Below are 115343 nucleotides of genomic sequence, written 5' to 3' on the forward strand. Positions count from 1 at the left end.
TGACGTACGCGTGCGAGGTGCCCAGCTCGCCCTGCACCTCGTAGAGCAGGTCCACCAGGTCGTCGTGGGTGGCCACCCGTTCCAGCACCGGCCGGTAGCGGTCGAGGACCCCGTCCCAGTCCACCCCGCTCAGGTCCGGCCGCCAGAAGTGGTCGCGCATGACGCGGCCGGCCTCTTCGTACATCTGCCGCCACTCGGCGGCCGGGTCGACGGTCTGCCGTACCCGGCCGAGGTCGACGGTGACGTTGGTGTCGCTGTCCTCGTCGCCGGAGGCCCGCCGGTCGCTGGGGACGACCTTGAGCCGGCCGTCGGTCCACAGCAGCACCCGCTTGCCGTCGCCGCTGACCTCGAAGTGGTCGGCGTCGGCGGCGAGATGCTCGACGCGCTGCTGAAGGAGGTCGTAGCGCTCCAGCTCGGCCCTGGGGTCGGGGTCCTCCGGTGCGGCCCGGGAGGCGCCGAGTTCGCCCGTGACGGGGTGCCGCAGCCACAGCAGTCCGTCCTTGGCGGCCCGCAGGGCGGTGTAGCGGGCGGCCTCGACCGAGAACGGCACAATCCGGTCGGCGAGCCCTTCGAGGTCGATACGGGTGGCCGGGGCGCCCTCGCTGTCGGGCGTCTCGTCCTTGTCGGGGGCGTCGAAGGGCCGCCCGTGCCGCTGCGGCCCGAACGGCGAGGGCGTGGTGGCGGCCAGGGTGATCAGGTACGGGCGGGAGCCGACCACGAAGGCGAGGTCGAAGACGTGCTCGTCGTAGACGGGGTCGAAGGAGCGCGCGGACAGGAAGGCCAGGTGCTTGCCGTCCTGGGTGAACGCCGGCGCGTAGTCCTGGAACCGCAGCGGGGTCGCCTCGGTGACCGACAGGTCGGTCGTGTTGGCGAGCCGCAGCTGGCTGAGCGGGCGCGGGCCGGGGTGCGCCCAGGCGAGCCAGGCGGAGTCGGGCGAGAACACCAGCCCGGACACGTCGCCGTCCGTGCTGCGGTCGACCTCGCGCACCTCGCCGGTCTCCCGCTCGACGAGCAGCACGCGTCCGTCGTGCGCGGCGACGGCGGCCCGGCTGCCGTCCGGGGCCATGGCGAGGTCGAGGACCCGGCCGAGCTGTCCGGCGGCGAGCCGGCGCGGGGTGGCGCCCGGGGCGAGTCCGGTGGCCGGGGCGAACTCCAGGGCGTCGTCGCCCTCGGCGTCGGTCACCCACACCACCCACTCCTCGCCCTCGGCGCGGAAGCTGCGCGGCTTGCGGGCCCGTACGCCGGGTTCGGCGGCGAGCGCGCGGGCGGGGCCGGAGCGGTGGGTGACCCAGTGGACGGCGCCGCGCACGCAGACGGCGCTGCCGCGCGCGGTGTGGTCGGGGGCGGCGGAGCCGAACCAGCGGGCGGCGTTGACCGGGTACGGCTGCCGGTCGGTGCGCTGTCCGCCGAGCCGGACGTCCAGGCGGCGCGGCTCGGCGCCGTCGAGGTCGTCGAGCAGCCAGAGTTCACCGGCGCAGGCGTAGACGACGCGGGTGCCGTCGGAGGCCGCGTGGCGGGCGTAGAAACCGTCGAGAGCGGTGTGCCGGCGCAGGTCGGAACCGTCGGCGAGCGAGGAGTACAGCGCCCCGACGCCCTCGTGGTCGGAGAGGAAGGCGATGCGCTCGCCGACCCACGCCGGGTACTCGATGTTCCCGTCCAGCTCCTGGTGCAGCCGGACGAACTCCCCCGCGCCTTCCCCGTCGCGGACGTCCCGGTCGATCCACAACTTCCCCGTCGTACCGCCCCGGTACCGCTTCCACCGGGCCGCCTCCAGTCCCATGCCCACGGACAGCAGCACGGTGTGCGGCCCGTAGGCCACTCCCCCGACGGGCCCGTACGGCAGGGTCGTCGCCGGTCCGCCGTCGAGCGGGACGGCGTGCGCCCAGGTGCGGCTGCGGCTCGCGCGGCCCTGGCTGCTGGTCGCGAGGACGTGTCCGTCGGGGGTCCAGCCGCGCACCCGGGTCGGGTAACTGCCCCAGTGCGTGAGGCGGGTGGAGGCCCCGCCGTCCACCGGGGCGATGTGCACCTCGGGTGCGCCGTCGCGGGTGGAGGTCCAGGCGACGGTGGTGCCGTCGGGCGAGATGCGCGGCGCGGTGACGGGGACGTTGTCGGCGCTGACCCGCCAGGCCCGTCCGCCCTCTAGAGGGGCGAGCCAGACGTCGTCCTCGGCGGTGAAGGCGATCAACTCGCCGTGCAGGTGGGGGAACCGGAGATACGCGGATGCCGTGGCCGCAGGCTGAGTCACCCGCTCACCCTACGCAGCGGCGTGACCCGCGGTAAGGGGTTTCGATCACTTGCCCTCCGGACGACCGGCCCCCGGGGGTCATTTGCCCTCGGGCCAGCACTGCGGATCCTCCTTGCACCACAGCGTCTTGGTGACGGTCACGGTGACGGTGGGGCCGGGCTGCTGCTGACCGCCGTTGCTCGGTACGACGACGGGTGACGGCGTCCCCTCGCAGTTGCCCAGCCCGTCCACGTGGAACCACTCCTTGCCGTCCACCTTGGCAACGAGGTTGCCGCGGACGCACTTGCCGTCGACCGCGCGGGTGACGGTGCCGTCGACCGTGATGTCCTTGCCGTCCTTGGTCCTGCCGTCGCAGTCGACGTCGGCCACCGTCTCCTCGCCCGCGCTGGGCGTCGAGCCGTTGCCGTCGTCGCCGTAGGAGGCGCGGCAGGTGAGCCACTGCACGTCCGCCTTCTGCCGCTCCAGCTCCCGCGTCACGGTCTGGTCGGTGGTGTACGCGATGGACGCGGTGCTCATCCCCATCGTCTCGCACGCGACGGTTCCGCCGACGGCGACCACGACCAGCCCGGCCGCACCCGCCACTCGCGCCCCTCGCGGGCGACGCCAAATCCGCCTCAATGCCCCCATGGAGGGCAGCCTGCCACTGTCCCGGCCGCCGCGGTAGAGCGCATACGGCCACAACTCCGCTCCCGCGGGCCCCGTCGACGTACTGTTCTGCCGTGCGCAACGACCGCAGGCCGAGAGACTCGTCGTGACCGAACGGACGGTCCACTGGTGGACCGTCCGGCGGGGAGTTGAACGGATGGGGCCGATGTCAGGACCAGCGGCCGGTACGGCCGAGCAGCAGGGCCGCGGCGGCGGTGCCCGCGGTCGACGTGCGCAGCACACTGGGCCCGAGCCGGTAGGGCAGCGCCCCGGCCTCTTCGAAGAGGGCCAACTCCTCCGGCGCCACGCCCCCTTCGGGCCCGACGACCAGCACGATCTCCCCCGCGGCGGGCAGTCCGACGGTCGCCAGCGGCTCCTGGCCGCTCTCGTGGAGTACGGCGGCGAAGTCGGCCTTCGCGAGCAGCGCGGCGACCTGCTTGGAGGTCGCCGCGTCCGCGACCTCGGGGAAGCGGACGCGCCGGGACTGCTTGCCGGCCTCACGGGCGGTGGCCCGCCACTTCGTGAGCGCCTTCAGCCCGCGCTCGCCCTTCCACTGCGTGATGCAACGGGAGGCCGCCCAGGGCACGATCGCGTCGACGCCGACCTCGGTCATGGTCTCGACGGCGAGTTCACCGCGGTCGCCCTTGGGCAGGGCCTGGACGACGGTGATCCGGGGAGACGCCTCGGCCTCTTCCGCGACCTCGCCCAGCTCGACGACGAGCCGGTCCTTGCCCTCGGTCTCCAGCACCACGCACTCGGCCCAGCGCCCGGCCCCGTCGGTGAGGACCACACCCTCACCGGCCCGCAGCCGCTTCACGGAGACGGCATGCCGCCCTTCGGGCCCGTCGAGGACGTACCGCCCGCCGCGACCCGCATCGAAGTGCTCGACCACGAACACCGGAGCCGTCATCGCCCCGCACCGCCTTCCTGACCCACCGACAACGCTGTCCTGGCGGCGTCGAGTTCGGCCGCCAGCACCTCCACCAACTGCCCCGCCGGCAGCTCACGGGCCATCCGGTGCCCCTGCCCGGCCCACAGCGCCATGCCCTGCGCGTCACCCGCCTTGGCGGCCGCCTTGCGCAGCGGCGCGGTGAGGTGGTGGACCTCCGGGTAGGCGGCGGGGGCGTACGGCCCGTGCTCGCGCATGAACCGGTTGACGAGCCCGCGGGCGGGCCGCCCGGAGAAGGCGCGCGTCAGCTCGGTGCGTACGTACAGGGGGTTGGTCAGCGCCTGCTTGTGCACGGCGCCGGCCCCGGACTCGGGCGTGGCGAGGAATGCCGTACCGAGCTGGGCGGCGCTCGCGCCCGCGGCGAGCACGGCGGCGATCTGGCTGCCCCGCATGATGCCGCCGGCGGCAACGACAGGAATGGCGACGGTCTCGCGGATCTGCCCGATCAGCGACAGCAGCCCGATCCCGGTCCCGTCGGTCTCGGGGTTGTCGCGATGCGTCCCCTGGTGGCCGCCTGCCTCGATCCCCTGCGCGATCACCGCGTCGGCCCCGGCCCGCTGCACGGCGAGCGCCTCGTCGGCGGTGGTCGCGTTGACCAGGGTGAAGGTCCCGGCCCGGCGGAGGGAGTCGAGCACTTCGGGGCTCGGCACTCCGAAGTGGAAGGAGACCACCGGCACCGGGTTGTCGAGCAGCACGGCGAGCTTGGCGTCGTACCCGTCGTCCCGTCCGCAGTCCGGATCGCCCAGCTCCGTCTCGTACCAGCCCGCCTCCCCGGCCAGCTGATGGGCGTAGACATCGACGGCGGCCGCGTCCGCGTACTCCGGCTGCGGCAGGAACAGATTGATCCCGAAGGGCCGGCCGGTCAGCCCCCGCAACTGCTTGATCTCCTGGTACATGCCATCGGCGGTCTTGTACCCACCCGCGAGAAACCCGAGCCCTCCGGCCTCGGACACGGCAGCGGCAAGCGCCGGCACGGACACACCGCCCGCCATCGGGGCCTGCACGATCGGATGGGGGAAAAGATCGGTCAGCGCGGAGGACATGACGGCATGTTGTCACGTCCCCAGAACAAGACCGAACCCACCCTTCCGCCCACCCATCACAACCCCGCCCAGCGCTTGAAGCCGACGCAACAACCAGACGCCCCTTGCCGGCGCCGGTCGGTACATCCAGCCCGTCCGGCGCTTGAGGACGAGGCCCGTTCAGGGCCGATGGGGGTGCAGGGGCGAAGCCCCGCGGGGGTCCAGGGGGCGGAGCCCCCAGGCGGGGTCGAAGGGGCGGCAGCCCCTGGGGATGGGACGGGTAGGGGCGGCGGGGGCGAAAACAACCCGGCGCCCACCCACCGTCACCGCCCGTTGAACGCATCCTTCAGCCGCGAGAACAACCCCTGCTGCCCCGGCTGGAACTGCCCCTGCGGCCGCTCCTCACCCCGCAGCTTCGCCAGCTCCCGCAACAACCGCTCCTGCTCCGGATCCAGCTTGCTCGGCGTCTGCACCTCGACATGCACGATGAGATCACCGCGCCCACCACCCCGCAGATGCGTCACACCACGCCCGTGCAGCGGAATCGACTGCCCGGACTGGGTCCCGGGCCGAATGTCGACCTCCTCAAGACCGTCCAGCGTCTCCAACGGCACCTTCGTCCCCAGCGCCGCCGCCGTCATCGGAATGGTCACCGTGCAGTGCAGATCGTCCCCGCGCCGCTGGAACATCGCATGCGGCAGCTCATGGATCTCGACGTACAGGTCACCGGCAGGACCGCCACCCGGCCCCACCTCACCCTCACCCGCGAGCTGGATCCGCGTGCCGTTGTCGACACCGGCCGGGATCTTCACGGTCAGGGTCCGACGGGACCGCACCCGCCCGTCCCCCGCGCACTCCGGACACGGCGTCGGAACCACGGTCCCGAACCCCTGGCACTGCGGACACGGCCGCGAGGTCATGACCTGCCCCAGGAACGACCGCGTCACCTGCGACACCTCACCGCGCCCGCGGCACATGTCACACGTCTGCGCGGAGGTCCCCGGCGCCGCGCCCTCACCGCTGCAGGTGTTGCAGACGACGGCGGTGTCGACCTGGATGTCCTTCGTCGTACCGAAGGCCGCCTCGTCGAGCTCGACCTCCAGCCGGATCATCGCGTCCTGACCGCGCCGCGTCCGCGACCTCGGCCCGCGCTGGGACGCGGTCCCGAAGAACGCGTCCATGATGTCCGAGAAGTTCCCGAAGCCGCCCGCGCCGAAGCCGCCCGCGCCCCCGCCGCCCGCCTGGGACAGCGGGTCGCCGCCGAGGTCGTAGACCTGCTTCTTCTGCGGGTCCGACAGCACCTCGTAAGCGGCGTTGATCTCCTTGAACCGCTCCTGGGTCTTCGGATCCGGGTTGACGTCCGGGTGCAGCTCGCGCGCGAGCCGGCGGAACGCCTTCTTGATCTCATCCTGCGACGCGTCGCGGCGCACGCCGAGAACGGCGTAGTAGTCCGTGGCCACTTACGACTCCGCCAGGATCTGTCCGACGTACCGTGCCACTGCGCGTACCGCTCCCATCGTTCCCGGGTAATCCATGCGGGTCGGTCCGACCACGCCGAGCTTGGCGACTGCCTCGCCGCCCGAACCGTAGCCGACCGACACCACGGACGTTGAGTTGAGTCCCTCGTAGGCGTTCTCGTGCCCGATGCGCACGGTCATGCCCGAATCCCCGGCCTCGCCAAGGAGTTTGAGGAGCACGACCTGCTCCTCAAGGGCCTCCAGGACGGGCCGGATGGTGAGGGGGAAGTCATGTCCGAAGCGGGTCAGATTGGCGGTGCCGCCGATCATCAACCGCTCCTCGTTCTCCTCGACGAGCGTCTCCAGCAGGGTGGAGAGCACCGTCGAGACCGTGCCGCGGTCCTCCAGGTCGAAGCCCTCGGGGAGGTCCTCGACGAGCGTCGGCACGTCGGTGAAGCGCCGACCCGCGATCCGGCTGTTCAGCCGGGCCCGCAGATCGGCCAGGGACGTCTCGCCGAACGGCGCCGGGCAGTCGACCATCCGCTGCTCGACCCGGCCGGTGTCCGTGATCAGCACGAGCATCACGCGCGCGGGTGCGAGCGAGAGCAGCTCCACGTGCCGCACGGTCGACCGGGTCAGCGACGGGTACTGCACGACGGCGACCTGCCGGGTGAGCTGGGCCAGCAGCCGTACCGTCCGCGCGACGACGTCGTCGAGGTCGACGGCGCCGTCGAGGAAGTTCTGGATGGCCCGCCGCTCGGGCGCGGTCATCGGCTTGACGCCGGCCAGCTTGTCGACGAAGAGCCGGTAGCCCTTGTCGGTCGGGATCCGCCCGGCACTGGTGTGCGGCTGGGCGATGAACCCCTCGTCCTCCAGGGCCGCCATGTCGTTGCGCACGGTGGCCGGGGAGACGCCGAGGTTGTGCCGCTCGGTGAGGGCCTTGGACCCCACCGGCTCCTCGGTGCCGACGTAGTCCTGGACGATGGCGCGCAGCACCTGAAGCCTGCGTTCACTCAGCATCGCGCACACCTCCAGAAGTCGTCCCCTTGGCGCTTCGCCTGGCACTCTGTCCGTGCGAGTGCCAGCCGTCCCCGGCCCAGTGTACGGCCGTGGGGTGCACCCCGGGCAAGGCCGGTCCCGCGACGCCGTGCCGGAAGGGGCGGTCACCGCTAGCGTCGCCGTATGACGGTGACTTGGGAAGAGCTGGGATGGGAGCAGGTCGCGACCGGGGTCTTCCGGCGTCGGCTGCCCGGCTGGGACTGCACGGTGGGGCTGGTCGTCGGCGAGGGTACGGCGCTGGTGGTCGACGCCGGGTCGAGCCTCGCCGAGGGCGGGCGGCTGCGGATGCGGGCGGAGGCGCTGACCGGTCACCGTGTGACTCATCTCGCGCTGACGCATCCCCATTTCGATCATGTCTTCGGGGCGGCGGCGTTCGCCGGGGCGGAGGTCTACGGCGCGGTGGGCATCGAGTCGGCGTTCGCGCCCCACGCGCGCGAGGAGCTGCGCGCGGACGCGGTCCGCAACGGTCTGGACGCCCGCCTGGCCGACGAGGCCGTGGACACGCTCACCCCGCCCCGCCACCACGTCTCCGGCGAGTGGACCCTCGACCTGGGCGGCGACCGGCAGGTGCTGCTGGCGAACGCGGGCCCCGGCCACACCGCCCACGACCTGGTCGTCCTGGTCCCGGGCACCCCGGAGGTCGTCTTCTGCGGCGACCTGGTCGAGGAGTCGGGCGAACCGCAGGCGGGCCCGGACGCCGTCCCGTCCCAGTGGCCCGCGGCCCTGGACCGCCTCCTGGCGCTGGGCGGCGAGGACGCGCTGTACGTGCCCGGTCACGGAGCGGTGGTGGACGCGGCGTTCGTACGACGCCAGCGGGACGCCCTGGCAACCCGTTTCGGCGTGTCGCAGTGATCGCGCGGGGGCTTCTCCTATCGTCATCCGAATGCGCCAGTACTCCGCCGACCTGACCCCTCCGTGGAAGAAGCCGAAGCCGGTACCGGAGGTCCCCGCCGAGCCCGGCCTGGTGGTCGAGGAGCCGGGGACGGGCTTCTGCGGCGCGGTGATCCGCTGCGAGGCGGGCACGGTCACCCTGGAGGACCGCTTCGGCAAGCACCGGGTGTTCCCGCTGGAACCGCGCGGCTTCCTCCTGGAGGGCCGGGTGGTCACCCTCGTACGCCCCACCGCTTCGCCGCTACGGGCGACCCGTACCGCCTCCGGTTCGGTCGCCGTCCCCGGCGCACGCGCGCGCGTGGCCCGCGCCGGGCGCATCTACGTCGAGGGCCGGCACGACGCCGAACTGGTCGAGAAGGTGTGGGGCGACGACCTCCGCATCGAGGGCGTCGTCGTGGAGTACCTGGAGGGCGTGGACGACCTGCCGTCGATCGTCGCGGACTTCGCCCCGGGGCCGGACGCCCGCCTGGGCATCCTGGTCGACCACCTGGTGCCGGGCACGAAGGAGTGGCACATCGCCCAGTCGGTGACGAACGAGCACGCCCTCGTCGTGGGCCACCCGTACATCGACATCTGGGAGGCGGTGAAGCCGTCGTCCCTGGGCATCGCGGAGTGGCCGAGGGTCCCGCACGGCCAGGACTGGAAGACGGGCGTGTGCCGCGCGCTGGGGTGGCCGTCGGAGAACACCGGGGCGGTGTGGCAGGCGATCCTGAAGCGGGTGGGGTCCTACAAGGATCTGGAGCCGGAGCTGCTGGGGCGGGTGGAGGAGTTGATCGACTTCGTTACGGGTAGCGGTGAGGCCTGACGCCCGAGAACGTTCCAAACTCGCTGGTGTCCAGTTCGAGCCCCAGCTCCTCCAGCGGCAACGGCGCCCCGAACTTGGTGATCTGCTGCCGCTGGTAGTCGGCGTCCTCGCCCTTCCCGACGGGTCTTGTCAGCAAGACACATTGCGCCATGATCGGGTCAATGATGAGGTAGGCGGGCACCATGCCGGCGGCGTAGATCGAGCGCTTGACTCCGTAGTCCCGTGCGGCGCTGGTCTTGGAGACGACCTCGACCACCATCGTGATCAGCTGTGACGGCAGCAGGCGCCCCGATTCCGGACCAGCTCCGCGTTCCATCACCACCAGGTCCGGCACAGGCTCACTGGCCTCACTCACAATGTCGACGTCCTGAGTCTGGAGCCGTTCCCAGCGTTTGCCCGGAATCTGATCCTGCACCATCGTGACGATCCGGTTATGCACGAGATCGGGGCTGGCCGTCATCACGATCTCTCCCCGCAGAAGCTCCACCTTGAGTCCGTCGGGCGGCTCAAAACCCTCGAAGAACTCTGCGACTCCACGTTCGTCCACAGTGGTCATCTCCGTGGCCTCCACATTCGCCGCGTGCTTTTCAGCGGCAGCCTTCGAACCAGGTTAGGGACCGAACCCGCGTTCCGCACTGATTCACCCGCCCGAGTCATCAGTCCACCAGGTCCCTGACCACCGCGTCCGCCAGCAACCGCCCCCGCAGCGTCAGTACCGCGTGCCCCTCGGCGTACGGCCCTTCCTGGAGCAGTCCGTCCGACAGTGCCCGGCGCGATGCCGCCAGTCCGTCGGGGCGCAGGAGGTCCAGCGGCACCCCGTCCCGCAGCCGCAGCTCCAGCAGGATCCGTTCGACCCGCCGGTCCTCGGCCGTGAGGATCTCCCGCCCGGCCCCCGGCGACCGCCCCGCGGCCAGCGCCGCCGCATACGCGCCCGGATGCTTCACGTTCCACCAGCGGACCCCGCCCACGTGGGAGTGGGCGCCCGGCCCTGCGCCCCACCAGTCGGCGCCGCGCCAGTACAGCTCGTTGTGCAGGCAGCGGCCCGCCTCCGAGGTGGCCCAGTTGGAGACCTCGTACCAGTCGAAGCCCGCCTCCGACAGCGCCGACTCCGCGATCAGGTAGCGGTCGGCGTGGACGTCGTCGTCGGTCATCGGGACCTCGCCCCGGCGGATCCGGCGGGCGAGCTGGGTGCCCTCCTCGACGATCAGGGCGTACGCCGAGACGTGGTCGGGTCCGGCCCCGATCGCCGCCTCCAACGAGGCCCGCCAGTCGTCGTCGGACTCGCCGGGCGTGCCGTAGATCAGGTCGAGGTTCACGTGCTCGAAGCCCGCCGCGCGGGCCTCCGCCACGCATGCCTCGGGGCGGCCGGGCGTGTGCGTGCGGTCCAGTACGCGCAGCACGTGCCGCTTCGCGCTCTGCATGCCGAAGGAGATCCGGTTGAAGCCGCCCTGCCGGAGCGTGGCCAGGTACGCGGGGTCCACCGACTCCGGGTTCGCCTCCGTGGTGATCTCCGCGTCCGCCGCGAGCCCGAACTCGTCGCGGATCGCCCCCAGCATCCGTACGAGATCGTCGGCGGCCAGCAGGGTGGGCGTGCCGCCGCCGACGAAGACCGTGCGGACCGGACGGGGGTCGTCGCCGAGGACCTTCCGCGCCAGCCGGATCTCGTCGACGAGGGTGTCCGCGTAGTTGTCGCGGGAGGCCAGCACGCCGCCGGTGCCGCGCAGCTCGGTGGCGGTGTAGGTGTTGAAGTCGCAGTAGCCGCAGCGGGTCGCGCAGTACGGGACGTGCAGATAGAACCCGAGGGGGCGGTCGGCGGCCCCGGCGAGCGCGGACGCGGGCAGTGCGCCGTCCTCGGGGACGGGCTCGCCGTCGGGAAGTGCAGAAGGCATACCTTCCATTGTCCAGCACCCCGGCCGGTCGCCCGTCACTCGGCCTGCAGCACCAGCAGCGCCAGATCGTCCGCCGGTGGCCGTCCGTCGAACTCGTGCACGAGCCGCCGGATGCGTTCCGCGATGAGCGGGGCGGTCAGTCCGGCGCATCCGGCGAGGGCGGTCGCGAGTCCGTCGCCGTCGTCGAACTGGCGGGAGCCGGAGCGCCGCTCGGTCACCCCGTCCGTCACGCACAGCAGGCTGTCGCCGCACAGCAGCTCGAAGGTCTCGCTGGTGTACGTGGCGTCCTCGACGACGCCGAGGAGGGTCTGCGGCCGCGCGGCGGTACGCACGCTGCCGTCGTGGCCGAGGAGCAGCGGCAGCGGGTGCCCGGCGGAGGCGAGGGTGCAGCGGACGCCTCCGGGGAACGGGACGAGTTCGCCGTAGAGGAGGGACAGGAAGCGGGTCTGCGGTCCGTCGCCGGGGGCGGTCGGCCCGGCCAGGGCGCGCGCGGCGGCGTCGGCGGCCTCCGTGGTCTCGTCGAGGAGGAGCTGGTTGAGGCGGTCGAGGACGTCGGCGACGCGGTAGCCCTCGCGGGCGAGCAGCCGCAGCCAGGGCCGGGCCAGGCCGATGACCACGGCCGCCTCCGGCCCCTTGCCCTGGACGTCGCCGACGGCGAAGCACCAGCGGCCGTCGCCGGCCGGGAACAGGTCGTAGAAGTCGCCGCTGGGGCCGCCCTTGTCGCACGGCTCGTACACCAGCGCGCTGGACAGGCCGGGTATCTCGGCGACGGCTCCGGGCAGCAGGCCGCGCTGGAGGACGGCGCTGATGGTGGCCTGGCGGGCGTACTGGCGGGCCGCGCCGATGGCGAGGGCCACCCGGCGACCGAGGTCCTCCACGAGCCCGGTGACCTCGTCGGGGAAGCCCAGCAGCCCGGCCCGGCCGATGACGAGGGTGCCCAGCGGGCGGCCACCCGCGACCAGCCGGTACGCGAGCGCCGTGCCCTGTGCCTCGTACGGGCCCAGCGCCCGGCCGGGCCAGGGGTGCGCGACGGGGCCGGAGCGCAGGTCGTCCGTCGGGCGCGGCGGGTCCTTCTCCAGGGCCCGGCGCAGTTCCTCGATGCGGGTCTCGCTGCCGTGCCAGACGCGGGCGAGGTGCGGTCCGGCCCCGCCGGGGTCGCCCAGGGCTCCGGCTCCGGTCGGCCGGGCTGAGCCCCAGCGGCTGGTCTCGTCCTCCAGCCACACCGCGCACCAGTCGGCCAGCCGGGGCACCAGGAGCTGCCCGGCGAGCGCGGCGACCAGGTTCTCGTCAAGCTGTCCGGCCAGCAGGTCGGAGGCCTCGGCGAGGAAGGAGAGGGCGCCGCGGTTGAGCCATTCGCGGTCGCGTTCGGGCCGTAGGGGGGCGGGGTGGGGTATGGCGAGGGGGCGGGGGGCGGCGGGCTGAGCGGCGTGCGCCTCGCGGCGCTCCGTGGCGCAGGCCTCACGGCGCTCCGTGGCGCGGGCCTTGCGGCCCTCCGTGGCGCAGGCCTCGCGGCCCTCCGTGGCGCGGGCCTTGCCGCATCCCGCGGCGAACGCCTGGCCGCCGTCTGCGCCGCATTCCTCGCCACCTTCCGCGGCGCACGCCCGGTCACACCCCGCAACGCATCCCTCGCCGCCTGCCGCAGCGCACGCCTTAGTGCCCTCCGCGCCCTCCGCGCCCTCCACAGCCCCCGCCTGGCCGCACCCCTCACCACCTGCCGCAACGCAGGCCTCGCCGCCTGCGCCTGCCCACGCCCGGCCGCACCCCGCAGCGCACCCCTCACCACCTGCCGCAGCGCACGCCCGGCCGCCCTCCCCGCCGCACCACTCACCACCCTCCGCACCGCACCCCCCGCCACCCCCCGCGTCGCCCCCACCCCCCGCCGGGAGCCTCGCCCACACCGTCTTGGCGCCGGTGCGGTAGGTGACGCCCCAGGAGTCGGCGAGGCGGGCGACGAGGTGCAGGCCGCGGCCGTACTCCGTGGGCCCGTGCGGGAGTTCGGCCGCGCCGCCGTGCGGTGCGCGTGAGGGGTGGCGGTCGGAGACCTCGACGACGAAGGCTCCCGACTCCTCCGTCCGGCATGCCAGTTCGACGTCGGTGCCGGCGTGGACGACGGCGTTGGTGACGAGTTCGCTGGTGACGACGAGGGCGTCGGCGATGAGGCGGCCGGTGAGGTGTTCGCTGCCGGGCAGGCCGAGGCCGATCCACTCCGCGACCCGGGCGCGCACGAACGCGCGGGCGGCGCCCGGCGCGAGGGGGTTGCCGGGCAGTGTCACGCGCGCCTGCGCACGCGGTCGTGCGCCGCCGTGCGCAGGCGCGTCAGAGGGATCAGAGGGACGGGAGCCGGTCTCCCGTCGCACCGGAATGGCCCCCATGGACAGCTCCCCGAGCGGTTCGGACGATTACGCCGCAGTCGACGCCGCCAGAGTGACAGACTGGCCACGCCCATAAGCACCGAGTCACCGAAGTGGGCCGCCATGAGTGAGAACAGTGGTACAGGCATGCTCGAAGACGGTCTGATCAGAGCATCGGATCTCCTTCCTCTGCTCGCCGCGATGACATCGGCGCGGGACGGCGACTTCCGGAAGGTCTCCGACCCCGGCCCGGGCACCGGGCCGGTGGCCGAACTCGTCGCGGTCTACAACCAGATCCTCGACCGGAGCCTGCACTTCAACTCCGAGGTACAGCGGGTCAAACGGGAAGTGGTCCGGCACGGCCGGCTCGACGAGCGGCTCACCGCGAGTCCGGGCCAGGGCCACTGGACCGCCCGGGTCAACGACGTGAACCAGCTGCTCGACGCCCTCGTGGCGCCGGCGGCGGACGCGACCCGGGTGCTGGACGCGGTGGCCGGCGGCGACCTGACCCAGCGGGTCGATCTGCACCACGGCACGCGGCAGTTGCGCGGCGATCTGCGCCGGATGGGCCGCGCCGTGAACAAGATGGTCGACCAACTGTCGCTGTTCACCGGCGAGGTGACCCGGGTGGCCCGCGAGGTCGGCACCGAGGGCCGGCTCGGCGGACGGGCCAAGGTGCAGGGCCTGTCGGGCAGTTGGCGGGATGTGACCGAGGCGGTCAACACCATGGCGTCCCGGCTGACCGCGCAGGTCCGGGACATCGCCCTGGTGACGACGGCGGTGGCCCGCGGCGACCTGACCCGCACGGTGACGGTCGAGGCGACCGGCGAACTCCTCGAACTGAAGCTCACGGTCAACACGATGGTGGACCAGCTCTCCGCGTTCGCCGACGAGGTCACCCGGGTGGCCCGCGAGGTCGGCACCGAGGGGCAGCTCGGCGGACGCGCCCAGGTGCGGGGCGTGTCCGGGGTCTGGAAGGACCTCACCGACAACGTCAACTTCATGGCGTCGAACCTGACCTCGCAGGTCCGCAACATCGCCCAGGTGACCACGGCCGTCGCCAACGGCGACCTGTCGCAGAAGATCACGGTCGACGCGAAGGGCGAGATCCTGGAGTTGAAGTCGACCATCAACACCATGGTCGACCAGCTCTCCGCCTTCGCCGACGAAGTCACCCGCGTCGCCCGCGAGGTCGGCACCGAGGGCAACCTCGGCGGACGCGCCCAGGTGCGAGGCGTCTCCGGGGTCTGGAAGGACCTCACCGACAACGTCAACTTCATGGCCGACAACCTGACTTCGCAGGTGCGGAACATCGCCCTGGTGTCCACCGCCGTGGCCCAGGGCGACCTCGGCAAGAAGATCACGGTGGAGGCGAAGGGCGAGATCCTGGAGCTGAAGTCGACCATCAACACCATGGTCGACCAGCTCTCCGCCTTCGCCGACGAAGTCACCCGGGTGGCCCGCGAGGTCGGCACCGAGGGCAACCTCGGCGGACAGGCCCAGGTGCGAGGCGTCTCCGGGGTCTGGAAGGACCTCACCGACAACGTCAACTTCATGGCGCTGAACCTGACCTCGCAGGTCCGCAACATCGCCCAGGTGACCACGGCCGTCGCCAACGGCGACCTCTCCAAGACGATCACGGTCGACGCCCGCGGCGAGATCCTCGAACTGAAGGACACCGTCAACACGATGGTGGAGCAGTTGCGGGCCTTCGCCGACGAGGTGACCCGCGTGGCCCGCGAGGTCGGCACCGACGGCCGACTGGGCGGCCGGGCCCAGGTGCTGGGCGTCTCGGGCGTCTGGCGGGATCTGACCGACAACGTCAACTCCATGGCCGACAACCTCACTTCGCAGGTGCGGAACATCGCGCAGGTGACCACGGCCGTGGCCAACGGCGACCTCTCCAAGAAGATCGACGTCGACGCGCGCGGCGAGATCCTGGAGTTGAAGACCGCCATCAACACCATGGTCGACACGCTGTCCTCCTTCTCCTCCGAGGTCACCCGCGTGGCCCGCGAGGTGGGCAGCGAGGGCCAACTCGGCGGCCAGGCAAGGGTGGAGGGCGTCTACGGCACCTGGAAACGCCTGACGACGAACGTGAACGAGCTCGCGCTGAACCTCACCACGCAGGTGCGCGCCATCGCCGAGGTCGCCTCCGCGGTGGCCCAGGGCGACATGTCCCGTTCCATCACGGTGGAGGCGCGGGGCGAGGTGGCCGAGCTGAAGGACAACATCAACCTGATGGTGGCCAACCTGCGCGAGACGACCCGGGCCAAGGACTGGCTGGAGTCCAACCTGGCCCGTCTTGCCGCGTTGATGCAGGGCCACCGCAACCTGATGGAGGTCGCCGACCTGATCCTGCGCGAGCTGACCCCGCTGGTGAACGCCCAGTACGGTGCGTTCTTCCTGGCCGACCCCGACGAGGACGGCGCCTCGCTGCGCACAACCGTTCCTGCGAAGGGGCTCGCGTTCATCGCCGGGTACGGCGCCGCCGAGGGCGCGACCGTCGAGACCGGCGGCCTGCCCGTGCACGGGTTGGTCCGCCAGGCCGCCCGGGAGAAGAAGCGCATCCTGGTCGAGGAGGCCCCGCCGGACTACATCACCATCAGCAGCGGGCTCGGCGAGGCGGCACCCACGACGATCGTCATCATCCCGATCCTGTTCGAGGACAAGCTCCTCGGCGTGATCGAGCTGGCGTCCTTCTCCCGCTTCTCCGACGTCCACCTGGCCTTCTTCGACCAGTTCGTGAACACCATCGGCGTCGCGATCAACACCATCATCGCCAACTCCCGCACCGAGTCACTCCTCGGCGAGTCCCAGCGCCTGGCCGGGCAGCTCCAGGAGCGCTCGGACGAACTCCAGAAGCAGCAGGCCGAGTTGCGGCGCTCCAACGCCGAACTGGAGGAGAAGGCGGCCCTGCTGGCCACCTCCTCGCAGTACAAGTCGGAGTTCCTGGCGAACATGTCGCACGAACTGCGCACCCCGCTGAACTCCCTGCTCATCCTGGCCCGCCTGCTGTCGGACAACCCGGACGGCCATCTGTCCGACCAGGAGGTCCAGTTCGCGGCCACGATCCACCGCTCGGGCTCCGACCTGCTCCAGCTGATCAACGACATCCTCGACCTGTCGAAGATCGAGGCGGGCCGGATGGACGTACGCCCCAAGCGCCTCCCCCTGATCAAGCTGCTGGACTACGTCCACGCCACCTTCCGCCCGCTCACCCTCGACCGGGGTCTCGCCTTCGAGGTGACGGTCGGCGAGGACGTGCCGCGCGTGATGTACTCCGACGAGCAGCGCCTCCAGCAGATCCTGCGCAACCTGCTGTCCAACGCGATCAAGTTCACCGCGTCGGGCCGGGTCGAGTTGCGGGTCACCCGGGTCAAGGACCCCGAGCGCGTCCGTGTCCGCGAGAGCCACGAGGTGGTCGCCTTCACGGTGTCCGACACCGGCATCGGCATCGCGCGGGAGAAACTCCCGGTGATCTTCGAGGCGTTCCAGCAGGCCGACGGCACCACCAACCGCAAGTACGGCGGCACCGGCCTCGGCCTGTCCATCAGCCGGGAGATCGCGGGCCTGCTCGGCGGCCGTATCGTCGCCGAGAGCGAACCCGGCAAGGGCTCCACCTTCACCCTGTACGTCCCCGTCGTCAGCCCCGGCCACCCGGCGACCGGACCCGCCCCGGAGGACCAACTGCTGCCGGTCCCGGAGCAGTTGTCGGCCGACCCCTTCCCGGGCGGGCCTGACGCGGACGACTCCTGGCCCACGCCCGCCAAGCTGGAGGCCTGGCAGTCCGGGCGCCCCGGCCAGGTGCTGCCGGGACGGCGGGTGCTGATCGTCGACGACGACATCCGCAACGTCTTCGCGCTCACCCATGTCCTGGGCCGCGTCGGCATGCCGGTCCTCTACGCGGAGAACGGCCGCGAGGGCATAGAGACCCTGGAGCGCCACCCGGACGTCGAACTCGTCCTGATGGACATCATGATGCCGGAGATGGACGGCTACGAGACGATCGCCGCCATCCGCCGCACCCCCCGCTGGGCGGGGCTGCCCATCGTCGCGCTGACCGCCAAGGCCATGCCCGGCGACCGCGAGAAGTCCATCGCGCGCGGCGCCAGCGCGTACGTGCCCAAGCCGGTGGACGTCGACCGGTTGCTGACCGTGGTCTGCGCGCTCCTCGACCCCGAGGCCGAGGACAGGTCCGACATCCCGGAGGAGGGGGCCCCGTCGTGAGAAGCGCCGAGACCACGACCGCCGAACGCGCGGGCATCCTCATGGTCGACGACATGGAGGACAACCTGATCGCGCTGGAGTCGGTCCTCGGGTCGCTCGACGCGCCGCTGGTACGGGCCCGTTCGGGCGAGGAGGCGATGAAGGCGCTGCTGCGCCGCCGCTTCGCGCTCGTCCTGCTCGACATCTCCATGCCGGGCATGGACGGCTTCGAAACGGCGGCCAACATCAAACGCCTGGACCAGACGAAGGACGTGCCGATCATCTTCCTCACCGGCGCGGAGAAGGCCCCCGGCTTCACCTTCCGCGGCTACGCGACCGGCGCCGCCGACTACGTGACCAAGCCGTTCGACCCGTGGGTCCTACGGGCAAAGGTGCGGGTGTTCCTGGACCTGCACCGCAAACAGCTCCAGTTGGAAGCACTGAGGGCCGAAGTACAGGAACTCCGAGCACAGCTGAGCAAGGGACCGGAGTAACTCCGAAAGGGGCGCGGGGCTGTGTCACTGTGCGGCTCCGCCGCGTGGGCGCGCCAAGCAACAACGCACCGTGACCCGCCCGCGGCCCCCGCCATCCCCTACGCCTCGCGCGCCCCCTCATACATCTCATCGATCAGATGCTTGTACTCCCGCTCCACGACCGGCCGCTTCAGCTTCAGACTCGGCGTGATCTCCCCGTGCTCGACGTCGAGATCGCGCGGCAGCAGCCGGAACTTCTTGATGGTCTGCCACTTCTGCAGCTTTTCGTTGAGCTGCTTGACATAGCCCTCGACCATCTCGACGGTGGCCGGCGCCGCGACGACCTCCGCGTAGGACTTGCCGCCCAGCCCGTTCTCCTCGGCCCACGCCAGGATGGAGACCTCGTCCAGCGCGATGAGCGCGGTGCAGAAGTTCCGGTCGGCGCCGTGCACCAGGATGTTGGAGACGTACGGGCACACCGCCTTGAACTGGCCCTCGATCTCGGCGGGCGCGATGTACTTGCCGCCGGAGGTTTTGATCAGGTCCTTCTTGCGGTCGGTGATCCGCAGGTACCCGTCCGGGGAGAGCTCGCCGATGTCCCCGGTGTGCAGCCAGCCGTCGGACTCCAGCACCTCGGCGGTCTTCTCGGGCAGCCCGTGGTAGCCCTCCATGATGCCGGGACCGCGCAGCAGGATCTCGCCGTCGTCCGCGATGCGCACCTCGGTGCCGGGCAGCGGCTTGCCGACCGTGCCGGTCCGGTAGGCCTCGCCGGGGTTCACGAAGGAGGCGGCGGAGGACTCGGTGAGGCCGTAGCCCTCCAGGATGTGGATGCCGGCGCCGGCGAAGAAGTAGCCGATCTCGGGCGCGAGGGCCGCGCTGCCCGAGACGCACGCCCGCAGGTTGCCGCCGAATGCCTCGCGGATCTTGGCGTAGACGAGCGCGTCGGCGATCTTGTGCTTGGCGCCGAGCCCGAAGGGGACGGAGGCCGTGCCGGTGCGCCGGAAGTTGTCCTGGCTGACCTTGGCGTACTCGCGGGCGAGCCCGGCGGCCCACTGGAAGATCTTGTACTTGGCGCCGCCGCCCGCTCGGGCCTTGGCGGCGACCCCGTTGTAGACCTTCTCGAAGATGCGCGGCACGGCCGCCATGTACGTGGGCCGGACGACCGGCAGATTCTCGATGATCTTGTCGACGCGGCCGTCGACGGCGGTGACGTGACCGACCTCGATCTGGCCGGAGGTGAGCACCTTGCCGAAGACGTGCGCGAGCGGCAGCCACAGGTACTGCACGTCGTCCGCGCCGACCAGACCGGTCGAGGCGATCGCCTTCGCCATGTACGCCCAGTTGTCGTGCGGCAGGCGCACGCCCTTGGGCCGGCCGGTGGTGCCGGAGGTGTAGATGAGCGTGGCCAGCTGGTCCTTGGTGATGGCCCCGACCCGCTCCTTGACCAGGTCGGCGTCCTTCTCCAGCCGGGCGGCGCCGCGCTGCTCCAGCTCCTCCAGGGTGAGGATCCAGTCGGCGGTCTCGACGCCGGCCGGGTCGATCACCACGACATGCGTGAGATCGGGCAGCTCGGCGCGCTTCTCGACCACCTTGGCCAGCTGGGCGGCGTCCTCGGCGATCAGCACACGGCTGGCGGAGTCGGCGAGGATGAACGCCGACTCGTCCGCGTTGGTCTGCGGGTACACGGTCGTCGTGGCCGCGCCGGCGCACATGATGCCGAGGTCGGCGAGGATCCACTCGATGCGGGTCGAGGAGGCGAGGGCCACCCGCTGCTCGGGCTGGACACCCAACTCGACCAGGCCGGCCGCGATGGCGAAGACACGCTCCGCGGCCTGGCCCCAGCTCAGCGACTTCCAGTCGTCGGGTCCCTCCCCCGAAGCGGGTGCCACGGGGTGGCGATAGGCCTCGGCGTCCGGCGTGGCGGCCACGCGCTCCAGGAAGAGGGCCGCCACGCTCGGCGGACGGTTCTCGATCAAAGTCTGTGCGTCGCTCACGACATCCTCCGGGGCCCGCGACAGCGCGGCTGGCTCAGTGTGCGGCTGGTTCCACTCGCGCGCCGTTGTTTAACTCGCGAGTAACTATCGAGCAGGGATCAGGTTAAAGCGCGACCGGCCGGGGCGTAAGACTCCGCGCCCCGTCAGTTCCTACCGAGACCTACCCGTCACCTACCGAAAAGGCCCGCCGCACTTTCGTACGACGGGCCCCTCGATGACCGTTTTGCCGGAACGACCTGAAGCAACCAGCGGTTACTTCTTGCCCTTGCCCGAACCCGCGCTGTCATCACTGCTCAGTACGGCGATGAAGGCCTCCTGCGGAACTTCCACGGAACCCACCATCTTCATCCGCTTCTTGCCCTCCTTCTGCTTCTCCAGCAGCTTCCGCTTACGGGAGATGTCACCGCCGTAGCACTTGGCGAGGACGTCCTTGCGGATGGCGCGGATGGTCTCGCGGGCGATGACCCGGGAGCCGATGGCGGCCTGGACCGGCACCTCGAAGGCCTGCCGCGGGATCAGCTCCTTCAGCTTGGCGACGAGCCGCACGCCGTAGGCGTACGCCTGGTCCTTGTGCGTGATCGCCGAGAAGGCGTCCACCTTGTCGCCGTGCAGCAGGATGTCGACCTTGACCAGGCTGGAGGTCTGCTCGCCGGTGGGCTCGTAGTCCAGGGACGCGTAACCGCGCGTCTTCGACTTCAGCTGGTCGAAGAAGTCGAAGACGATCTCCGCGAGGGGGAGGGTGTAGCGGATCTCGACCCGGTCCTCGGAGAGGTAGTCCATGCCGAGGAGGGTGCCGCGCCGGGTCTGGCACAGCTCCATGATCGCGCCGATGAACTCGGTCGGCGCGAGGATCGTGGCGCGCACGACCGGCTCGTACACCTCGTTGATCTTGCCCTCGGGGAACTCGCTCGGGTTGGTGACGGTGTGCTCGCTGCCGTCCTCCATCACGACCCGGTAGACCACGTTCGGCGCGGTCGCGATCAGGTCGAGGCCGAACTCGCGCTCCAGCCGCTCGCGGATCACGTCGAGGTGCAGCAGCCCCAGGAAGCCGACGCGGAAGCCGAAGCCGAGGGCCGCGGAGGTCTCCGGCTCGTAGACCAGGGCGGCGTCGTTGAGCTGGAGCTTGTCCAGGGCCTCGCGCAGCTCGGGGTAGTCGGAGCCGTCCAGCGGATACAGGCCGGAGAACACCATCGGCTTCGGGTCCTTGTAGCCGCCGAGGGCCTCCGTGGCGCCCTTGTGCTGGCTGGTGACGGTGTCACCGACCTTGGACTGGCGGACGTCCTTCACACCGGTGATGAGGTAGCCCACCTCACCGACGCCGAGGCCGTCGGCGCCCAGCATCTCGGGCGAGTTCGTCCCGATCTCCAGCAGCTCGTGGGTGGCGCCCGTCGACATCATCCGGATGCGCTCGCGCTTGTTGAGCTGGCCGTCGATGACACGGACGTACGTCACGACACCGCGGTAGGAGTCGTAGACGGAGTCGAAGATCATGGCACGCGCGGGGGCGTCCTTGACGCCGACCGGCGGGGGGACCTCGGCGACCACCTTGTCGAGCAGCGCGTCGACGCCCACACCGGTCTTCGCGGAGACCCTGAGCACGTCGCTCGGGTCGCAGCCGACCAGATTGGCCAGCTCCTCGGCGAACTTCTCGGGCTGCGCGGCCGGCAGGTCGATCTTGTTCAGTACGGGGATGATCGTGAGGTCGTTCTCCATCGCCAGGTACAGGTTGGCGAGGGTCTGGGCCTCGATGCCCTGGGCGGCGTCGACGAGGAGGATCGTCCCCTCGCAGGCGGCGAGCGACCGGGAGACCTCGTAGGTGAAGTCGACGTGCCCCGGGGTGTCGATCATGTTGAGGATGTGCGTGTTGCCCGGGTCCGTGGTGGGGGCCCAGGGCAGACGCACGGCCTGGGACTTGATCGTGATGCCGCGCTCGCGCTCGATGTCCATGCGGTCGAGGTACTGAGCGCGCATCTGCCGCTGCTCGACCACGCCGGTCAGCTGGAGCATCCGGTCGGCGAGCGTGGACTTGCCGTGGTCGATGTGCGCGATGATGCAGAAGTTGCGGATCAGAGCCGGGTCGGTACGGCTCGGCTCGGGCACATTGTTAGGGGTCGCGGGCACGCAGGGTCCTGTCTCTTGAGGCGCCTTATGCCTCGGGTCGGATCGATACGTAGCCTCCATGGTCCCACGGCCGGGGACCGGCGGCCGGTTTGGGCCACCTGGAGGGCCGCTGGTAGTGTGGGGGGCTGTGTCTCATGCCCTCTCAGCGCGAGGCACATCCCAAGAAATCACCTTGGTACGGGACCCGGGTCTTCCGCGCGCTGTCGTGCTCGGAATCCTCCTGGCCCCGTGCCTGAACCTGAAAAGGCTCATTCGTGGCGAACATCAAGTCCCAGATCAAGCGGATCAAGACCAACGAGAAGGCGCGGCTGCGCAACAAGGCCGTCAAGTCCTCCCTGAAGACCGCGATCCGCAAGGCCCGTGAGGCTGTTGCCGCGGGTGACGTCGAGAAGGCCACCGAGTACCAGCGCGCTGCCGCGCGCCAGCTCGACAAGGCCGTCTCGAAGGGCGTCATCCACAAGAACCAGGCCGCCAACAAGAAGTCGGCGCTGGCTTCCAAGGTCGCCGCCCTCAAGGGCTGAACCTCTTCCTTGATCTGACCGGTCCCGCGGGACCGACCGCCGGAGGGACCCAGAGCGGGCCCTCTCTCATCCGCTCCCGTCCGGCACCCACGGATCCGCGCGCGGCCTGCGTTCGCCACGCGGGCGCGGATCCAGCAGCTCGAACCGACGGCCCCGGCCACCGCCCTTCCCCAGGGCGGGACCGGGGCCGTCGGCCTTTCTCGTTGCCGGTGGTCGATCACGACCAGAAGTCGTTGGACCTGTCCATGTCCTCGACGCACTCGTCGAGATCGGTGACCTTGTCTCCGACGATCCGGAAGACGATGCACCCGTTCTCTTCGAAGTGCTTGCCGTTGCGGTCGGCCGTGAAGCGGTGCACGGCGACGGCGTGCCCCCGGCCGTCGACGAGGATGCTCCGCAGGTCGACCTGCATGGTGCCGCCCGTCTGCTCGGCCATCTGCCCATACATGCCGATGATCGTGTCCTGCCCCTTGAAGTCACCCGACAGCTGGTGACTACCGGGCACATGGTGCGTGCAGTCCGCCGACATCAGCCCACGCAGGGTGTCCATGTCCCCCCGCGCGAAGGCCTCGTACCCCTTGCGGACGAGCTGCGCGTGCGGGTGTTCAGCCATGACCATCGCCGCCTCTCCGTTCTTGGCGATATGTGGCTGCCAGTTCCGATTGTCCTCGGCAGGGGTGAAGGGGCCAGTGGATCACCGACACCTCGTGGGACCCGGCCTACGGGGCTACGGTGCTCATGCCCGCCCTCGCGACCGCGCGGCCCGGGCGATCGCCACGACGGCCTTCTCCAGGGCGTACTCGGGGTCGTCCCCGCCGCCCTTGACCCCGGCGTCCGCCTCGGCGACCGCCCGCAGCGCGACGGCCACGCCGTCCGGTGTCCATCCCCGCATCTGCTGCCGCACCCGGTCGATCTTCCACGGCGGCATACCGAGCTCACGGGCCAGATCCGCCGGCCGTCCGCCCCGCGCCGACGACAGCTTCCCGATCGCCCGCACGCCCTGCGCCAGCGCGCTGGTGATCATCACCGGTGCGACGCCCGTGGCGAGCGACCACCGCAGCGCCTCCAGCGCCTCCGCCGCCCGCCCCTCGACGGCCCGGTCGGCGACGGTGAAGCTCGACGCCTCGGCCCGCCCGGTGTAGTACCGCCCGACCACGGCCTCGTCGATGGTGCCCTCGACGTCGGCGACGAGCTGCGACACGGCGGAGGCCAGCTCCCGCAGATCGCTCCCGATGGCATCGACGAGCGCCTGGCAGGCCTCGGGGGTGGCGGATCGCCCGGTGGCCCGGAACTCCTGTCGCACAAACGCCAGCCGGTCGGCCGGCTTGGTCATCTTCGGGCAGGCGACCTCTCGCGCGCCCGCCTTCCGCGCGGCATCGAGGAGCTTCTTGCCCTTGGCCCCGCCGGCGTGCAGCAGCACCAGGGTGATCTCCTCGGCGGGCGATCCCAGATACGCCTGCACGTCCTTGACGGAGTCGGCCGACAGATCCTGCGCATTGCGTACGACGACGACCTTGCGCTCCGCGAACAGCGACGGGCTCGTCAGCTCGGCCAGCGTCCCCGGCTGCAACTGGTCCGAGGTCAGATCCCGCACATCCGTATCGGCATCTGCGGCCTTCGCCGCGGCCACCACCTCCTGCACGGCCCGATCAAGCAGCAATTCCTCCTGCCCCACGGCCACCGTCACCGGAGCAAGCAAACCCTCATCCGCACTCTTCCTGACCATCCCCCCAAGCATGACACGCCCCACCGACACCCCACCCAGCCATGGCCGACGCCGGTAGCTGCGGGCAGTCGTGCCGCTGGGGCGGCACGGGTGGGCGCAGGCGGCACCCCGCAAGCGCGGGCGAGCACACCCACCCCCGCAGCACCCCTCACCCAGCCCTACCTCACCCAGCCCTACGGCTCCTCCCGCCACCCCTCCCACTCCCCCGCAAACGCATCCAGCTCCGCAGGATCAAGCCGCCCCGCCTCATCCCGCACCACCACCAGCCACTGCGCATCCTCCGCGTCGTCCTCCCCGGCCAACGCATCCCGCACCAACTGCGGCTCCTCATCCACCGCAAACCGCTCCCGGAGCGCCTCGGCCACCTCCTCCGCGGCATCACGATCAGGCAGCACCAGCACATGTCTCACATCACTCACGAAGTCATTTTCCGGCACCCCCACCTCCTCAGCCCCCACCCCCCACCACCGGCACCCGGTCGACCTCAACGCCGAACCGCTCCCGATACACCGCCAGCACCTCCTCGTCCGTCCCCAGCTCCCGCTCCTCCCGCCCCCCACCGGCCGCCGTCTCCTTGAACGTGCGCCCGCTGAGCGTGATCCGCCCCCCGTCCTCCGTCACTCGCGAACAGACCAGCGACCGCGTGAAGTGCGAGGCCGGCGACGTGCTGTGCCACCATGCCCCCGCGACGAAGTCACCCAGCACGCGCGGCCGCACCTCCAGCCGGTACTGCGGCCTGCCGTCCCTGACGACGTCCAGGTCCGAGAAGCCCGCCTCCGCCGCCCGGTGCCCGCCGCGCACCCCGGCCGCGTCCGGCCCCGCCTCCACAATCCGGAACGTCCCCCCGGGGTCCACCTGCTCACCCCGCATCTCCAGCGCCAGCGGATAGTGGCTGTGGGCCCCGAACCCGACGTCGGCCAGCCACTCACCCCCGTCCACCGTCCGCACCCGCAGCGCCAGATGGTCGTACGGGATCCCCGGCCGCCCCTCCGCGTCGTACACCCGCGCCGCCAGCAGCGCGACCTCGTACCCGAGCGCCGCGAGCAACGCGCCGAACGCACCGTTCAGTTCGTAACAGAACCCTCCCCTGCGCGCCCCCACCACCTTCTCCAGCAGCCGCTCCTCCTCCAGCACGATCTCCTCGCCGAGGTGGATCGACAGGTTCTCGAAGGGCACGGTCTGCAGATGGCGCACATGCAGCTCACGCAGCACGTCGACCGTCGGCCACGCCGGGTGCGCCACGCCCAGCCGGTCCAGATAGGCATCAATCTGTGCGGAATTCATGACCTCAGTCTCCCGCCACGCGCAACTCCCCACCCTCACCGACCACGGCCAACGCCCCGTCCTCGTCCGTTCTCATCACCACCGCCCCCAGATCCCGCAGCGCCGCGACCGTGCCCGGAGCCGGATGCCCGTACGAGTTGCCCTCCCCGGCGGAGATCAGCGCCACCCGCGGTGCCGCCGCGCGCATGAGGTCCGGATCCTGGTAGGCCGACCCGTGGTGAGCCACCTTCAGCACGTCCACGCCGGCGAGCAGCGCACCGGCCGGTGACCTCAACAGAGCCCGCTGCGCGGGAGGTTCCAGGTCCCCGAGCAACAGGAACCGCACCCCGGCCACCCGCGCGAGCATCGTGACGCTGGAGTCGTTCGGCCCCTCCGCACCCGGCGCCGGATACGGCGGCGGCCACAGGACCTGCCAGGACAGCGCCCCGACGCGCCGCTGTTCCCCGGCCGCAGCCCGCGTCACGGGAACACCCCGGGCGGCGGCCTGTCTGCGGACGGCCTCGACCTGTTCCACGGGCGCCTCGTGACCGGTCGTCTCGATCGCCCCCACGGCACGCCCCCGCAGCACTCCGGGCAGGCCCGCCACATGGTCGGCGTGGAAGTGGGTCAGTACGACGAGGGGGATCCGTGTGATGCCGAGCGTGCGCAGGCAGTGGTCGACGAGCGCCGGATCGGGCCCGGCGTCCACGACCACGCCGGTGCCCTCGCCGGCCGCCAGCACTACCGCTTCTCCCTGTCCCACGTCGCACATCGCCAGCCGCCACCCCGGCGGCGGCCAGCCGGTGACGACCCTGACCAGCGGCGGCGGCTGCACCACCGCCAGCACCAGCAGCACCGCGCAGCCCGCGCACCACCAGGGATGTCTCAGCAGACGTCGGCCCACCACCAGCACAGCCACCGTGACGAGGGCGAGCAGCGCGGCTCCGGCCCAGCTGCCCGGCCAGTCGATCCCCGCACCGGGCAGGGCCGCCCCGGTCCGGGCGATGTCCGCGATCCACCCCGTCGGCCAACTCGCGCACCAGGCCAGCGCCTTGGCCACCGGCATCGCCACCGGCGCCGTCGCCAACGCCGCGAACCCCAGCACCGTGGCCGGCGCGACCGCGAACTCCGCCAGCAGATTGCAGGGCACCGCCACCAGGCTCACCCGCGCCGACAGCACCGCCACGACCGGTGCGCACAGCGCCTGCGCGGCAGCCGCGGCCGCCACCGCCTCGGCCCACCGGGGCCCGAGCCCACGGCGCTGCAGCGCGGCGCTCCAGCGGGGCGCGAGTGTGAGGAGGGCTCCGGTGGCCAGGACGGAGAGCAGAAATCCGTAACTGCGGGCCAGCCACGGGTCGACCAGCACCAGCAGCAGGACGGCCGTCGCCAGCGCCGGGACGAGGGAGCGGCGTCGCCCGGTCGCGAGCGCGAGCAGGGCGACGGCCCCGCAGGCCGCGGCTCGCAGCACGCTCGGGTCGGGTCTGCACACGACGACGAACGCGAGCGTCAGCGCTCCGCCGGCCAACGCGGTGGTACGCAGGGAGAGCCCGATCCGCGGTGCCAGACCGCGGCGTTCGGCGAGCCGGGCGGTTCCCGGCGGTCCGATGAGCAGCACGAGGATGATCGTGAGGTTGCTGCCCGAGACGGCGAGCGTGTGGGCGAGGTCGGTCTCCTTGAAGGCCTCGTCCAACTCCGGTGTGATCCGCGAGGTGTCCCCCACGACCAGCCCCGGAAGCAGCGCCCGCGGGTCGGCCGGCAGCCCGTCCGTCGCCTCCCGCAGCCCGGCGCGCAGCCGCCCCGCGAACCGCTGCGCCGCCGTGGCGGGGGCGACCACCTCCGGCGCCGCTGTGTCCCGCACGCGCAGGACGGCGGCGGTGCGGTCACCGCCCGTCGTCGTGGGCGCCGCCCGCGCGGTCACCCGCAGCCGCGTCGAGGGCAGCAGCCCCAGCCAGGGCGACGCCCCGGACGCCTCCTCGACGCCGGGTCCCGCAGACCGCGCCCCCACGTCCACGACCAGCAGCACCGGCGTCCGCGTCACCGCCGCGCTGCCGTCGACGGCCGCCACCCGGCGCACATCGGCCTTGATCAGTACGGCGGCCGGGGCCGCGCGGTCCCCTGTGACACGGGGGCGGGTGAGCCGTGGGTCGGAGGTGACCTCGACCTCGGCGGTCACGGTGGCGTACGCCGCGGCCAGCCCGGGGACCGGCCCGCGTCGCAGATCGGCGCCGTGCAGCCCGGCGGAGGCGGCGGCCGCCGCGACGCACAGCAGGACAGCGGCGGCCGACACCCGCGGCCACCCCGGTCGGGCGCCGCGCCGCCGAGCCCACAGCAGGACCACCGTGGCGACCAGACACGCGGCCGCGACACCGAGGCCCCGGCCGAGCGGTTCGTCCAGCATCAGCGCCGCCGTCGCCCACGCGGCGAGCGCCGGAGGTACGAGCCGTAGATCCGTGGGCCCTTCCTGACGCGGCCGGGACGCCCCGAGCCGCTTCCCGGAGGCCGCGTGCACCTCCACCCGCCCGCCACTGGAGGAAGCCCGCCTACCGACGAACGAGAGCCGATCCCCGCCGGCCGCAGGCCGACCACCGGTGGACAAGGACCGGTCCCCAAGAGACGCAGGCCGGCCCCCGCTGGAGAGAGCCCGCGCGCCGACAGACGAGAGCCGGTCCCCGGCGGGCGCTGCACCGTCCTCGGCGGGCGCAGGCCGGTCCCCGGCGGACACAGGCAGCTCCCCGACGGGCACAGACCCGTCCCCGACAGACGCAGGCAGCTCCCCGACGGGCACAGACCCGTCCCCGACAGACGCAGGCAGCTCCCCGACGGACACAGACCCGTCCCCGACAGACGCAGGCAGCTCCCCGACGGGCACAGACCCGTCCCCGACGGACGCAGGCCCGTCCCCGGCGGACGCAGGCCGGATGCCGCCCGTCATGGCTGTACGAGGTTCCGCAGGTCGGCGAAGCGTCGGTCGCCGATGCCGTTGACCTCGCGCAGTTCGTCCACGGAGCGAAAGCCGCCGTGCCGGGTGCGGTAGTCGATGATGTGCTGGGCCAGGACCGGTCCGATGCCCGGCAGGGTGTCTAGCTGTTCCGCCGTGGCGGTGTTGAGGGAGACGGGCGCCGCCGGTGCCGCTCCCGCCACGCCCGTACCGCTCTGCACCGGTGCCTGGGCGGGGGCGGGGACGCCGACGGCGACCTGCTCACCGTCGACGAGGAACCGCGCCCGGTTGAGCCCCTCCGTGCTCGCGCCGGGACGCACCCCGCCGGCCGCCTCCAGGGCGTCGGCGACCCGGGAGCCCGCGGGCAGCCGCTGGATGCCCGGTTTGCGCACCTTGCCGCTGACGTCCACCACGATCTCGGCAGCGGCCGTCCCCGCGGCGGGCGCCGTGACCCCCGGCTCGGCCTCCTGGCCCTGCTTCCGTTCCTCGAACGGAGCCGCCCGCACCAGCTCCGGCGGCCGCACGTCCTGCGTCCGGCCGGTCCAGAAGTGCTGGACGGCAAGCCCCGCGGCGAGAACGAGCAGCAGCGTGAGCGCGACCACGCTCCGCCGCTCCAGACCGCACCTCGCCTGCATCCAGACCGGCATCCGCTCCCGCAGCGCGAGCCCGGCCCGCCCGCGCCAGTCCCGCTCCGGGTCGGCCGGTGGGGAGGAAGGAGGCTCGTCGACACGGTGCACGTCCGTGTCCGGCGTCGGGTCGGTGCGCGGCGCCGGGGCGGGCCGGACGGCGACCGCCGGTGGTCCTTTGCCCGACTCCCGCTCCTCCTCGGCCCGTTCGCCGAAGAGCGCCTCCGCGCGTCGGCGGAGTTCCTCGGCCGAGGTATGCCGGGCCCGGCCGCGCGGACGGGCACGGTGGTGCCGGGTGCGGACGTCGGAGTGGGGGCCGCGGCCCGGGCCGCTGGTCGTGGTCGCTGTGCGTGAGCGTGATCGAAGTGCCATGCGACGAGGATGGGACATCTCGACGACTAGTGATGATCTTGCTCAATTTCCGGGGAAGACCGCCCGGTTGTGGATAACTCGGTCACCCCTACAAGTGAACGACAGGGCCGGCGCAGCTCACCGGGGCGACACCACAACCCCCAGCAACCCGGGCCCGGTGTGTGCCCCGATCACCGCCCCCACCTCGCTCACATGCAGGTCGGCGAGGCCGCCCACCCGCGCCCGCAGCCGATCGGCCAGAGCCGACGCCCGGTCGGGGGCGGAGAGATGGTGCACGGCGATGTCGACGGTTGCGCTGCCGGCCCGGTCCGCGGCGATCTCCTCCAGGCGGGCGATCGCCTTCGACGCCGTGCGCACCTTCTCCAGCGGTTCGATACGGCCGCCGTTCAACTGGAGCAGCGGCTTCACCGCGAGCGCGGAGCCGAGCAGGGCCTGGGCGGCTCCGATCCGGCCGCCGCGGCGCAGATAGTCGAGGGTGTCGACGTAGAAGTAGGCGGACGTGCTCGCGGCCCGCTTCTCCGCGGCCGCCACGGCCTCGTCCACCGTGCCGCCCGTCTCCGCCGCCTCGGCCGCGGCGAGCGCACAGAACCCCAGCGCCATCGCGATCATCCCGGTGTCCACCACCCGCACCGGCACCGGCGCCTCCCGCGCCGCGAGGACGGCCGCGTCGTAGGTGCCGGACAGTTCGGCGGACAGGTGCAGGGAGACGATGCCGGTGGCGCCGGACTCCGCGACCTTGCGATAGGTCTGCGCGAACTGCTCGGGGCTGGGGCGCGAGGTCGTGACCGGGCGCCGCTTCTGCAGTGCCTGGGCCAGGGAGCGGGTCGAGATCTCGGTGCCCTCTTCCAGGGCCTGGTCGCCGAGGACCACGGTCAGGGGCACCGCGGTGATGCCGTGGCGCTCCATCGTCCGCGGCGGCAGGTAGGCCGTTGAATCGGTGACGATCGCGACATGGCGGGACATGAGCTGGAGGTTACCTGCCGTAGCGCCCGGACGGCAGCCCGGCCCCGTTCACCTCGACGGCCGTGGCCGGATCACGTCGTGCTCTCGGGGCGGCGCTTCTTCTCCCAGGGGTAGGCGGCACGCGGGGCCGGCGGGGTGATGGCGGGGCGCGTCGGCTCCTCGGCCGTGGGTGAGGGGGTGTCCGGCCAGGTCTGCTGTGCGGCCGGTGTCTCGGCGGCCGGGGCCTCCGGCCACGGCGGCGGGGCGGTGGCCGGCGGCTCCTCCGTCGTCCAGTGCCGCAGGGCACCGGCCTCCATGTCGATCTGCGCTCTCAGGGAGTCCAGGTCGTCGTCCGCGAAACGGCGGGCGCGGTCGCGGGCCGCCCAGCGCAGCGCGTCCGCCGACCGGACGACCTGCTCGGTGCGCTCGCGCAGTCCGGGCAGCCGCTCGGCGAGGGCCGCCCGGTCGGGCTCGGCCTCCAAACGCTTGAGTTCGCCGTCGAGTTCATGGCCGTGCACGCTGAGCCGCTCGAACAGGCCGATGGACTCCTTCAGCGACTCGTCCTCGGCCACGCCCGCGTGCAGCGCGTCCTGGGTGGCGCGCATGGACGTGCGCAGCTTCAGCCGCAACTGGGCCAGCTCGCCCTGCGCACCGGGCTGGGCGAAGGACTTGGCGCGCAGGGTGTGGTCCTCGACGGTGCGGCGGGCCTGGGTGAGGGTGCGGTCCACTCCGCGCTTGGCGGCGCCGACGACCTTCACCGTGACATAGGCACCGAGCACCAGGAAGAGGACGAAGAGCAGGGCAACGACGGCAAACACTGCTTCCACGACGCTCCTCCTGGGTTCCGCGGCGGCACGCGCCGCGCCGCTCTTCCACGGTAAACGCAGCGGGCAGGCCCGGAGTTCCAGGAGAACCCCGAACCTGCCCGTACCGAACCCCTAGGGGGCGTTACGCCGGAACGATGTTCACCAGCTTCGGCGCCCGCACGATCACCTTGCGGATGCCCGCCCCGTCCAGCGCCGCGACGACCTTCTCGTCGGCCAGCGCGACCTTCTCCAGCTCCTCCTCGGAGATGGACGGCGCGACCTCCAGGCGGGCCTTGACCTTGCCCTTGACCTGGACCACGCAGGTCACCGTCTCGTCCACGACGTACGCCGGGTCGGCGACCGGGAAGTCCCGGTGGACGACGGAGTCGGTGTGGCCCAGCTTGCGCCACAGTTCCTCGGCGATGTGCGGGGCCAGCGGCGCGACCATCAGCACCAGCGCCTCGGCGACCGGGCGCGGCACCGGCCCGCCCGCCTTGGTCAGGTGGTTGTTCAGCTCGGTGACCTTGGCGATGGCGGTGTTGAACCGCATGCCCTCCAGGTCGCCGCGCACCCCGTCGATCGCCTTGTGCAGCGCGCGCAGCGTGGCCTCGTCCGGCTCGGCGTCGACGACGGTGACCTCGCCGGTCGCCTCGTCGACGATGTTGCGCCACAGCCGCTGCAGCAGCCGGAACTGGCCGACCACCGCGCGCGTGTCCCACGGCCGGGACACGTCCAGGGGGCCCATCGCCATCTCGTACAGGCGCAGCGTGTCCGCGCCGTACTCGGCGGCGATCTCGTCCGGGGTGACGGCGTTCTTCAGGGACTTGCCCATCTTGCCCAGCAGACGGCTGACCTGCTCGCCCTGGTAGTAGTAGGCGCCGTCGCGCTCCTCCACCTCGGCGGCCGGCACCGCGATGCCCCGGCTGTCGCGGTAGACGTAGGCCTGGATCATGCCCTGGTTGAACAGCTTGTGGAACGGCTCGGCCGAGGAGACGTGTCCCAGGTCGAACAGGACCTTGGACCAGAAGCGCGCGTACAGCAGGTGCAGCACGGCGTGCTCGGCGCCGCCGACGTACAGGTCGACGCCGCCGTGCGGCTGTCCCGCGCGCGGGCCCATCCAGTACTGCTCGATCTCGGGGTCGACCAGCTTGTCGCTGTTGTGCGGGTCCAGGTAGCGCAGCTCGTACCAGCAGGAACCGGCCCAGTTGGGCATGGTGTTGGTCTCGCGGCGGTACTTCTTGGGGCCGTCGCCCAGGTCCAGGGTGACGTTGACCCAGTCCTCGTTGCGCGACAGCGGCGTCTCGGGCTGGGTGTCGGCGTCGTCCGGGTCGAAGGTGCGCGGCGAGTAGTCCTCGACCTCGGGCAGCTCCAGCGGCAGCATCGACTCGGGCAGCGGGTGGGCGATGCCGTCCTCGTCGTAGACGATCGGGAAGGGCTCGCCCCAGTAGCGCTGGCGGCTGAACAGCCAGTCGCGCAGCCGGAAGTTGACGGTGCCCTCGCCGGCGCCGGTGCGCTCCAGCCACTCGGTGATGCGGGCCTTGGCCTCGGCGACGCCCAGGCCGTCCAGGGAGACGCCCTCACCGGTGGAGTTGATGATCTTCGCGTCGTACGACGCGAAGGCGTCCTCCCAGGTGGAGGTGTCCGTGCCCCGGCCGTCGGTCGGTTCGACGATGCAGGGGATCGGCAGCTCGAAGGCGCGCGCGAACTCGAAGTCGCGCTGGTCGCCGCAGGGTACGGCCATGATCGCGCCGGTGCCGTAGCCCATCAGGACGTAGTCGGCGATGAAGACGGGGACCTGCGCGCCGTTGACCGGGTTGGTGGCGTACGCGCCGATGAAGACGCCGGTCTTGTCCTTGGCCTCGGCCTGGCGCTCGACGTCCGACTTGGCGGCGGCCTGCGCGCGGTAGGCGGCGACGGCCTCGGCGGGGGTGGCGTGGCCGCCGGTCCAGACGTCGTGCGTGCCCTCGGGCCATTCCCGGGCGGTGAACTTCTCGACTAGCGGGTGCTCGGGCGCCAGCACCATGTAGCTCGCGCCGAACAGCGTGTCGGGGCGCGTGGTGAAGACCGTGATGCGCTCGCCGTCGATCGGGAAGTCGACGCGGGCGCCCTCGGAGCGGCCGATCCAGTTGCGCTGCTGCAGCTTGATGGCCTCGGGCCAGTCCAGCGCGTCCAGGTCGTTCAGCAGCCGGTCGGCGTAGGCGGTGATGCGCATGTTCCACTGGCGCAGCTTGGCCTTGAAGACGGGGAAGTTGCCGCGCTCGGAGCGGCCCTCGGCGGTGACCTCCTCGTTGGCCAGGACGGTGCCCAGGCCGGGGCACCAGTTGACCGGCGCGTCGGAGGCGTAGGCCAGGCGGTACTCACCCAGGACGTCGGCGCGCTCGGCGGCGGTCAGCTCGCTCCACGCGCGCGTGTGCCCCGGTACGGCACGCTCACCGGACTCGAAGGCGGCGACCAGCTCGGCGATCGGGCGGGCCTTCCCGGCCTCGTCGTCGTACCAGGAGTTGAAGATCTGCAGGAAGATCCACTGGGTCCACTTGTAGTACTCCGGGTCGATCGTGGCGAACGACCGGCGCTTGTCGTGGCCCAGGCCCAGCCGGCGCAGCTGGACCTTCATGTTCTCGATGTTGGCCTCGGTGGAGACACGCGGGTGCGTGCCGGTCTGCACGGCGTACTGCTCGGCGGGCAGCCCGAAGGCGTCGAAGCCCAGGGTGTGCAGGACGTTGTGGCCGGTCATCCGCTGGAACCGGGCGAAGACGTCGGTGGCGATGTAGCCCAGGGGGTGGCCGACGTGCAGGCCCGCGCCGGAGGGGTACGGGAACATGTCCATGATGAACTTCTTGGGCTTGGCGACCAGCTCGGGGTCGCCCGCCAGGTCACCGCTCGGGTTCGGCGCCGCGTAGGTGCCGTCGGCGTCCCAGAAGTCCTGCCAGCGTGCCTCGATGTCGGCCGCCATGGCGGCCGTGTAGCGGTGCGGCGCGGCCACCTCGGCGGCGGCAGCGGGGTTCGTCTCGCTCATGATCCTCAAAGCTCCATCGATCGTCTCTGCCAGCGGCTGCGACTTTCAGAAAACGAAAAATCCCCTCGCACAGGAGGGGACGCCGCGCCGATTCCGACCACTCGTTCCGACGGTGGTCGGTGCTGATCAGCGCGGCTCGCTAAGCAGAAGGCGTACGGCACGCATGGCGTCAGGGTACCGCAGGGCTTGAGCACGTCGCGACGCGCTTCCGTATGACTCCTTGGCCCGGAAACACCCCCGGCCCCCATGAAGCTCTCCGGCCGCCCCGACAGAACCTGACCCAGAGTCAACGTTTACTCCGCGTAACAGTAGCTATAGGACATCACGCCAGTCGCATCGTCCCTTGATAACAGCGCAATAACTGAAACCCCCGCATCCATCGGTATGACGCCGCTTAGAGTGCGGCTCCGGGACCGCCTTCCCGAACCATTCGGAGTTGCCCCCATGAACGATCTCCCTCACAGCAGCTCGCCCCCCGGGCCGGCCCGGTCGGCCCACGGAACGGCGACGGCTGCCGCCGCGCAGTCCATACCCTCCGGCACGACACGTGGAGGCACGCCGTGACGACGACGGACAGCACCGCAGACGACACGCTCATGTACTTCCTCGACTTCGGTGTCGGCGTCCTGTCCCTCGTCTGCCTCACGTGCTCGGTGATCTGGGGGCTCGTCGCCCAGGACCGCATGCTCCTCAACACGCGTCAGCGGCTCATCGCCCAGGCCGTTCACCGAGTGACGGCGGTCGCCTCCATCGCCTTCCTCCTCGTCCACATCGGGACCAAGCTGGCGCTGGAGCACACCGGGTGGATCGCCGCGGTGATCCCGTTCGGGCTGTTCCTGACCGACGGCGACCAGTTCGCAGGCACCGACTTCCTCGTCGGCCTGGGCACCCTCGCCGCGATGCTCATGATCTTCGTGGGCGTGACCGGCGTACTGCGCAACCGCTTCGCGTCCCCGGCACCCGTGGCAGCCCGCTGGCGCGCCATGCACATGCTGGCCTACCCCGCCTGGTGCGCGGCCCTGGTCCACGGCCTGTACGCCGGCCGGCCCGCGAAGACGTTCTTCATGGTGGCCTACATGCTGTGCGTGGTCGCGGTCGGCGCGGCCCTGGCGCTGCGCGCGGCACCGCGCCAGGTCAAGCGCATGGTCGCCGACCGCGTCACCGGACTGCTCGACGGCGGGGAGAAGCCGGCCGCCGCGAGACTGGAGGAGAGCCGGGCCAGGGCGGCACAGTCCACGCTGCCGGGCTACGAGAATCCGTCACCGCGCGGCACGCCCTCCTACGACACCCCCGCGCCGACGAAGGGCTTCGCGGCCGCCTACCGCGCCGTCTCCGCACCACAGCCCGCCCAGGAGCCCTTCGCCGCCGACCAGACGGCCCGTATGGAGCTGCCCATGGACACGCAGCCCACGGAGGCCATCCCGCGCATCGACGGCAGCACCTCGGGCAGCTGGCCCATCCCCTCGCCCCCGCCCGTCGGCGAGGCGCCCCCGTCGGCCTACGACCCCCTCAACGACACCGGATACAACATTCCCACCTATGACAATTCGGGCACCAACGGGTACGGCGGGAGTGATGTGTACGACACCGGTGAGTCGAACACCCTCTACGGCACGTACAACCCCAACGACACGTACAACAGCGGTCCCGCCACGGAAACACTGTCCGGCTCCTCCTACGACTTCGAGGCGCCGGGTTCGGGCGAACCTTGGAACACGCCTTCCGGAGGCTTTAAGTGAACGAGGCCCTGCCCGACGTACCCGAAGTCCGCGTGGTCGGCCTTCCCCAGCTCACGTCGGGCTTCGACCTTGTCGAACGACTCGATCTGCCCATGCACCTGAAGGTGCACGGGCCGCTCGAACCGTTGGGCGGCGAGCAGCTCGCCCAACTCGCCGAACGCATCAACCTGAAGGGCCGCGGCGGCGCGGGCTTCCCCTTCCACAAGAAGCTGCGCTCGGTCGCCGAATCGGCGATCAAGCGCGGCGTACGGCCGGTCGTCGTCGTCAACGGCAGCGAGGACGAACCGGCCTGCCGCAAGGACACGGTGCTCATCAACCGTGCCCCGCACCTCATCCTGGACGGCGCGCTGCTGTGCGCCGAGGCCCTGGGCGCCCGCACGCTCGTGGTGGGGGTCACCCGCGAGTCCACCCAACGCTCCATGGAGGCCGCGCTCGCCGAACGCGGCCTCAGCAACGGCCGCCGCTCGGCTCTACGCGCGCGCGTGCAGCGCAATCCGGTCCGGATGGTCACCGGAGCGGCGGCCTCCCTGATCCGCTCCATCGACGGCGGCCCGGCCATCCCGCCCGGCCGCAAGATCAGCGCCTCCAAGAGCGGCGTCGGCGGCGCACCGACCCTGCTGTCCAACGCCGAGACGTTCGCCCAACTCGCGATAGCCGCCCGCATCGGCCCGGAGCGCTACGGCAACACCGGCCTGTACGACGAGCCGGGCACCGTCATGCTCACCGTCTCCGGCGCGGTCGCCCGCCCCATGGTGATCGAGGTCCCCACGGGCGTACCGCTGCGCTACGTCCTTCAGCTCGCCGGCGCTCCGCCGGTTCCGCAGGGCGTGCTGACCGGCGGCTACCACGGCAAGTGGATCGACGCGGCGACGGTCAACGAGGCGATCGTCTCGCGCAACTCCCTGGACGCCGTGGGTGGTTCGCTGGGCGCCGGCGCCATCCTGCCGATCAGTCAGAACACCTGCCCGCTGGGCGAGTCGCTGCGGGTGGCGCAGTGGCTGGCCGAGGAGAGCGCGGGCCAGTGCGGCCCCTGCTACCTCGGCCTGCCGGCCGCCGCGCGCGGCATGGAGGACATCCTCAACGGCGGCGGCCCGGCCGCCCTCGAGGCGCTCAAGCAGGTCGCCAAGAACGTGAAGCGGCGCGGCGCGTGCTCGCACCCCGACGGCTCCGCGATGTTCCTGGAATCGACCATCAAGGCGTTCACCGACGACCTGGCCGCGCATGTCCTCGGCAACGGCTGCGGACGGCCCGTGGAGGGCGTTCTGCCGCTCTTCGAGGGAGGCAGGGCCCCGACGGGCATCCCGGGCGGCGCAGAGTCCGAGGAGAACGGCCCCAGCCGCCAGAAGATCTACGTGGACTGGACGCTGTGCCGGGGCCACGGCCTGTGCGCGGACATCCTCCCCGAGGTCTTCGAACTGGGCGCCGACGGCTTCCCGACCGTCGCCCAGGCACAGGTCCCGCGCTACGCGGAGGCGAAGGCGCTGCGCGCGGTACGGCGCTGCCCCGCGCTCGCCCTGCGCATCGAGGACCAGACGGAGCGGCCCCCCTCCCGCAGCAACCTGCCGGTGCTGTCCCAGGGCCGGGGCCGCCGCGCCCTCGGCCGCTGAACCGGCCCGGGCCCGCGCGGCCCGGGCCCCCCGGCACGAACCGGACACGGCCGCAACGAAAAGATCCCGCCGGATCATCATCCGGCGGGATCTTGCTGTGGAGCTAAGGAGAATTGAACTCCTGACCTCCTGCATGCCATGCAGGCGCTCTACCAACTGAGCTATAGCCCCTTGCTCTTTCCTCCGGGTTTCCCCGGCGGCGACGCCAACATTACACGGTCCCCCCGGTGCATCGCCAAATCGTTTCCGTCTCGCGCCGGTACGGGGGCAATGTCCGGTTCCCGGTCCGTGTCACGCCGTGACGAACGAATAGAAACGCTTGAGCGTGCAGTGCTCCTCGAGGAGCCGCCCGTAGATCGGCTCGCCCTCCAGCTCGCGGTACGTCTCGATCGGGTCGCCTTTTATGATCAGCGCCCGTGCGCATTCCTCGCACCAGTACTGGTAGTCCGGGTTGAGCGGCTCCATGTCGCGGACGATCGGCGTGCCGCTGCCGCACCAGTCGCACTTCCGCCTGTGTGCACCCATCGATCAGCTCCAGCTGTGGCCGCAGGCCGTGCACACGTAGGAAATCCCGCCGTTGTCGCCGAGGACCTGGGCCACATGGGCGGAACCGCAGGAAGGGCAGCTGAGGCGGACGACCGTATCCCGAGCCCCGCTTGCGCCGAAGAGGTGACCGGCCTCTCCGAGGATGCTCGCAGGCATCACTGCTCCCTCCCGTCGGGTCGCGCCCCCTTCCGGCCGTTTGATTCTGCCACGGCCGGACCAATACGGTCAGCGACGCCTCAGTACCAGTCCGGCCACGGCAGCCGCCGCGGCCGTCCCGGCCGGCGTGGACAGACACGCCGAGAGCGCCTCCGCAGAGGTATACGCCCCGGAGGCCCCAAGTGACTCAAGCCGGTTCAGGAACAGTGTGCCGAACAACGCGACGCCGGTCAGCTGCCCGAGCACCTGCCCGCGACCGACGCGCGCTACGAAGTCCTCGCCGCCGACGGCTCCTCTACCCGCCGGACGGCGAGGAGACGGAACGGAAGGCGGCCTGGTGGCACGAAAAATCCCGCCCCCTGACGGGTACGGGATTCTGATCCACTGATCTTCGACAACTCGAGAGTGTCATCTGTGGAGCTAAGGAGAATTGAACTCCTGACCTCCTGCATGCCATGCAGGCGCTCTACCAACTGAGCTATAGCCCCTTGTGTTCTTCGTGTCCTTCCCGCTTGGCGGGGCGAACAAGAAGAACTTTAGCCTGCGACCTGCCGGAAAGTGAAATCCGGGTCCCGGGCCCGCCTCCGGGAGCGGTCGGGGCGGTCAGTCGTCGTCGCCGAGCACCGGTTCCGGCAGAGTGCCGGCGTTGTGCTCCAGCAGGCGCCAGCCGCGGGCGCCCTCGCCGAGGACGGACCAGCAGCAGTTGGAGAGGCCGCCGAGGCTCTCCCAGTGGTGGGGCTCGAGGCCGAGGAGCCGGCCGATGGTGGTGCGGATCGTGCCGCCGTGGCTGACCACCACGAGGGTGCCGCCGTCGGGCAGCTTCTCGGCGTGCCGGAGCACGACGGGGGCGGCGCGGTCGGCGACCTCTGTCTCCAGTTCGCCGCCACCCCGGCGGACCGCCTCGCCGCGCTTCCACGCGGCGTACTCCTCGCCGTACCGGGCGATGATCTCCTCGTGCGTCAGCCCCTGCCAGACACCCGCGTAGGTCTCGCGCAGGCCCTCGTCGTGGGCGACCTCCAGGCCGGTGAGCAAGGCCAGCTCGGCGGCCGTGTGCGCGGCCCGCTGGAGGTCGGAGGCGACGATCGCGTCGGGGCGCAGGGAGGCCAGCAGCCGGGCGGCGCGGCGGGCCTGGCCGGTACCCGCCTCGGTGAGGGCGACGTCGGTGGTGCCCTGGAAGCGCCGCTCGACGTTCCAGGCGGTCTGGCCGTGCCGCCACAGGATGAGACGGCGGCCCCGGCCCGGGCTGCCGCCGCTGACCTCGCCGGTGGCGCTCATCGCCACTCACCACCCGGCTCGGCCGCCTCCTCGGCGGACTGCAGCTTGGCGTGCTCCTCGGCCTTGCCGCGGGTGGCCTTGGCGTCGGCGGGCAGTTCCAGCTCGGGGCAGTCCTTCCACAGCCGCTCCAGGGCGTAGAAGACCCGCTCCTCGCTGTGCTGGACGTGGACGACGATGTCGACGTAGTCGAGGAGGACCCAACGGGCCTCGCGGTCGCCCTCGCGGCGCACCGGCTTGGCGCCGAGCTCCTTCTGCAGCCGCTCCTCGATCTCGTCGACGATCGACTTGACCTGGCGGTCGTTGGGCGCGGAGGCGAGCAGGAAGGCGTCGGTGATCGACAGCACGTCGCTGACGTCGTAGGCGATGATGTCGTGCGCGAGCTTGTCGGCGGCCGCCTGAGCGGCGGTGTTGACGAGCTCAAGGGATCGGTCAGTGGCGGTCACTACAAGGCTTTCCGTCGGCGGTCACTTGACCACAAGGGTCTCACGACCGGTGACGGCACCCCACGTGATTGTCGGCTCACCAGGGGGTGCCGTCCGCCCGGCTCACTGGGACGACGACGGGGCGTAGTCCTGCCCGAGGACCACGGTGACGTTCGCGTTGGAGGAGATCTTGCCCTTGGTGACGGAGCTGGTGGGCAGGCCCAGGGTCTTGGCGACCTCGGTGGCGTTCTCCTTGTCGGCGGCGTCGGCGTAGACCACCTGCGACGCGGTCCGGGCGGCGGAGGCGGTGCCGCCCTCCAGGAAGGTGAAGCCTCCGTTGAGGAGCACCACGCGGGCCTTCTCGGTGTTGTCCTTCACACCACTGGCGTTCTGGACGGACACGCGGACGGCGGCGTCCTTGTCGGGGCTCTTGGCGGTGCCGCCGAGGACGTCCTTGACCACGCTGTCACTGGCCTCGGCGGTCAGTGTGCCGTCGGCCTGCACGGGCAGCAGGGCCGTCTTGTAGTCGCCGCCCTTGGCGAGGTCGGCGAGCTTGGCGAGGAAGGCGCCGAGATCCTTGTCGGTCATCGACGGGTCGAGGATCTGCTGGAGCGTCTGGACGGTGATCGTCGCGGCCTGGGCGTCGGAGGACAGCTTGCGCAGGACGCCCTGCATGACCTGCCCGAACCGCTCCAACTGGGCGTTCTGGGCCTCGCCGGAGGCGCGGTAGGTGGCGTAGGCGACGGCCATCTTGCCGCTGAGGGTCTGCTGCTCGCCCTTGTTCACGAGGGGTGCGGCGCCCTTGGACTTGGCGCCCGGGTCGGGCACGTCGGTGTCGGTGTCGATGTCGATGTTGCCGACGAGGTCGACGAGGTTCTGCAGGTAGGGGGTGTCCAGCCGCCAGGTGCCCTGGATCTGGGTGCCGAGGACCGTGTCGATCGCCTCGCGCGTCCCCGTGGAGCCGTCGTCCTCGACCGACTTGGCGAGCGTGGTCGTGCTGCCGCTGTCGTCGGTGAGGGCGAGGGAGTTGGGCAGCAGCACGGTGGTGCCCTGCTCGGTGGTGGTGTTGTCGACGAGCAGTGCCGTGGAGGTGTCGCCGCTCTTGGTGTCGTGCAGGTGGACGACGACCACGTCGCGCTTCTGGGCGCCGCCGGCCGTGGTGCCGCCGGTGCTGTCGTCGGAGGAGGACAGGCCGGGCAGCTTCCCGGCGTACCAGAGGTAGCCGACGCCGCCGACCGCGCACAGCGCCAGGACGACGACCAGGGCGACGATCCGGCTGCGGGCGCGGCGCCGGGCCTCCTCGCGGCGCTCGGTGCGGTTCTCGGTGAACTTCAGCCAGTCGATGACGTCCTCGGAGTCACCGTCGGGCTCCTCGACGAAGGCGAACTGCTCGGTGCGGTACTCCCGTTGGCCGGGGGCGTCGGGCTCCTCCGCGTCCTGCGCCGGGCCCGCCTGCTGCGGGATGTAGGCGGTCTGCTCGGCCACGCGCTGCTGCCCACCGGCCGCGGCCCGGCCGTAGGGGTCGTACGAGGTCGTGGCGCCGCCACCCGGCTGCCCGTCGGCGGCGTAGGAATCGTAGGAGGGGGCGGGCGACTGTCGGCCGGTGTCGTAGGAGGGGGCGGCGTCCTGGCGACCGGTGTCGTAGAAGGGGGCGGTGTCCTGGCGACCGGTGTCGTAGGAGGGAGCCGGGTCCCGGTGGCCGGTGTCGTAGGGGTCGTACGACGGGACCGGCTGCTGCTGGCCCGTGGCGTACGGGTCGTAGCCGTAGCCCTGCTGAGCGTAAGGGTCGTAGGGCTGCTGAGGGGGCTGCTGCTGGGGGATCTGCCGGTACACCGGCTGTCCGTACTCGTCGTAGCCGACGAGCTCGTACTGGTCGGCCCCGTACTCTGCGCCCCCCGCGTCGTATCGGTCGTTCACCGGTGCCCCTCTCGGCTCAGTCGCCGCGGTACAGCTCGCGCTTGTCGATGTAGCGCACGACTCCGTCCGGCACCAGATACCAGACGGGGTCGCCCTTGGCGACTCTCGCACGGCAGTCTGTGGAGGAGATGGCGAGGGCGGGGACCTCGACGAGCGAGACGCCGTCCTCCGGGAGCCCCGGGTTGGCCAGGTGGTGGCCGGGCCGGGTGACTCCGACGAAGTGCGCGAGGGAGAACAGCTCCTCCGTGTCCCGCCAGGTCAGGATCTGGTCGAGGGCGTCGGCGCCGGTGATGAAGAAGAGGTCCGTGTCGGGGTTGAGCGCGCGCAGGTCGCGCAGGGTGTCCACCGTGTAGGTCGGGCCGCCGCGGTCGATGTCGATGCGGCTCACCGAGAACTGCGGGTTCTCGGCGGTCGCGATGACCGTCATCAGGTAGCGGTCCTCGGCCGGGGAGACGTTGCGGTGGGTCTTCTGCCACGGCTGCCCGGTCGGGACGAACACCACCTCGTCCAGGTGGAACTGCGCGGCGACCTCACTGGCCGCCACGAGGTGCCCGTGGTGGATCGGGTCGAACGTTCCGCCCATGACGCCGAGGCGGCGCTTGCCGCGGTTCGTCGGGGCGTTGCCCGGGCCGGTAGGCATGTCCTGCTCTCCCATGCGTGCAGACCCTACCGGCCCGACCCGTGGGCCACGGTCGCCAGACCCCCGGGAGCACCCCCGGGGCGGTCTCGGCCGGGGTTCAGCGGTCGCGGTTGAAGCGGGTGGTGACCCACAGCAGCAGCATGAGGATGACGAACGCGCCGCCACCGGTCACCAGCGGGTTGAGGCTCTCGTGGTTGCCGCCGTGCTCTCCGCCCTCAGAGGCGAGGGTGACCAACTGGGCAGCGGTGCTGTGGAAGCTCATCTTCGGCAGGACCTATCGGGTGTGGGCGGGATAAAGATGTCGGCCCATCGTAAGCGGGCGGCTCCGCGCCGATCACGCCGACTCCGCCGTTGCGGGGAGAGCCCTCGCTTCCGTGCGCCGGCGCCGAGGCAACTTTCCCCGCGCCTCACTCGTCCTTCCGCGTATACCCCGCGGCAGCTTCTTCGCCGTACTGCCCGTCCACGGGAACTCCGCCTAGGCTGGAGCCTGCTTCGGGGGCTCGAAGGGCCGCACAGGCCACACAGACGCACATGGGGGACCACATGTCCGACGACGGCCACCAGCACAACGGGCACGAGAACGTGCCGAGCAGGCAGCGCAGGCGCTTTCCCGGAATCTCCTCGCGTGCGTACGAGCATCCGGCCGACCGTTCCGCCCTGGTGGCGCTGCGGAAGCTGAGCGGTTTCGACACCGTCTTCAAGGCGCTGAGCGGTCTGCTGCCGGAGCGGAGTCTGCGGCTGCTGTTCCTGTCCGACTCGGTGCGGGTCTCGGACCAGCAGTTCGCGCACCTCAACGACATGCTGCGGGACGCCTGTTACATCCTGGACCTGGAGAAGGTCCCGCCGATGTACGTCAACCAGGACCCGCAGCCGAACGCGATGTGCATCGGACTGGACGAGCCGATCATCGTCGTCACCACGGGGCTCGTCGAGCTGCTCGACGAGGAGGAGATGCGGGCGGTCGTCGGGCACGAGGTGGGCCACGCCCTGTCCGGTCACTCCGTCTACCGGACCATCCTGCTGTTCCTGACCAACCTCGCCATCCGGGTCGCCTGGATCCCGCTGGGCAATGTCGCGATCATGGCGATCGTGACCGCGCTGCGCGAGTGGTTCCGCAAGTCGGAGCTGTCCGCCGACCGGGCCGGCCTGCTGGTCGGGCAGGACCTGACGGCCTCCATGCGCGGCCTGATGAAGATCGCCGGTGGCAACCATCTGCACGAGATGAACGTGGACGCGTTCCTCGCGCAGGCCAAGGAGTACGAGGCCGGGGGCGACCTGCGCGACTCCGTGCTGAAGATCCTCAACGTGCTGCCGCGTTCCCACCCGTTCACCACGGTGCGGGCCGCCGAGCTGAAGAAGTGGGCGGAGTCGCGGGACTATCAGCGGATCATGGACGGCCACTACCCGCGGCGCTCGGAGGACAAGGACACGTCGGTGACGGACTCGTTCCGTGATTCGGCGGCCCACTACGCCACGCATGTGAAGTCCTCCAAGGACCCGCTGATGAAGCTGGTCAGCGACATCGCCGGCGGGGCCGGGGACCTGGGCGGCCGGGTGCGACGGGGCTTCGGCGGCTTCGCGGGCGGAGGCGGCGCGGCCGGCGGCTCGGGCGGTTCCGGCGGTCCGGGCGGCTCAGCACCGAAGGACCAGCCGCCCACGGACACGCCTCCGCGGGACGAGGACTGAGGGCCCCAGCAGCACAGAGGCTCAGCAACCCCGGCGGCTCGGCAGCGCGCAGGTCAGTGAACGAGCCGCGCCCCGGGCCGCCAGCCGTCCCATCGGCACATCGGCCTGCCGCCCGCTGCCCAGCCCGTAGGCCCATCGACCCGCCAGCCAACCCTCCGTCCCACCACCCCAGGCTCACACCCGCGGCTGTGCGCTCTGGGCCAGTGACCCGCACAAGGCCGTCGCGCTGCCCGTCGCGTACGGGTCGGTGCCGGCCGGGCCGCCCGACTTGGCGGTCTGGCCGGCGAGCAGCGGGCGCAGCCGGTTCGCGGAGTCGTCGGCGCAGGACAGCGGGCCCGCCTGGACGTAGGAGACGACCAGCTGGGTCTGGCGCATGCGCAGGTCGTCGTGGTCGAAGCGGAAGTGCAGCTCGCGCCGCACGGTGAACAGGGACGCCTCGGCCCGCGACCCGCCGCCCGCGGGACGCAGCGCGTACACGAAGGTGTGGTCAGCGGTGACCTCCAGCGTGGACGAGTCGGTCTCGGCCGCATGGAGGCTGCCCTGGACCCGGATCCTGCGGTCGGCGAGTTCGACCTTGTCCGGGTCGAAGCGGACCAGCCAGCCGGTGGGCGCGTGCCGCCCGTCGGCGGCCGGGTGGTCGAAACTCTGGTCGAACTGGTCGAGTTGGTCCGAATCGAGCAGGACGCGCACCGGTCGGACCTGGTCCCCGATGACCACCTCGGGGTGGAGCGCCGACCGGACGATGTAGTCCTTGACCACGGTCAGGGCGCCCACGACCTGGCTGTCCGAGAAGTGCGCGGTGTTCCGGGAGGCGGGCAGCGGAACGCCCTCGGCGCCGATCCGGTACTGGGCGGCGGGGCTCTGGGCGTACAGCGTCTCGATGTCGGTGGAGCCGGGCACCTTGCCCTGGGGCGCCAGCGGTATGACGGTCATCCGCAGGGGTTCGACGGGCTGCTGGGCGGCCGGTGTCCGGTAGGGGTGGCGGGCACCCATGTAGATCGCGGTGCCGAAGGCGATGGCGATCAGCAGGACGAGGACGAACACCTGCCGGGACAGTCCTCGGCGCACGGGCGGACGGCGGCGCACGGCGGGCGCGTGGTCGGCCAGGCGCTCGTGGGCGGAGAACTCCTGGAGCCGGGCAGCGCGGACGAACGACTCGTCGAAGACGACGGATCGGTACTCCTCCTCGCCACCTCCGGGTCCACCCTCGGGCGTCCCCTCAGATGGGTCTCCAGGCCCTCCCATACCTTCAGGGTAGGTCTCGGGGAGCTCGGGTAAACGCCCGGCCGCGACAAGTTCTGACAGGTTCTCACCACGATGGTCCGGTTCCGGCCGGGGTGGATTCAGGGGGTGCGGGGGATCGCCGACGCCGCCGGCTGGGAGTAGTCGGCGGAGGCCGAGGGCACCACCGCACCGCCCTGTTCCAGGCCCGTGGAGGCCGGTGGGGGCGGTACCTGTTCGCCGTTGTCCGAGGAGGCGCCCCGGTAGACCGCCGTGAAGGCCAGCGCGACCATGCCGATGCCCATCACGAGGGCCAGCAGCCAGGCGACGGGACGGTGCCAGCGGATCTGCTTGCCGTAGGTGCCCGGAGCGCCGTGGCGGCTGTCGAGAACGTCGGGGTCGTCCGGGTCGCCGAAGTCCGGATCCTGGCCGAAACCGCCGCGGCCGTCGGGGCCGTATCCGTCCTCGTACCGCTCGCTGCGGCGATGGGTCCGGCGGGCCTCGGCCTCGGAGGCCTCCGCTCTCGCCTGGGCGGCGGCCAGGAGGCGTTCGACGGCGGTCGGCTCGTGCACCGCGGCCGCCTGTACGAAGGCCTCGTCGAAGACCACGGAGGCGAACTCTTCGTCCGACACCCCGCGGTCGTGGTCGTCGTCGGGCTCCCAGCCGTCAGGGAACGGCGTGCCCCCCACGTCCTCCGGCACGGATCCAGAGTAGTCCTGGGGGGTCATTTTGGGCAGACGGTAGAGAAATTCATCCATCTCGTGAGACGCCGCTCATGCGACTTTCGAGCGGCGCACGCGCGCGGCAGGGGCGCCTGCCGCGCGCTCATGCGCCGCACGGCAGGCGTCAGCGCCGCACGTGTCCGTCGCCGGTCACGATGTACTTGGTGCTGGTCAGCTCCGGCAGGCCCATCGGCCCGCGCGCGTGCAGCTTCTGCGTGGAGATGCCGATCTCCGCGCCGAAGCCGAACTGGCCGCCGTCCGTGAAGCGGGTCGAGGCGTTGACCGCGACCGTGGTGGAGTCGACCAGCTGGGTGAAGCGGCGGGCGGCCTGCTGGGAGGTGGTCACGATGGCCTCGGTGTGACCGGAGGTCCACAGCCGGATGTGCTCGACGGCCTTGTCCAGGGAGTCCACGACGGCGGCGGCGATGTCGTAGGAGAGGTACTCCGTCTCCCAGTCCTCCGGGGTGGCCTCCACGACCGTCGCCCGGGAGTCCTTGGCGTACGCCATGACCCGCTCGTCGGCGTGCACGGTGACCCCGGCGTCCGCGAGGGCGTCCAGGGCCCGGGGCAGGAACTCGGCGGCGATGTCCTGGTGGACCAGCAGGGTCTCGGCGGCGTTGCAGACACTCACCCGGTGGGCCTTGGAGTTGATCAGGATCTCGACGGCCGTCTCGAGGTCGGCGTCGGCGTCGACGTAGACGTGGCAGTTGCCGGTGCCGGTCTCGATGACCGGGACGGTGGAGTCGTTGACGACCGTCCGGATCAGCGAGGCGCCGCCGCGCGGGATCAGGACGTCGACCAGGCCGCGGGCGCGCATCAGCTCGCGCACGCTCTCCCGGCTCTGCCCGGGTACGAGCTGGACGGCGTCGGCGGGCAGCCCGGCGCCGCCGACGGCGTCGCGGATGACCCGGACGAGGGCGGAGTTGGACTCGTAGGCGGAGGCGGAGCCGCGCAGCAGGACGGCGTTGCCGGACTTCAGGCAGAGGGCGGCGGCGTCCACGGTGACGTTCGGGCGGGCCTCGTAGATGATGCCGACGACGCCGAGGGGGACGCGGACCTGGCGCAGGTCGATGCCGTTGGGCAGGGTCGAGCCGCGCACGACCTCGCCGACCGGGTCGGGCAGCGCGACGACGTCCCGTACGTCGGAGGCGATGGCGCGCACGCGCTCGGGGGTCAGCGTCAGCCGGTCGATGATCGCCTCGCTGGTACCGGCCTCGCGGGCGGCGGCGATGTCCTTGGCGTTGGCCTCGACGATCTCGCTCGTGCGGACCTCCAGGGCGTCCGCGATGGCGAGCAGCGCGTCGTCCTTGGCAGCCCGCGGCAGCGGGGCGAGGTCGGCTGCGGCGGCCTTGGCGCGGTAGGCGGTCTGGGTGACCGGGGTCATGGAGTCGTACGGCGAGAGCGAGGTCATGAGGGAAGGGTAGTGCGCCGGACGGGCCGGTTCACCGGTTGTTCCACACCGCGAGACAAGCCACCCGAAGGTCACGCAAAAGGGATCCTCCAGAGCCGCCCGACGGCCACCCGAAGACCACTCAAGACGACCGCCCGAAGCTCCCCCTCGGCACGACCACCCGAAGCCCCCTCGGCACAGCCACCCGACGCCCCCGGAGCGGCCACCCGAAGCCCCCTCGGCGGCACAGCCACCCGAAGGTCGCTCAATAGGGATGCACGCCCACCGGGCTGGCCGGCGGCGGCCCGTACCCCTCCGCGATGCGCTGGTGGTAGGTCGCGCGGTCGATGACCTCCAGGCCGACGATCTCCCAGGGCGGCAGCCCGGCGGTCTGGCGGTGCTCGCCCCACAGGCGCAGCGCGACGGCGGCCGCGTCGTGCAGGTCGCGGGCCTCCTCCCAGTACCGGATCTCCGCGTGGTCGTTCGCGTATCGGCTGGTCAGCAGGAAGGGGTGGTCGTGGGCGAGCTGCTCCAGGGCGCGCCGCACCTCCTTCAGGGGGGCCTCGGCGCCGGAGACGCTGAGGGTGACGTGCCACAGCCGGGGCAGTTCCTCGGGCTCGCCGCCGCCGGCCCGCTCGCCGGTCGCGACGCTGGTCAGTGCGCGCTCCTCGCCGGCCGCGCGGGAGGGAGGCCCGCCGGTGCCACCGCCGGAGGCCGCCACCCCAGGGCGCACTCGTCTCACGACGGCCTCCTTCGTCCAACGGTCGAGCAGCGCTCGTTGCGGATTGTGTCCCTGAGACAAAGTTGAGCAGGCCGCAAGCAGTTCTGTGGCGCTTTTTCGGAACGTCCACCTCACGGCGACAGCTTCGCCGGGGCGTTCACCCTGTTTTCGGACGGATGACGCCCGTCAGGGATGCAGAACGACCAGATCGTCGCGGTGGACGACCTCGCGTTCGTACGCCGGTCCGAGCTCGCGCGCCAGTTCCCGGGTGGAACGGCCGATCAGCTGGGGGATCTCCTTGGCGTCGAAGCTGACCAGCCCGCGCGCGACGGCCCGTCCGGCGGCGTCACGCAGTTCGACCGGGTCGCCCGCGCTGAACTCGCCCTCCACGGCCGCGATGCCGGCCGGCAGCAGCGACTTGCGCCGCTCGACGACCGCACGCACGGCCCCGTCGTCGAGGGTGAGCGACCCCTGCGGGGTGGAGGCGTGCTGCAGCCACAGCAGCCGGTCGGCGGACCGCTTGCCCGTGGCGTGGAAGTAGGTGCCGGTGTCGCCGCCGGAGAGCGCGTAGGCCGCGTGGACCGCGCTGGTCAGCACCACGGGAATGCCGGCGGCGGCCGCGATCCGGGCGGCCTCGACCTTGGTGACCATGCCGCCGGTGCCGACCCCGGCCTTCCCCGCGCTGCCGATCTCCACGTGCGCGAGGTCCGCGGGCCCCCGTACCTCCGCTATCCGCGAGGTTCCCGGCCTGCTGGGGTCGCCGTCGTACACGCCGTCCACGTCGGACAGGAGCACCAGCAGGTCGGCCCGGACCAGGTGGGCGACGAGCGCGGCGAGGCGGTCGTTGTCGCCGAAGCGGATCTCGTCGGTGGCGACGGTGTCGTTCTCGTTGACGACCGGGAGGGCGCCCATCGCGAGGAGCTTGTCGAGGGTGCGGGAGGCGTTGCGGTGGTGGGCGCGGCGGCTCATGTCGTCGGAGGTGAGCAGCACCTGGCCGACGCGGACGCCGTAGCGGGCGAAGGAGGCGGTGTAGCGGGCGACGAGCAGGCCCTGGCCGACGCTGGCGGCGGCCTGCTGGCGGGCGAGGTCCTTGGGCCGGCGACGCAGTCCCAGCGGGGCGAGACCGGCCGCGATGGCGCCGGAGGAAACGAGAACAATCTCACGTTCTCCGCCGCTGCGGCTCTTGGCGAGGACGTCGACGAGGGCGTCGACCCGGTCCGCGTCGAGCCCTCCGGACGCGGTGGTCAGCGAGGAGGAACCCACCTTGACGACGATCCTGCGGGCCTCGGTCACAGCCTGCCTTACGCCTTCCACCTGCGGTTCCGTCCCCTCACCGTTCGACTGCCAGGCAATCTACGCGAAGGGGGCCCGAGGGCGCGCGCCGGTCCAGCCCCCGGACAGCCGTAGCGTAATCATTCACTCACGCCCTGCGTATGGCAAAAAGGTTGTACGGGTTCCATATAGAAATGAAAGACTCCCTAAACTTAGTCTGGACTTTGTGTCATCGAATGTTCCCCCCATGCAGCGCATCCTCCTCAGATCGGGGAAGAGCCCCTACGACGTCGTCCCCGTGGAGGAAGCCCTCCACCGTGACGTGATCGCCACCAACTCCGGCAACCTGATCTTCAGTGATGCCACCCACAAGATCCTGGAGACGCCCGGCACCGAGGTCGTCTCGAACGGCATCAGGACGGACGTCAAGGCCGCAGGGAGGATCAACGACCAGTACGACGCCTTCGTCGTACCGCTCGCCAACGCCTTCCGGCCGTCGTTCGAGGCGTCGCTGAAGCGGATGACACAGCTCATCAGCAAGCTGAAGATACCGGTCGTCGTGGTCGGCGTCGGCGCCCAGACCGGGCTCGGCTACGACCCGGCGCGCCTGAAGCCCATCGAGAAGTCGGTACGCGCGTTCGTCTCGGCGGTCCTGGACCGCAGCGCCTCCATCGGCGTGCGCGGCGAGTTCACCGAGCAGTACCTCAAGGACATGGGTTTCCGGGACGTCGAGGTCATCGGCTGCCCGTCGCTGTTCATGTACGGCAAGGACCTCGCCGTACGGAAGGGCGTGCCCGCGCTCACCGCCGAGTCGCGCATCGCGATCAACGGCTCGCACAGCGCGGTGCAGTCCCAGGGCCTGGACCGGGTCATCGCAGCCGCGCACGAGCGCTACCCCCACCTGCGCTACATCGGCCAGAACCTCAGCGACGCCCAGCAGCTGCACTGGCGGGACCTGTCCCACCCGAACGGCAGGATCACGGCGATGCCGACGCATCCGGACCACCCGATGTACCGGGAGGACAAGGCGCGCGTCTACATCGACCCGATCACCTGGATCGACGACCTGCGCGAGTTCGACTACTCGTTCGGCTCCCGCATCCACGGCAACATCGCGGCGCTGCTGGCCGGCACGCCCGCGACCGTGCTGTGCAGCGACTCGCGCACGCTGGAGCTCTGCCGCTACTTCGACATCCCGCACCGCAGGATCGACCAGCTCGCCAAGGGCGAGGTCGTCGACCCGGCGGAGCTGTACGCGGAGTCCGACTACTCCGCGCTGGTCGACGGCCACCACGAGCGGTTCGAGCGGTTCACGGGCTTCCTGGACCGCAACGGCCTGCGCAACACGTTCACGCACGGTGACGGCGGGGCGGCGTTCGAGAAGCGCATGCGCTCCCTGTCCTTCCCGCCCGGCGTCCGCCCCTGGATCGACAGCGACCCCGCGACCCTCGCCTCCCGGTTCGGCTGGCTGCAGACGCGCATCGGCGCGCTCTCCGCGGAGAACGCCAAGCTGAAGAAGCAGCTGGCCCAGAAGCCCGCGCCGGTGGTCGTCCAGGCCCAGCAGCCGACCTCCGTCTACCGGCGGGCCCGCCGGGCGATGGGCAGGGCGATCCAGACAGGGCGTTAGCCCGTACCCGGCCGTCATTCCAAGGCCAAGAACCCGGACACCCGCGTGTCGTCGGGAGGCAGGCGCGCGTTAACCCGGACGCACGTTCTGCGCCGACCTTGGAGTGACCGCCGTGCCTCTACCTCCCCTCCGTCCGCTCCTGCGCCCCCGGCTCCCGGTGAAGGCGCTGGTGGCGGCCGCCCTGGGCGCCGCCTTCTGCGCCCAGGCCGTGGCCGCGCTGCTTCCCCACGTCCCGCTGCTGCTCGCGGCCACCGCCACCGCGCTGGCCGTCGAGGGCGTGCTGTTCCGGTGGCAGCGGGGCATGCTGGCGGTGTTCGCCAAGTCGCACGCGGACATCACCGTGCGGCACGTAGTGCGGGACCTGCTGCTGGTGGTCGGTCTGCTGCGGCTGGGCGGGCAGGAGCGGGAGACGGTGTACGCCCCGCTCGTCGCCGGTCTGCTGGCCTTCTACGCGCTGCACTGCGCGATCCAGGCCGTCTCCGTCCTGGTCCGCCGCACCCGCACCCTACCGGTGGTGACCCGGAACATCGACGCCTCCGCGCTGCGGCTGTCCCCCGCGCCACCGCTCCTGCTGCGCCGCCCCGGCCCCCGGCTGCTGGTCTACGGCCTGCCCTCGACGGCGGGCCTGCTGGGCACCGCGGCCACCGCCGACCCGCGCTGCGCGGCCCTGGGCATCGCGCTGTCCCTGGGCCTTTCCCTGGTGGGCCTGTCCGGCCTGCTGCTGCGGCTGCTGCCGGGCCGCCGCCCGGCGGGCGAGCAGGAGGTGCTGAGGTGGCTGGACGCGTGGCTGGCGGAGTACCGGCCGACCGTCGGGCTGTACTTCTCCGGCGGCACGTCCTCGGCCTACCAGGCGAACATGTGGCTGGAGCCGATCGCGCGGCTGGACGGGCGCCCGCTGATCGTGCTGCGCGAGCGGTTCATGGTGCAGAAGATCGCGCCCACCGACATCCCCATCCTGTGTCTGCCCAGGGTCTCCACGCTGATGCGGCTGGAGCAGTCCACCCTCCAGGTCCTCATCCACCCGTCGAACTCCGGCAAGACCTCCCAGGTGCTGCGCATCCCGACGCTCAAGCACACCTTCGTCAACCACGGCGAGAGCGACAAGCTGTCCTCCTGCAATCCGTACGCGAAGGCCTACGACGAGGTGTGGGTGGCCGGTCCGGCGGCGCGTGAGCGGTACGCGCTGGCCGAGGTCGGCGTCGAGGACAAGGACGTGGTGGAGATCGGCCGCCCGCAGCTGGACGCCGTACGGCGGTACGCGGGGCCGCCGACCGGGCCGTACACCACCGTGCTGTACGCGCCGACCTGGGAGGGCTGGGACGGGAACCCGGGCAACACCTCGGTGGTCGAGGCCGGGGAGAACCTCGTGCGGGCGCTGCTGGCGGATCCGGGGGTACGGCTGCTGTACAAGCCGCATCCGCTGACCGGCTCGGTCGATCCGCGGGCCGGGGCGGCCGATCTGCGGATCCGGGAGCTGGTGCGGGCGGCGAACCGGGAGCGGTCGGGGGAACGTCCCGCTGACGACGGCGAACTGGCCCGGCTGACGCGGGAGTTGGACCGGCTGACCACGTCCGGCTTCCGGGCTCGGGCGGACCAGGTGGAGCGGATGATGGTGCAGTCGACGCCCGAGGCGGGGCGCGCGCAGGCGGTGGCGCGGGCCACGGCCGCCTGGGAGGAGGCCTACTGGGCGGCGCTGCCCGAGTGGGAGCACCAGGTCGTCACGGACGTCCGGCCCACGCTGTTCTCCTGCTTCGACCGGTCCGATCTGCTGATCAGCGATGTGTCGAGCGTGATCAGCGACTTCCTGGCGAGTGAGAAGCCGTACGCGGTGGCCAACACCAGCGGGCTCGCGGAGGACGTGTTCCGCAAGACCTTCCCGACCGTACGGGCGGCGACCGTGCTGACGCCGGACGCGGCCGGGGTGCCGACGCTGCTGGCGGCGGTGCGGGATCCGGAGAAGGACGAACTGGCTGCCGCGCGGGCCGAGTTGAAGCGCCATCTGCTCGGTCCGGCCGAGCCGAGCGCCCAGGAGCGGTTCAACACGGCCGTACAGGAGCTGGGTTCGGCCGCCCGGGAGCACCGGGCGCGGATGGCCGAGCGGCTGGCGGCGGAGGTACCGGAGCAACGGCAGGAGGACGCGCCCGCCCGCACGTGAACCGTCAGGCGGTCGCGGTCCGGCCGGTCGACCGCAGCAACCGGCGTGCCTTGCCCAGCGCCCGGCGCATGAAGGTGTCGATGCCGCCCTCCCGGTAGCCCGGGAAGGCGCGGGCCTCGCGGGGCTCGGCGAGGTACACGGAGTCGGGGACGCCGGCCTTGGCGTCGCGGAAGTACGGGTAGGCGAGGTACAGGCGGCGGCCCTTCTTCTCCAGGAGGGCCGTCGGCTGCTTCTTGGCCTTGGCGAACTTCAGGACCTCCAGGAGGAGTTCGGGCTGCTGCCGGGCCACCAGGTGCAGGCGCAGCCGCTGCTCGACCTTGACACGGCGGGCGACGTCCTCGTTCCAGTAGGCCGCCATCAGCGGCGCGGCCAGTTCGAACTTGTGCCGCCGGACCTCCTTGCTGTCCTTGAGGAACTTCGGGCCGAACTGCGGCAGCAGGGTGACGGTGAAGGGGCGGACCATGAGCACGTCGCGCTTGGGGCCCGGGGGGCACATCCGCGCGATCAGGTCCATCAGGGCGCGCGCGGAGTCGAAGCGCAGGGCGTAGCCGCCGCTCTTCGTCACGTGCTTGCCGTCCTCGCGGCCCACCAGGTAGTAGCAGGTGTAGTCGGCGAGCACGGAGACGCCGTCGGCCCGCAGGTAGGCCTCCATCGTGAACAGGGCGTCCTCGCCGGTCCACAGGGACTCGTCGAACCGCATGCCGTGCCGGTCCAGCAGCGCGCGGCGGAACAGCTTCTGGGCGCTGAGCGTGAACTTGATGTTGGAGGACCAGACGTCGGTGCGGTCCAGCGTGCGGCCCCACATCGACTTCGGGGGGTTGCGGTTGATGCCCTCGACCCTGCCGAGGACGACGTCCGTGCCGTTGCGGTCGGCCATGGCGACCATCCGCTCCAGGGCCTCGGCGCCGAGCCGGTCGTCGGCGTCCAGGAAGAAGACGTAGCGTCCGGTGGCCTTGCCGAGGCCGACGTTGCGCGGGCCGCTGGGGCCGCCGGAGTTCTCCTGCCGGATCACGGTGACCTGCATGGGGGCGCGGGCCGCGAACTCCTCCAGGTACTCCCCCGTGCCGTCGGTCGAGCCGTCGTCGACCGCGATGACCTCGATGCGGGTCGCGTCCATGGTCTGCGCCTCGACGGACGCCAGGCACTCGACGAGATACGGCATCGCCTCGTAGGCACCGATGATCACGCTGACGTCGGGCTGGGTCACGGTCACTCGGTTCCCCTTGGTAAACGGAAGGTTTTCTCCCGTATCTCCTTTTCGCTACCTACTAGACGGTTCATTTCAGAGAGCGGTTGCTCCGCTTCACCCATTTAGTGGGCCACGTCACAGTACGCATGAGGAAGGAAAAGGTTTCGGCCCCCGGGGAGGGAAACTCCTCGGGGGCCGAAGTGCGGGGCCGGACCGGCGGTCAGCCCGCCAGTTCCGCCTCTTCCGCCGCCGCGATCCGTGACTCCTGGCCGAGGTTGCGGGCCTCGGCCTTCAGGGAGAGGTTCGCCACCGCGGTGTTGAACTGGTCGATGGACGTCGGCTCGTCCGGGCCCAGCAGATACCGCTTCAGCTCGGCACGTTCCTCCGCCAGCGGGTCGGCGGCGGGGTCGCGGACCGCGTCCAGCAGACCGCCCAGCTCGGCGGCGCTGTTGGACAGGATCGTCGCGGCGCGCACCGCGGTGTTCTGCCGCTTGAACTCCTCCGCGCCCAGCTCGGCGGAGTCGGTGACCGCGTACGGCTTGCCGCTCGCGATGAAGTCGGAGACCACGCTGGAGATGTCGGAGACCATCGCGTCGGAGACGTTGAAGCAGTCGTACAGCCGCGGTTCGGCGCCCGTGATCACACGGTGCTCGTAGGAGCCGAAGGAACGCCAGTACGCGTCGTTCCACTCGGCGCGCAGCCGGGCGATCTCCTCGTGCCGGGCCACGTCCACCACGCCGTCGCGGGTGGCCTCGGCCTCGTCGCCGCGCTCCTTGCCGTTGCCGGAGAGCTCGGCGATACGGGCCTCGATCCGGGCCAGCTCGGCCTTGGCCTGCGCCTGGGCGGCCGTGTCGGGCCGGTAGCGGGCGTCGGCGGCACGCTCGGCGGCGGCCTTCTCCACCAGGGCGGTGATCCGCCGGTGCGCGGCGCCGGCCTCGGCGCTGACGGTGCCGGTGAACGGGTGCGGCTTGTACAGGACACGGACCGGCGGGTCGGCCTGCACCAGCTGCTTCACGATGTTCTCGCCGGCCAGCATGAGCGAGGTGTTGCCGGGGTTTCCGTCCCAGCCCTCCCAGGTGGGCGCGTACAGCACGGTCGGGATGCGTCCGTCCGGCACGCCCTGCCAGGTCTGGATGGGCGCCAGCTGCGGGCGGCCGACCTCGACGATGTCGTCGTCGCGGACACCGACGTCCGCTATGGCGTACCGGTCGCGGCCCGCGCGTCCGGCGGTCCACACCTCGTCGTAGACCTTGCTGAACGGGTTGACGCTGGCCAGCTTGTCGCTGTCGCCGTGGCCGATGAAGACGTGCTTCATGGTCGGGACGCGCAGCATGTGGATGTTCTTGCCGACGTTCGCGGCGTACAGCGCCACGCGCACCGTGGACAGGTCCATGTTCATCAGGTGCACCCCGCCGGGCACGCAGATGACGGGGACCGTGGTGGGCGCCAGGTTGGCCAGGATGACGCGCTCGCGCAGCAGGATCAGCGGCTTGGAGTCGAGCTGCTCCATCGTCTCCAGCCACATGTTGACCTGGTAGGCGGAGTCCTTGGAGCCGGAGAAGTACAGCACCGTCTCGGGCCGGTACTCGGCCAGCCAGTCGTCGACGGCGGCCAGCACGGTGTCCGCGTTCGGCGGGATCCTGCGGCCGCGGACGTACGGCACGAGCGCGAGCACGTACAGGGAGCTCAGCAGCAGCGTCAGGCCCATGCCGAGGAACCCGGCCGCGGGCTCGTCCAGGAACGCCGAGACCAGCACGCCGCAGACGGCGATCAGGTCGAGGTGGAGCATCTTCTCGGCGGAGCGGTTCAGCAGTCCCCTCGGCGGGGCGTCGGGGATGCGGATGCGCGAGACCAGGTCAACGTTGCGGGTGGCGACCGGCATGCGGCGGCGGTTGCGGATCAGGGTGACCAGCGCGCCGTGCGGGGCCTGGAGGCCGTAGAAGAGGATGAAACCGGCGACCGCGGCGTAGAAGACCAGGTTGTCCGAGAGGTCCAGCCGGGCCAGCAGGAGGACCAGGAGCAGCTGCCTGATCAGGAAGCGGATCGACAGGCCTGCCCGCACCTTGCTCAGGCGGTTGACCAGGTAGCTGCCCCTGCGGTGCAGGAAGTGGTCCGCCAGGTACGTCACGGCGGCCGCGGCCGCGAAGGCGGGGACGCTCGGGACGAGCGCGGCGACCATGAGGCAGGGGAAGCCCAGCATCATGAGGACCGCCGCGGCCAGCTCGGCCGCGCTGCCCACCCGGGCGACGCGTATAGCGGTGGAAATCACGGAGAAACCTGCTCTGGGAAGGTGAGTGCCGGTTTTGTTCTGAATTTATGGTGCTACGGATTCAGGCCTCTGCGAACGCTCCTTTAACGGGCACCCACAGAGGCCTGAATTCCTCAAAGCTATATGCGCTCGATTATTACACGCCGTCCTGGCGGTCGAGCACCGCGGCCAGGGCCGCCTCGAACCCGGAGGCCTTCGCCGCACCGGCCGTCGGGTCCTGCTGGCGGACGTCGATGACATGGCCGGTCAGCTCGGACAGCAGCACGTCCAGCGAGGTACGGGCGACGGCCTCGGAGGAGAGCAGGCTGCCCGCCGGCTCCTGGCCGAAGGCCTTGGTACGCATCGGCGTGGCGGTGCGCTCGGGGTTGATGCAGTTCACCCGGACGCCGTCGCCGGCCCACTCGTCGGACAGCGCCTGGGTCAGGTTCACCATGGCGGCCTTGGTGGAGGAGTACAGGCTGTACTCGGCGCGGCCGCGGGTGTAGCTGCTGGAGGTGTACAGCAGCAGCTGGCCCTTGGACTCGGCCAGGTACTTGTAGGACGACCGGGCGATCTGCACCGGGGCCAGGTAGTTGACCTTCAGCGCCTCCTCGATGGTGGCGTTGTCGGTCTCGGCGAGCTTCCCTATGCGCAGCACGCCCGCGGTGTTCACGACGTAGTCGATGCGTCCGGTCTCCGCGTACGCCTTGGACAGCGCGTCGTCGACCTCCTCCGGGTTCTCCACGTGGGTGCCGGTGGTGGAGCGGCCCAGGGCGTAGACCTTGGCGCCGTAGGACTCGGCCAGCTCGGCGATGTCCTTGCCGATGCCGTAGGAGCCGCCGAAGACGACGACGGTCTTGCCGGTCAGCAGCTCGCGGTAGGCCTCCTCGGAGACCTGCTCGGGCACGGCGGTGGAGGCCAGCTGGAAGAGCTTGTCGGCGATGAAGACGTCGACGGGCTGGGTGACCTTCATGTTGTACTCGTCGCCCGCCACGACGTGGATCGGCACGTCCGGCAGGTACTTGAGTACGACGGAGCAGTCGTCCGTGGCCTGGAAGTTGGGGTCGCCGGCGGCGACCTCGTAGGCCCGCCGGATCGTGGACAGCTTGAAGGCCTGCGGCGTCTGGCCGCGGCGCAGGCGGGAGCGGTCCGGGATCTCGGTGATGAACTCGCCGTCCTCGCCGTGCGTGCGGGTCACGATGATGGTGTCCGCGGACGGGATGGCCACGTCGACGGCCTGGAAGCGCTCCAGGGCGATGACGCAGTCGTCGATCACACGCTGTGACAGCAGCGGCCGTACGGCGTCGTGGAAGAGGACGTTGAGGTCCTCGCCCTCGGCCAGGCCCTCGCCGAGCGCCTCGATGGCGCGCTCGGTGGTCTCGTTCCGGGTGGCGCCGCCCTCGATGATCTTCTTGACCTTCGTGAAACCGGCCTTGGCGACGATCTTCTCGATGTCGGGGACGTAGCCCGGCGCCATCAGCACGATGACGTCGTCGATCGAGTCCGCGTTCTCGAAGGTGGTCAGGGTGTGCTCGATGACTGCCTTGCCGGCGATCTTCAGCAGCTGCTTGGGTATCGAGAGACCCACGCGCTGACCGGTACCGCCGGCGAGGATCACTGCGGTGGTACGGGGCTTGGCTATGTGCTGGGACACAGGTGACCTACCTTGGGGCGACAGGGAACGTGGAAATGGTCCCACTTCCGGTTACCGCAGTGCAAGGTGAGCGACCTCCACCGCATATGTGCGCGCAACCTGTCATTCACCTTGTACTCCTGGTGATAGGCGGAGCGGTTCCGCGGACGCCCTTGTAATTGCTGTGAGTAACCGCACAGGTTCAGCGGCGTCGCAACTTCTTCAGTGCGCGATGGCCGAGCACCTTCACGAGTTCCTTGGAAGACGTCTGGTGAACGGTCCGCGGCTGCACGGGCGGCGCGACGTTCGGCACCGGTTGTTCGGCGGCGACCGCGGCGAGGGCTCCGTAGAGGGCCTGCGCGGCCACCTCCGGATCCATCCGCACCTTGCTCACCGCCTGCTCCTTCGCCTTCGGCACGGCCGACAGCAGCGCCGGGTCGCCCAGCACCCGTACGCCCATCGCGACGATCCGCTCCGTCATCTCCGCGCCGAGCTCGGCGGCGGCCTCGACCGCCCACTGCGGGGTGCTGATCTTCACGTCGTCGGGACCCGGTGAGCACGCGTTCTTCATATGGATGACGGCGCCGTACCGGATGAGCTTCGAATAGAGCTCGTCCGGCAGCTCATTCCCGCGGAATTCCGCATTGAGATTCCGCAGCATTTCGGTCTCGGCGAGGGTGAGGGACCGGTTCGCCGTGTCCGGAACGGGCTGAAGGAGATTCTCCGGCAGCCCGAGCAGCCCCTCGAAGGTGCGCATCAGCCCGCCCCGGTCACGGTCGTCGACCACGACGACCGTGACCCGGTCCGCGCCCACGGCCCGCACCCAGCGCTCGACGAGCCGGTCGTGCCGGTGCCGCCGCCAGAAACTCGGGTTGGGCCTGTCGTACGGCGGCTTCTTCAGCTTGTGCTTCAGCCAGCGCTCGTAGTCCATGCGCAGGCCGTTCTGCACGTACTGCTGCCACTGCGAGGGCATGATCTTCGCCAGCGGGCGCAGGGTGACCAGCACGTGCACCCGGTCGCCGCCCAGCTCCCGGACGATCCGCTCAATGGTCTCGTCGTCGGGGGCGTCGGCGAAGAACTCGCTGCTGATCACCGAGGTGCGCTCGCCGGTGGCGGCGACCTGCTCGACCAGCGTCGCCCAGTGCTGCTCCTTGGGCTTCTGGTTGCCGATCATCCCGGGGCGGGCGCAGACCGCCAGGGCGGCCTGCATGGGGTGCCTGCTGGTGGCCGGGAAGTCGACGCCGTGCTCGGCCATCGCCTCCTTGGCGCCGAACAGCGCACCCTGGATCGAGGTGGTCCCGGTTTTGTGCGGGCCGATGTGCAACAGGCGGGTCCCGGCCGGCAGCGGGGTGACGGTGCCGTTGGCCGGGACTTCATCTCTCGTGCAGTCCGTCTCCATAGTCAAGGGACGGTAAGCCCCGTTGCTGAGGGACGCCTAAGAGCGGGCGGTGACAGTGACGAGCGCCACATCCGTCACACGAGTTCCACTCCCGGCCGGCCCGCCTCCACCCGCAGCCGGGCCAGCGTGCTCGGCGTGGCGACCGGCTGCCGGACCGTGTCCACGACCCTGACCGTCGCGTCGATGCCGTCGTCACGGATGTCGAAGAGGTGGTAGCCGCGGTGGGCGTCGAGCAGCTTCCAGTGCGGGTTGTCGGGCCGCCGCGGGTCCCACTGGGCGTGGAAGGCGGCCTGGTCCTGGTCGCCGTTGCTGGCGATGGAGGTGCCGACGAACTCGGCGCCGACCACGGCGGACTCCGGATCGGCGAAGTCCTCCTTCAGATCGCTGATCATCGTCAGATGCCGGTCGCCGGTGAGCACCACCGGGTTGCGCACGCCCTTGAACTCCCGCAGCAGCTCGTTGCGTTCGGCCTGGTAGCCGTCCCAGGCGTCGTAGAACCACTGCTTGCCCTCGCCGACCAGCAGGTCCGTCTCGGCCATCATGATCTGCGAGGCGATCAGGTTCCAGCGGGCCGGGGAGCCGCGCAGCCCGTCCAGCAGCCATCGCTTCTGCCCGGCGCCGAGCATGGTGAGCGAGGGGTCCTGGGCACCGGCCTGACTGGTGGCCTGGTCGCTGCGGTACTGCCGGGTGTCGAGGACGTTGAGGCGGGCGAGCCGGCCGAACTCCAGACGGCGGTGCATCCGGATGTGCGGACCGTTCGGCACCGCGCTCGCGCGCACCGGCATGTGCTCGTAGTACGCCTGGTAGGCCGCCGTCAGCCGGGCCACGAACGCGTCGTGCGGCTGCTTGGGGGGGTCCTGCGGGATCTGACCGGCGAAGTCGTTGTCGACCTCGTGGTCGTCGAAGGTGACCACGAAGGGCGCGCCCGCGTGCATCGCCGCGAGATCGGGGTCGCTGCGGTACTGGGCGTAGCGGTTGCGGTACTGCTCCAGGGTGTACGGCTCACCCGCCCCCTCGTGCCGGCGCAGCGCCGTCGCCGAGGGCACCGACTCGTAGATGTAGTCGCCGACGAACAGCACGACGTCGGGGTCCTGGGCGAGCATGTCGGCGTAGGGCGTGAAGTAGCCGTGCTGCCAGTTCTGGCAGGAGGCGAGCGCGATGCGCAGGTTGCCGCGGGTGCTGAGCGGGTGGGGCGCGGTACGGGTGCGGCCGACCGGCGAGATGCGGCCGCCGGCCCGGAAGCGGTACCAGTAGGTACGGCCCGGGCGCAGCCCCCGCACGTCGACGTGCACGCTGTGCCCGTACTCGGGGCGGGCCTGCGCGGTGCCCCGGCGCACGACCTTGCGGAACCGCTCGTCCTGCGCGAGTTCCCAGTGCACCGGCACGGTGCTGTCGGGCATGCCGCCGCCGCTGAGGGGATCGGGGGCGAGCCGGGTCCACAGCACGATGCCGTCGGGCAGCGGGTCACCGGAGGCCACGCCGAGGCTGAACACGCCCTCGGGCAGGGCTCTTTCGGCGGCCCGCGCGGAGGCGGGCAGCCACAGCTGGGCGGAGGCGGCGGCGCCGAGCACGGCGGCACCGGCGGTCAGGAAGCGGCGCCGGTCGGGTGAGTCTGCGGTCCTCGCGTCGGCCATCGCTTCGGTCATCTGCGAACTCCCTTGCGTCACGGGCCCCTTGGACACCTGAAAGCTCACGCTTCCGGTGGGGCGGCCCGCTGAATCGCAGGGTTCGCGCGCATGACAAACAGACAGACAACAAGAACGCCTCGTTGTCTGCCTGGGGATCTCGACCGGGGTCGATCAGTCCGGGAGGCAGCCCCCGAACCGGCCGCCGTTCACGGCCCTGCCGAAGGCGCGGGCCCCGAGGGAGACGGAACCCCGGCCGCGGCCCCGGCGGAGGTGGAGCGGAAGGCCCGGATGCCGCCGCTCTCGTCGTTCTGAGCGACCGGCAACGCGGTCACGCCCCGGCCGGCAGGGCGACGGCGACCGCCACGCACCGCCGCCTTCCGCGCGAAACGGGCTCGGGCACCTCGAATCCGGGGAATCGTCCGGGCAGTTGACCGCGGAGAGGACCGAGATCCTCACCCGCGTGCCCCGTACGACTCACCGGACCGACGGTCGGTCGCCCTGCCGTGGTCGGTCGCCCTGCCGTGGGCCGGATCCTCCCGGGGTCAGCCCTCGAACGGCTCGAAGTCGTCGAACTCCTGCTGGGCCTCGTCCCGTTCGGCCTGCCGGTCCCGGCGGCGCTGGGCCGCGGGCCGCGGCGCCTCGAACCGGTGGTCCTCACCGCGGCGTCCGAGCATCTCGGCCCCGGACATCATCGTCGGCTCCCAGTCGAAGACGACCGCGTTCTCCTCGGGACCGATGGCGACACCGTCGCCGGCCCGGGCGCCCGCCTTCATCAACTCCTCCTCGACACCGAGGCGGTTGAGCCGGTCGGCGAGGTAGCCGACGGCCTCGTCGTTGTTGAAGTCGGTCTGCCGCACCCAGCGCTCCGGCTTCTCGCCGCGCACCCGGAACAGCCCGTCGTCCTCGCGTACGACGGTGAAGCCCGCGTCGTCCACGGCCTTGGGCCGGATGACGATCCGCGTCGCCTCCTCCTTCGGCTTCGCCGCCCGCGCCCGGGAGACCAGGTCGGCCAGCGCGAACGACAGCTCCTTCAGCCCCATGTGGGCGACCGCGGACACCTCGAAGACGCGGTAGCCCCGCTCCTCCAGGTCCGGCCGCACCATCTCGGCGAGGTCCTTGCCGTCCGGTACGTCGATCTTGTTCAGGACGACGATCCGCGGCCGGTTGTCGAGACCGCCGTACTCGCGCAGCTCCGCCTCGATGACGTCGAGGTCGGACACCGGGTCGCGGTCCGACTCCAGCGTCGCCGTGTCCAGCACGTGCACGAGCACGCTGCACCGCTCCACGTGCCGCAGGAATTCGAGGCCCAGGCCCCGGCCCTGGCTGGCGCCCGGGATCAGCCCCGGCACGTCGGCGATGGTGTACACGGTCGAGCCGGCCGTCACGACGCCCAGGTTCGGGACGAGGGTGGTGAACGGGTAGTCGGCGATCTTCGGCTTGGCCGCCGAGAGGACGGAGATCAGCGAGGACTTGCCCGCGCTCGGGTAGCCCACCAGCGCCACGTCCGCGACGGTCTTCAGCTCCAGGACGATGTCCTGGAGGTCACCGGGCTCGCCGAGCAGCGCGAAGCCGGGCGCCTTGCGCCGGGCCGAGGCCAGCGCCGCGTTGCCGAGGCCGCCCCGGCCGCCCTGCGCGGCGACGTACGAGGTGCCGTGGCCGACCAGGTCGGCGAGGACGTTGCCCGCCTTGTCCAGCACCACGGTGCCGTCGGGCACGGGCAGCACCAGGTCCTGGCCGTCCTTGCCGGAGCGGTTGCCGCCCTCACCGGGCTTGCCGTTGGTGGCCTTGCGGTGCGGGGAGTGGTGGTAGTCGAGCAGCGTGGTCACGGACTGGTCGACGGTCAGGATGACGTCGCCGCCGCGTCCGCCGTTGCCGCCGTCCGGGCCGCCCAGCGGCTTGAACTTCTCACGGTGGACGGAGGCACAGCCGTGACCTCCGCTACCCGCGGCGACGTGCAGCTCGACGCGGTCCACGAAGGTGGTCATGGGATGTGCCTCCAGTTACGTACGTACGCGTATGTCTCTTGGTTAACACGCGAAAGGCGGACCCGCCTTCCCGTCGGGGAAGTGAGGTCCGCCTCGCGAAGCGTTCGGTCTTGAGCCTGGATCAGGCGACCGGAACGATGTTCACGACCTTGCGGCCACGGTGGGTGCCGAACTGCACCGCACCGGCGTTCAGCGCGAACAGCGTGTCGTCGCCGCCACGGCCGACGCCCGCACCCGGGTGGAAGTGGGTGCCGCGCTGACGGACCAGGATCTCGCCCGCGCTCACGACCTGACCGCCGAAGCGCTTCACGCCGAGGCGCTGAGCGTTGGAGTCACGACCGTTACGGGTGGACGATGCGCCCTTCTTGTGTGCCATCTCTCCTCAGTCCCTTACTTCGCAGCCGCGGGGATCTCAGTGACCTTGATCGCCGTGTACTGCTGGCGGTGGCCCTGACGACGGCGGTAGCCGGTCTTGTTCTTGTAGCGCAGAATGTCGATCTTCTGGCCCTTGTGGTGGTCCACGACCTCGGCCTGGACCTTGATGCCGGCCAGCACCCAGGGGTCGCTGGTCACGGAGTCGCCGTCGACAACGAGCAGGGTCGAGAGCTCGACCGTGTCGCCAACCTTGGCAGTGGAAATCTTGTCAACCTCAACGATGTCGCCGACAGCAACCTTGTGCTGGCGACCACCGCTGCGCACGATGGCGTACACGCGGATCTCACTCTCTCGCTCGGGGAACGGCACCCCCGCAGTCCAGCTGCCCGCACACGAGCGAGCGGACAGCCTCTCCCAGCCACTCCGTGCCCGGGAGGAAGAAGGTTTACGGGGATGTGGCACGTCAGTGGACATGCCGACGGTCAAGGTTACGGGGCCGCGGCCGAACGGGTCAAACCGGGCCGGGCCCCAGGGGTGTGCGGCTGATCACTCGGCCGCACACCCCTGTCCGGGTCAGCCCTCGTCGGTGGAGGCCGAGACGGAGGGCTGCGCCTGCTGCGCCGCCGCCGCGGTCTTCTTCGACGTCGACTTCTTGGCGGCCGTCTTGGTGGTCTTCGCCGCCTTCTTGGCCGTCGTCTTCTTCGCGGCCGTCTTCTTGGCCGCGGTCTTCTTGGTGGCGGCCTTCTTCGCCGTCGCCTTCTTGGCCGTCTTGCGGGCGGCCGCCTTCTTGGCCGGAGCAGCCTCCTCGGCGGCCTCCGGCGCCTCTACGGCCTCCGTGGACGACGGTGCCTCCGGTGCCTCCGGTGCCTCCGTGGCCGACGGGACGACCACGACGGCCGCCTCCTCGGACGCGGTGGGCGCGGTGGCCTTGCGCACGGCACGGCGCCGCGGACGGGCCGGGGCGGCGCTCTCGGTGACAGGCGCGGGCTCGGGCTCGGGCTCGGCGACCGGCTCGGCGGGCGCCTCCTCGGCCTTGGGCTCGGGCGCCGTCTCGGCGACCGTCACCACGGCGGCCTCGGCCCCCGCGGGCGAACCGGCCGGCGCCGTCGCCTTACGGGTCGCACGACGACGCGTACGCCCCTTCGGCGCGGCCTCCTCGACGGGCGCGGCTTCCTCCGCGGGCGGGGCCTCGACGACCGCGTCCTCCACGGCGACGGGCTCGGCGTGCGCCTCGGCGGCCGACTCCGGCTGCACCGGACGCTCGACCTCCTCGGCGACGGTCACGTCCTGAGCCGTGGGGACCTTCTCCGCCCGCTCGGCCTTCTCCCGCTTCGGCGCACCCGCCGGAGCCGACGCACGCCGACTCGACCGGCGCCGCGAGCGGCCACGACCGGCCGCGGCCTCCGCCTCGGCGACGCTGCTGTACAGCTCCTCGTCCGGCGCGAAGTCCGGCGCGGGCAGCGCGACCGGCTCGGCGACCTCGGCCGCGACCTCGGCGACGGTCTGGCTCTCCCGCACCTCCGGCTCCACCGGCTCGGCGGTCTCCGCCGCGGTCGCCGCAGCCTCGTGCTCGTGCGTCTGGTCACCGCCGCGCCCGCGCTTCTTGCGCTTGCCGCCGCCTCCGGCGGAGGTCGGCTGCTCCATGTGCACGATGACACCGCGGCCGTTGCAGTGGACGCAGGTCTCGGAGAACGACTCCAGCAGCCCCTGGCCGACCCGCTTACGGGTCATCTGCACGAGCCCCAGCGAGGTCACCTCGGCCACCTGGTGCTTCGTACGGTCGCGGCCCAGGCACTCCAGCAGGCGCCGCAGCACCAGGTCCCGGTTGGACTCCAGCACCATGTCGATGAAGTCGATCACGATGATGCCGCCGAGGTCGCGCAGCCGCAGCTGGCGCACGATCTCCTCGGCCGCCTCCAGGTTGTTCCTGGTGACCGTCTCCTCCAGGTTGCCGCCCTGGCCGGTGAACTTGCCGGTGTTGACGTCGACGACGACCATCGCCTCGGTCCGGTCGATCACCAGCGAACCGCCGCTGGGCAGCCACACCTTGCGGTCCAGCGCCTTGGCGAGCTGCTCGTCGATCCGGTAGGAGGCGAAGACGTCGACCTCGGAGGTCCACTTCTGCAGCCGCTCGGCGAGGTCCGGCGCGACGTGCGAGACGTACCCGTGGATGGTCTGCCACGCCTCGTCGCCGCTGACGACGACCTTGGAGAAGTCCTCGTTGAAGATGTCGCGCACGACCCGGACGGTCATGTCCGGCTCGCCGTACAGCAGGGTCGGGGCGTTGCCGCTCTTCGCCTTCTTCTGGATCTCCTCCCACTGCGCCTGGAGCCGCTCGACGTCACGGCGCAGCTCGTCCTCGCTGGCGCCCTCGGCCGCGGTGCGCACGATGACGCCCGCGTCCTCGGGGACGATCTTCTTCAGGATCGTCTTCAGGCGGGCGCGCTCGGTGTCGGGCAGCTTGCGGCTGATGCCGGTCATCGACCCCTCGGGGACGTAGACCAGGTAGCGGCCGGGCAGGGAGACCTGGCTGGTGAGCCGGGCGCCCTTGTGACCGATCGGGTCCTTGGTGACCTGCACCAGCACCGACTGGCCGGACTTCAGGGCGGACTCGATGCGGCGCGGCCCGTTGGCCATGCCCAGCGCCTCGAAGTTGACCTCACCGGCGTACAGGACAGCGTTGCGGCCCTTGCCGATGTCGATGAAGGCGGCCTCCATCGACGGCAGGACGTTCTGCACCTTGCCCAGGTAGACGTTGCCGACGTACGAGGTCGACTGCTCCTTGTTGACGTAGTGCTCGACGAGCACGTTGTCCTCGAGGACGCCGATCTGCGTGCGGTCGCCGTACTGACGGACGACCATCACCCGCTCGACGGCCTCACGGCGGGCCAGGAACTCGGCCTCGGTGATGATCGGGACGCGCCGGCGGCCCTGCTCACGGCCCTCCCGGCGGCGCTGCTTCTTGGCCTCAAGCCGGGTCGAGCCCTTGATGGACTGCACCTCGTCGGAGGGCTCGGCACCCCTGTCCCGCGGGGCTCGCGGCTCGCGCACCTTGACGACGGTCCGCTCGGGGTCGCCGTCACCGGGCTCGACGTCGGCGCCGGAGTCACCGGCACGACGGCGGCGACGGCGCCGGCGACGGCTGCTGGAGGTCGACCCGCCGGTCTCGTCGCCGTGGGCGGCGTCCTCGGCGTCCTCTTCCTCCTGCTCGGCGGTGTCCTCGCCGTCCTGCGCCGCCTGCTCGGCGGCGGTCTCCTCGGCGTCCCCGTCGGCCGACTCGGCGTCGACGGACTCACCCCGGCGACGGCGACGACCGCCCCGGCGACGACGACGGCGCGCCCCCGTCTCCTCGGCCTCCTCGGCCTCCTCGCCCTCGGCGGCGTCCTCGGCCTCCTCCGGGTCCTCCTCGACGGGGGCCTCGGCGGTACGGGCCGCGGTCTCCTCCTCGGCCGCGGCACCCCGGCGACGACGCCGACGCCGCGTGGTGCCCTGCTCCTCGGCGTACTCCACGGGCTCCGCCGCCTGCTCGGCCTCCGGGGCGTCCTCGACCTCCGACGCCCCGGCCGCGGCCTCGGCGGCGGCCCGCTCCGGGGTCTGGAACTGCGGCTCGGTGAACACGGGCGCCTGGAAGACGGCGACCGCGGGGCGCGCCGGCCGACGCGGGGAGTCGGCGTCCTCGCCGTCCCCGGCCGCCTTCGCGGGCTCGGAGAACCCGGTGGCGGCCGTACGCACGACCCGGCGGCGGCGCCGCGGCGCGGCCTCCTCGGCGGCGGGCGCCTCGGCCTCGGGGGCCTTCGACGCGGTCTCGGCGGGCGTGGTCTCTTCGGCGGCAGTCACGGGCGCCTCCGCGCTCTCGGGCGCCCCGGCGGGGGCGGACACACGACGCGTGGCACGCCGACGGGTACGACGCGGGGCGGCCTCCTCGGCCTCCTCGGTCTGCTGGGCGGGCGCGGCCTCGACAGCGGCCTCGCCCGTCTCCACGGACGCACTCTCGGCCTCGGGCGCGGACGCACCACGCGTGGCACGCCGACGCGTACGACGCGGAGCGGCCTCCTCGGCGGCGGGTGCCTCGGCCTCCGCGGCCTCCTCCTGCGCAGGCGCGGCCTCGACAGCCTCGGGCGCGGACGCACCACGCGTGGCACGCCGACGCGTACGACGCGGAGCGGCTTCCTCAGCCTCCTCGGCCTCCTGCGCAGGCGCGGCCTCGGCGGCCTCGACGACCTCGGTGGCGGGGGCGGTCTCCTCCGCGGCCGTCGCCGCGGGCACAACGGTCTCGACGGCCTCGGCCGATGCCGGCGCCCCGGCGGGCGCGGACGCCCGGCGGACCGCACGACGGCGGGTGCGCGGGGCGGGCGGCGCCTCGGCCGCGACGACCTCGGCCTCCTCGGCCTTCTCCTCCGCACCGGCCTCCTCGGCCTGCGCGGTCACTTCGGCCTCGGCGGGCTCCACGACCTCCTCGGCCTCCGCATCCGGTATGGCCGGAGCGACCTCGGTCGCGGCTTCGGAGCCGCCGGCGGGCGGGCCCGCGGGCCGGGACGCGGCACGGCGCCGACGACGCGGCGGCAGGGTGTCGCTGGGGGTGTTCGATTCGGAGCCCGTGGCGGACTCGGCGGGTTCGATCGGTTCGAGCATGCGGGCGTTTCTCCCGTCAGGCTCCCGGGCGCCGCGCCTGGTCCGGCAGTGTGCCGGTGACGTCCGCGGCTCGCGTGGTGCGCGTATGCCGCCGTCCGGGGCGCGGGCGCCGCACGGGAGCTCTCTGTGTCCTGTCTCGCCGGTTCCGTACACCGAATGCGTACGGCCTGGCGAAAGTCTTCTGGTCGGTGCGCTGCCCGACCCAGGTGGCTCCCGAGTACGAGGGCGACGCTACGACGTCCGTCCCTACGCGGGACCTTCCTTACGCCGGCGCCTTCGCGGCGGCAGCGGATCCGGCCGTGGGGGCCTCCGCTGCCTCGCGGTCGGGCGCGAGCGGGTCGGTCACCGTGCCGGTCTCTTCATCGAGCAGCCCCTGCGCCAGCCTGGTCACCGCAGCGGGGACCGGCGGCGCCAGGTCGGCCACGGCGCGGAGACCGGACAGGACGTCGTCGGGTCGTACGGCAGGCGTCACGTGCCGAACAACCAGCCGCAGTATCGCACAGGGCTGGTCGGTAGGCCTATCAGCCGGTTCACCATGTGTTTCCAGTGCCACGACCGCCGGACGGGCGTCGAAGGTCCGTACGCCGTTCTTGGTCATGCGCTGGACCTCGACGGACTCCGCGGCGTTGAAGGCCGCGACCGCGCGATCGGCGTCGGTCGGGTCCACACCGTCGAGCCGCAGCTCCCACACGGAGGCGGTGAGCCGGTCGGCCAGGCCCGAGGTACGGGCCTCGACCGCGTCGACGACGTCGAGCCCGGCGGGCATCGACTCGTCGAGCAGCGCCCGGAGCGTCTCGGGGTCACGCGCCTCGGTGAGGGCGATCTCCAGGTATTCCGCCTCACTGCCCGTGCCGGTGGGTGCGGCATTGGCGTACGACACCTTCGGATGCGGCGTGAACCCCGCCGAGTACGCCATCGGTACGTCGGCACGGCGCAGCGCCCGCTCGAAAGCGCGCTGGAAGTCTCGGTGGCTGGTGAACCTCAGGCGGCCGCGCTTGGTGTAGCGCAGTCGGATGCGCTGCACCGCCGGTGCGGGCGGCGGGCCTTCGGGCTGTCGCTTGCCCAGTGTCGTTCAGTCCTTCGTGAGATTCGTGAGAGCGGTCGTACTGCTACCAAGAGTACGTCTCCCGCCGCCCCGAGGTTCCCGCCGGGCCACCGCCTCCCGCTCCCGGGGCTCCCCGAAGAGCATCCGGCGGACGTCGGCGCGGGCCTGACGGGCGGAGTCCCGGGCGGCGGCGAGGGCCTGCCGGGTGGCCCGGCCCACCGTGCGCGCGGCCTCGGCACAGGGCCGCAGCACCGTGTCACGCACGACGTGCCCGACCGGAGTGAGGATCGTCCGGTACACCCAGCGAACCGGCTCCACGAAGATCCACCGGAAGAGGGTCGCGAGGAACCGGCCGACGGCGAGCGAGATCCGCCCGGCGACCCGCCAGGCATGCCCGAGCGCGTCCCGCACCTCACGCCCGACAGCCGCGAGGAACCGCCCCACCGGCACGAGCACCCACCGCCACACGGCGAGCGCGGGCAGCACGACCAGCACGCGGCCGACCCAGTACAGCCCGATCCCGATCCCGGTGACGACCTTGCCCACACCCCACGCGACGCCCCGCGCGCACCAGGCGATCCCCCGCCCGACGGGCGCAAGCACCCACTGGTACACGGCAAGCGCGGGCACAACAAGGAGATACCGCACCAGCCACGCGGCAGCGGTGTACACCCCGAGCCCGACGGCGGCAAGCACCACCCCGATCCCCCGGACAACCCACATCACCCCGTGCCCCACGGGCGTCAGCACCCACGCGTACACCCACCCCAGCGCGGCCCCGACCCCCCGCCCGACCCAGGCGATCCCCCGCCCGACCGGCGTCAGCACATACCGGTACAACCATCCGGCGGGCACCACGACAAGCACGTTCCCCAGCCAGCCCAGCCCCTTCCCGACCGGCACCAGCACATACCGCCACACCCCCACGAACGGCCACACGAACACCGCCCGCCCGACCCACAGCAGCCCCCGCCCCACCGGCGGCAACACCGTGCCCCCCACAAACCGCCACCCGACGACCAGCGCGTCCCACACCATCCGCACCGGCACGACCAGCACAAGCACGACAATCCGCACCGGAATGCGCACCGCCACGACCAGGCACCCCCCGGGCTCCTGCCGCCGCTCCGTCTCGGGCCGCTTTTCGAGATCCATGCCCCACAAGACGCGACGAGGCCCCCCACCCGTTGCGACAAAGCCCCTCGTCACCAAGGTGTTACGCGACAACGCCCTACTTGACGACCGTCAACGGCAGCAGCTTCTTGCCTGTGGGGCCGACCTTGATGTGCGTGTCCATCTGCGAGCAGCGGCCAACGACTCAGTAGCTGGCAGTGCGGTTGAAGCTGGTGATGTTGAGCTTGATGCCCTTCGCGCTCTTGAGCGTCGTGGGGTACTCACCCCGAGCCGTCTGGCCGGGTTGCACGTTGGTCTCGAACTGCGAACCATCCCCCACACGAGTACCGCTGGCGTCGACGGCCTCCCAGTCCCAGATGTAATTGGACTTTTCACTGCTGTTGTTCTTGATCGTCCAAACGACCCAGATATTACTCAAGCCGGCGTGTGAGCGGTCGTCGAGCTGGAAGCTGACGAGGTCGGCGCGCTCCCCCTCGGGTTCCTCCGACTGCCCCTGCTGCACCTTCGCAGTAGGGCTCGTACTGGGCGCAGGGGTGTTGCTCTCGTCGCTCTGCCCCGGCGCGATCACCAGCACAGCGATGACGATCACGGCCACAGCGGCCAGAGCGCCGACGCATCCCCAGAGGCAGCCATGAACTGATCGCTTCTTCTGCGGTGGCCCGGGGGGCGATGCCCACTGGCCGAGAGGGCGAGAAGCTTGGCCCGGACTTCCCGGGCTTCCCCACCGAGGATTGCCCCCAGGGGGCTCGCTCGCTGACATGTCGCCTCCTCGGTAGCGGATATCGCCACGCTAGGAAGCCACGAGGCGCGCCGCGAACCGAGAGCAGCCACTCAGGCGACGCAGCCGAGCGCGGTGCCCGCTCTCCGCCCCCAGCGCCCTGGAGGACGGCAGTGATCCCATCCTCACTGCCGTCCTCCAGGGCTTCCATCACGCGTCGCAACGCCTCACTCACGTCAGTGAGAGGGACCGCTCGCAGCCGGCGTCGGACCCGCGTTCTTGACCGCAAGAGGCAGCAGCTTCTTGCCGGTCGGGCCGATCTGGATCTCCGTCTGCATGGCCGGACACACCCCACAGTCGAAGCACGGCGTCCAGCGGCAGTCCTCGACCTCTGTCTCGTCGAGGGCGTCCTGCCAGTCCTCCCAGAGCCAGTCCTTGTCGAGGCCGGAGTCGAGGTGGTCCCAGGGGAGGACCTCCTCGTAGGAGCGCTCGCGGGTGGTGTACCAGTCGACGTCGACGCCGAAGGGGGCCAGGGCCTTGTCGGCGCAACTCATCCAGCGGTCGTAGGAGAAGTGCTCGCGCCAGCCGTCGAAGCGGCCGCCGTCGTCGTAGACGGCGCGGATGACGGCGCCGATGCGGCGGTCGCCGCGGGAGAGGAGGCCCTCGACGATGCCGGGCTTGCCGTCGTGGTAGCGGAAGCCGATGGAGCGGCCGTACTTCTTGTCGCCGCGGATCTTGTCGCGGAGCTTCTCCAGGCGGGCGTCCGTCTCCTCGGCGGAGAGCTGCGGGGCCCACTGGAAGGGGGTGTGGGGCTTGGGGACGAAGCCGCCGATCGAGACGGTGCAGCGGATGTCGTTGGAGCGGGAGACCTCGCGGCCCTTGGCGATGACCTTGGTCGCCATGTCGGCGATCTGGAGGACGTCGTCGTCGGTCTCGGTGGGCAGGCCGCACATGAAGTACAGCTTCACCTGGCGCCAGCCGTTGCCGTAGGCGGTGGCGACCGTGCGGATCAGGTCGTCCTCGGAGACCATCTTGTTGATGACCTTGCGCATGCGCTCGGAGCCGCCCTCGGGGGCGAAGGTGAGGCCGGAGCGGCGGCCGTTCCGCGTCAGTTCGTTCGCCAGGTCGACGTTGAAGGCGTCCACGCGGGTGGAGGGGAGGGAGAGGCCGATCTTGTCTTCCTCGTAGCGGTCGGCCAGGCCCTTCGCGATGTCGCCGATCTCGCTGTGGTCCGCGGAGGACAGGGAGAGGAGGCCGACCTCCTCGAAGCCGGTCGCCTTCAGGCCCTTCTCCACCATCTCGCCGATGCCGGTGATCGAGCGCTCGCGCACGGGGCGGGTGATCATGCCGGCCTGGCAGAAGCGGCAGCCTCGGGTGCAGCCGCGGAAGATCTCGACCGACATGCGCTCGTGGACCGTCTCCGCGAGGGGGACGAGGGGCTGCTTGGGGTAGGGCCACTCGTCGAGGTCCATGACCGTGTGCTTGGACACACGCCACGGGACGCCGGACCGGTTGGGGACGACGCGGGCGATGCGCCCGTCGGGCAGGTACTCCACGTCGTAGAAGGCCGGGATGTACACCCCGCCCGTCCTGGCCAGGCGGAGGAGGACCTCCTCGCGGCCGCCGGGGCGGCCCTCGGCCTTCCACTCGCGGATGACCTTCGTCATGTCGAGCACGGCCTGCTCGCCGTCGCCGATGACGGCGGCGTCGATGAAGTCGGCGATCGGCTCGGGGTTGAAGGCCGCGTGGCCGCCGGCCAGGACGATGGGGTCGTCGACGGTGCGGTCCTTGGACTCCAGCGGGATGCCGGCCAGGTCCAGGGCGGCGAGCATGTTGGTGTAGCCGAGCTCGGTGGAGAAGCTGAGTCCGAAGACGTCGAAGGCGCGCACGGGGCGGTGGCTGTCCACCGTGAACTGCGGGACGCCGTGTTCCCGCATCAGGGCCTCCAGGTCCGGCCACACGCTGTAGGTGCGCTCGGCGAGGACGCCCTCCTGCTCGTTCAGGACCTCGTAGAGGATCATGACGCCCTGGTTGGGCAGTCCGACCTCGTACGCGTCGGGATACATGAGCGCCCAGCGGACGTCACAGGATTCCCACGGCTTCACCGTGGAGTTGAGCTCTCCGCCGACGTACTGGATCGGCTTCTGCACATGCGGGAGCAGGGCTTCGAGCTGCGGGAACACCGACGCAGCGGCTTCGGCAGGCATCTCGCGTACCTTCGTGAGCTGGACTGAACGGACAGGGGTGACCATCCAGACTAACGCGGTCGCGGCGGTGCCCCGCACGCTCAGACGGTCGTCGTCTCCTTGATCGCCGTCCAGGCGGCCGGCAGCCGGGCCTCGTCGTCCGCCGCGCGGCGCTCCTCCCGGCCGTAGAGCACGCCGTACGTGAACGAGCTCTCCCCCGCCGCCTGTGCCTGTCGGGCGAGCTCGCGCAGGGCCTCGCGCGCCATGACGCTGTCCTGGTGGTCGCCGAGGAGTCCCTGGAGGGCCTTCATCGATTTCAGCAGCGTGCGGGCGGGGTCGCCGAGCGCCGGGACGGCTGCCTCGGCGGAGTAGCGGGTGCGCTTGGCCTTCTTGCGTGCCTCGTGCAGGGCGAGGTCGCGGTCCTGCGAGGGCGGGAGGGTGAGGGCCTGCTCGATCAGGCCGGCGAGTGCGGCGAAGTCCTTGCCGACGGCCTTGGCGACGGTCTTTTCCGGTTGTCCGGCGGCGGCCTTGAGCAGGGGCGGGTCCGCCACCAGCGCGTCGAGGGCGGTGAGCAGTTCCAGGTACCGCTTTCCGTCGAGTACGGCGATCAGGCGTCGGCGGGAGCCGCTGCTGCGGGCGTGGGACCAGGTGCGCAGGCGGGTGCGGACGGGTCCGGCGAGCAGGGTGCGGGGCAGTTCGTCCAGGGCGGCCGTGAGGCGTTCGGTCAGCACTTCCTGGTCGCGGTCGACGCCGAGTTCTCCGGCCAGCCACTTCAGTTCCTCGCCGATCGGGTCGGTCACGGTCCGGTCGAGTACTTTGCGGAACGAGCGGAAGGCGCTGCGCATGCGGCGGGTGGCGACGCGCATGCGGTGCACCGAGTCGTACTCGTCGCGCCGTACGGCCGGGTCGAGGGCGACGATGGCGTCCCGCTGGGCGCGGACGTAGGCGAGGACGTGGTCTCCGGCGGTGACGGGTGCCTTGGCGGGCTTGGGCCTGCGCTTCTTCTTGGGTGCCGTCTCGGCCAGCGCCCGCGCCAGTTTCGAGGCCGAGCCCGAGGGGCGGACGCCGGCTCTGCGCAGCCGTTTGTCGATCTTGTCGAGGACGGCGGGGTCGGCGCCGTCGGCCAGCTCCACCTCGATCTCGGTCCACTGCACCTCGGTGTCGGCGCCGAGCCGCTCGGCGCGTACGGCGTCCACGCTGGCCTCGGCGAGGAGTGTGCCGTCGGCGTCGACGAGGTGGCGTACGTCGCGGTCGGAGCGGAGGCGGACCAGGGGGAGGAGTTCGGCGTCACGGACGCGGGAGCGGACGAGGGCGGCGAGGGTACGGGGGACGGTGTCGGACAGGGGCGCCCGGATCTCGTCCCGTACGCCGGGGGCGACGGGGAACTTCAGGTGCCAGCCCGCGTCGGATCCCCCGGTGCGGCGGCGCAGGGTGATCGAGGAGGCGGCGAGGCGCTCGTCGTGGGTGTCGTAGTAGGTGGCGTCGAGGTGTGCGACACCTTTGTCGATGACGGCCGCGACCCCGGCGACGCCGGTCAGGTCGGGCAGACCGCTTTCGCTGGACTCGTACTTTCGTTCGATCTCGCGCTTTGTGTCCGCCATGACCCGAATCTAATGGGAGTCATGGCGGTACAACAGGGCCCACCGGACCCGAACTCCGGGGAAACAGTGGATGACCAGCGGCTACGCGGAGATTGGCCGCTGCACTCTGATCGACTGCAGCAGCCCCACTGCCACCCACACCGCGAACATCGACGATCCGCCGTACGACACGAACGGCAGCGGCAGGCCGGTCACCGGCATGATGCCGAGCGTCATGCCGATGTTCTCGAAGGACTGGAAGGCGAACCAGGCCACGATCCCGGCGGCGACGATCGTGCCGTACAGCTCGGTCGTCTCGCGGGCGATGCGGCAGGCGCGCCACAGCAGGATGCCGAGCAGCGCGATGATCAGGCCGCCGCCCACGAAGCCCAGCTCCTCCCCCGCCACCGTGAAGACGAAGTCGGTCTGCTGCTCCGGCACGAACTGGCCGGTGGTCTGCGAGCCGTTGAACAGCCCGGACCCGGTCAGCCCGCCCGAACCGATCGCGATCCGCGCCTGGTTGGTGTTGTAGCCGACGCCCGCCGGGTCGAGGCTGGGGTTGGCGAAGGCGGCGAAGCGGGCGATCTGGTAGTCGTCCAGGATGTGCAGTTGCCAGACGGCGAGCGCGCCGATCGTGCCCGCGGACAGCAGGCCGAACACCCAGCGGTTGGAGGCGCCGGAGGCCAGCAGCACGCCCAGCACGATGACCACCATCACCATGACCGAGCCGAGGTCGGGCATGAGCAGCACGATCAGCATGGGCACGGTGGCCAGGCCCAGGGCCTGCAGCACCGTGCGGTGGTCGGGGTAGGGCTTGTCGCCCGCGTCCACCCGGGCCGCCAGCAGCATCGCCATGCCCAGGATGATCGTGACCTTCACGAACTCCGAGGGCTGGAGCGAGAATCCGCCGCCGAGCACGATCCACGAGTGGGCGCCGTTGACCGTGGAGCCCAGTGGGGTGAGCACCAGCAGGATCAGGAACACCGAGGCGCCGTACAGGATCGGCACCGCGGTGCGCAGGGTGCGGTGGCCGAGCCAGACGGTGGCGACCATCAGCGCGAAGCCGATGCCGGTGTTCATGAGGTGCCGGATCAGGAAGTAGTACTGGTCGCCCTGGTTGATCTCGGTGCGGTTGCGGGTCGCCGAGAAGACCAGGACCGAGCCGATCAGCGACAGCGTGAGCGCGGACAGCAGTATCGGCCAGTCGAGGCGGCGGGCGAGCGAGTCACGGGCGAACAGGCGGGTCCAGCCCGGCCGGTCGGGCCCGTACCCGGAGATGTGGAAGCTGTTGCCGGTCACGTCAGCCTCCTGGCCCGCCGTCGGCGGCGGCGGCGCGTCTCACGGTTCTCCGGGGACGCTGTCGCCACCGTCGCCGCCTGCTGCTGCTGCTCGCCCTGCTCGGGCACGCCCTGCTGGCTGGCCCGCTGCTCCTTCGCCGGGTCCTTGGCGATCTTCGGGGAGATGATCGACCCGTCCGTCTGGATCTTCGGCAGCTTCTTCTGCGGGGTGGGCAGCAGCGCGTTCTTCTTGTTGATCGTGCCGTCGTCGGAGACGCCGTACAGCGCGTCGTAGATGTTGCGGACGGCGGGGCCCGAGGCGCCGGAGCCCGTACCGCCCTGGGAGATCGTCATGACGATCGCGTAGTCCTCGGTGTACGTGGCGAACCACGACGTCGTCTGCTTGCCGTAGACCTCGGCGGTACCGGTCTTGGCGTGCATCGGGATCTTGTCCTGGGGCCAGCCGCCGAACCGCCAGGCGGCGGTACCGCGGGTGGCGACGCCTTCCAGGGCGTCGTCCATCTGGGCCAGCGTCTGCTTGCTGACGGGCAGCTTGCCGTGCGCCTTGGGCTTGATCTCCGAGACCTGCTTGCCGTCGGGGCTGACGATCGCCTTGCCGACCGTCGGGTTGTACAGGGTGCCGCCGTTGGAGATGGCCGCGTAGATGGTGGCCATCTGGATCGGGGTCACCAGGGTGTCGCCCTGGCCGATGGAGTAGTTGATCTCGTCACCGGCACGCATCTTGTTGCCTTCGAGGCAGTTCTCGTAGGCGATCTGCTCGACGTAGTCGCCGCCCTTCTTGCCCTGCTTGCACCAGGCGTCCTTGTTGGCCTCCCAGTACCGCTGCTTCCACTGGCGGTCGGGGACCCGGCCGGCGACCTCGTTGGGCAGGTCGATGCCGGTCTCCGCGCCGAGGCCGAACTGGTGGGCGGCCTTGTAGAACCAGTCCTTCGGCTTGCCCTTGGGGTTGATGCCGCCGTCCTTCTTCCACTCGCTGTGCGCGAGCTGGTAGTAGACGGTGTCGCAGGAGACCTCCAGGGCGCGGCCGAGGTCGATCGAGCCGTGGTTCTGGGACTCGAAGTTCTTGAAGACCTGGCCGCCGACGGAGTACGAGCTGGAGCAGTTGTAGCGGCCGTCGAAGTCGTAGCCGGCCTGGACCGCGGCGGCCGTGGAGACCACCTTGAAGACCGAGCCGGGCGCCGCCTGACCCTGTATGGCCCGGTTCAGCAGCGGGTAGTTGGAGGACTTGCCGGTGAGCTTCTTGTAGTCCTTGGCGGAGATGCCGCCCACCCAGGCGTTGGGGTCGTAGCTCGGGTTGGACGCCATGGCGACGACGCGGCCGGTCTTGGCCTCCATCACCACGACGGCGCCGGCGTCGGCCTTGTACTTCTCCCCCGTGTTGCGGTCCCACACGTCGCGGGCGTCCTTCATCGCCTCGTTCAGCTCGTACTCCGCGACGCGCTGGACGCGGGCGTCGATGCTGGTGACGAGGTTGGAGCCGGGCTGGGCGGCGTCCGCCTCGGCCTCGCCGATGACCCGGCCGAGGTTGTCGACCTCGTAGCGGGTGACGCCGGCCTTGCCGCGCAGTTCCTTGTCGTACTGGCGCTCCAGGCCCGACCGGCCGACCTGGTCGGAGCGCAGGTAGGGCGAGTCGGTGTCCTGCGCCTTGGTGATCTCCTCGTCGGTGACCGGGGAGAGATAGCCGAGGACCTGGGCGGTGTTGGCGCCGCCGGGCCCGGCGTACCGTCGGACGGCCTGCGGTTCGGCGGTGATGCCGGGGAAGTCCTCGGCGCGCTCGCGGATCTGCAGGGCCTGCTTGGGGGTGGCCTCGTCGGTGATGGGGATCGGCTGGTACGGCGAGCCGTTCCAGCAGGGCTGCGGGGTCTCGGCGTCGCACAGCCGGACCTTCTCCCGCACCTCCTTGGGCTTCATGCCGAGGACGCCGGCGAGCTTGGTGAGCACGGCCTCGCCGTCGTCCTTCATCTTCAGCAGCTCGGTGCGGGAGGCGGAGACGACGAGCCGTGTCTCGTTGTCGGCCAGGGGCACTCCGCGCGCGTCCAGGATCGAGCCGCGCACGGCCGGGTCGACGACCTGCTGGACGTGGTTGCCGGAGGCCTCCTTGGCGTAGGCCTCGCCCTCACGGATCTGGAGGTACCACAGGCGGCCGCCGAGGGTGCCGAGCAGGGAGAGGACGAGGATCTGGATGACGACGAGGCGGATCTGGACCCGTGGGGTCCGCCCGGTCTCGGGGATGTTGGTCATGGGCGCAGCCCATTCGTTGGAAGGGTGGTGGTGGGAGACGGGTGGGCGTTGGTCACTGCGGTCGCCGCCCCCTCTCAGTGCGTCGGCGTGTGTGCGCGTACGAATGATGAACGGCCGGCCTGTGAGGCCGCGTTCCGCCCCGGTGAACCCGTTCGAGTGAATTCGAAACTGCGCTCTCTCACAGCCGCTTGACCCCCTTGATGCGCCCGGCGCGTGCCGTGCGCGCCCGCACCGCCTTCACCTTCAGACCGCCCAGGCCCCCGCGCTGGCTGCCGATGCGCAGGCCGGTGCCGGAGGAGAGCCAGCCGGAGGAGATGTCGGTGTTCTTCTTGGCGGCGGAGGTGGTCTCGGCGAGCGGGTCGTTCTCCGCGCGCCGGGCCAGCGCCATGATCCCGGGGACGACGAACGGGGCGAGCAGCAGGTCGTAGAGCGCGGCCGTGAACAGCAGGCCGCCGAGGCCCACATGGCGGGCGGCGTTGTCGCCGACGAGGGTGCCGACACCGGCGTAGAGCAGGGTGGAGCCGACGGCCGCGGCGACGACCACGGCCATGGGGCCGGTGGCCGACTTCAGCTGGCCGTTCTCGGGCTTGACGAGGCCGGCGAGGTAGCCGATGACGCAGAGCACCAGCGCGTAGCGGCCGGCGGCGTGGTCGGCGGGCGGGGCGAGGTCGGCGAGGAGTCCGGCGCCGAAGCCGATGAGGGCGCCGCCGACATGGCCGTAGACCATGGCCAGGCCGAGGACGGTCAGCAGCAGCAGGTCGGGGACCGCGCCCGGGAGGTGGAGGCGGGCGAGGACGCTCACCTGGAGGACCAGGGCGACGACGACGAGCGAGGAGGAGAGCAGGATCCGGTTGACGCGCATGGGCTTCAGCTCCTACTGCTCTTGGTACTGGCCGTCGAGGGGTGCCTGGGCGGACGGGGTGACGGTCACCGTCACGGTCGGCGTGGGGGTCGGCTTGGGCTTGGCGGGGAGCACTGTGTCGCGCGGGTCCTTCTTCGGGGCCTCGACGACGACACCGACGATGTCGAGCTTGGTGAAGCTGACGTACGGGGTGACGTAGAGGGTGCGGGTCAGGTCGCCGCCGGAGGGGTCGACGCGGGAGACCACGCCGACCGGGACCCCTGGCACGAAGGGCCTGTCGGCCTGCGAGCCGAAGGTGACCAGACGGTCGCCCTTCTTGATCTGCGCCTTGCCGTTGAGGAGTTCCACGCGCAGCGGGCCGTCGCCCTGGCCGGAGGCGAAGCCGAGTTCGTCGTTGCCCTCCATGCGGGTGCCGACGGTGAAGTCGGGGTCGTTGGCGAGCAGCACGGTCGCGGTGTTCGGGCCGACGGTGGTGACGCGGCCGACGAGTCCGTCGCCGTTGAGGACGGTCATGTCGCGCTGGAGGCCGTCGTTGGCGCCGGCGTCGATGGTGACGGTCCAGGAGAAGCCCTGGGCCGCTCCTATGGCGATGACCTCGGCGCCCTTGATGCCGTACTGGCCCTCGCCCGCGACCTTGAGCATCTTGTCGAGCTGCTTGAGTCTGCTGCGGTTGCGGTCGTCGCTGCCGAGCTCCGCCTTGAGGGCCGCGTTCTCCCGCTCCAGTTCGGCGAGCCGGTCGTGGCGTTCACCGGAGTCGCGGATCGCGGAGACCGCGTTGCCGACGGGGTCGACCGCGGCCGAGACGCCGTTCTCGATCGGGCCGAAGACGGTGGCGGCGGCCTGCCGGGCACCGTCGACCGGCGAGTCCTCCCCGCCGCGGATGTCCACCGTGATCAGCGCGAACGCGATGGCGATCAGCAGCACCAGGAGCAGCCGGCTCTCTCGTGTGTCCCTCACGTGCGGCGGCCGTGCCTTCCTCACTAGGAATTCGTGACTAGGAATTCGTGAAGCCCCGGGGAAACCCAAGGGGCTGGCTTTGCGGGTCCTCTGCCTCTATATCAACGATCCGCCGCACGAGAGGAGATCGTCTCGTACGGCGGAATCGAAGAGTTACGTCATCTGCGCGGCTGGGCGTCCAGCACCTGCTGGAGCGCCTCGAACTCCTCCACGCACTTGCCGGAGCCGAGCGCCACGCTGTCCAGCGGGTCCTCGGCGATGTGGATCGGCATCCCGGTCTCCCGGCGCAGCCGCTCGTCGAGGCCGCGCAGCAGGGCTCCGCCGCCCGTCAGAACGATTCCGCGGTCCATGATGTCGCCGGACAGCTCCGGCGGGCACTTGTCGAGGGTCGTCTTGACGGCGTCGACGATGGCGTTGACCGGCTCCTCGATCGCCTTGCGGACTTCGGCGGCCGAGATGACGACGGTCTTGGGCAGCCCGGAGACGAGGTCCCGGCCGCGGATTTCGGTGTGCTCGTCGGTGTCGAGGTCGTACGCCGAACCGATCGTGATCTTGATCTGCTCGGCCGTCCGCTCACCCAGCAGAAGGCTGTACTCCTTCTTGATGTGCTGGATGATCGCGTTGTCCAGCTCGTCGCCCGCGACGCGGATGGACTGGGCGGTGACGATGCCGCCGAGGGAGATGACCGCGACCTCCGTGGTGCCGCCGCCGATGTCGACCACCATGTTGCCCGTGGCCTCGTGGACCGGCAGGCCGGAGCCGATGGCCGCGGCCATGGGCTCCTCGATGATGTGCACCTGACGGGCGCCGGCCTGGGACGACGCCTCGATGACGGCACGGCGCTCGACGCCCGTGATACCGGAGGGCACACAGACGACGACCCGCGGACGAGCCAGATACCGCCGCTTGTGGATCTTCAGGATGAAGTAGCGGAGCATCCGCTCGGTGATCTCGAAGTCGGCGATCACGCCGTCCTTCAGCGGACGTACGGCAACGATGTTGCCGGGCGTGCGCCCGATCATCTTCTTCGCTTCGGCGCCGACCGCGAGGATGCCACCGGTGTTGGTGTTGATCGCGACGACGGACGGCTCGTTGAGTACGATCCCGCGACCCCTGACGTACACCAGCGTGTTGGCGGTCCCGAGGTCGACAGCCATGTCACGGCCGATGAACGACATTGAGTTCCCCATCAGGATTCGTCTGGCCTTCCCACGAGCTTTTGAGGGCTTTTCAGGTCGGCGAGGTGGGTGCTGTGACGTGAAGGCTTCCATCGTAGACGCGCCTTCGCGTGCACGGCGTGAGGGTCCTTCGCCATTGTCAGCAGATGATGTGCGGGTTCGCTTCTGGAGACGGGCGTTCGGGGACTCTCGTTCCCCCGAACGCCCCGCATGTGCCGGAAAGTCCGGAAGCGATGCCTCCGGGCTTGCTCATCCGCCGGACAGGGCGTCAGGCGCGACCGGGGAAGAAGATCTTCACCTCACGCTCGGCGGACTCCTCGGAGTCGGAGGCGTGGATCAGGTTCTCGCGGACGATCACACCGTAGTCACCGCGGATGGAGCCGGGGGCGGCGGCGATCGGGTCGGTCGGGCCGACGAGCGCGCGCACGCCCTCGATGACCCGCTCGCCCTCGACGATCAGCGCGACGACCGGGCCGGAGGACATGAACTCGACGAGCGGCTCGTAGAACGGCTTGCCCTTGTGCTCACCGTAGTGCTGCTCCAGCGTCTCCTGGTCCAGGCTGCGCAGCTCCAGCGCCGTGATCTGCCAGCCGGCCTTGCGCTCGATACGGCTGATGATCTCGCCGGTCAGGCCACGACGGACGGCGTCGGGCTTGAGCAGGACGAGGGTGCGCTGGGTCACGACGGGCTCCTTATACGTCAAGGGTGTGCGGGAAGACGAGGTTACCCGGCGTGTCCGGGCGCTTGTTACGCAGCGTCAGGTGTACAGGGTCCGAGTACGTCACGCCGCGTCGGGCGGAGAAGGTCAGGCCGCGTCCGGTGCGGACGCCTCGGACTGGGCCGCCCATCTCGCCTTCGCCTCGTCGATCTTCCGGCCGAAGTGCACGGACGCCCACCACAGCACCGCGAACAGCGCCCCCATGAAGAACATCGTCGGAACGACGAAGCCGGCGGCGATCAGGGCCACCTGGAGCGCCCAGCCGAGGGCGATGCCGCCCGGTCGGGTGACCAGACCGCACAGCAGCAGGCACAGGAACATCGCGATCCCGCAGACCGTCCACACCGTCGCCATGGACAGATCGGGATCCTTCATGGCGACCAGACCGGCGAAGCCGATCACGAAGAACTCGCCGATCAGGGTCGAAGCACAGAGCGTACGCATTCTCGAAAACCTCAGCCCTTCCCCAGCAGCAGCCGGGCCTCGCCGACCGTGATGACCGAGCCGGTCACGAGCACCCCGCCGCCCGCGAACTCGCCCTCCTCCTCGGCCAGCGTGATCGCGGCCTCCAGGGCGTCCGGCAGCCGCGGCTCGACCTGCACCCGCTCCTCGCCGAAGACCTCGACGGCGATCGCGGCCAGCTCGTCGGCGTCCATCGCGCGGTGGCTGGAGTTCTGCGTGATCACGACCTCGGCGAAGATCGGCTCGAAGGCCTCCAGCAGCCCCCGCACGTTCTTGTCGCCGCTGGCCCCGACCACCCCGATCAGCCGGCTGAAGTCGAAGGCCTCCCCGATCGCCTCGGCGGTCACCCGGGCGCCCGCCGGGTTGTGCGCGGCGTCGAGCACCACGGTCGGCGAGCGCCGTACGACCTCCATGCGGCCCGGCGAGGAGACCGCCGCGAAGGCCTTGCGCACGGTGTCGATGTCGAGCGCCTCGGCACGCTGGGCGCCGACGCCGAAGAACGCCTCCACCGCGGCGAGCGCCACGGCGGCGTTGTGCGCCTGGTGGGCGCCGTGCAGCGGGAGGTACACCTCCGGGTACTCGCCGCCCAGGCCGCGCAGGGTGACGAGCTGTCCGCCGACGGCGACCTGCCGGGAGACCACGCCGAACTCCAGGCCCTCACGGGCGACGGTGGCGTCCACCTCGACGGCCTTCTTCAGCAGCACCTGCGCCGCGTCGACCGGCTGCTGGGCCAGGATCACGGTGGCGTCCTGCTTGACGATCCCGGCCTTCTCTGCGGCGATCGCGGCGGGCGTCTCCCCGAGCCGGTCGGTGTGGTCGAGGTCGATGGGGGTGACGACGGCGACGTCACCGTCGATGACGTTGGTGGCGTCCCAGGAGCCGCCCATGCCCACCTCGACGACGGCCACGTCCACGGGCGCGTCGGCGAAGGCCGCGTACGCCATCCCCGTCAGCACCTCGAAGAACGACAGGCGGTACTCCTGCTGGGCGTCGACCATCTCGACGTACGGCTTGATGTCGTTGTACGTCTCGATGAAGCGCTCGGCGGAGATGGCGGCGCCGTCGAGGCTGATGCGCTCGGTGACCGACTGGACGTGCGGGCTGGTGTACCGGCCGGTGCGCAGCTCGAAGGCGCCGAGGAGGGCCTCGATCATGCGGGCGGTGGAGGTCTTGCCGTTCGTGCCCGTGATGTGGATCGAGGGGTACGAGCGCTGCGGGTCCCCCAGCACGTCCATCAGCGCGGAGATACGGCTGACGGAGGGCTCCAGCTTGGTCTCGCCCCAGCGGGTGGCGAGCTCGGTCTCCACGTCGCGGAGCGCCTTGTCGACCTCGGGGTCCTCGGGGCGGGCCGGCACGTCGGCCTGCGGGGGGCCTCCCTGGGTGCGCAGGGTGCGGCTACCTGCCTCGATGACGGCGAGGTCGGGGTCACGGTCGGTCTCTTCCGTGATGATCTCTTCGAAGGCGTCGAGGGGGTCGGGCTCGTTCTGGTCGCTCACGGGGCCAGTCTACGGAGCCTTGGCAGCCGGCGTAGCTGCGGGCAGTCGTGCCGCTGGGGCGGCACGGGTGGGCGCAGCGGCACCCCGTCGGCGCCGGGCTGCGCAACGCCACTACGGCAACCAAAAGCCCCGGAACATTGCAGTTCCGGGGCCCTCAGCGACGTACAAACCCTTACGCGGGTGGCAGCCTGTCCAGCTGGGCCTGGACGCGGGCGATGTCCTCGTCCGCCTTCGCGAGGCGGCCGCGGATCTTCTCCACGACGTTGTCCGGGGCCTTGGCGAGGAACGCCTCGTTGCCGAGCTTGGCGGTGGCCTGGGCCTTCTCCTTCTCGGCGGCGGCGAGGTCCTTGGCGAGGCGCTTGCGCTCCGCGGCGACGTCGATCGTGCCGGAGAGGTCGAGGGCGACCTCAGCGCCCGCGACCGGCAGGGTCGCCGTGGCCGTGAAGGCGTCGCCCTCCGGCTGGAGGCGCAGCAGCTGGCGGATGGCGGCCTCGTGGGGCGCCAGCGCCGTGCCGTCCAGGGTGAGGCGGGCCGGGACGCGCTGGCCGGGCTGGAGGCCCTGGTCGGCGCGGAAGCGGCGGACCTCGGTGATGACCGACTGCAGGCTCTCGATCTCCCGCTCGGCGTCGGCGTCACGGAAGCCGCTGTCCTTCGGCCAGTCGGCGATGACGACCGACTCGCCGCCGGTGAGGGTGGTCCAGAGGGTCTCGGTGACGAACGGGACCACCGGGTGCAGCAGCCTGAGCGTGACGTCGAGGACCTCGCCGAGGACCCGCTTGGAGACCTCGGCCGGCTCGCCGCCCGCCTGGAACGTCGTCTTGGACAGCTCGACGTACCAGTCGAAGACCTCGTCCCAGGCGAAGTGGAAGAGGGCGTCGGAGAGCTTGGCGAACTGGAAGTCGTCGTAGAGCGCGTCGACTTCGGCGACGACGGAGTTGAGGCGGGAGAGGATCCAGCGGTCGGTGGCGGACATCCGCTCCGGCGCCGGCAGCGGGCCGTCGACCGTCGCGCCGTTCATCAGCGCGAAGCGGGTGGCGTTCCAGATCTTGTTGGCGAAGTTCCGGGAGCCCTGGACCCAGTCCTCGCCGATCGGGACGTCGACGCCGGGGTTGGCGCCGCGCGCGAGGGTGAAGCGGAGCGCGTCGCTGCCGTACTTGTCCATCCAGTCCAGCGGGTTGACCGCGTTGCCGAAGGACTTCGACATCTTCTTGCCGAACTGGTCGCGGACCATGCCGTGCAGGGCGATGGTGTGGAACGGCGGGGTGCCGTCCATCGCGTACAGGCCGAACATCATCATCCGGGCGACCCAGAAGAAGAGGATGTCGTAGCCGGTGACCAGGACGGAGTTCGGGTAGAACTTCGCGAGCGACTCGGTCTGCTCGGGCCAGCCCATGGTCGAGAACGGCCACAGGCCGGAGGAGAACCAGGTGTCGAGGACGTCGGTGTCCTGGTGCCAGCCCTCGCCGGTGGGGGCCTCGTCGTCCGGACCGACGCAGACGACCTCGCCGTCCGGCCCGTACCAGACGGGAATCCGGTGACCCCACCACAACTGGCGCGAAATGCACCAGTCGTGGAGGTTGTCGACCCAGTCGAAGTACCGCTTCTCCATCTCCTGCGGATGGATCTTGACCTTGCCCTCGCGGACGGCGTCACCGGCCGCCTTGGCGAGCGGGCCGACCTTGACCCACCACTGCATGGACAGCCGCGGCTCGATGGTGGTCTTGCAGCGCGAGCAGTGGCCGACGGAGTGGACGTAGGGCCGCTTCTCGGCGACGATCCGGCCCTCGGCGCGCAGCGCGGCGACGATCGCCGAGCGGGCCTCCAGGCGGTCCAGGCCCTGGAAGGGGCCGTGGGCCGTGATGACGGCGTGCTCGTCCATGACCGTGATGGCCGGCAGGTCGTGCCGCTGGCCGATCTCGAAGTCGTTCGGGTCGTGCGCCGGGGTCACCTTGACGGCGCCGGTGCCGAACTCCGGGTCGACGTGCGTGTCGGCGACGACCGGGATGGAACGGTCCGTCAGCGGCAGCTTGATGAGCTTGCCGACGAGGTGCTTGTAGCGCTCGTCGTCCGGGTGAACGGCGACGGCGGTGTCACCGAGCATGGTCTCCGCGCGCGTGGTGGCGACGACGATGGTGTCGTCCCCGTCTCCGTACTTCATGGAGACGAGCTCGCCGTCGTCGTCCTGGTACTCGACCTCGATGTCGGAGATGGCCGTCAGACAGCGCGGGCACCAGTTGATGATGCGCTCGGCGCGGTAGATCAGCTCGTCGTCGTAGAGCCGCTTGAAGATGGTCTGGACGGCCTGCGACAGGCCCTCGTCCATGGTGAAGCGCTCACGGGACCAGGCGACGCCGTCGCCGAGGCGGCGCATCTGCCCGGAGATCTGCCCGCCGGACTCGCCCTTCCACTGCCAGACGCGCTCGACGAAGGCCTCGCGGCCGAGGTCGTGCCGGGACTTGCCTTCCTTCCCGAGCTCCCTCTCGACGACGTTCTGCGTGGCGATGCCGGCGTGGTCCATGCCGGGCTGCCACAGCGTCTCGTAGCCCTGCATGCGCTTGCGGCGGGTCAGCGCGTCGATGAGCGTGTGCTCGAAGGCGTGCCCGAGGTGGAGCGAGCCGGTGACGTTCGGCGGCGGAATGACGACGGTGTAGGCCGGCTTGTCACTCTTCTCATCGGCCTCGAAGTAGCCCCGCTCTACCCAGCGCTCGTACAGCGGCCCCTCTACATCGGCCGGCGCGTACTGGGTCGGCAGTTCGGTGTCGGGCGCTGGTGGCTGCTGCTGAGCGTTCTCGGTCACGGGCTCAGTTTAGGGGTGTCGCAGGGCTGTCCCGAAACGCGTTTGTTCTGTAACGGTGCGCCCCCCGGTGCGCCGCGCGCCCCCCGCCTGGTCCAGGATGTCAGGACCACATAAGCATCTGGAGGGGAACCCAGTAATGAGCTACAACCAGCCGGGCCCGTACGGCGGGCAGCCCCAGCAGCCCGGACCGCACGGCCAGCCGGGCCCCTACGGCCAGCAGCCGCAGGCCCCCCAGCCCGGCTACGGCTACCCCCAGCAGCCGCAGGCCCCGCAGCCGGGCTACGGCTACCCGCAGCAGGGTGTCCCTCAGCAGCAGCCCCCGTACGGCCAGCAGCCCCCTTACGGTCAGCAGCCTCCTTACGGCCAGGCCCCGTACGGCACTCCCCCGATGCCCCCGGCCCCGGGCGGCGGCAAGAAGAAGACGGGCATCATCCTCGGCGCCGTCGCGGTCGTGGCCGCGATCGGCGTGGGCGTGTACTTCGTGATCGGCGGAGGTGGCGGCGGCGGTGCGGACATCGCCGACGACGGCCCGCACAAGCTGACGACTCCGGCGACGGTACTCAGTGAGTACAAGAAGTCCGAGAGCGACAGCGGCAGCATGACGGAAGACGACATGGCGGACGCCGAGAAGTGGGGCGTGCACGACCCCAAGGACGTCAGCGCCGGCTACACGGCCGGGGACGAGGACAATCCGCTGAGCCAGAAGGGGATCAAGTTCAGCGGCGTCTACGGCACGATCGACGACCCCGAGAAGACCGTCGACGCGATGTTCGCTCATATGAAGAAGGAGAGCGAAAAGGGCAGCGACGACGACGTCAGCCTGGTCGGCGAGCCCAAGGCGTACGAGCCGGCTTCGCTGAAGGGCGCGGTGCTCAAGTGCCAGCAGGCCAAGGGCCCGACCGGCACGACCAGCGGCGGCCCGAAGGACGTGACACTCACGATCTGCATCTGGGGCGACCACAGCACCCTGGGATTCGTCATGCCGATGGACTTCGCCAACCTCGCGGCCGGCCGCAGCAGCGACGCGGCCGCCGACGCAGAACTGACCGCCAAGCTCCGCAACGAGGTCCGCGTCAAGGCCTGACACCGGACGCCGTGAACGGCGAAGGGGCCCCGGTCGGTCGACCGGGGCCCCTTCGCATGCCAAGTGCGGCGGCTACGCCGTCTTCTGCTCCCCGGACCCCCGCCCCCGCGCATCCCGCGGAATCAGTGTCGGGTTCACGTTGGAGTGGACGACGTCGGCCGTGATGACGACGCGGGCCACGTCCTTGCGGGAGGGGACCTCGTACATCACGGACATGAGGACTTCCTCCATGATGGCGCGGAGGCCGCGGGCGCCGGTCTGGCGGAGGATGGCCTGGTCGGCGATGGCTTCCAACGCCTCGCGTTCGAAGTCGAGTTCCACGCCGTCGAGTTCGAAGAGGCGCTGGTACTGCTTGACCAGGGCGTTGCGCGGCTCGACCAGGATCTGGAGGAGAGCCTCGCGGTCCAGGTTGTGCACGCTCGTGATCACGGGCAGGCGGCCGATGAACTCGGGGATCATGCCGAACTTGACCAGGTCCTCGGGCATGACGTCCTCGAACTGGTCCTTGGATTCGAGCTCCCGCTTGGAGCGGATCGTGGCGCCGAAGCCGATGCCCTTCGCGCCGGCCCGGGACTCGATGATCTTCTCCAGGCCCGCGAAGGCGCCGCCCACGATGAACAACACGTTCGTCGTGTCGATCTGGATGAACTCCTGGTGGGGGTGCTTGCGGCCGCCCTGCGGCGGGACCGAGGCCGTGGTGCCTTCGAGGATCTTGAGCAACGCCTGCTGGACGCCCTCGCCGCTCACGTCGCGCGTGATCGACGGGTTTTCACTCTTCCGCGCGACCTTGTCGATCTCGTCGATGTAGATGATCCCGGTCTCGGCCTTCTTGACGTCGTAGTCGGCCGCCTGGATCAGCTTCAGCAGGATGTTCTCGACGTCCTCGCCGACATAGCCCGCCTCCGTGAGCGCCGTCGCGTCGGCGATGGCGAACGGGACGTTGAGCATGCGGGCCAGGGTCTGCGCCAGCAGGGTCTTGCCGGAGCCCGTGGGGCCCAGCAGGAGGATGTTGGACTTCGCCAACTCGATGGCGTCGTCACGGCCTTGGGCGCCGCCGTTCTCGCCGGCCTGGACGCGCTTGTAGTGGTTGTAGACCGCGACGGAGAGGGCCTTCTTGGCCGCCTCCTGCCCGACCACGTACCCCTCGAGGAACTCGTAGATCTCGCGGGGCTTGGGGAGTTCCTCCCAGCGCACCTCGCTCGTCTCCGCGAGTTCTTCCTCGATGATCTCGTTGCAGAGGTCGATGCACTCGTCGCAGATGTACACACCGGGCCCTGCGATGAGCTTCTTGACCTGCTTCTGGCTCTTGCCGCAGAACGAGCACTTGAGCAGATCGCCGCCGTCACCGATGCGTGCCACGGTGTGCTTCCCCTTCGCCTGGGAGACGACTGGACGCTTTCGAATCCAGCGGCTCCTGGTGCTGCCTTATGTCCGACGGTACCTTGCCGGGGCCCTCGTTCGGGCCCCCCTTGGCACGGTTCACTTTGTCGTGGACCGTGCCAAGGAGCGGCAGACGATACAGCCCCTCCGTCAGCGGACGGCGGCGTTGTTCATCTTCCGGGTGGAGATGATCTGGTCGATCAGGCCGTACGAGAGCGCTTCCTCAGCGGTGAGGATCTTGTCGCGCTCGATGTCCTCGCGGATCTTCTCGATCGGCGTGGTGGAGTGCTTGGCCAGCATCTCTTCCAACTGCGCGCGCATCCGCAGGATCTCGTTCGCGGCGATCTCCAGGTCGGAGACCTGGCCGCGGCCGGTCTCGCTGTAGGGCTGGTGGATCAGCACGCGGGCGTTCGGCAGCGCCATGCGCTTGCCGGGCGTACCGGCGGCCAGCAGGATCGCGGCGGCGGAGGCCGCCTGGCCCATGCAGACCGTCTGGACGTCCGGCTTCACGAACTGCATCGTGTCGTAGATGGCCGTGAGCGCGGTGAAGGAGCCGCCCGGGCTGTTGATGTAGACCGAGATGTCCCGGTCGGGGTCCATCGACTCCAGGCACAGCAGCTGCGCCATGACGTCGTTGGCGGAGGCGTCGTCGATCTGCACGCCGAGGAAGATCACGCGCTCCTCGAAGAGCTTGGCGTACGGGTCGTACTCACGGATGCCCTGCGAGGTGCGCTCGACGAAGCGCGGAATGACGTAGCGGGACTCGGCGGCGGGACCGGTGTACTCGGCGCGCGTGCGGTCGTACAGGCCGCTGCCGGGGAAGTCGTTCACTGTCTGTCTCCTAGGAGCTGAGGCGGTCGGCTGGGGGCTTGTGCGGGGGTCCTTCCGGCCCCTGCTGGGGCTGCTCAGGCCCCGGTGCCGCCGCCGCCCGGCATGTTGGCGGCCGTGGTGATGACGTCGTCGATGAGGCCGTACTCCTTGGCCTCGTCGGCGTCGAACCAGCGGTCGCGGTCGGAGTCGCGCGTGATCTGCTCGAACGACTGACCGGTGTGCTGTGCCGTGAGCTCGGCCATGCGCTTCTTCGTGTGCAGCAGCCGCTCCGCGTGGATCTTGATGTCGGAGGCCGAACCGGCCAGACCGGCGGAGGGCTGGTGGATCAGGATCTCGGCGTTCGGGAGCGCGAAGCGCTTGCCCGGGGTGCCCGCGCTGAGCAGGAACTGGCCCATCGAGGCGGCGAGGCCCATGGCGATGGTCACCACGTCGTTCTTGATGTACTGCATGGTGTCGTAGATCGCCATGCCGGCCGTGATCGAGCCGCCGGGGCTGTTGATGTACAGGTAAATGTCCTTGTCCGGGTCGGCGGCAAGGAGCAGCAGCTGTGCGGTGATCTTGTTTGCGATGTCGTCGTCGACCGGCTGGCCGAGGAAGATGATCCGCTCGTTGAGCAGCCGGTTGTAGACCTGGTCGCCGAGGCCACCACCGATGGAAGGCTCGCCGGCGGCGGAGGGCATCAGATTCGTCACGTATCCACCTGCTCGTCTTACGACGGCGCCGGGCCGTCTCACGTTTCCCTGCGGGGGCCTGCGGCGGTTCAACCGACTTGGGGCCCCATACTCATGGACCCTAACGCGCTGGTCCCCTCGGGGAATCCCGGAGTAGGAGGTGTTCGCCGGGGGCGTAGAGCGTACGGAGGGTGTTTGTTCGCTGCTCGCCGTGGTTGTGGCGGCACGGGGGCGCGCGCGGGGCCGTCGCGGCCGTTCGCGCAGTTCCCCGCGCCCCTTCGGGGCGCCCCCTCCGCCGTACGGCACAGAGGCCCCTGGGGAATCCCCAGGGGCCTCTGCTACGGGCTGCAAGGCGCCGTGGGCTCAGCCCTCGGTCTTCTCCGTGTCGGCCTCGGTGGCGTCGGCCTCGGTGGCCTCGGCGGCGACGTCGGCGGCCGTCTCGACCTCGTCCTCGTCGTCGAGGTCGATGACCTCGCCGTTGGTGTCCTTGACCGTGGCCTTCTCGACCACGACGGCCAGGGCCTTGCCGCGGGCGACCTCGCCGACCAGGAGCGGAACCTGGCCGCCCTCGACGACGGCCTGGGCGAACTGGTCGGGGGACATGCCGGAGGAGGCCGCACGCCGCATGAGGTGCTCGGTGAGCTCCTCCTGGTTGACGTTGAGCTTCTCCTGCTTGACGAGCTCGTCGAGGACGAACTGGGTCTTGATGCCCTTGACCGCGGCCTCGCGGGTCTCGGTCTCGAACTCCTCGACCGTCTTGCCCTGGATCTCCAGGTACTTCTCCAGGTCCAGGCCCATCTGGCCGAGCTGGTGGTGCTCCAGGTTGTGCTTGCGGGTGTTGATCTCGTCCTCGAGCAGCTTCTCGGGGACGGGCACCTCGACGAGCTCCAGCAGCTTCTCCAGGACGCGCTCCTGGGCCTGCGTGGCCTGGTCGTACTGCTTCATGTTGGTGAGGCGCTTGCGGCTGTCCGCCTTCAGCTCCTCCAGGGTGTCGAACTCGGAGGCGAGCTGCGCGAAGTCGTCGTCCAGCTCGGGCAGTTCGCGCGCGGCGACCTGGGTGACCTTGACGGTGACCTCGGCCTCCTTGCCGGCGCCCGTGCCGCCCTTGAGCTCGGAGGTGAAGGTGGCCTCGGCGCCGGCCTCCAGGCCCTTGACGGCGTCGTCGATGCCGTCGAGGAGCTCACCGGAGCCGATGGTGTAGGAGACGCCCTCGGCGACGCCGTCCTCCAGGACCTCGCCGTCGACCTTGGCCTGCAGGTCGATGGTGACGACGTCGCCGTCCTGGGCGGCGCGCTCCACCGGGGAGGTGGAGGCGAAGCGCTCACGGAGCTGCTCGACCGACTTCTCGATGTCCTCGTCGGTGACCTCGATGGCGTCGACCTCGACCTCGATGCCGGAGTAGTCCGGGATCTCGATGGCCGGGCGGACGTCGACCTCGGCGGTGAAGTTCAGCGTCTCGCCGTCCTTCAGCTCCGTGATGTCGACCTCGGGCTGGCCCAGCACGTTGAGCTCGGCCTCGTTGACCGCCTCGGTGTAGAACTTCGGGAGGGCGTCGTTGACGGCCTCCTCCAGCACCGCACCGCGGCCGAACCGCTGGTCGATGACCCGGGCCGGGATCTTGCCCTTGCGGAAGCCCTTCACCGTGACCTGCTGGTTGATCTTCTTGTACGCCGCGTCGAGGCTGTCCTTGAGCTCCTCGAAGGGCACCTCGACAGTGAGCCGAACCCGGGTCGGGTTCAGGGTCTCCACGGCGCTCTTCACGGTTCGGTCTCCTTGTGGCTGACTGCTTGGTTTCTGCCGGAGCCAGACTGGTCCGGCAAATTCGCCGCCCGGAGGACTGTCAGGGAGTGAGAGACACACGGGCGCGCAGCTTGCATAGTAACCGCAGCCGCTGAACGACCCAAAGGCGATCATCGAGGATGATCGGGCAGGTGGTCGGGGTGGCGGGATTTGAACCCACGGCCTTCCGCTCCCAAAGCGGACGCGCTACCAAGCTGCGCCACACCCCGTCTGGTGCGACACGTAGGGTACATGCCCGCAGGCAGCGGGGCCGCCCCTTTGAGGGGTGTGCATCGAGGGGCGCCGACCCGCTACGATGCCTTCAGTGCCGCGGTCACCTGACCTGCGGCGCGTCCTGTGCGGGCGTAGCTCAATGGTAGAGCCCTAGTCTTCCAAACTAGCTACGCGGGTTCGATTCCCGTCGCCCGCTCTGTACGGCTCGGGGCCGGGCGGAGGAAGAATCCTCCGCCCGGCCCCGATCGTTTTCCGTCTGCTTCCGTGCGCTTCTGGCTTCTACTTGCTTCTACTTGTCGGCCCGGTAGAGCTTGATGTCGCGGTTGACGAAGAGGTGGACGTATCCGCAGCGCCAGCAGATCAGACCGGTGGCGCTCTCGTCGGCCCAGGCCAGCTTCATGAACTCCATGCCGGCGCTGTTGAGCAGGACGCCCCGTTCCCGGAAGACGTCCCCCTTGCAGACCTGGCAGCTGAGCCAGACATCGCCCAGTGCCGCACGTACCGGCTTCGCCATCCCGCGAACGCCCACGTTTGTTGCCGTATGACCGTGTGAGGGGGATGAGACTACCGGGCAGTAAGGGCGGTCGGCGGGGTGGGTCGGGGCTTCTAGAACTGGATCGAGTTGATGGTCTCCGCCAGTGAGTCGAGGAAGCGCTGGATGTCGTCGGCCATGCCGGTCGAGGCGAGGAAGAAGCCGAAGAGCACGGCGACGACCGCCGGGCCGGCCTTGAGGGATCCGCCACGGATCAACACCACCAGGACGATCGCCAACAGCAGCACCACTGACAGCGAAATGGCCACAACTGATCACACCCTCGGTCGGTCCGCTCTCCCGGCCCAGGGGCGCCAACCCCACGCACCCCCGCCAGAACCATCGTGCCACCAACAGGCCCCCCGTATGCGGCGGGTGAGGCAACGTGCGTCACAACTCCGGCCGGTCCGGGGGGCGTCGGGCCGTGCGGGCGGACGCCGGGCGCGCCCCCGCACAGTAATTCGAGACGACACTCGCGCGGGGAATTCCAAGAGATCGTTTCCATCTCCACACAACGCGTTCGCAGGCATTTCGAATTGCCATCACAGGCATGACAACAGCGGTGCGGGCAAAGGATTTACGTGATAGTTTGTCCGGATGCATCCGGACAAACCCGATGGCGTGGGATGTGAATTCCCCTCCCCGCCACCGGCTTTCACCCGCAATAGCCCGAACGCTGTCGCGCGTTTTACGAATACCCACGGCCGCCGCTAGGGTGCCTCAGATGTTCCACGCTGCCTCGTCCCCCGCACACCCGCCGCAGAAACAGCAGAACGAACACAAGCAGCGCGACGCCTTCTTCGACAACGCCAAGTTCCTGGCGATCGTGCTGGTGGCCGTGGGCCACGCCTGGGAGCCCCTCAAGGGCGACAGCCGGATCCTGGAAGGCCTGTACACCGTGGTGTACGCCTTCCACATGCCGGCGTTCATCATCATCTCGGGCTACTTCTCGCGCAGCTTCGACATGCGCCCGGACCGGCTGCGGCGGCTGATCACCGGCGTCGCCGTGCCGTACATCGTCTTCGAGACGGCGTACTCCCTGTTCAAGCGCGTCATCGACGACGACCCGGACATGGCGATCAGCCTGCTCGACCCCTGGTACCTCACCTGGTTCCTGATCGCGCTGTTCGTCTGGCGGATGACCACCCCCGTCTGGAAGGCGATCCGCCGGCCGCTGCCGGTCGCACTCGGCATCGCGATGCTGGCCTCCGTCACCCCGGAGATCGGCAACGACCTGGATCTTCAGCGGGTGCTGCAGTTCCTGCCGTTCTTCGTGCTGGGCCTGAACATGAGGGCCGAGCACTTCCAGTGGGTGCGCCGGCGTGCGGTGCGGATCCTGTCCGTGCCGGTGGCCGCGGTGGCGCTGGCCGTCGGCTGGTGGTCGGTGCCGCGGATGAACACCGGGTGGTTCTACCACCGGGACTCCGCGCAGGAGCTGGGCGCGCCGTGGTGGACCGGGCCGGTCATGGTGCTCGCGCTGTTCGGCTGCTCGCTCGTGCTGACCGCCTGCTTCTTCGCCTGGGTGCCGCGTCGCTCCCTGTGGTTCACGGCGCTGGGTGCGGGCACGCTGTACGGCTATCTGCTGCACGGGTTCTTCGTGAAGGCCGCCGACTACCGCGGCTGGTACGACCACGACTGGCTGTACGGGCCGCTGGGCGAGATCTTCGTGACCGTCCTCGCGGCGGCCGGAGTGACCCTGCTGTGCAGCGCGCCGGTACGGCGGTTCTTCCGCTGCGTCATGGAGCCCGAGATGAAGTGGGCGTTCAAGCCCGACCCGGCGGAGCTGGCCCGCGGACGGGAGAAGCGCGGCGAGGACGCGCCCGCGCGCGAGAAGGTCAGCGCGTAGGCGCTCCGCTGGATGTGCTGTGTTGCGTCGTTGTTCGGCTGCGGGCTTCTCGTGGCTGGTCGCGCCCCGCGGCGGAGCCGCATGTGCAACACAGCCCCGCGCCCCTTTGGGGGCGCTGTTCGCCGGGGCCGTTTGGCTCAGGAGGGCTCCAGGCCGAGAAGCGCGCGCATGCGTGCGTACTTCTCGGTCAGGCGGGTGCGGGTGGGCTCGTCGAGGGTCGCGAGGCGGGCCGGGTCGCCGTTGTGCGCCAGGTCCGCCTCCTTGACCAGCAGGGCGCCGGGGGTCGCGAGAATGCGCTGGGCGTACGTCTCCGGCGGCTCGCCCTTGCGCTTGGTGACCGCCAGGACCATGGCCTTCGTACGGGCGCTCAGCGCGGCCTCGTGCAGCCAGTGCTCGGAGAGGGCGTCGTCCTCGACGGCGTCGTGCAGCCAGGCCGCCGCGATCTGGTCGGCGTCTCCGCCGCGGGCGCGGACGCCGTCCGCCACGGCCTTCAGGTGCTCGGCGTAGGGGCGGCCCGCCTTGTCGGTCTGGCCCTCGTGGGCGGCGCGGGCGACAGCCTCGACCTCGGCGAGAGTGAGCGGGAGCGGTGCGGGCGTCGTCATCCGTGGGCTCCCGTCTGCGCCATGACCGTAGGGCCCTCGCGGCAGATCAGCAGGAGTGCGCGGTCGTCGTTGACGTCCTTCGCGACCGCCTCGATCAGATGCCAGGCCGCTCCGTGGAAGCCGCCGGCGACATAGCGGTCGGCCTCGCCGGTGAGGCGGTCGATGCCCTCGACGATGTCGCGGTCGGACGTCTCCACGAGCCCGTCCGTGAACAGCATCAGCACGTCGCCGGGGCGCAGCGAGCCCTTCACGGGGTCGAACTGGGCGCCGTCGTACACACCGAGCAGCGGGCCCTCGGCCGCCTTCTCCTCCCAGCGGCCGCTGCCCGCGCTGAGCTGGAGGCCCGGCGGGTGGCCGGCGGAGTACAGCTCGTAGTCGCCGGAGTCCAGGTCCAGGACCAGGTGGATGGAGGTGGCGAAGCCCTCGTCCCAGTCCTGGCGGAGGAGGTAGCCGTTGGCGGCGGGCAGGAAGGCATGCGGGGGCAGGCTGCCCAGCAGGCCGCCGAAGGCGCCCGAGAGCAGCAGCGCCCGCGAGCCCGCGTCCATGCCCTTGCCGGAGACGTCCGTCAGGACGACCTCCAGGGTGCGCCCGCCGTTGGTGCGTGCCGCGACCACGAAGTCACCGGAGAACGACTGGCCACCGGCCGGCCGCAGCGCCATCTCGCGGTGCCAGCCGCTCGGCAGTTGCGGCAGCTTGCTCTGCACCCGGATGCGCTCGCGCAGGTCGAAGAGCATGGTGCCGCCGCGCCGCCAGGGCACGCCCACCCGGCTGCGGAACTGCGCGATCAGCAGGCCGACGAAACCGCAGGCGGCGACCACGAGCACCACGCCCGGGGTGACCCGGGCGGAGCCTTCGGTGTACGGCCCGAGCTGCACCGACTCCACGATGAGCGCGGTGGCGGCGGCCGCGTACAGGCCGAGCAGGCTGGCCGGGCGCAGCAGCAGGCCGCCGGCGACGATCGGGAGGACGAGCGCGGCCGGCGCGCACCACACCGCGTTGGCCAGCGTGGCGGCCGTGATCAGCGGGACCGTGAGGAGCAGGCCGGCCAGTGCGATCCAGTCCGAGCCGTCCCCGCGGAAGTAGTCGACGGCGCTTCTGCGCAGGCCGACGCGGACCCGGTGCCACTGCATCTTCAACCGGGCCGTGAACGTCTCGGCGGCCGTGCGCCGCTCTCGTCCTGCTGCCATTAGTTCGGGACCCTATCCATCGGACCAGCCGCTTGGCACGGGAGGTCCCACTTGTCCCCCGTCCGAGGCTCGACTTCACAGTGAACTTCACGAACAGCGGCCCCGCCGCAACCTGGTGGAAATTCCCTGGCTCGCCCCGCACAGCCCTGATAGGCATGGCCCATGGGCACAGACTTCACGACCGGTTCCACGACCGAGCTGCGTACGCTGCGGCCGGACGACTGGGACGAGTGGTACGACACCCTGCTGCGCGCCTTCGGCGGGGTGCCGGAGCCCGTCGAGGAGCGCGAACTGGTGAGGGCGCTCACCGAGTTGGACCGGTCCTTCGGTGCCTGGGACGGCGGCGGTTGGGTGGGGACGGCGGGGGCGTTCAGCTTCGGACTGACCGTGCCCGGGGGCGCCTCGGTGCCCGCGGCCGGTGTGACCATGGTCAGCGTCGCCGCCACGCACCGGCGGCGCGGGGTGCTGACGTCGATGATGCGGCGGCAGTTGGACGACGTGCGGTCCTTGGGCGAGCCGCTGGCCGTGCTGACGGCGTCCGAGCCCGCGATCTACGGCCGTTTCGGGTACGGCGCGGGGACCTTCCAGGTCGGCGCCGAGATCGACACGAACCGGGTGCGGCTGTCGGTGCCGCCCGGCACCGATGACGTACGGCTGCGGTACGCGGCGCCCGCGGACGTGCTGGACGCGTGCGAGGCGGTGCGGCTGGCGCTCGTGCCCCTGCGGCCGGGGATGCTGTCCTACCGGCGGCCCGGTTGGGAGGCGCTGGGGGTGCTCGATCCGGAGAGCGGGCGGGACGGGGCCTCGCCGCTGCAGTGCGTCGTCGCCGAACGGGACGGCGGGACCGTCGGGTACGCGCGCTTCCGGGTCAAGCCGGGCTGGGAGGTCGCCGGGCACAACGGCACGGTGGTCCTGGAGAACGTGGCCGCGCTGGATCCGGCGGCGGAGGCGGCGCTGTGGCGGTTCCTGTGCGACATCGACCTCACGACGACGCTGCAGGTGCGGGGGCGGCCGGTCGACGAGGCCTGGCAGTACCAGGTGTCGGACCTGCGGCGCTGCCAACCGCGGCTGCGGGACGGGCTGTACGTGCGGCTCGTCGACGTGGGGGAGGCGCTCCAGGCGCGGACGTACCAGGCGCCGGTGGACGTGGTGTTGGAGGTCGAGGACGCCTTCTGCCCCTGGAACGAGGGGCGTTGGCGGCTGACCGGCGACGCGAAGGGCGCGTCCTGCGAGCGGACGGCGGAACCGGCGGATCTGGCCCTGTCCGTACGGGAGTTGGGAGAGGCGTACCTCGGCGGGGTGTCGCTGGCGGCGCTGGGCGCGGCCGGGCGGGTGCGGGAGCTGCGGGAGGGTGCGCTGACGGAGGCGGCGGTGGGATTCGCGTCCACTGTGGCGCCTTGGCTGCCGCACGGCTTCTAGGGGGCGTGCGGGTGCTAGAAGCCGTACCGCTTCTGGGAGCGGTGCCGGCCCTGGAAGCCGTGCCGACCCTGGAAGCCGTGCCGGGTCAGGGCTTCTGGCACTGCGGGCACCAGAAGAGGTTGCGGGCGGCGAGATCGGCGGTGCGGATCTCGCCGCCACAGATGTGACAGGGCTGGTCGGCCCTGCGGTAGACGTACACCTCGCCGCCGTGGTCGTCGACGCGTGGCGGGCGGCCCATGGCCTCCGGGGTGTGCTCGGGGCGGACCGTGTCGATGCGGTTGTTGCGGACGCCCTCGCGCATGAGGGCGACGAGGTCGGCCCAGATCGCGTCCCACTGGGCCGGGGTGATGTCCCTGCCGGCCCGGTAGGGGTCGATGCGGTGCCGGAAGAGGACCTCGGCGCGGTAGACGTTGCCGACGCCGGCGATGACCTTCTGGTCCATCAGGAGGGCCGCGATGGTGGTGCGGCTGCGGGAGATCCTCCGGTACGCGGCCTTCGGGTCGGAGGTCTCGCGGAGCGGGTCGGGACCGAGCCGGTCGTGTATCGCCTGCTTCTCGGCGTCCGTGATCAGTGCGCAGGTGGTGGGGCCGCGGAGATCGACGTAGGACGTGCTGTTCGCGAGGCGGAGCCGGACGGTGTCCGTGGGCGGGGGCGCGGGGGCGGCGCCGAAGCCGACCTTGCCGAAGAGGCCCAGGTGGATGTGGACCCAGTCGGTGTCGCGGAAGCCGAGGAAGAGGTGCTTGCCGTGGGCGTCGGTACGGGTGAGTTCGGCGCCGTCGAGGAGGGCGGCGGCGTCGGAGAACTTGCCCTGGGGGCTGGTGACGCGGGTGGGGGTGCCGAGGAACGCGGCGGCGTAGTCCTGGGCCAGCCGGTGGATCGTGTGCCCCTCCGGCACGGTGGCTCGCTTTCGTCGTCGTCAGTGAGTGGGGGCGTGGGGAACGCCACCGGGGGCTGCCGCCCCTTCGGCCCCGTCCAGGGGGCGTCGCCCCCTGGACCCCCGACGGGCCGGACAGGGTCAGCGGCTACTGGTCCTGCTGGGGGTGGTGGGCCGGGATCGGGGGGAGGTCGCCCGTCGTCTCGTACGCGGACAGCATGTCGATACGGCGGATGTGGCGCTCGTCGCCCGAGAACGGGGTGTTCAGGAAGGTCTCGACGAACTTCGTCGCCTCCTCCTGGGTATGCATGCGGGCGCCGACGGCGACGACGTTGGCGTTGTTGTGCTGGCGGCCGAGGGACGCGGTCTCCTCGCTCCAGGCCAGCGCGGCCCGTACGCCCTTGACCTTGTTCGCGGCGATCTGCTCGCCGTTGCCGGAGCCGCCGATCACGATGCCGAGGGCGTCGGGGTCCGCCGCGGTGCGCTCTGCGGCACGCAGGCAGAAGGGCGGGTAGTCGTCCTGGGCGTCGTAGATGTGGGGGCCGCAGTCGACGGCCTCGTGGCCTGCCGCCTTGAGCCACTCGACGAGGTGGTTCTTGAGTTCGAAGCCCGCATGGTCGGAGCCGAGATACACGCGCATGGGATGAGTGTGACATGCGGGTTGCCGGTCGGCAGTGGCGGGTGCCGACCTGGTGAAAGGGTCCCGGGGGCCCCTTTCACCACCCTCTCACCAGGTGCGCTGGGCCGTGTTCAGAGGACGACGAAGCTGTCCTTGACCTTCTCGTACGTTTTCAGGGCCTGGCCCTCCATCTCCGGCTGGTACCACGTGTTGACCTGGAACGACTTGCCGTTCTGGTTGAAGCCGAGCAGCCTCGCGTGCCAGTGGACGCCCTTGAGGGTGAAGGTGTACTCCCAGACGACGGCCGGGTGGCCGCGGAACGTCGTCTCCTCCAGGCGGATCTTCCGGTAGCCCTGGCCCTGGCGGGCGTTCTGCTCGGAGGTCTCCCAGGTCTCCATCAGGTCGCCGCGGGCGATCGACGACTTCGCCACGAGTTCCTGTCGGCCGTCGGGGGACGTGTAGTGCACCTCCGCCCCCGTCTTCACGTCCCGCCGCCAGCCGTCGGGCGTCGCCCACGCGAACCCGCCCGCCTCCCGGTGGGTGCCGGGCGGCAGGCTCTGCGGCCTTGAGGTTCCCTCGACGGTGGGCGAGGCGCTGTACGAGGCGCTGTACGAGGGTGACGGCGACGTTCCCCCCGCCCGGTTACCGCCGGGCGAACCGGCGTTCGCGACGAGTACGACGGCCAGGACACCGCCGGCGACCACCGCCCCCACCACGGCCGCCAGCCGGGCACGCCGGCCGCCGCTACGGGGGTGCCGCGCCGGAATCGCCGGCCCGGGCCGCTCACCGGGCGGCATCGCGCCGGCCTGCGCGTCGGCACCGACACCGGGCCCGGCCTCCGGCCGCCGCACGGTCTCCGTCCGCGCCCGGACGAGCGACACGCCCACGGCACGAGGAGAGCCCTGCACGATCCCTCGTACCGGCGTCTCGGACCGCACCTCCGACCAGGTCCGTGAGGCGAGCTCGGTGGACGCGTTGGACGTGCGGTGCTGAGCGTCCTGGGTGGGGGTCGTGGCGGCGGCGGGTGCGGGGAGAGCGGGCGGCCCGCCCTGCACGGGAACGTCGGGAGCGGTCGCAGCGGGCGCACCGGAGCGGCTGCCCTCGGCGGGAACGTCGGCGCAGTCCGACGCGGACGAGCCGACGCGAGCCGTCTCGACCGCCCTCTCCGGGGAGGCCGGGGGGCCTGCCGCCGCGGCAGGGACATCGCCCCCGACACCCTGGACGGCCGCGGAACCCGCGCCCACACCAGGCGCGTCACCACGGGAGTCCTCGGCCGCCGCTCCCGGGGAAGCCTCGGGGCCCGCAGACGTACCGGCCCCGGCGTTCTCGATCCGCACCTCCCCGGAAGCCCTGGGATCCTCCAGCGCACCGGACGCCCCGGCCCCGGCACCCTCGACGGGCACGACCGCGGAAGCCGCAGGATCGGCGGCCCCCACGCGCGTACCGCCCCGGAGGTCCTCGACAGCCCCAGGGACCGGGCCCACACCAGGCGTGCGGACACGGGCCTCCTCGACCGGCGCCTCCGCGGAAGCCGCAGGCTCCGCAGCCGGACCGGACGTACCTGCGCCGACGCCTTCGACCGGCGTCTCCAGGGAGGTGGGGCGGCGGAGGTTGTGGGTGGGGTGTTGGGGGGCCGGGGGCGATGGGGGTGCGGGCCTTCTGGGGTCGGTGGTCGGGGGTGGGGGCGGGGGCGTGGTGGTGTCGTTCGCGGTGGTCGGAGCCGTTGCGGCTTCCGGTTCCTGCGTCGGCTGCGGCGCCTCGGGGTGGTCCGCCGGTTCTGGCGGCTCGGAGGTCTCGGCGGCCCCGGGCCGGGCTGCCGCTTCCGCGGCCGCTTCCGGGCCGGGGGGTGGGGTTCCGGCAGGTGTGCCGAGCCCGTCCGGCACCTCGACCGCGCCATCCCGCCGGGCCGCTTCGGGCTCTTCTCCTCCCTCCGGGCCTTGCTGCCGAACCTGTTTGGGGTCCTCTCCTCCCTCCGGGCCTTGCTGCCGGGCCCGTTCGGGGACCTTTTCCCCCTCCGCACCATCCCGCCAGGCCCGTTCGGGGGCCTGTGCTTGCTCCGGGCCGGGCTGGGCGGGGTGGTCGACGTGGGTGTTGGGCCGTTGGCTCGGTGGGGCCTGCTCGCGGCCCAGTGTCTGGGGCAGTTGTGGGTTGGCAGGCGGCGGGGGAAGGGCCGGTCCGCCGCCCACCGGCATCGTCACGGTCGGGGTGGGGGGTGGGAACGCGACGGGGTGGAGGGCGGTTTCGAGGTCGTTCAGGCCGGGGCGGACCGCCGGGTCCTTTTCCAGGAGGGCGGAGAGGATGTCCCGCAGGGGGCCCGCCGTGGCCGGGAGGGCGGGCTCCTCGTAGAGGACCGCGTGCAGCGTGGCCAGCGTGGTGTCGCGGGAGAAGGGGGAACGGCCGTCCAGGGCCGCGCAGAGCGTGGCGCCCAGTGACCACACGTCCGACGGAGGCCCCTGGGGTCGGCCGGAGATCCGCTCCGGGGCCATGTAGTCCGGCGAGCCCACCAGCATGCCCACCATCGTCAGCGCCTTGGCGTCCTGGATCGCGGCGATGCCGAAGTCGGTGAGGACGATCCGCCGTGCGCCGGACTCCACGAGGACGTTGCCCGGCTTGATGTCCCGGTGCAGCACGCCCCTTTCGTGCACCTGGCGCAGCGCGGCCACCAGCCCCAGGCCGAGGAGGGCCGCCTCGCGCGGTCCCAGGGGGCCGTCCTCCGCCACGATCCGCTCCAGCGAGCGGCCGGCCACCAACTCCATGACGATCCACAGGCGTTCACCCTCGTCCACCACGTCGTAGACCCGTACGACGTTGGGGTGGTCGATGCGCGCCGTGGCCCGCGCCTCGCGCAGGGTGCGTTCGCGGCGGGTGCGGGTGTCCTCGGCGTCGAGACCGTCTATGCGCATCTCCTTCACCGCGACCGGCCGGTCGAGCATTTCGTCGGCGGCTCGCCACACCCGCCCCATTCCCCCCTGACCGATACTTTCGACCAATCGATAGCGCCCCGTCACCAGTAGCCCTGGGACTCCGCCGCTCCTCGTATTCCCCGGCAATCCGCTGCACCCCCTCAAAGTCCCCGAAGGATCCGCGAAGATCCTGAACGGCCCGTCAAAGACTGCCCATTTGAAACATGATGGTCACACTTCATGCCGTACCAGCATAGTGCGGAGAAATCTTGTGGTACCTCTTCAAGTACTGCGAATTCAGGCGCAGCCAAGGGGGACGAACATGAGTTCTCGTCGTACGACGACCATCGCGGGATCGCTGGTTGCAGCATCTTTCTCGGCAGTGATGATCCTTCCGTTCACCGCCGCGGCAGACGAACCGGGACCGGCAAGCAGCAAGGGGGGAAAGGCCGTCGACGAGGCCCCGGCAGGCGTGAAACTGACCACGACACTGCCCGAGAAGATCTCGGTCGACAACAACTCGGAAGAGACGGCGATTACCGCCACGGTGAAGAACGAAGGGACCGAGGACAGCGGAAAGATCAATCTCCTGGTCGTCGGTTTCGATGGCCTTACAGTCAAGAATGTTCAAGGCTGTTCGGAAATCGCCAAGGGCGATCTACCGGAAGGATCGAACAGCGGTTTCAGTTGTCCCGTGGACAATCTGGCGGCGGGTGACTCCAAGTCGTATGACGTGGACGCGACTTACGACCTGAGCAAGACGGGGAAGATCTGCCTGCCCGTCCAGAGCGCCGACGGAAAGAAGACGTACTGGCAGCAGGGTCCGGTGCCGTTCGGTACGACGAACCCGTCGCCGAACGCCCCCGCCACCCCGCTGCTGCTGGGCACGGACAACCAGCCGGTGGCGCCCGGCGGCGACGAGGACGAGTTGCCGAAGACCGGCGTCCTTCGCGATGTGCTCCCGCTGGGCGCGGCGGGCGCGGCTCTCATGTCGGCCGGTGTCGCCGGTCTGTGGTGGTCGTCGCTGCGGCGGCCGCGCCGACAGCAGGTCTGACAGGTCCGGCAGGTCTGACGCGCGCATACACAAGGGAGCGGGGCCGGGGGTGTCCCCCGGCCCCGCTCCTTCGTCTACCGCCGCGACCTCACCGGTTGACGTACTTCCAGGCGGCCGGCAGCAGGCCCATCGCCAGGGCCGCCTTGAGGGCGTCGCCGATCAGGAACGGGGTGAGGCCGGCCGCGACCGCCGCGGAGGCGGACATGCCGAGGTCCAGGGCGAGGTACGGGACGCCGACGGCGTAGATGATCGCCTCGCCCAGCAGCATCGCGCCCGCCATGCGCCACACGGAGCGGTCGGCGCCGCGGCGGGCCAGGGCGCCGACGACCGCGGCGGCGAGGACCATGCCGAAGACGTAGCCGAGGGAGGGCGCGCTCACGCCGGAGGAGGCCTGGGCGAACCACGGCATGCCCGCCATGCCGGCGATCGCGTAGAGCGCGAGGGAGAGGAAGCCGCGGCCGGCGCCGAGCGTGGTGCCGACGAGCAGGGCGGCGAAGGTCTGGCCGGTCACCGGCACCGGGGAGCCCGGCACGGGCACGGCGATCTGGGCGGCGAGGCCGGTGAGGGCGGCACCGCCCGCCACGAGCGCGATGTCGCGGACACGGGAGGCCGGGAGCAGGTCTGCGAGGACCTGGCCGGGGCGGGCGGGGGCGGCGACGGCGGTGCTCATGGGGACTCCGCGGAGGTGTGGACAGGCTGGGACACGGTGACGCTATCCCGGCGCCCTCGCGTCGATCACCGTCAGCGGTCGACAAAGGCTGGATCACCGGCTTGGTGGGCTCCGGACAAAGAGTGTGGGTTACACCGGGTAGGGCGTGATGCTGGTCACTGAGGTGGGGATGCGCGGGTCACCGACGGCCCGGTGGGCGGGTCTGTAGGTTCTCGCCAAACAGGCCCCGTGAAGGGTCCCGTACCCTGGGTGGCGTACCTGTCCGCATACTGGGCATCCTCGTCGCCTGAGCGGACAGGAAGCTCAGACTGTGGGCGTTTTTGCCCTCTCATGCATTGGACGAGCCGCGCCCATGCCCAGCACCACAGTCGAGACGCCTGCGCAGCAGGACGACGACGTCTCCCTCTCCCACGGCCTCAAACAGCGCCACCTGTCGATGATCGCCCTCGGCGGGGTCATCGGCGCGGGCCTGTTCGTGGGCTCCGGCGCCGGTATCGCCGCCGCCGGCCCCTCGATCGTCCTCGCCTACGCCCTCTCCGGCCTCCTCGTGATGCTGGTGATGCGGATGCTCGGCGAGATGTCGGCCGCCTATCCGTCCTCCGGCTCCTTCTCGGCGCACGCCGAGCGGGCCATCGGCCCCTGGGCGGGCTTCACCGCGGGCTGGTCGTTCTGGGTCCTGCTGTGCACGGCCGTGGGCCTGGAGGGCATCGGCGCCGCGAAGATCGTCACCGGCTGGCTGCCGGGCACGCCCGAGTGGGCGTGGGTGGCCCTGTTCATGGTCGTGTTCTGCGCCACCAACCTCGCGGCGGTGAAGAACTTCGGCGAGTTCGAGTTCTGGTTCGCGGCGCTGAAGGTCGGCGCGATCACCCTGTTCCTGGTCCTCGGCGGCCTGGCCATCTTCGGTCTCCTGCCCGGCACGGACTCCCCCGGCACGAGCCACCTCACCGACTTCCTGCCCAACGGCGGCGAGGGCCTGGTCATCGGCCTGCTCGCGTCCGTCTTCGCCTACGGCGGCATGGAGACGGTCACCATCGCGGCGGCCGAGTCGGAGAACCCGGTCAAGGGCGTGGCGAGCGCGGTCCGCACGGCGATGTGGCGCATCGCGCTGTTCTACATCGGCTCGATGGCCGTCATCGTGACCCTGGTCCCGTGGGATTCCAAGGAGGTCGTCGAGAAGGGCCCGTACGTCGCCGCCCTCGACGAGCTCGGCATCCCCGGCGCCGGTCAGCTGATGAACGTCGTCGTCCTGGTCGCCCTGCTGTCCGCGATGAACGCCAACATCTACGGCTCCTCCCGCATCGCCTACTCCCTGGTCCAGCGCGGCCAGGGCCCGAAGGCGCTGGGCCGGGTCTCCGCCGGGGTGCCGCGCATCGCGGTGCTGGCCTCCTCGGTGTTCGGCTTCGCGTGCGTGCTGCTCAGCTACTGGCGGCCGGACGACGTCTTCAGCTGGCTGCTGAACATGATCGGCGCGGTGATCCTCGTCGTCTGGATCTTCATCGCCGTCTCCCAGCTGCGGCTGCGCGCCCGTCTGGAGCGCGAGGCGCCGGAGAAGCTGACCGTGCGCATGTGGGCGTTCCCAGTGCTGACCTGGGTCGCGCTGGCCGGCATGGCGACGATCTTCGTCCTGATGGCCCGTGAGCCGGACACCCGGGTGCAGTTGTACTCGACCGGCGCGATGACGCTGTTCCTGGCGGCCGTCGGGTACGCGTGGCAGCGGGCGCGGGCCAAGGCCGCCTGACGCCCCCTCCCCCGACCGCCGGAAGGCCCCCGCGAGACATGCGGGGGCCTTCTTCGTTGCCCGGGCGACCCTTTTTGCTGCTAGTGTGCAGTTGCAAGCTCTTTGCAATAAGAGGTCGGAGGGGACCTGTCATGCCCGTCTACACGCTTCCTGAACTGCCGTACGACTACTCCGCGCTCGCGCCCGTGATCAGCCCCGAGATCATCGAGCTGCACCACGACAAGCACCACGCGGCGTATGTGAAGGGGGCCAACGACACTCTGGAGCAGCTCGCCGAGGCGCGGGACAAGGAGCAGTGGGGGTCGATCAACGGGCTGGAGAAGAACCTGGCCTTCCATCTGTCCGGGCACATCCTGCACTCGATCTACTGGCAGAACATGACCGGCGACGGCGGCGGCGAGCCGCTGGCCGCCGACGGGGTCGGCGAGCTGGCCGACGCGATCACCGAGTCCTTCGGATCGTTCGCGGGCTTCAAGGCCCAGCTGACCAAGGCCTCCGCGACGACGCAGGGTTCGGGCTGGGGTGTTCTCGCCTACGAGCCGCTGAGCGGACGGCTCGTCGTGGAGCAGGTCTACGACCACCAGGGCAACGTAGGGCAGGGCTCGGTGCCGATCCTCGTGTTCGACGCCTGGGAGCACGCCTTCTACCTCCAGTACAAGAACCAGAAGGTCGACTTCATCGAGGCGATGTGGCAGGTCGTCAACTGGCAGGACGTGGCCCGGCGTTACGAGGCCGCCAAGTCCCGCGCGGACGTGCTGCTGCTGGCGCCCTGACCCTCTGAGACGCCCTGCCTCGTGATCGTCTTCTCACCTTTCACGCGGGCAGGCGGAATGAGGGAAGCCCCCGCGAGGACGTGACTCGCGGGGGCTTCCTGGTCCGTACGGGCGTCCGCCGAGCGCTCCGCTGGAAGTACGGCGATGGACCGTCAGTCGTCTGCGGCACCACAGTGGCTGGTCGCGCAGTTCCCCGCGCCCCTTCAGGGCGCTACCCCGCCGCAGTGAACTTCGCCCGGCCCGCTCAGGGCTTGCGGGCCAGGCCGCCGTGCTGGCCGATCGGGGCCGGGTGCTCCTCCTCCGGGCGCCACAGCGGGACCGAGACGACGCCCGGCTCCACCAGGTCCAGGCCCTCGAAGTAGGCCTCGATCTGGTCCACCGGGCGCAGGAAGTAGGGGACGGCGCCGGTCTCGTTGTAGGCGTCCTGGGCCTCCTCGTAGACCGGGTCGGTGCCGCGGGAGCCGTCGTTGACGCACAGGTAGCTGCCGGAGGGCAGGCCCGCCAGCAGCCTGCGGACCAGGTCGCGGGCCTCGGCGTGGTCGGGCACATGGCCCAGGATGCCGCTGAGGATCAGGGCGGTGGGTTGCGTGAGGTCCAGTGTCCTGCCCGCCGCCTCGATGATCCGCTCGGGCTCGTAGAGGCTCAGGTCCTCGTACGCCGTGACGCCCTCCGGGGTGGAGGTGAGCAGGGCGCGGGCGTGTGCCAGGACCAGCGGGTCGTTGTCGACGTAGACGACCCTCGACTCGGGGGCGAGGCGCTGGGCGACCTCGTGGGTGTTGTCGACGGTGGGCAGGCCCGTGCCGACGTCCAGGAACTGGCGGATGCCCGCCTCCTGCACCAGGTACCGGATGCTGCGGCCCAGGAAGGCCCGGCTGCTGCGGGCGATGGTGACGATGCCGGGGAAGACGGCGGTGTAGGCGTCGCCGGCCGCCTCGTCGACGGGGTAGTTGTCCTTGCCGCCGAGCCAGTAGTTCCAGATCCGCGCCGAGTGCGGTACCGAGGTGTCGATCTCCGTCATGTGCCCATGGTGCTACGGGCGGTCGGGCTCGCAAGGCAGATTGCGGGACACGGGTGCGTGGATCCGTCGGATTTCACGCCGGAACCGAGTTTCGGGATGGCCGCCTCCCCGGCCCCGCGGGCTCGTATGCTCGCGGGGCCGGGGGGTTCGCCCCCTGCAGAGGGAGGTGTGCGCCGTGGTCGTACGTTGCCCGAACTGCGGTGGTCCGCTGCAGAAGTTCCGCAAGCTCTCCAAGGCCGAGCAGGACTACGTCGCACAGACCAAGCAAGTGTCGGATCCCGGCGCCTACCAGCGCTGCACGGGCAACGACGGGGCCTGTCGCCGCTTCCAGCGGTGGAGCAACTGGCGGGACGGCGGCGACTTCCCCGTGTAGCGGGACTCCCGTGCGGAGGGACTACAGGTTGCTGAAGTCCGGCCCCTTGGTACGGGTGCGCTTGATCTCGTAGAAGCCGGGTACGGAGGCCACCGCGAGCGTGCCGTCCCAGAGCTTGGCCGCCTCCTCGCCCTGGGGGGCCGGGGTGACGACCGGGCCGAAGAAGGCTATCTGCTCGCCGTCGGCGCCGGGGACCGCGATGACCGGGGTGCCGACCTCCTGGCCGACCTTGTCGATGCCCTCCTTGTGGGAGGCGCGCAGTTGCGGCTCGTACGGGGTGGAGTCCCAGTGGTCCATCAGGGACTCGGGCAGGCCCACGTCCTTCAGCGCGGCGGCGACCACCGACTTCTCCGGGCCCTCGCCCTGGTTGTGGATGCGGGTGCCGAGCGCGGTGTAGAGGTCGCCGAGCACCTCCGCGCCGTGCTCCTCCTGCGCCGCCGCGACGACCCGGACCGGGCCCCACGCCTTGGTCCGGAGCATCTCCTGGTACTCCTCGGGCAGCTCGTCGATCTTGTCCTCGTTGAGGACGGCGAGGCTCATCACATGCCAGCGGACCTCGATGTCCCGCACCTTCTCCACCTCCAGCACCCAGCGCGAGGTCATCCAGGCCCAGGGGCACAGAGGGTCGAACCAGAAGTCGACGGGCGTCTTGTCCGACATGTCTCTCCTTGTGAAGGAACCGTTTCTCCGGGAACACCGGCGCCGGTCGCAGCCATTCCCGCTGCCGCCTGTCAGGAGCACATGGCAGTATCGGCCCTGTCCGCATTGTGAACGCCGTCCGAGGGAGTACCGTCCGTGCCCGGTGAGAACCTGTCCCGCGAGGAAGCCCGGGAGCGGGCCGCCCTGTTGTCCGTCGACGCGTACGAGGTGTCCCTCGACCTGCGTTCGGCGGTGGGAGAGACGGGGGCCGAGCCGCGTACCTTCCGCTCCGTCACCACCCTGCGCTTCCGCTGCGCGGAGCCCGGCGCGGCGAGCTTCGCCGACCTGATCGCGCCGAGCGTCACCTCCGTCTCCCTCAACGGCAAGGACCTCGACCCCGGCGAGGTCTTCGACGGCTCCCGGATCCTCCTGGAGGACCTCGCCGCCGACAACGAGCTGGTCGTCGACGCCCAGTGCGCCTACTCCCGCACCGGCGAGGGCATGCACCGCTTCGTCGACCCGGAGGACGGCGAGGTGTACCTGTACACCCAGTACGAACCGGCCGACTCCCGACGGGTGTTCGCCAACTTCGAGCAGCCGGACCTCAAGGCGCCGTTCCGCTTCGAGGTGCGGGCGCCCGAGGGCTGGACGGTGTGGAGCAACGGCGTGGGCACGCTCACCGACGGGGTGTGGCGGTTCGCGGAGACGAAGCCGATCTCGACGTACATCACCTGCGTCGTGGCCGGGCCGTACCACTATGTGACGGACTCCTACTCCCGCACCTTCGACGACGGTACGACGCTGGAGATCCCGCTCGGCGCCCTGTGCCGCAAGGGCCTGGCGCCGCACTTCGACGCCGACGACGTGTTCCTGGTCACCAAGCAGGGCCTGGACTTCTTCCACGACCACTTCGACTACCCGTACCCGTTCGGGAAGTACGACCAGGCGTTCGTGCCGGAGTACAACCTCGGCGCGATGGAGAACCCGGGTCTGGTGACCTTCCGGGAGGAGTACATCTTCCGCGGCAAGGTGACGCAGACGTCCTACGAGGCGCGGGCGAACGTCATCCTGCACGAGATGGCGCACATGTGGTTCGGCGACCTGGTCACCATGGTGTGGTGGGACGACCTGTGGCTGAAGGAGTCCTTCGCGGACTTCATGGGCACCTTCGCCAACGTCGGCGCGACCCGCTTCACGGACGCCTGGATCACCTTCGCCAACCGCCGCAAGGCCTGGGCCTACCGCGCCGACCAACTGCCCTCCACGCACCCGATCACGGCCGACATCCGCGACCTGCAGGACGCCAAGCTCAACTTCGACGGCATCACCTACGCCAAGGGCGCGTCCGTGTTGAAGCAGCTGGTCGCGTACGTCGGCCAGGACGCGTTCCTGGAGGGCGCGCGGCGCTACTTCAAGCGGCACGCCTACGGCAACACGCGCCTGGGCGACCTGCTGTCGGTGCTCGGCGAGACCAGTGGCCGGGACATGGCCGCGTGGGCCCGGTCCTGGCTCCAGACTGCCGGCGTCAACTCGCTGACCCCGCAGGTGCTGCTGGACGCCGAGGGCCGTATCGACGAGCTGGCGGTCGTGCAGGAAGCCGCCGAGTCGCACCCCGAGCTGCGCCCGCACCGGATCGCGGTGGGCCTGTACCGGCGGACCGGCGGCGCGCTGGAGCGGTACGCGCGCGCCGAGGTGGACGTCCACGAGCCGCGTACGGTCGTGGCCGAGCTGGCCGGGGCCGAGGCGCCGGAGCTGGTGCTGGTCAACGACGACGACCTGACGTACTGCAAGACCCGCTTCGACGAGACCTCGCTGGCCACGCTGCGCTCCGCCCTCGGTGAGCTCACCGACCCGCTGGCCCGTGCGCTGTGCTGGTCGGCGCTGTGGAACATGACGCGGGACGCGCTGCTGCCGGCACGGGACTTCGTGGACCTGGTGGTGCGGTTCGCCGGGCGCGAGTCCGACATCGGCGTGCTGCAGATGCTGCACGCCTGGGCCGATTCCGCGCTCGTCCACTACGTGGCGCCCGAGTGGCGCGAGCGGGGCGGTGCGCTGCTGGCCGAGAGCGCGGAGCGCGAGCTGCGGGCCGCCGAGCCGGGCAGCGAGCACCAGTTGGCGTGGGCGCGGTTCTTCGCGCGGACGGTCGGCGACGAGACCGGCTTCCGGCTGCTGCGGGAACTGCTGGACGGTACGACGGCGATCGAGGGCCTGGCCGTCGACCAGGAGCTGCGCTGGGCGTTCCTGGACGCGCTCGCCGAGCACGGCTTCGCCGACGAGAAGGTGCTGGAGGCCGAGCTGGCCCGGGACGACACCGCCTCCGGCAAGCGCCACCAGGTGCGCTGTCTGGCCGCCCGTCCGTCGGCGGCGGTGAAGGCGCAGGCCTGGGCGCAGGTGGTGGAGTCGGACGCGCTGTCCAACGCCCTGGTCGGGGCGACGATCGCGGGCTTCGCCCGGTCCTCCCAGCGGGAGCTGCTCGCGCCGTACGCGGAGAAGTACTTCGCCGCGATCGAGCGCCTGTGGGACGAGCGGTCCATCCAGATCGGGATGGACGTGGTCAGCGGTCTGTTCCCGGCCTACCGGGACTCCCCGGCGACGCTGGAGGCGACGGACGCCTGGCTCTCCGCCCACGAGGACGCCCCGCCGGCGCTGCGGCGGCTGGTACTGGAGGCGCGGGACGACCTGGCGCGGTCGCTGCGGGGTCAGGCGTGCGACGCGGCGGCCACCCGCGCCGAGAAGGGCTGATCATTGGCCTTGGCCTAGCCCCTCCGTGACCGTTACGGAATTCAGGCAATAGCAGCCGTAACCCCTGGTCCAACCCGAACGGACCAGGGGTTTTCCGCGCCTACTCGGCATCCGAACATCCGTCCTTTAGGACGAGCTTGTCCGGTTTTGTCGACGGGCGTGTAACAGCGGTTAAGGGGCGGATCGGTCGCGGGAATGGCAGGGTCATGAACCACAACACCCCGCTCTCCCCCCGCCCCCTCCACCACCTCGCCGACGTCCGGCGGCGCGTACTGACGGCCGCTCAGCTGCGGGCGCACGGTGTCTCGGCCGCCGAAACGAACGAGCAGTGCCGGGCCGGCGGCCCCTGGCAGCAGATCCTGCCGGGCGTCTTCCTGCTCCACCCGGGCCCGCCGACCAGCGAGGAGCGGCTGCACGCGGTGCTGTTGTTCGCGGCACGGGAGCGGAACGCCGGGGTGCCCGCGCAGCCCGGCGCGGAGGAGCCGCACCGGCCGCTGTACACCGAGGCGATGATCACCGGGCTGGCGGCGCTGACCCTGCACGGCTTCTCCGCCACGCCCCCGCTGACCGCCCTGGACTCGATCGACGTCCTGGTCCCGCGGCTGCGCCGGCTCCGCTCCACCGGCTGCGCCCGTATCGTCCGCACGGCGTCCCTTCCGGCCCCCGAGCAGGTGACCGGCCTCCCGGTCGCCCCGGTGCCGCGCGCCCTGGCCGACGCGGTCGCCGAACTCTCGGACGCGGGCGCCGTACGCCGCCTGCTGACCGAGGCCGTGCGCGGCGGCCACTGCGAACCGGCGGCAGTGGTACGGGAGTTGAACCAGGCGAAGCTGCTCAGCCGCCCGCACGTGGTGGACGCGGTGGACTCCCTGCTGGCCGAGGGGCGGGCGATCGCGGAGGACCGCCTGTACGCGATGGTCCGCGAGCACGGGCTGCCCGACCCGGTCTGGAACGTCGACCTGCGGCTGCCCGGCGGCCCGCACCTCGGCGGCCTCGACGCCTACTGGCCGGAGCACGCGGTGGCCGTGGAACTGGACACCCGCGCGCCCCGCCAGGACGAGGACGCGCTGTGGTCGGAGTACGCCCGCAAGCGCGAGCACCTGGAGCGGCTCGGCATCACGGTCGTGTACATCACGCCCAAGAAGCTGCGGGACGCGCTGGAACAGCAGGCGGCCGTGGTCCGTACGGCCCTGATGGCGTCGACGGACCGCGATCCGGCCGCGTATGTCGTGGTGCTTCCCCGGTAGGAGGGGGATCGGGGAGGCATCAGGAGGGGAGAGGAGGGGCCGCCGGGCGGAGGGGACCGGGCGGCCCCTCCTCGTGCGGGCGCGAGCGGGATCACAGGGGCGCGGTAGAGTCGGGAGAGGTTAAGCAAGATTCAATCTACGTAATATCGAATCTACGTTTCTCGGAGCTGTGGCTGATGGAGTTCCAGGGCAGGGCAGCTGATCTCGACTTGCTCTCGCGCCAGCTGGGTGACGTGGTCAACAGGAAGGGCGCCACCCGCGGCCGGGCCGTGATCATGACGGGTCGCCGACGGGTCGGAAAGTCCAGGCTGGTACAGGAATTCTGCGACCGCTCCGGGCTCCCCTACGTCGTGTTCCAGGCGACCCGGGGTCGCAACCCCGCGGCAGAGCGAGCCGACTTCTCGGCGGCGCTCTCCACTCTGCCCGGTGCGGAACTGGTCGCCGGCCTGCAAGCCACCGACTGGAACCAGGCGCTGCGCTCACTGGCGGTGGCCGTGCCGAACGACTCGCCGAGTATCGCCGTGATCGACGAGGTTCCCTGGCTCGTGCAAGGAGACAGCGAGTTCGAGGGCGCTCTGCAGACGGTCTGGGACCGCCACCTGTCGGACAAGCCGGTCCTGCTCGTCCTCGTCGGCAGCGACGTGTCGGTGATGGAGGCCCTCCAGTCGCATGGCCGGCCGTTCTTCGGGCGTGCGACCAAGATGACGGTCAGGCCGCTCCATCTCGCCGACGTGCAGAGGATGACCGCGCTCGGAGCGGCGGAGGCGGTGGACGCGCTGCTGGTCACAGGAGGCTTCCCCGAGATCGTGCAGTCGTGGCGGCCCGGCACGCCCCGAACCGAATTCCTGCGCGAGGCGGTGAGCAACCCGCTCTCCCCGCTCCTGGTCGCCGGGGAACTCACCCTGCTCGGCGAGTTCCCCGAGGCGTCCCATGCCCGAGCGGTACTCGAAGCCGTCGGCAGCGGGGAGCGGACCTTCTCCACCATCGCCGCGCAGGCCGGGGGCGTCGGCGCACTGCCCTCGGGCACACTGACCCCGCTGCTCAACACCCTGCTGACGAAGCGCGTCCTCGCGACCGACCTGCCCTTGTCGGCCAAGTCGGACACCAAGAACAAGCGCTACCGCATCGCCGACCCGTACCTGCGATTCTGGCTGGCCTTCCTCCAACGCGGCATTCCCCTCATCGAACGCGGCCGAGGCGATCTCGCCCTGCAACGGATCGAACGCTCCTGGACCACCTGGCGTGGCCGGGCGATCGAACCGGTGGTCCGCGAGTCACTGCTCCGACTGCTCCCGAACGACGAGTGGCCGGACACCGAGGCCGTCGGCGGCTGGTGGAACCGCCAGAACAACCCCGAGCTCGACCTCGTGGGCACCGACCGCGAGCCCGTAGCCGGAGCCGTGCACTTCGTGGGCTCGATCAAATGGCTGGAGTCCCAGCCGTTCGGCCGCCGCGAGTACGACACCCTGGTTCGCGACGCCCTCGCCGTACCCGGCACCGGTCCGGGCACCCCGCTCGTGGCCGTGTCCCGCGCCGGAGTCGTGGAGGGCCTGCCGTTGGCGGCCCACTGGGGGCCGGAAGACTTGGTCGAGGCCTGGCGATAGGCATCCGGCTACACGGCTCGACGGAGCCATCCGCACCGAATACAGTCGATCTTGTATACCGATATAAGGCATTGTATATATCGGGGAGCCCTTATGAGCCGCACAGTCATCGACCTCGACGACGAGGCGCTGGAGGAAGCCGCCAGAGAACTCGGCACCACCACCAAGCGCGACACCATCAACACGGCCCTGCGCGAGGTCACGGCACGCTACCGACGGCTGCGCGCGCTGGACGAGGCCCGAACGCTGACAGCCGAAGGCGCCCTGGACATCGACCTCCTCCTGGACAAGAGCAAGTACCGCGCTACGGGAGCGGATGAGTGAACGTCGCCGACTACCTCATCGACACC

The 115343-nt window shown here is 70.8% G+C and carries 89 protein-coding genes, 4 tRNA genes and 2 pseudogenes (2 of these 95 cut by a window edge); 23 read left to right on the plus strand and 72 right to left on the minus strand.

Going from position 1 to position 115343, the window contains the following annotated elements; all coding sequences use genetic code 11:
• The 6 genes from ICC28_RS02625 to hrcA form a co-directional block, all read right to left on the minus strand.
• Nucleotides 1-2245, minus strand: the 5' portion of a protein-coding gene (locus ICC28_RS02625; RefSeq protein ID WP_188286707.1) for a S41 family peptidase. It extends 974 nt beyond the left edge of the window; 2245 of the gene's 3219 nt are visible here — the first part of the coding sequence; the start codon lies at nt 2243-2245; its stop codon lies off the left edge, out of view.
• A gap of 78 nt (nt 2246-2323) precedes the next feature.
• Entirely contained in the window at nt 2324-2872 is a 549-nt protein-coding gene (locus tag ICC28_RS02630; RefSeq protein ID WP_188286708.1) for a hypothetical protein, read from the minus strand.
• A 187-nt stretch (nt 2873-3059) separates the two neighbouring features.
• Nucleotides 3060-3800 (minus strand): 16S rRNA (uracil(1498)-N(3))-methyltransferase, encoded by a 741-nt coding sequence (locus ICC28_RS02635; RefSeq protein WP_188286709.1) that lies wholly within the window; start codon nt 3798-3800, stop codon nt 3060-3062.
• A complete protein-coding gene (locus ICC28_RS02640) occupies nt 3797-4882 on the minus strand; it encodes a nitronate monooxygenase (protein ID WP_188286710.1) in 1086 nt (361 codons plus the stop codon). Before ICC28_RS02640 ends, ICC28_RS02635 begins: the two co-directional genes overlap by 4 nt.
• Nucleotides 4883-5184: 302 nt before the next feature.
• Nucleotides 5185-6321, minus strand: a complete 1137-nt coding sequence (dnaJ, locus tag ICC28_RS02645; protein WP_188286711.1) for a molecular chaperone DnaJ — start codon at nt 6319-6321, stop codon at nt 5185-5187.
• Complete coding sequence (gene hrcA, locus ICC28_RS02650; protein WP_188286712.1) at nt 6322-7338, minus strand: heat-inducible transcriptional repressor HrcA; 1017 nt, start codon at nt 7336-7338, stop codon at nt 6322-6324.
• Between the two features lie 162 nt (nt 7339-7500).
• Here hrcA and ICC28_RS02655 point away from each other — a divergent pair, with 162 nt between their 5' ends.
• Both ICC28_RS02655 and ICC28_RS02660 read left to right on the plus strand, forming a co-directional pair.
• Nucleotides 7501-8229: an MBL fold metallo-hydrolase gene (locus ICC28_RS02655; protein WP_188286713.1), complete on the plus strand. Its 729-nt coding sequence runs from the start codon at nt 7501-7503 to the stop codon at nt 8227-8229.
• Between the two features lie 31 nt (nt 8230-8260).
• Nucleotides 8261-9073: a DUF3097 domain-containing protein gene (locus ICC28_RS02660; RefSeq protein WP_188286714.1), complete on the plus strand. Its 813-nt coding sequence runs from the start codon at nt 8261-8263 to the stop codon at nt 9071-9073.
• Here the strand turns inward: ICC28_RS02660 and ICC28_RS02665 are convergent.
• The 3 genes from ICC28_RS02665 to ICC28_RS02675 all read right to left on the minus strand — a co-directional run bounded on the left by ICC28_RS02665 (nt 9051) and on the right by ICC28_RS02675 (nt 13334).
• The gene (locus ICC28_RS02665) at nt 9051-9629 is read right to left on the minus strand and encodes a Uma2 family endonuclease (protein WP_188286715.1); all 579 of its coding nucleotides are present in this window, start codon (nt 9627-9629) and stop codon (nt 9051-9053) included. The two genes, ICC28_RS02660 and ICC28_RS02665, sit on opposite strands and share 23 nt — an antisense overlap.
• Nucleotides 9630-9729: 100 nt before the next feature.
• A complete protein-coding gene (hemW, locus tag ICC28_RS02670) occupies nt 9730-10962 on the minus strand; it encodes a radical SAM family heme chaperone HemW (protein ID WP_188286716.1) in 1233 nt (410 codons plus the stop codon).
• Nucleotides 10963-10997: 35 nt separating this feature from the next.
• Complete coding sequence (locus ICC28_RS02675; RefSeq protein WP_188286717.1) at nt 10998-13334, minus strand: SpoIIE family protein phosphatase; 2337 nt, start codon at nt 13332-13334, stop codon at nt 10998-11000.
• A gap of 102 nt (nt 13335-13436) precedes the next feature.
• Between ICC28_RS02675 and ICC28_RS02680 the strand changes: the two genes are divergently transcribed.
• Both ICC28_RS02680 and ICC28_RS02685 read left to right on the plus strand, forming a co-directional pair.
• Nucleotides 13437-17543 carry a HAMP domain-containing protein gene (locus ICC28_RS02680; RefSeq protein WP_411158560.1) on the plus strand — a complete coding sequence of 1369 codons (4107 nt, stop codon included), beginning with the start codon at nt 13437-13439 and terminating at the stop codon, nt 17541-17543.
• 41 nt (nt 17544-17584) lie between these two features.
• Nucleotides 17585-17983, plus strand: a pseudogene (locus ICC28_RS02685) (two-component system response regulator); the annotation flags it as partial.
• Between the two features lie 131 nt (nt 17984-18114).
• On the opposite strand, the gene ICC28_RS02690 reads toward ICC28_RS02685, so the two are convergent.
• Together ICC28_RS02690 and lepA are read right to left on the minus strand one after the other, a co-directional pair.
• Nucleotides 18115-19989: an AMP-dependent synthetase/ligase gene (locus ICC28_RS02690; RefSeq protein WP_188286718.1), complete on the minus strand. Its 1875-nt coding sequence runs from the start codon at nt 19987-19989 to the stop codon at nt 18115-18117.
• Between the two features lie 252 nt (nt 19990-20241).
• Nucleotides 20242-22110, minus strand: a complete 1869-nt coding sequence (lepA, locus tag ICC28_RS02695; protein ID WP_188286719.1) for a translation elongation factor 4 — start codon at nt 22108-22110, stop codon at nt 20242-20244.
• Between the two features lie 254 nt (nt 22111-22364).
• Here lepA and rpsT point away from each other — a divergent pair, with 254 nt between their 5' ends.
• Nucleotides 22365-22631, plus strand: a complete 267-nt coding sequence (gene rpsT, locus ICC28_RS02700) for a 30S ribosomal protein S20 (RefSeq protein ID WP_188286720.1) — start codon at nt 22365-22367, stop codon at nt 22629-22631.
• A gap of 217 nt (nt 22632-22848) precedes the next feature.
• Here rpsT and ICC28_RS02705 read toward each other — a convergent pair whose 3' ends face one another.
• From ICC28_RS02705 to leuS, 9 genes are all read right to left on the minus strand, one after another.
• Nucleotides 22849-23244 (minus strand): nuclear transport factor 2 family protein, encoded by a 396-nt coding sequence (locus ICC28_RS02705; RefSeq protein WP_188286721.1) that lies wholly within the window; start codon nt 23242-23244, stop codon nt 22849-22851.
• A 123-nt stretch (nt 23245-23367) separates the two neighbouring features.
• Complete coding sequence (gene holA / locus ICC28_RS02710; RefSeq protein WP_188286722.1) at nt 23368-24357, minus strand: DNA polymerase III subunit delta; 990 nt, start codon at nt 24355-24357, stop codon at nt 23368-23370.
• Nucleotides 24358-24530: 173 nt separating this feature from the next.
• The gene (locus ICC28_RS02715) at nt 24531-24776 is read right to left on the minus strand and encodes a hypothetical protein (protein ID WP_188286824.1); all 246 of its coding nucleotides are present in this window, start codon (nt 24774-24776) and stop codon (nt 24531-24533) included.
• A 28-nt stretch (nt 24777-24804) separates the two neighbouring features.
• Nucleotides 24805-25641, minus strand: coding sequence for an arylamine N-acetyltransferase family protein (locus tag ICC28_RS02720; RefSeq protein ID WP_188286723.1), 837 nt, complete (start codon nt 25639-25641; stop codon nt 24805-24807).
• A gap of 4 nt (nt 25642-25645) precedes the next feature.
• On the minus strand, nt 25646-28129 hold the full coding sequence (locus tag ICC28_RS02725) for a ComEC/Rec2 family competence protein (protein WP_188286823.1): 2484 nt from the start codon (nt 28127-28129) through the stop codon (nt 25646-25648).
• A 419-nt stretch (nt 28130-28548) separates the two neighbouring features.
• A complete protein-coding gene (locus ICC28_RS02730) occupies nt 28549-29556 on the minus strand; it encodes a ComEA family DNA-binding protein (protein WP_188286724.1) in 1008 nt (335 codons plus the stop codon).
• Between the two features lie 117 nt (nt 29557-29673).
• A complete protein-coding gene (locus ICC28_RS02735) occupies nt 29674-30519 on the minus strand; it encodes a DegV family protein (RefSeq protein WP_188286725.1) in 846 nt (281 codons plus the stop codon).
• 71 nt (nt 30520-30590) lie between these two features.
• The gene (locus ICC28_RS02740) at nt 30591-31325 is read right to left on the minus strand and encodes a hypothetical protein (RefSeq protein ID WP_188286726.1); all 735 of its coding nucleotides are present in this window, start codon (nt 31323-31325) and stop codon (nt 30591-30593) included.
• A 121-nt stretch (nt 31326-31446) separates the two neighbouring features.
• A complete protein-coding gene (gene leuS / locus ICC28_RS02745; RefSeq protein ID WP_188286727.1) occupies nt 31447-34320 on the minus strand; it encodes a leucine--tRNA ligase in 2874 nt (957 codons plus the stop codon).
• Between the two features lie 560 nt (nt 34321-34880).
• Here leuS and ICC28_RS02750 point away from each other — a divergent pair.
• Nucleotides 34881-36059, plus strand: a complete 1179-nt coding sequence (locus ICC28_RS02750) for a cytochrome b/b6 domain-containing protein (protein WP_188286728.1) — start codon at nt 34881-34883, stop codon at nt 36057-36059.
• The gene (locus tag ICC28_RS02755) at nt 36056-37666 is read left to right on the plus strand and encodes an NADH-quinone oxidoreductase subunit NuoF family protein (protein ID WP_188286729.1); all 1611 of its coding nucleotides are present in this window, start codon (nt 36056-36058) and stop codon (nt 37664-37666) included. Before ICC28_RS02750 ends, ICC28_RS02755 begins: the two co-directional genes overlap by 4 nt.
• Before the next feature lie 98 nt (nt 37667-37764).
• Here the strand turns inward: ICC28_RS02755 and ICC28_RS02760 are convergent.
• From ICC28_RS02760 to ICC28_RS02795, 9 genes and pseudogenes are all read right to left on the minus strand, one after another.
• Nucleotides 37765-37837: transfer RNA gene (locus ICC28_RS02760), tRNA-Ala, on the minus strand.
• Nucleotides 37838-37957: 120 nt separating this feature from the next.
• Complete coding sequence (locus ICC28_RS02765) at nt 37958-38191, minus strand: hypothetical protein (protein ID WP_019523121.1); 234 nt, start codon at nt 38189-38191, stop codon at nt 37958-37960.
• Between the two features lie 246 nt (nt 38192-38437).
• A pseudogene (locus tag ICC28_RS40275) lies at nt 38438-38611 on the minus strand (MFS transporter); the annotation flags it as partial.
• A gap of 172 nt (nt 38612-38783) precedes the next feature.
• Nucleotides 38784-38856 (minus strand) — tRNA-Ala (locus ICC28_RS02770).
• Between the two features lie 115 nt (nt 38857-38971).
• The gene (locus ICC28_RS02775; protein WP_188286730.1) at nt 38972-39643 is read right to left on the minus strand and encodes a histidine phosphatase family protein; all 672 of its coding nucleotides are present in this window, start codon (nt 39641-39643) and stop codon (nt 38972-38974) included.
• On the minus strand, nt 39640-40086 hold the full coding sequence (gene rsfS / locus ICC28_RS02780) for a ribosome silencing factor (protein ID WP_188286731.1): 447 nt from the start codon (nt 40084-40086) through the stop codon (nt 39640-39642). Before rsfS ends, ICC28_RS02775 begins: the two co-directional genes overlap by 4 nt.
• A 102-nt stretch (nt 40087-40188) precedes the next feature.
• A complete protein-coding gene (locus ICC28_RS02785) occupies nt 40189-41982 on the minus strand; it encodes a LytR C-terminal domain-containing protein (RefSeq protein WP_188286732.1) in 1794 nt (597 codons plus the stop codon).
• Nucleotides 41983-41998: 16 nt separating this feature from the next.
• A complete protein-coding gene (gene nadD / locus ICC28_RS02790) occupies nt 41999-42637 on the minus strand; it encodes a nicotinate-nucleotide adenylyltransferase (protein ID WP_188286733.1) in 639 nt (212 codons plus the stop codon).
• Nucleotides 42638-42719: 82 nt separating this feature from the next.
• On the minus strand, nt 42720-42884 hold the full coding sequence (locus tag ICC28_RS02795; protein ID WP_015660428.1) for a hypothetical protein: 165 nt from the start codon (nt 42882-42884) through the stop codon (nt 42720-42722).
• Between the two features lie 281 nt (nt 42885-43165).
• Here ICC28_RS02795 and ICC28_RS02800 point away from each other — a divergent pair, with 281 nt between their 5' ends.
• Nucleotides 43166-44308, plus strand: a complete 1143-nt coding sequence (locus ICC28_RS02800) for a M48 family metallopeptidase (RefSeq protein WP_188286825.1) — start codon at nt 43166-43168, stop codon at nt 44306-44308.
• 174 nt (nt 44309-44482) lie between these two features.
• On the opposite strand, the gene ICC28_RS02805 is transcribed toward ICC28_RS02800, so the two are convergent.
• The 5 genes from ICC28_RS02805 to proB all read right to left on the minus strand — a co-directional run bounded on the left by ICC28_RS02805 (nt 44483) and on the right by proB (nt 49655).
• Nucleotides 44483-45553 carry a hypothetical protein gene (locus tag ICC28_RS02805; protein ID WP_188286734.1) on the minus strand — a complete coding sequence of 357 codons (1071 nt, stop codon included), beginning with the start codon at nt 45551-45553 and terminating at the stop codon, nt 44483-44485.
• Between the two features lie 98 nt (nt 45554-45651).
• Nucleotides 45652-46257: a hypothetical protein gene (locus ICC28_RS02810; RefSeq protein WP_188286735.1), complete on the minus strand. Its 606-nt coding sequence runs from the start codon at nt 46255-46257 to the stop codon at nt 45652-45654.
• A gap of 118 nt (nt 46258-46375) precedes the next feature.
• Nucleotides 46376-47662: a glutamate-5-semialdehyde dehydrogenase gene (locus ICC28_RS02815; RefSeq protein ID WP_188286736.1), complete on the minus strand. Its 1287-nt coding sequence runs from the start codon at nt 47660-47662 to the stop codon at nt 46376-46378.
• A 244-nt stretch (nt 47663-47906) separates the two neighbouring features.
• Nucleotides 47907-48374 (minus strand): hypothetical protein, encoded by a 468-nt coding sequence (locus tag ICC28_RS02820; protein ID WP_188286826.1) that lies wholly within the window; start codon nt 48372-48374, stop codon nt 47907-47909.
• Nucleotides 48375-48548: 174 nt separating this feature from the next.
• Nucleotides 48549-49655, minus strand: coding sequence for a glutamate 5-kinase (gene proB / locus ICC28_RS02825; protein ID WP_188286737.1), 1107 nt, complete (start codon nt 49653-49655; stop codon nt 48549-48551).
• Between the two features lie 226 nt (nt 49656-49881).
• Between proB and ICC28_RS02830 the strand changes: the two genes are divergently transcribed.
• Complete coding sequence (locus ICC28_RS02830) at nt 49882-51261, plus strand: polysaccharide pyruvyl transferase family protein (RefSeq protein ID WP_188286738.1); 1380 nt, start codon at nt 49882-49884, stop codon at nt 51259-51261.
• 112 nt (nt 51262-51373) lie between these two features.
• Entirely contained in the window at nt 51374-53416 is a 2043-nt protein-coding gene (locus tag ICC28_RS02835) for a hypothetical protein (protein ID WP_411158561.1), read from the plus strand.
• A 4-nt stretch (nt 53417-53420) separates the two neighbouring features.
• Here ICC28_RS02835 and ICC28_RS02840 read toward each other — a convergent pair whose 3' ends face one another.
• The 23 genes from ICC28_RS02840 to ICC28_RS02950 all read right to left on the minus strand — a co-directional run bounded on the left by ICC28_RS02840 (nt 53421) and on the right by ICC28_RS02950 (nt 87177).
• Nucleotides 53421-54629, minus strand: coding sequence for a glycosyltransferase family 2 protein (locus ICC28_RS02840; protein WP_188286739.1), 1209 nt, complete (start codon nt 54627-54629; stop codon nt 53421-53423).
• Nucleotides 54630-54825: 196 nt separating this feature from the next.
• Nucleotides 54826-56874: a hypothetical protein gene (locus tag ICC28_RS02845; protein WP_317453946.1), complete on the minus strand. Its 2049-nt coding sequence runs from the start codon at nt 56872-56874 to the stop codon at nt 54826-54828.
• Nucleotides 56875-57010: 136 nt separating this feature from the next.
• Nucleotides 57011-58507, minus strand: a complete 1497-nt coding sequence (locus ICC28_RS02850) for a bifunctional cytidylyltransferase/SDR family oxidoreductase (RefSeq protein WP_188286740.1) — start codon at nt 58505-58507, stop codon at nt 57011-57013.
• A 181-nt stretch (nt 58508-58688) separates the two neighbouring features.
• Nucleotides 58689-59885, minus strand: a complete 1197-nt coding sequence (locus ICC28_RS02855) for a hypothetical protein (protein WP_188286741.1) — start codon at nt 59883-59885, stop codon at nt 58689-58691.
• A 74-nt stretch (nt 59886-59959) separates the two neighbouring features.
• Entirely contained in the window at nt 59960-61531 is a 1572-nt protein-coding gene (locus ICC28_RS02860) for an alkaline phosphatase D family protein (protein WP_223188192.1), read from the minus strand.
• 524 nt (nt 61532-62055) lie between these two features.
• Complete coding sequence (obgE, locus tag ICC28_RS02865) at nt 62056-63498, minus strand: GTPase ObgE (RefSeq protein ID WP_188286742.1); 1443 nt, start codon at nt 63496-63498, stop codon at nt 62056-62058.
• Nucleotides 63499-63619: 121 nt separating this feature from the next.
• Nucleotides 63620-63874, minus strand: coding sequence for a 50S ribosomal protein L27 (gene rpmA, locus ICC28_RS02870; RefSeq protein ID WP_004950923.1), 255 nt, complete (start codon nt 63872-63874; stop codon nt 63620-63622).
• A gap of 14 nt (nt 63875-63888) precedes the next feature.
• A complete protein-coding gene (rplU, locus tag ICC28_RS02875; RefSeq protein WP_006132815.1) occupies nt 63889-64209 on the minus strand; it encodes a 50S ribosomal protein L21 in 321 nt (106 codons plus the stop codon).
• A gap of 237 nt (nt 64210-64446) precedes the next feature.
• Nucleotides 64447-68505, minus strand: a complete 4059-nt coding sequence (locus ICC28_RS02880) for a ribonuclease E/G (RefSeq protein WP_188286743.1) — start codon at nt 68503-68505, stop codon at nt 64447-64449.
• 262 nt (nt 68506-68767) lie between these two features.
• Nucleotides 68768-69529 (minus strand): TIGR03936 family radical SAM-associated protein, encoded by a 762-nt coding sequence (locus ICC28_RS02885; RefSeq protein WP_188286744.1) that lies wholly within the window; start codon nt 69527-69529, stop codon nt 68768-68770.
• 48 nt (nt 69530-69577) lie between these two features.
• Nucleotides 69578-70705, minus strand: coding sequence for a hypothetical protein (locus ICC28_RS02890; RefSeq protein WP_188286745.1), 1128 nt, complete (start codon nt 70703-70705; stop codon nt 69578-69580).
• 163 nt (nt 70706-70868) lie between these two features.
• A complete protein-coding gene (locus tag ICC28_RS02895) occupies nt 70869-71273 on the minus strand; it encodes a hypothetical protein (protein WP_317453947.1) in 405 nt (134 codons plus the stop codon).
• Between the two features lie 365 nt (nt 71274-71638).
• Nucleotides 71639-73609, minus strand: a complete 1971-nt coding sequence (locus ICC28_RS02900; protein ID WP_188286747.1) for a TIGR03960 family B12-binding radical SAM protein — start codon at nt 73607-73609, stop codon at nt 71639-71641.
• 80 nt (nt 73610-73689) lie between these two features.
• Nucleotides 73690-75189, minus strand: coding sequence for a CYTH and CHAD domain-containing protein (locus tag ICC28_RS02905; RefSeq protein ID WP_188286748.1), 1500 nt, complete (start codon nt 75187-75189; stop codon nt 73690-73692).
• 81 nt (nt 75190-75270) lie between these two features.
• Complete coding sequence (gene rodA / locus ICC28_RS02910) at nt 75271-76467, minus strand: rod shape-determining protein RodA (RefSeq protein WP_188286749.1); 1197 nt, start codon at nt 76465-76467, stop codon at nt 75271-75273.
• Nucleotides 76464-78707 (minus strand): penicillin-binding protein 2, encoded by a 2244-nt coding sequence (gene mrdA, locus ICC28_RS02915; protein ID WP_188286750.1) that lies wholly within the window; start codon nt 78705-78707, stop codon nt 76464-76466. The genes rodA and mrdA overlap by 4 nt, the downstream gene beginning before the upstream one ends.
• 178 nt (nt 78708-78885) lie before the next feature.
• Nucleotides 78886-79569 carry a rod shape-determining protein MreD gene (gene mreD / locus ICC28_RS02920; protein WP_188286751.1) on the minus strand — a complete coding sequence of 228 codons (684 nt, stop codon included), beginning with the start codon at nt 79567-79569 and terminating at the stop codon, nt 78886-78888.
• 12 nt (nt 79570-79581) lie between these two features.
• Nucleotides 79582-80526, minus strand: coding sequence for a rod shape-determining protein MreC (mreC, locus tag ICC28_RS02925; protein WP_188286752.1), 945 nt, complete (start codon nt 80524-80526; stop codon nt 79582-79584).
• A 158-nt stretch (nt 80527-80684) separates the two neighbouring features.
• Nucleotides 80685-81704 carry a rod shape-determining protein gene (locus ICC28_RS02930; RefSeq protein WP_006133575.1) on the minus strand — a complete coding sequence of 340 codons (1020 nt, stop codon included), beginning with the start codon at nt 81702-81704 and terminating at the stop codon, nt 80685-80687.
• A 268-nt stretch (nt 81705-81972) separates the two neighbouring features.
• Nucleotides 81973-82386 carry a nucleoside-diphosphate kinase gene (gene ndk / locus ICC28_RS02935; protein WP_188286753.1) on the minus strand — a complete coding sequence of 138 codons (414 nt, stop codon included), beginning with the start codon at nt 82384-82386 and terminating at the stop codon, nt 81973-81975.
• A 123-nt stretch (nt 82387-82509) separates the two neighbouring features.
• Nucleotides 82510-82866 (minus strand): DUF4233 domain-containing protein, encoded by a 357-nt coding sequence (locus tag ICC28_RS02940; RefSeq protein WP_188286754.1) that lies wholly within the window; start codon nt 82864-82866, stop codon nt 82510-82512.
• A gap of 11 nt (nt 82867-82877) precedes the next feature.
• On the minus strand, nt 82878-84380 hold the full coding sequence (folC, locus tag ICC28_RS02945; protein ID WP_188286755.1) for a bifunctional tetrahydrofolate synthase/dihydrofolate synthase: 1503 nt from the start codon (nt 84378-84380) through the stop codon (nt 82878-82880).
• A gap of 172 nt (nt 84381-84552) precedes the next feature.
• Complete coding sequence (locus ICC28_RS02950) at nt 84553-87177, minus strand: valine--tRNA ligase (RefSeq protein ID WP_188286756.1); 2625 nt, start codon at nt 87175-87177, stop codon at nt 84553-84555.
• A gap of 136 nt (nt 87178-87313) precedes the next feature.
• Here ICC28_RS02950 and ICC28_RS02955 point away from each other — a divergent pair, with 136 nt between their 5' ends.
• Nucleotides 87314-88261 carry a hypothetical protein gene (locus ICC28_RS02955; protein WP_188286757.1) on the plus strand — a complete coding sequence of 316 codons (948 nt, stop codon included), beginning with the start codon at nt 87314-87316 and terminating at the stop codon, nt 88259-88261.
• A 72-nt stretch (nt 88262-88333) separates the two neighbouring features.
• Here ICC28_RS02955 and clpX read toward each other — a convergent pair whose 3' ends face one another.
• The 5 genes from clpX to ICC28_RS02980 form a co-directional block, all read right to left on the minus strand.
• Nucleotides 88334-89620 (minus strand): ATP-dependent Clp protease ATP-binding subunit ClpX, encoded by a 1287-nt coding sequence (clpX, locus tag ICC28_RS02960; protein WP_188286758.1) that lies wholly within the window; start codon nt 89618-89620, stop codon nt 88334-88336.
• 171 nt (nt 89621-89791) lie between these two features.
• Nucleotides 89792-90472: an ATP-dependent Clp protease proteolytic subunit gene (locus ICC28_RS02965; protein WP_282699459.1), complete on the minus strand. Its 681-nt coding sequence runs from the start codon at nt 90470-90472 to the stop codon at nt 89792-89794.
• Nucleotides 90473-90546: 74 nt separating this feature from the next.
• Complete coding sequence (locus tag ICC28_RS02970) at nt 90547-91152, minus strand: ATP-dependent Clp protease proteolytic subunit (protein WP_188286831.1); 606 nt, start codon at nt 91150-91152, stop codon at nt 90547-90549.
• Between the two features lie 354 nt (nt 91153-91506).
• On the minus strand, nt 91507-92904 hold the full coding sequence (gene tig / locus ICC28_RS02975) for a trigger factor (RefSeq protein WP_188286759.1): 1398 nt from the start codon (nt 92902-92904) through the stop codon (nt 91507-91509).
• A gap of 171 nt (nt 92905-93075) precedes the next feature.
• Nucleotides 93076-93152, minus strand: a tRNA-Pro gene (locus ICC28_RS02980).
• 129 nt (nt 93153-93281) lie between these two features.
• Between ICC28_RS02980 and ICC28_RS02985 the strand changes: the two genes are divergently transcribed.
• Nucleotides 93282-93352, plus strand: a tRNA-Gly gene (locus tag ICC28_RS02985).
• A gap of 93 nt (nt 93353-93445) precedes the next feature.
• Here ICC28_RS02985 and ICC28_RS02990 read toward each other — a convergent pair.
• Both ICC28_RS02990 and ICC28_RS02995 read right to left on the minus strand, forming a co-directional pair.
• Nucleotides 93446-93670 (minus strand): hypothetical protein, encoded by a 225-nt coding sequence (locus ICC28_RS02990; RefSeq protein ID WP_188286760.1) that lies wholly within the window; start codon nt 93668-93670, stop codon nt 93446-93448.
• Between the two features lie 92 nt (nt 93671-93762).
• Complete coding sequence (locus tag ICC28_RS02995) at nt 93763-93957, minus strand: hypothetical protein (protein WP_188286761.1); 195 nt, start codon at nt 93955-93957, stop codon at nt 93763-93765.
• Nucleotides 93958-94412: 455 nt separating this feature from the next.
• Between ICC28_RS02995 and ICC28_RS03000 the strand changes: the two genes are divergently transcribed.
• A complete protein-coding gene (locus ICC28_RS03000) occupies nt 94413-95534 on the plus strand; it encodes an acyltransferase family protein (RefSeq protein ID WP_188286762.1) in 1122 nt (373 codons plus the stop codon).
• A gap of 137 nt (nt 95535-95671) precedes the next feature.
• On the opposite strand, the gene ICC28_RS03005 is transcribed toward ICC28_RS03000, so the two are convergent.
• Both ICC28_RS03005 and ICC28_RS03010 read right to left on the minus strand, forming a co-directional pair.
• On the minus strand, nt 95672-96136 hold the full coding sequence (locus tag ICC28_RS03005; RefSeq protein ID WP_188286763.1) for an HD domain-containing protein: 465 nt from the start codon (nt 96134-96136) through the stop codon (nt 95672-95674).
• Nucleotides 96133-97323 carry a PP2C family protein-serine/threonine phosphatase gene (locus ICC28_RS03010; RefSeq protein WP_188286764.1) on the minus strand — a complete coding sequence of 397 codons (1191 nt, stop codon included), beginning with the start codon at nt 97321-97323 and terminating at the stop codon, nt 96133-96135. Before ICC28_RS03010 ends, ICC28_RS03005 begins: the two co-directional genes overlap by 4 nt.
• A 162-nt stretch (nt 97324-97485) precedes the next feature.
• Between ICC28_RS03010 and ICC28_RS03015 the strand changes: the two genes are divergently transcribed.
• Nucleotides 97486-98742, plus strand: a complete 1257-nt coding sequence (locus tag ICC28_RS03015) for a GNAT family N-acetyltransferase (RefSeq protein WP_188286765.1) — start codon at nt 97486-97488, stop codon at nt 98740-98742.
• A gap of 85 nt (nt 98743-98827) precedes the next feature.
• Here ICC28_RS03015 and ICC28_RS03020 read toward each other — a convergent pair whose 3' ends face one another.
• The 3 genes from ICC28_RS03020 to ICC28_RS40280 all read right to left on the minus strand — a co-directional run bounded on the left by ICC28_RS03020 (nt 98828) and on the right by ICC28_RS40280 (nt 103189).
• Nucleotides 98828-99637 carry an Fpg/Nei family DNA glycosylase gene (locus tag ICC28_RS03020; RefSeq protein WP_188286766.1) on the minus strand — a complete coding sequence of 270 codons (810 nt, stop codon included), beginning with the start codon at nt 99635-99637 and terminating at the stop codon, nt 98828-98830.
• Between the two features lie 127 nt (nt 99638-99764).
• Nucleotides 99765-100256 (minus strand): ribose-5-phosphate isomerase, encoded by a 492-nt coding sequence (locus tag ICC28_RS03025; protein WP_188286767.1) that lies wholly within the window; start codon nt 100254-100256, stop codon nt 99765-99767.
• Nucleotides 100257-100366: 110 nt separating this feature from the next.
• Nucleotides 100367-103189: a protein kinase domain-containing protein gene (locus ICC28_RS40280; RefSeq protein WP_411158562.1), complete on the minus strand. Its 2823-nt coding sequence runs from the start codon at nt 103187-103189 to the stop codon at nt 100367-100369.
• Nucleotides 103190-103460: 271 nt separating this feature from the next.
• Between ICC28_RS40280 and ICC28_RS03040 the strand changes: the two genes are divergently transcribed.
• Complete coding sequence (locus ICC28_RS03040) at nt 103461-104192, plus strand: hypothetical protein (RefSeq protein WP_188286768.1); 732 nt, start codon at nt 103461-103463, stop codon at nt 104190-104192.
• An 88-nt stretch (nt 104193-104280) separates the two neighbouring features.
• Here the strand turns inward: ICC28_RS03040 and ICC28_RS03045 are convergent, their stop codons facing one another.
• Entirely contained in the window at nt 104281-104862 is a 582-nt protein-coding gene (locus ICC28_RS03045; RefSeq protein WP_188286769.1) for a biotin transporter BioY, read from the minus strand.
• Between the two features lie 352 nt (nt 104863-105214).
• Between ICC28_RS03045 and ICC28_RS03050 the strand changes: the two genes are divergently transcribed.
• Both ICC28_RS03050 and ICC28_RS03055 read left to right on the plus strand, forming a co-directional pair.
• Nucleotides 105215-106600, plus strand: coding sequence for an amino acid permease (locus ICC28_RS03050; RefSeq protein ID WP_188286770.1), 1386 nt, complete (start codon nt 105215-105217; stop codon nt 106598-106600).
• 131 nt (nt 106601-106731) lie between these two features.
• Nucleotides 106732-107373, plus strand: a complete 642-nt coding sequence (locus ICC28_RS03055; RefSeq protein ID WP_188286771.1) for a superoxide dismutase — start codon at nt 106732-106734, stop codon at nt 107371-107373.
• A gap of 244 nt (nt 107374-107617) precedes the next feature.
• On the opposite strand, the gene ICC28_RS03060 is transcribed toward ICC28_RS03055, so the two are convergent.
• On the minus strand, nt 107618-108391 hold the full coding sequence (locus ICC28_RS03060; protein WP_188286772.1) for an SAM-dependent methyltransferase: 774 nt from the start codon (nt 108389-108391) through the stop codon (nt 107618-107620).
• Between the two features lie 175 nt (nt 108392-108566).
• Here ICC28_RS03060 and ICC28_RS03065 point away from each other — a divergent pair, with 175 nt between their 5' ends.
• Nucleotides 108567-108764, plus strand: coding sequence for a hypothetical protein (locus tag ICC28_RS03065; protein ID WP_188286773.1), 198 nt, complete (start codon nt 108567-108569; stop codon nt 108762-108764).
• Between the two features lie 21 nt (nt 108765-108785).
• On the opposite strand, the gene ICC28_RS03070 is transcribed toward ICC28_RS03065, so the two are convergent.
• A complete protein-coding gene (locus ICC28_RS03070; RefSeq protein WP_188286774.1) occupies nt 108786-109424 on the minus strand; it encodes a DsbA family protein in 639 nt (212 codons plus the stop codon).
• Between the two features lie 135 nt (nt 109425-109559).
• On the opposite strand from ICC28_RS03070, the gene pepN reads away from it, so the two are divergent.
• From pepN to ICC28_RS03095, 5 genes are all read left to right on the plus strand, one after another.
• Nucleotides 109560-112145, plus strand: coding sequence for an aminopeptidase N (pepN, locus tag ICC28_RS03075; RefSeq protein ID WP_188286775.1), 2586 nt, complete (start codon nt 109560-109562; stop codon nt 112143-112145).
• 206 nt (nt 112146-112351) lie between these two features.
• Nucleotides 112352-113389: a hypothetical protein gene (locus ICC28_RS03080; protein WP_188286776.1), complete on the plus strand. Its 1038-nt coding sequence runs from the start codon at nt 112352-112354 to the stop codon at nt 113387-113389.
• A 176-nt stretch (nt 113390-113565) separates the two neighbouring features.
• Complete coding sequence (locus ICC28_RS03085) at nt 113566-114993, plus strand: ATP-binding protein (protein WP_188286777.1); 1428 nt, start codon at nt 113566-113568, stop codon at nt 114991-114993.
• A 93-nt stretch (nt 114994-115086) separates the two neighbouring features.
• Entirely contained in the window at nt 115087-115317 is a 231-nt protein-coding gene (locus ICC28_RS03090) for a type II toxin-antitoxin system VapB family antitoxin (RefSeq protein WP_188286778.1), read from the plus strand.
• Nucleotides 115314-115343, plus strand: the 5' portion of a protein-coding gene (locus tag ICC28_RS03095) for a PIN domain nuclease (protein WP_188286779.1). It continues 384 nt past the right edge of the window; the window shows 30 of its 414 coding nt (coding positions 1-30); it begins with the start codon at nt 115314-115316; the stop codon falls past the right edge of the window. The genes ICC28_RS03090 and ICC28_RS03095 overlap by 4 nt, the downstream gene beginning before the upstream one ends.

This window comes from Streptomyces sp. TRM68416 (assembly GCF_014596915.1).
In the GTDB taxonomy this organism is placed as follows: domain Bacteria; phylum Actinomycetota; class Actinomycetes; order Streptomycetales; family Streptomycetaceae; genus Streptomyces.

Coding starts and splice junctions, on each gene's coding strand:
- hrcA (WP_188286712.1), bottom strand. CDS start 7,338: ATGCTGAGTGAACGCAGGCTTCAGGTGCTGCGCGCCATCGTCCAGGAC.
- ICC28_RS02675 (WP_188286717.1), bottom strand. CDS start 13,334: ATGGGGGCCATTCCGGTGCGACGGGAGACCGGCTCCCGTCCCTCTGAT.
- holA (WP_188286722.1), bottom strand. CDS start 24,357: ATGGTCAGGAAGAGTGCGGATGAGGGTTTGCTTGCTCCGGTGACGGTG.
- ICC28_RS02830 (WP_188286738.1), top strand. CDS start 49,882: ATGCAGCGCATCCTCCTCAGATCGGGGAAGAGCCCCTACGACGTCGTC.
- ICC28_RS02640 (WP_188286710.1), bottom strand. CDS start 4,882: ATGTCCTCCGCGCTGACCGATCTTTTCCCCCATCCGATCGTGCAGGCC.
- ICC28_RS03025 (WP_188286767.1), bottom strand. CDS start 100,256: ATGCGCGTGTATCTCGGCTCCGACCATGCGGGCTTCGAACTCAAGAAC.
- ICC28_RS03005 (WP_188286763.1), bottom strand. CDS start 96,136: ATGACGACGCCCGCACCGCTCCCGCTCACTCTCGCCGAGGTCGAGGCT.
- ICC28_RS03080 (WP_188286776.1), top strand. CDS start 112,352: ATGAACCACAACACCCCGCTCTCCCCCCGCCCCCTCCACCACCTCGCC.
- ICC28_RS02800 (WP_188286825.1), top strand. CDS start 43,166: ATGTCCGACGACGGCCACCAGCACAACGGGCACGAGAACGTGCCGAGC.
- ICC28_RS02855 (WP_188286741.1), bottom strand. CDS start 59,885: ATGGAGACGGACTGCACGAGAGATGAAGTCCCGGCCAACGGCACCGTC.
- obgE (WP_188286742.1), bottom strand. CDS start 63,498: ATGACCACCTTCGTGGACCGCGTCGAGCTGCACGTCGCCGCGGGTAGC.
- ICC28_RS02860 (WP_223188192.1), bottom strand. CDS start 61,531: ATGACCGAAGCGATGGCCGACGCGAGGACCGCAGACTCACCCGACCGG.
- leuS (WP_188286727.1), bottom strand. CDS start 34,320: ATGAGCGAGACGAACCCCGCTGCCGCCGCCGAGGTGGCCGCGCCGCAC.
- ICC28_RS02630 (WP_188286708.1), bottom strand. CDS start 2,872: ATGGGGGCATTGAGGCGGATTTGGCGTCGCCCGCGAGGGGCGCGAGTG.
- ICC28_RS03015 (WP_188286765.1), top strand. CDS start 97,486: ATGGGCACAGACTTCACGACCGGTTCCACGACCGAGCTGCGTACGCTG.
- ICC28_RS02720 (WP_188286723.1), bottom strand. CDS start 25,641: ATGAATTCCGCACAGATTGATGCCTATCTGGACCGGCTGGGCGTGGCG.
- ICC28_RS02940 (WP_188286754.1), bottom strand. CDS start 82,866: ATGCGTACGCTCTGTGCTTCGACCCTGATCGGCGAGTTCTTCGTGATC.
- rpmA (WP_004950923.1), bottom strand. CDS start 63,874: ATGGCACACAAGAAGGGCGCATCGTCCACCCGTAACGGTCGTGACTCC.
- ICC28_RS03045 (WP_188286769.1), bottom strand. CDS start 104,862: ATGAGCACCGCCGTCGCCGCCCCCGCCCGCCCCGGCCAGGTCCTCGCA.
- ICC28_RS02905 (WP_188286748.1), bottom strand. CDS start 75,189: ATGGCGGACACAAAGCGCGAGATCGAACGAAAGTACGAGTCCAGCGAA.
- nadD (WP_188286733.1), bottom strand. CDS start 42,637: ATGGGAGAGCAGGACATGCCTACCGGCCCGGGCAACGCCCCGACGAAC.
- ICC28_RS02900 (WP_188286747.1), bottom strand. CDS start 73,609: ATGCCTGCCGAAGCCGCTGCGTCGGTGTTCCCGCAGCTCGAAGCCCTG.
- ICC28_RS02805 (WP_188286734.1), bottom strand. CDS start 45,553: ATGGGAGGGCCTGGAGACCCATCTGAGGGGACGCCCGAGGGTGGACCC.
- ICC28_RS02810 (WP_188286735.1), bottom strand. CDS start 46,257: ATGACCCCCCAGGACTACTCTGGATCCGTGCCGGAGGACGTGGGGGGC.
- ICC28_RS02730 (WP_188286724.1), bottom strand. CDS start 29,556: ATGGCACTTCGATCACGCTCACGCACAGCGACCACGACCAGCGGCCCG.
- mrdA (WP_188286750.1), bottom strand. CDS start 78,707: ATGACCAACATCCCCGAGACCGGGCGGACCCCACGGGTCCAGATCCGC.
- ICC28_RS03010 (WP_188286764.1), bottom strand. CDS start 97,323: ATGGCAGCAGGACGAGAGCGGCGCACGGCCGCCGAGACGTTCACGGCC.
- ICC28_RS03055 (WP_188286771.1), top strand. CDS start 106,732: ATGCCCGTCTACACGCTTCCTGAACTGCCGTACGACTACTCCGCGCTC.
- ICC28_RS03070 (WP_188286774.1), bottom strand. CDS start 109,424: ATGTCGGACAAGACGCCCGTCGACTTCTGGTTCGACCCTCTGTGCCCC.
- ICC28_RS03060 (WP_188286772.1), bottom strand. CDS start 108,391: ATGACGGAGATCGACACCTCGGTACCGCACTCGGCGCGGATCTGGAAC.
- hemW (WP_188286716.1), bottom strand. CDS start 10,962: ATGCCTTCTGCACTTCCCGACGGCGAGCCCGTCCCCGAGGACGGCGCA.
- ICC28_RS02880 (WP_188286743.1), bottom strand. CDS start 68,505: ATGCTCGAACCGATCGAACCCGCCGAGTCCGCCACGGGCTCCGAATCG.
- ICC28_RS03050 (WP_188286770.1), top strand. CDS start 105,215: ATGCCCAGCACCACAGTCGAGACGCCTGCGCAGCAGGACGACGACGTC.
- ICC28_RS02655 (WP_188286713.1), top strand. CDS start 7,501: ATGACGGTGACTTGGGAAGAGCTGGGATGGGAGCAGGTCGCGACCGGG.
- ICC28_RS02990 (WP_188286760.1), bottom strand. CDS start 93,670: ATGGCGAAGCCGGTACGTGCGGCACTGGGCGATGTCTGGCTCAGCTGC.
- ICC28_RS02665 (WP_188286715.1), bottom strand. CDS start 9,629: ATGACCACTGTGGACGAACGTGGAGTCGCAGAGTTCTTCGAGGGTTTT.
- ICC28_RS02765 (WP_019523121.1), bottom strand. CDS start 38,191: ATGGGTGCACACAGGCGGAAGTGCGACTGGTGCGGCAGCGGCACGCCG.
- ICC28_RS02955 (WP_188286757.1), top strand. CDS start 87,314: ATGAGCTACAACCAGCCGGGCCCGTACGGCGGGCAGCCCCAGCAGCCC.
- ICC28_RS02930 (WP_006133575.1), bottom strand. CDS start 81,704: ATGTCGTTCATCGGCCGTGACATGGCTGTCGACCTCGGGACCGCCAAC.
- ICC28_RS03000 (WP_188286762.1), top strand. CDS start 94,413: ATGTTCCACGCTGCCTCGTCCCCCGCACACCCGCCGCAGAAACAGCAG.
- ICC28_RS02815 (WP_188286736.1), bottom strand. CDS start 47,662: ATGACCTCGCTCTCGCCGTACGACTCCATGACCCCGGTCACCCAGACC.
- ICC28_RS03085 (WP_188286777.1), top strand. CDS start 113,566: ATGGAGTTCCAGGGCAGGGCAGCTGATCTCGACTTGCTCTCGCGCCAG.
- ICC28_RS03040 (WP_188286768.1), top strand. CDS start 103,461: ATGAGTTCTCGTCGTACGACGACCATCGCGGGATCGCTGGTTGCAGCA.
- ICC28_RS02795 (WP_015660428.1), bottom strand. CDS start 42,884: ATGAGCTTCCACAGCACCGCTGCCCAGTTGGTCACCCTCGCCTCTGAG.
- ICC28_RS02775 (WP_188286730.1), bottom strand. CDS start 39,643: ATGAGCGCCACCGGCGAGGTCAGCGGCGGCAGCCCGGGCCGGGGCCGC.
- ICC28_RS02680 (WP_411158560.1), top strand. CDS start 13,437: ATGAGTGAGAACAGTGGTACAGGCATGCTCGAAGACGGTCTGATCAGA.
- ICC28_RS02735 (WP_188286725.1), bottom strand. CDS start 30,519: ATGTCCCGCCATGTCGCGATCGTCACCGATTCAACGGCCTACCTGCCG.
- ICC28_RS02635 (WP_188286709.1), bottom strand. CDS start 3,800: ATGACGGCTCCGGTGTTCGTGGTCGAGCACTTCGATGCGGGTCGCGGC.
- ICC28_RS02705 (WP_188286721.1), bottom strand. CDS start 23,244: ATGGCTGAACACCCGCACGCGCAGCTCGTCCGCAAGGGGTACGAGGCC.
- mreD (WP_188286751.1), bottom strand. CDS start 79,569: ATGCGCGTCAACCGGATCCTGCTCTCCTCCTCGCTCGTCGTCGTCGCC.
- ICC28_RS02660 (WP_188286714.1), top strand. CDS start 8,261: ATGCGCCAGTACTCCGCCGACCTGACCCCTCCGTGGAAGAAGCCGAAG.
- ICC28_RS02890 (WP_188286745.1), bottom strand. CDS start 70,705: ATGGATCTCGAAAAGCGGCCCGAGACGGAGCGGCGGCAGGAGCCCGGG.
- ICC28_RS03090 (WP_188286778.1), top strand. CDS start 115,087: ATGAGCCGCACAGTCATCGACCTCGACGACGAGGCGCTGGAGGAAGCC.
- ICC28_RS02970 (WP_188286831.1), bottom strand. CDS start 91,152: ATGCCCTCCGCCGCCGGCGAGCCTTCCATCGGTGGTGGCCTCGGCGAC.